The organism is Streptomyces sp. NPDC057877 (assembly GCF_042796855.1).
Classification (GTDB): Bacteria; Actinomycetota; Actinomycetes; order Streptomycetales; family Streptomycetaceae; genus Streptomyces.
On record NZ_JBHVMS010000004.1, the window covers coordinates 115,344 to 225,545 of the forward strand.

General features: G+C 71.5%; 112 protein-coding genes, 4 tRNA genes, 1 pseudogene and 1 riboswitch (2 of these 118 running past the window's edge). Of the genes and pseudogenes, 70 read left to right on the forward strand and 47 right to left on the reverse strand.

Features of this window, described 5'->3' with window-relative positions:
• The 10 genes and pseudogenes from ACFVQG_RS12000 to ACFVQG_RS12045 form a co-directional block, all read left to right on the forward strand.
• Positions 1-1,064: the 3' portion of a beta-N-acetylhexosaminidase gene (locus tag ACFVQG_RS12000; protein ID WP_383380062.1), read on the forward strand. It extends 577 nt beyond the left edge of the window; only the last 1,064 of its 1,641 coding nucleotides appear in the window; its start codon lies off the left edge, out of view; its stop codon occupies positions 1,062-1,064.
• A 271-nt stretch (positions 1,065-1,335) separates the two neighbouring features.
• A complete protein-coding gene (locus ACFVQG_RS12005) occupies positions 1,336-2,229 on the forward strand; it encodes an FAD binding domain-containing protein (protein WP_383380065.1) in 894 nt (297 codons plus the stop codon).
• Positions 2,226-3,779 carry a 2Fe-2S iron-sulfur cluster-binding protein gene (locus ACFVQG_RS12010; protein ID WP_383380068.1) on the forward strand — a complete coding sequence of 518 codons (1,554 nt, stop codon included), beginning with the start codon at positions 2,226-2,228 and terminating at the stop codon, positions 3,777-3,779. Before ACFVQG_RS12005 ends, ACFVQG_RS12010 begins: the two co-directional genes overlap by 4 nt.
• On the forward strand, positions 3,776-6,088 hold the full coding sequence (locus ACFVQG_RS12015; RefSeq protein ID WP_383380071.1) for a xanthine dehydrogenase family protein molybdopterin-binding subunit: 2,313 nt from the start codon (positions 3,776-3,778) through the stop codon (positions 6,086-6,088). The genes ACFVQG_RS12010 and ACFVQG_RS12015 overlap by 4 nt, the downstream gene beginning before the upstream one ends.
• Before the next feature lie 131 nt (positions 6,089-6,219).
• Complete coding sequence (locus ACFVQG_RS12020; protein WP_383380074.1) at positions 6,220-7,443, forward strand: SUKH-4 family immunity protein; 1,224 nt, start codon at positions 6,220-6,222, stop codon at positions 7,441-7,443.
• 92 nt (positions 7,444-7,535) lie between these two features.
• Positions 7,536-9,029, forward strand: a complete 1,494-nt coding sequence (locus ACFVQG_RS12025; protein ID WP_383380076.1) for an MFS transporter — start codon at positions 7,536-7,538, stop codon at positions 9,027-9,029.
• A 19-nt stretch (positions 9,030-9,048) separates the two neighbouring features.
• Positions 9,049-9,249: pseudogene (locus ACFVQG_RS12030) on the forward strand (Fic family protein); the annotation flags it as partial.
• Between the two features lie 125 nt (positions 9,250-9,374).
• Positions 9,375-11,168 carry a DEAD/DEAH box helicase gene (locus tag ACFVQG_RS12035; RefSeq protein WP_383380079.1) on the forward strand — a complete coding sequence of 598 codons (1,794 nt, stop codon included), beginning with the start codon at positions 9,375-9,377 and terminating at the stop codon, positions 11,166-11,168.
• Positions 11,169-11,531: 363 nt separating this feature from the next.
• Positions 11,532-12,173 carry an IclR family transcriptional regulator gene (locus tag ACFVQG_RS12040; RefSeq protein WP_383380082.1) on the forward strand — a complete coding sequence of 214 codons (642 nt, stop codon included), beginning with the start codon at positions 11,532-11,534 and terminating at the stop codon, positions 12,171-12,173.
• 197 nt (positions 12,174-12,370) lie between these two features.
• Positions 12,371-13,162 (forward strand): S16 family serine protease, encoded by a 792-nt coding sequence (locus ACFVQG_RS12045; protein ID WP_383380085.1) that lies wholly within the window; start codon positions 12,371-12,373, stop codon positions 13,160-13,162.
• A gap of 16 nt (positions 13,163-13,178) precedes the next feature.
• Here ACFVQG_RS12045 and ACFVQG_RS12050 read toward each other — a convergent pair whose 3' ends face one another.
• The 5 genes from ACFVQG_RS12050 to ACFVQG_RS12070 form a co-directional block, all read right to left on the reverse strand.
• The gene (locus ACFVQG_RS12050; protein WP_383381680.1) at positions 13,179-14,105 is read right to left on the reverse strand and encodes a glycine betaine ABC transporter substrate-binding protein; all 927 of its coding nucleotides are present in this window, start codon (positions 14,103-14,105) and stop codon (positions 13,179-13,181) included.
• 47 nt (positions 14,106-14,152) lie between these two features.
• Positions 14,153-14,959: an ABC transporter permease gene (locus ACFVQG_RS12055; protein ID WP_383380088.1), complete on the reverse strand. Its 807-nt coding sequence runs from the start codon at positions 14,957-14,959 to the stop codon at positions 14,153-14,155.
• Positions 14,956-16,224, reverse strand: a complete 1,269-nt coding sequence (locus ACFVQG_RS12060) for a betaine/proline/choline family ABC transporter ATP-binding protein (RefSeq protein WP_383380091.1) — start codon at positions 16,222-16,224, stop codon at positions 14,956-14,958. Before ACFVQG_RS12060 ends, ACFVQG_RS12055 begins: the two co-directional genes overlap by 4 nt.
• 98 nt (positions 16,225-16,322) lie before the next feature.
• Entirely contained in the window at positions 16,323-16,970 is a 648-nt protein-coding gene (locus ACFVQG_RS12065) for an ABC transporter permease (RefSeq protein ID WP_383380094.1), read from the reverse strand.
• Positions 16,971-16,990: 20 nt separating this feature from the next.
• On the reverse strand, positions 16,991-17,470 hold the full coding sequence (locus tag ACFVQG_RS12070) for an Lrp/AsnC family transcriptional regulator (protein ID WP_383380097.1): 480 nt from the start codon (positions 17,468-17,470) through the stop codon (positions 16,991-16,993).
• Positions 17,471-17,595: 125 nt separating this feature from the next.
• Here ACFVQG_RS12070 and hppD point away from each other — a divergent pair, with 125 nt between their 5' ends.
• Positions 17,596-18,741 (forward strand): 4-hydroxyphenylpyruvate dioxygenase, encoded by a 1,146-nt coding sequence (gene hppD / locus ACFVQG_RS12075; RefSeq protein ID WP_383380100.1) that lies wholly within the window; start codon positions 17,596-17,598, stop codon positions 18,739-18,741.
• Positions 18,742-18,774: 33 nt separating this feature from the next.
• On the opposite strand, the gene ACFVQG_RS12080 is transcribed toward hppD, so the two are convergent.
• The gene (locus tag ACFVQG_RS12080) at positions 18,775-20,163 is read right to left on the reverse strand and encodes a tetratricopeptide repeat protein (RefSeq protein ID WP_383380103.1); all 1,389 of its coding nucleotides are present in this window, start codon (positions 20,161-20,163) and stop codon (positions 18,775-18,777) included.
• Positions 20,164-20,260: 97 nt separating this feature from the next.
• Here ACFVQG_RS12080 and ACFVQG_RS12085 point away from each other — a divergent pair, with 97 nt between their 5' ends.
• Positions 20,261-21,628 carry an FAD-binding oxidoreductase gene (locus ACFVQG_RS12085; RefSeq protein WP_383380106.1) on the forward strand — a complete coding sequence of 456 codons (1,368 nt, stop codon included), beginning with the start codon at positions 20,261-20,263 and terminating at the stop codon, positions 21,626-21,628.
• A gap of 19 nt (positions 21,629-21,647) precedes the next feature.
• Here ACFVQG_RS12085 and ACFVQG_RS12090 read toward each other — a convergent pair whose 3' ends face one another.
• Positions 21,648-22,058 carry an SsgA family sporulation/cell division regulator gene (locus ACFVQG_RS12090; protein ID WP_383380109.1) on the reverse strand — a complete coding sequence of 137 codons (411 nt, stop codon included), beginning with the start codon at positions 22,056-22,058 and terminating at the stop codon, positions 21,648-21,650.
• 239 nt (positions 22,059-22,297) lie between these two features.
• Here ACFVQG_RS12090 and ACFVQG_RS12095 point away from each other — a divergent pair, with 239 nt between their 5' ends.
• Both ACFVQG_RS12095 and ACFVQG_RS12100 read left to right on the forward strand, forming a co-directional pair.
• Positions 22,298-23,650, forward strand: coding sequence for an RDD family protein (locus tag ACFVQG_RS12095; protein ID WP_383380111.1), 1,353 nt, complete (start codon positions 22,298-22,300; stop codon positions 23,648-23,650).
• An 89-nt stretch (positions 23,651-23,739) separates the two neighbouring features.
• Positions 23,740-24,558 (forward strand): RDD family protein, encoded by an 819-nt coding sequence (locus tag ACFVQG_RS12100; protein WP_383380114.1) that lies wholly within the window; start codon positions 23,740-23,742, stop codon positions 24,556-24,558.
• Between the two features lie 83 nt (positions 24,559-24,641).
• Here ACFVQG_RS12100 and ACFVQG_RS12105 read toward each other — a convergent pair whose 3' ends face one another.
• Positions 24,642-24,932 (reverse strand): hypothetical protein, encoded by a 291-nt coding sequence (locus tag ACFVQG_RS12105; protein ID WP_383380117.1) that lies wholly within the window; start codon positions 24,930-24,932, stop codon positions 24,642-24,644.
• Positions 24,933-25,393: 461 nt separating this feature from the next.
• On the opposite strand from ACFVQG_RS12105, the gene ACFVQG_RS12110 reads away from it, so the two are divergent.
• Together ACFVQG_RS12110 and ACFVQG_RS12115 are read left to right on the forward strand one after the other, a co-directional pair.
• Positions 25,394-27,736 carry an immune inhibitor A domain-containing protein gene (locus ACFVQG_RS12110; RefSeq protein WP_383380120.1) on the forward strand — a complete coding sequence of 781 codons (2,343 nt, stop codon included), beginning with the start codon at positions 25,394-25,396 and terminating at the stop codon, positions 27,734-27,736.
• Positions 27,737-27,857: 121 nt separating this feature from the next.
• On the forward strand, positions 27,858-28,217 hold the full coding sequence (locus ACFVQG_RS12115) for a hypothetical protein (RefSeq protein WP_383380123.1): 360 nt from the start codon (positions 27,858-27,860) through the stop codon (positions 28,215-28,217).
• A 3-nt stretch (positions 28,218-28,220) separates the two neighbouring features.
• On the opposite strand, the gene ACFVQG_RS12120 is transcribed toward ACFVQG_RS12115, so the two are convergent.
• Together ACFVQG_RS12120 and ACFVQG_RS12125 are read right to left on the reverse strand one after the other, a co-directional pair.
• A complete protein-coding gene (locus tag ACFVQG_RS12120) occupies positions 28,221-28,805 on the reverse strand; it encodes an isochorismatase family protein (RefSeq protein WP_383380127.1) in 585 nt (194 codons plus the stop codon).
• A gap of 189 nt (positions 28,806-28,994) precedes the next feature.
• Positions 28,995-30,338, reverse strand: a complete 1,344-nt coding sequence (locus ACFVQG_RS12125) for a nicotinate phosphoribosyltransferase (RefSeq protein ID WP_383380132.1) — start codon at positions 30,336-30,338, stop codon at positions 28,995-28,997.
• An 8-nt stretch (positions 30,339-30,346) separates the two neighbouring features.
• Here ACFVQG_RS12125 and clpS point away from each other — a divergent pair, with 8 nt between their 5' ends.
• The 7 genes from clpS (at position 30,347) to ACFVQG_RS12160 (ending at position 35,284) form a co-directional block, all read left to right on the forward strand.
• Positions 30,347-30,712 (forward strand): ATP-dependent Clp protease adapter ClpS, encoded by a 366-nt coding sequence (clpS, locus tag ACFVQG_RS12130; RefSeq protein WP_383380134.1) that lies wholly within the window; start codon positions 30,347-30,349, stop codon positions 30,710-30,712.
• Between the two features lie 31 nt (positions 30,713-30,743).
• Positions 30,744-31,349, forward strand: coding sequence for a DUF2017 domain-containing protein (locus ACFVQG_RS12135; RefSeq protein WP_383380137.1), 606 nt, complete (start codon positions 30,744-30,746; stop codon positions 31,347-31,349).
• A 375-nt stretch (positions 31,350-31,724) separates the two neighbouring features.
• A complete protein-coding gene (locus ACFVQG_RS12140; RefSeq protein ID WP_383380140.1) occupies positions 31,725-33,257 on the forward strand; it encodes an alanine/glycine:cation symporter family protein in 1,533 nt (510 codons plus the stop codon).
• An 86-nt stretch (positions 33,258-33,343) separates the two neighbouring features.
• Complete coding sequence (locus ACFVQG_RS12145; protein ID WP_383380143.1) at positions 33,344-33,766, forward strand: Mov34/MPN/PAD-1 family protein; 423 nt, start codon at positions 33,344-33,346, stop codon at positions 33,764-33,766.
• 89 nt (positions 33,767-33,855) lie between these two features.
• Positions 33,856-33,951 carry a putative leader peptide gene (locus ACFVQG_RS12150; RefSeq protein WP_383380146.1) on the forward strand — a complete coding sequence of 32 codons (96 nt, stop codon included), beginning with the start codon at positions 33,856-33,858 and terminating at the stop codon, positions 33,949-33,951.
• A gap of 97 nt (positions 33,952-34,048) precedes the next feature.
• Positions 34,049-34,327, forward strand: coding sequence for a MoaD/ThiS family protein (locus ACFVQG_RS12155; protein WP_381608099.1), 279 nt, complete (start codon positions 34,049-34,051; stop codon positions 34,325-34,327).
• A 6-nt stretch (positions 34,328-34,333) separates the two neighbouring features.
• Positions 34,334-35,284 (forward strand): PLP-dependent cysteine synthase family protein, encoded by a 951-nt coding sequence (locus ACFVQG_RS12160; RefSeq protein ID WP_383380149.1) that lies wholly within the window; start codon positions 34,334-34,336, stop codon positions 35,282-35,284.
• Between the two features lie 24 nt (positions 35,285-35,308).
• Here ACFVQG_RS12160 and ACFVQG_RS12165 read toward each other — a convergent pair whose 3' ends face one another.
• Complete coding sequence (locus ACFVQG_RS12165) at positions 35,309-35,803, reverse strand: type II toxin-antitoxin system PemK/MazF family toxin (protein ID WP_383380152.1); 495 nt, start codon at positions 35,801-35,803, stop codon at positions 35,309-35,311.
• Between the two features lie 204 nt (positions 35,804-36,007).
• On the opposite strand from ACFVQG_RS12165, the gene ACFVQG_RS12170 reads away from it, so the two are divergent.
• Positions 36,008-36,760 (forward strand): MBL fold metallo-hydrolase, encoded by a 753-nt coding sequence (locus tag ACFVQG_RS12170; RefSeq protein WP_383380155.1) that lies wholly within the window; start codon positions 36,008-36,010, stop codon positions 36,758-36,760.
• Between the two features lie 75 nt (positions 36,761-36,835).
• Here ACFVQG_RS12170 and ACFVQG_RS12175 read toward each other — a convergent pair whose 3' ends face one another.
• Positions 36,836-38,086 (reverse strand): PTS transporter subunit EIIC, encoded by a 1,251-nt coding sequence (locus tag ACFVQG_RS12175; RefSeq protein WP_383380157.1) that lies wholly within the window; start codon positions 38,084-38,086, stop codon positions 36,836-36,838.
• Positions 38,087-38,215: 129 nt separating this feature from the next.
• A complete protein-coding gene (locus ACFVQG_RS12180; protein WP_383380160.1) occupies positions 38,216-39,511 on the reverse strand; it encodes a PTS transporter subunit EIIC in 1,296 nt (431 codons plus the stop codon).
• A 170-nt stretch (positions 39,512-39,681) separates the two neighbouring features.
• On the opposite strand from ACFVQG_RS12180, the gene ACFVQG_RS12185 reads away from it, so the two are divergent.
• The 4 genes from ACFVQG_RS12185 to rdgB all read left to right on the forward strand — a co-directional run bounded on the left by ACFVQG_RS12185 (position 39,682) and on the right by rdgB (position 42,023).
• Positions 39,682-39,930 carry a glucose PTS transporter subunit EIIB gene (locus tag ACFVQG_RS12185; RefSeq protein WP_383381684.1) on the forward strand — a complete coding sequence of 83 codons (249 nt, stop codon included), beginning with the start codon at positions 39,682-39,684 and terminating at the stop codon, positions 39,928-39,930.
• Between the two features lie 75 nt (positions 39,931-40,005).
• Positions 40,006-40,743, forward strand: a complete 738-nt coding sequence (rph, locus tag ACFVQG_RS12190; RefSeq protein WP_383380163.1) for a ribonuclease PH — start codon at positions 40,006-40,008, stop codon at positions 40,741-40,743.
• A gap of 143 nt (positions 40,744-40,886) precedes the next feature.
• The gene (locus tag ACFVQG_RS12195; protein ID WP_383380166.1) at positions 40,887-41,288 is read left to right on the forward strand and encodes a hypothetical protein; all 402 of its coding nucleotides are present in this window, start codon (positions 40,887-40,889) and stop codon (positions 41,286-41,288) included.
• A gap of 132 nt (positions 41,289-41,420) precedes the next feature.
• The gene (gene rdgB / locus ACFVQG_RS12200; protein ID WP_383380169.1) at positions 41,421-42,023 is read left to right on the forward strand and encodes an RdgB/HAM1 family non-canonical purine NTP pyrophosphatase; all 603 of its coding nucleotides are present in this window, start codon (positions 41,421-41,423) and stop codon (positions 42,021-42,023) included.
• A 17-nt stretch (positions 42,024-42,040) separates the two neighbouring features.
• Here the strand turns inward: rdgB and ACFVQG_RS12205 are convergent.
• Positions 42,041-42,124: transfer RNA gene (locus ACFVQG_RS12205), tRNA-Leu, on the reverse strand.
• A 40-nt stretch (positions 42,125-42,164) separates the two neighbouring features.
• Positions 42,165-42,632 (reverse strand): thioredoxin-dependent thiol peroxidase, encoded by a 468-nt coding sequence (gene bcp, locus ACFVQG_RS12210; RefSeq protein ID WP_383380172.1) that lies wholly within the window; start codon positions 42,630-42,632, stop codon positions 42,165-42,167.
• Between the two features lie 102 nt (positions 42,633-42,734).
• Here bcp and ACFVQG_RS12215 point away from each other — a divergent pair, with 102 nt between their 5' ends.
• The 3 genes from ACFVQG_RS12215 to ACFVQG_RS12225 all read left to right on the forward strand — a co-directional run bounded on the left by ACFVQG_RS12215 (position 42,735) and on the right by ACFVQG_RS12225 (position 43,950).
• Positions 42,735-43,067: a DUF3618 domain-containing protein gene (locus ACFVQG_RS12215; RefSeq protein ID WP_383380174.1), complete on the forward strand. Its 333-nt coding sequence runs from the start codon at positions 42,735-42,737 to the stop codon at positions 43,065-43,067.
• A gap of 43 nt (positions 43,068-43,110) precedes the next feature.
• Positions 43,111-43,470, forward strand: coding sequence for a GroES family chaperonin (locus ACFVQG_RS12220; RefSeq protein WP_383380177.1), 360 nt, complete (start codon positions 43,111-43,113; stop codon positions 43,468-43,470).
• A gap of 47 nt (positions 43,471-43,517) precedes the next feature.
• Positions 43,518-43,592, forward strand: a riboswitch (guanidine-III (ykkC-III) riboswitch).
• Positions 43,593-43,629: 37 nt separating this feature from the next.
• Positions 43,630-43,950: a DMT family transporter gene (locus ACFVQG_RS12225; protein WP_381608074.1), complete on the forward strand. Its 321-nt coding sequence runs from the start codon at positions 43,630-43,632 to the stop codon at positions 43,948-43,950.
• Position 43,951: 1 nt separating this feature from the next.
• On the opposite strand, the gene ACFVQG_RS12230 is transcribed toward ACFVQG_RS12225, so the two are convergent.
• On the reverse strand, positions 43,952-46,225 hold the full coding sequence (locus tag ACFVQG_RS12230) for a transglycosylase domain-containing protein (protein WP_383380180.1): 2,274 nt from the start codon (positions 46,223-46,225) through the stop codon (positions 43,952-43,954).
• 208 nt (positions 46,226-46,433) lie between these two features.
• Here ACFVQG_RS12230 and ACFVQG_RS12235 point away from each other — a divergent pair, with 208 nt between their 5' ends.
• From ACFVQG_RS12235 to ACFVQG_RS12250, 4 genes are all read left to right on the forward strand, one after another.
• A complete protein-coding gene (locus ACFVQG_RS12235; RefSeq protein ID WP_383380182.1) occupies positions 46,434-47,234 on the forward strand; it encodes an ABC transporter permease in 801 nt (266 codons plus the stop codon).
• A 61-nt stretch (positions 47,235-47,295) separates the two neighbouring features.
• Positions 47,296-48,060 (forward strand): ABC transporter permease, encoded by a 765-nt coding sequence (locus tag ACFVQG_RS12240; RefSeq protein ID WP_383381687.1) that lies wholly within the window; start codon positions 47,296-47,298, stop codon positions 48,058-48,060.
• Positions 48,018-49,034, forward strand: a complete 1,017-nt coding sequence (locus ACFVQG_RS12245; protein WP_383381690.1) for an ATP-binding cassette domain-containing protein — start codon at positions 48,018-48,020, stop codon at positions 49,032-49,034. Before ACFVQG_RS12240 ends, ACFVQG_RS12245 begins: the two co-directional genes overlap by 43 nt.
• 32 nt (positions 49,035-49,066) lie before the next feature.
• Positions 49,067-49,831: a DUF1707 domain-containing protein gene (locus ACFVQG_RS12250; RefSeq protein ID WP_383380184.1), complete on the forward strand. Its 765-nt coding sequence runs from the start codon at positions 49,067-49,069 to the stop codon at positions 49,829-49,831.
• Positions 49,832-49,976: 145 nt separating this feature from the next.
• Here the strand turns inward: ACFVQG_RS12250 and ACFVQG_RS12255 are convergent, their stop codons facing one another.
• Entirely contained in the window at positions 49,977-51,341 is a 1,365-nt protein-coding gene (locus tag ACFVQG_RS12255) for an SGNH/GDSL hydrolase family protein (protein ID WP_383380186.1), read from the reverse strand.
• Positions 51,342-51,584: 243 nt separating this feature from the next.
• Here ACFVQG_RS12255 and ACFVQG_RS12260 point away from each other — a divergent pair, with 243 nt between their 5' ends.
• Complete coding sequence (locus ACFVQG_RS12260; RefSeq protein ID WP_383380189.1) at positions 51,585-52,976, forward strand: DUF445 domain-containing protein; 1,392 nt, start codon at positions 51,585-51,587, stop codon at positions 52,974-52,976.
• Between the two features lie 16 nt (positions 52,977-52,992).
• Here ACFVQG_RS12260 and ACFVQG_RS12265 read toward each other — a convergent pair whose 3' ends face one another.
• Positions 52,993-53,442 carry a hypothetical protein gene (locus tag ACFVQG_RS12265; RefSeq protein WP_383380192.1) on the reverse strand — a complete coding sequence of 150 codons (450 nt, stop codon included), beginning with the start codon at positions 53,440-53,442 and terminating at the stop codon, positions 52,993-52,995.
• A 152-nt stretch (positions 53,443-53,594) separates the two neighbouring features.
• Here ACFVQG_RS12265 and ACFVQG_RS12270 point away from each other — a divergent pair, with 152 nt between their 5' ends.
• The 3 genes from ACFVQG_RS12270 to ACFVQG_RS12280 all read left to right on the forward strand — a co-directional run bounded on the left by ACFVQG_RS12270 (position 53,595) and on the right by ACFVQG_RS12280 (position 55,621).
• Positions 53,595-54,551, forward strand: a complete 957-nt coding sequence (locus ACFVQG_RS12270) for a GlxA family transcriptional regulator (RefSeq protein ID WP_383380195.1) — start codon at positions 53,595-53,597, stop codon at positions 54,549-54,551.
• 102 nt (positions 54,552-54,653) lie between these two features.
• Positions 54,654-55,076 carry an Hsp20/alpha crystallin family protein gene (locus ACFVQG_RS12275; RefSeq protein WP_383380198.1) on the forward strand — a complete coding sequence of 141 codons (423 nt, stop codon included), beginning with the start codon at positions 54,654-54,656 and terminating at the stop codon, positions 55,074-55,076.
• A gap of 101 nt (positions 55,077-55,177) precedes the next feature.
• Positions 55,178-55,621, forward strand: a complete 444-nt coding sequence (locus tag ACFVQG_RS12280) for a DUF2267 domain-containing protein (RefSeq protein ID WP_383380201.1) — start codon at positions 55,178-55,180, stop codon at positions 55,619-55,621.
• A 17-nt stretch (positions 55,622-55,638) separates the two neighbouring features.
• On the opposite strand, the gene ACFVQG_RS12285 is transcribed toward ACFVQG_RS12280, so the two are convergent.
• The 3 genes from ACFVQG_RS12285 to ACFVQG_RS12295 form a co-directional block, all read right to left on the reverse strand.
• A complete protein-coding gene (locus ACFVQG_RS12285; RefSeq protein ID WP_383380204.1) occupies positions 55,639-56,163 on the reverse strand; it encodes a hypothetical protein in 525 nt (174 codons plus the stop codon).
• 63 nt (positions 56,164-56,226) lie between these two features.
• Positions 56,227-56,430, reverse strand: a complete 204-nt coding sequence (locus tag ACFVQG_RS12290) for a DUF397 domain-containing protein (RefSeq protein WP_383380206.1) — start codon at positions 56,428-56,430, stop codon at positions 56,227-56,229.
• Complete coding sequence (locus ACFVQG_RS12295; RefSeq protein WP_383380209.1) at positions 56,431-57,276, reverse strand: helix-turn-helix domain-containing protein; 846 nt, start codon at positions 57,274-57,276, stop codon at positions 56,431-56,433.
• Between the two features lie 219 nt (positions 57,277-57,495).
• Here ACFVQG_RS12295 and ACFVQG_RS12300 point away from each other — a divergent pair, with 219 nt between their 5' ends.
• Complete coding sequence (locus tag ACFVQG_RS12300; protein WP_383380212.1) at positions 57,496-58,134, forward strand: ATP-binding protein; 639 nt, start codon at positions 57,496-57,498, stop codon at positions 58,132-58,134.
• On the opposite strand, the gene ACFVQG_RS12305 is transcribed toward ACFVQG_RS12300, so the two are convergent.
• Positions 58,092-58,880, reverse strand: a complete 789-nt coding sequence (locus ACFVQG_RS12305) for an HNH endonuclease (RefSeq protein WP_383380215.1) — start codon at positions 58,878-58,880, stop codon at positions 58,092-58,094. The genes ACFVQG_RS12300 and ACFVQG_RS12305 overlap by 43 nt on opposite strands.
• Positions 58,881-59,040: 160 nt before the next feature.
• Between ACFVQG_RS12305 and ACFVQG_RS12310 the strand changes: the two genes are divergently transcribed.
• Entirely contained in the window at positions 59,041-60,096 is a 1,056-nt protein-coding gene (locus ACFVQG_RS12310; protein ID WP_383380218.1) for a DNA cytosine methyltransferase, read from the forward strand.
• A gap of 13 nt (positions 60,097-60,109) precedes the next feature.
• On the opposite strand, the gene ACFVQG_RS12315 is transcribed toward ACFVQG_RS12310, so the two are convergent.
• Together ACFVQG_RS12315 and ACFVQG_RS12320 are read right to left on the reverse strand one after the other, a co-directional pair.
• Positions 60,110-60,586, reverse strand: a complete 477-nt coding sequence (locus ACFVQG_RS12315; protein WP_383380220.1) for a very short patch repair endonuclease — start codon at positions 60,584-60,586, stop codon at positions 60,110-60,112.
• 21 nt (positions 60,587-60,607) lie between these two features.
• Positions 60,608-61,609 (reverse strand): NaeI family type II restriction endonuclease, encoded by a 1,002-nt coding sequence (locus ACFVQG_RS12320; RefSeq protein ID WP_383380222.1) that lies wholly within the window; start codon positions 61,607-61,609, stop codon positions 60,608-60,610.
• 135 nt (positions 61,610-61,744) lie between these two features.
• Here ACFVQG_RS12320 and ACFVQG_RS12325 point away from each other — a divergent pair, with 135 nt between their 5' ends.
• Complete coding sequence (locus ACFVQG_RS12325; protein ID WP_383380225.1) at positions 61,745-62,539, forward strand: hypothetical protein; 795 nt, start codon at positions 61,745-61,747, stop codon at positions 62,537-62,539.
• Here the strand turns inward: ACFVQG_RS12325 and ACFVQG_RS12330 are convergent.
• Positions 62,528-63,397 carry an HNH endonuclease gene (locus ACFVQG_RS12330; RefSeq protein ID WP_383380228.1) on the reverse strand — a complete coding sequence of 290 codons (870 nt, stop codon included), beginning with the start codon at positions 63,395-63,397 and terminating at the stop codon, positions 62,528-62,530. The two genes, ACFVQG_RS12325 and ACFVQG_RS12330, sit on opposite strands and share 12 nt — an antisense overlap.
• A 19-nt stretch (positions 63,398-63,416) precedes the next feature.
• On the reverse strand, positions 63,417-64,436 hold the full coding sequence (locus tag ACFVQG_RS12335) for an SEC-C metal-binding domain-containing protein (protein WP_383380231.1): 1,020 nt from the start codon (positions 64,434-64,436) through the stop codon (positions 63,417-63,419).
• A 134-nt stretch (positions 64,437-64,570) separates the two neighbouring features.
• Between ACFVQG_RS12335 and ACFVQG_RS12340 the strand changes: the two genes are divergently transcribed.
• The 4 genes from ACFVQG_RS12340 (at position 64,571) to ACFVQG_RS12355 (ending at position 67,461) form a co-directional block, all read left to right on the forward strand.
• On the forward strand, positions 64,571-65,329 hold the full coding sequence (locus ACFVQG_RS12340) for a class E sortase (RefSeq protein WP_383380233.1): 759 nt from the start codon (positions 64,571-64,573) through the stop codon (positions 65,327-65,329).
• Between the two features lie 63 nt (positions 65,330-65,392).
• Positions 65,393-65,680 (forward strand): DUF6412 domain-containing protein, encoded by a 288-nt coding sequence (locus ACFVQG_RS12345; protein WP_383380236.1) that lies wholly within the window; start codon positions 65,393-65,395, stop codon positions 65,678-65,680.
• Positions 65,681-65,779: 99 nt separating this feature from the next.
• The gene (locus ACFVQG_RS12350; protein ID WP_383380239.1) at positions 65,780-66,448 is read left to right on the forward strand and encodes a YidC/Oxa1 family membrane protein insertase; all 669 of its coding nucleotides are present in this window, start codon (positions 65,780-65,782) and stop codon (positions 66,446-66,448) included.
• 155 nt (positions 66,449-66,603) lie between these two features.
• Positions 66,604-67,461 carry a fumarylacetoacetate hydrolase family protein gene (locus ACFVQG_RS12355; protein WP_383380242.1) on the forward strand — a complete coding sequence of 286 codons (858 nt, stop codon included), beginning with the start codon at positions 66,604-66,606 and terminating at the stop codon, positions 67,459-67,461.
• 136 nt (positions 67,462-67,597) lie between these two features.
• Here the strand turns inward: ACFVQG_RS12355 and ACFVQG_RS12360 are convergent, their stop codons facing one another.
• The 3 genes from ACFVQG_RS12360 to ACFVQG_RS12370 form a co-directional block, all read right to left on the reverse strand.
• The gene (locus ACFVQG_RS12360; protein ID WP_383380245.1) at positions 67,598-68,473 is read right to left on the reverse strand and encodes an LLM class F420-dependent oxidoreductase; all 876 of its coding nucleotides are present in this window, start codon (positions 68,471-68,473) and stop codon (positions 67,598-67,600) included.
• A gap of 78 nt (positions 68,474-68,551) precedes the next feature.
• A complete protein-coding gene (locus ACFVQG_RS12365) occupies positions 68,552-69,064 on the reverse strand; it encodes a heme-degrading domain-containing protein (RefSeq protein WP_383380250.1) in 513 nt (170 codons plus the stop codon).
• Positions 69,061-70,146, reverse strand: a complete 1,086-nt coding sequence (locus tag ACFVQG_RS12370) for a Gfo/Idh/MocA family oxidoreductase (protein ID WP_383380253.1) — start codon at positions 70,144-70,146, stop codon at positions 69,061-69,063. The genes ACFVQG_RS12365 and ACFVQG_RS12370 overlap by 4 nt, the downstream gene beginning before the upstream one ends.
• Positions 70,147-70,194: 48 nt before the next feature.
• On the opposite strand from ACFVQG_RS12370, the gene ACFVQG_RS12375 reads away from it, so the two are divergent.
• From ACFVQG_RS12375 to ACFVQG_RS12430, 12 genes are all read left to right on the forward strand, one after another.
• Complete coding sequence (locus ACFVQG_RS12375) at positions 70,195-71,325, forward strand: ROK family protein (RefSeq protein ID WP_383380256.1); 1,131 nt, start codon at positions 70,195-70,197, stop codon at positions 71,323-71,325.
• A 91-nt stretch (positions 71,326-71,416) separates the two neighbouring features.
• On the forward strand, positions 71,417-72,160 hold the full coding sequence (locus ACFVQG_RS12380; RefSeq protein WP_383380259.1) for a hypothetical protein: 744 nt from the start codon (positions 71,417-71,419) through the stop codon (positions 72,158-72,160).
• Positions 72,161-72,191: 31 nt separating this feature from the next.
• On the forward strand, positions 72,192-72,947 hold the full coding sequence (locus ACFVQG_RS12385) for a GntR family transcriptional regulator (RefSeq protein ID WP_383380261.1): 756 nt from the start codon (positions 72,192-72,194) through the stop codon (positions 72,945-72,947).
• A 154-nt stretch (positions 72,948-73,101) separates the two neighbouring features.
• Positions 73,102-74,226 (forward strand): TIGR03364 family FAD-dependent oxidoreductase, encoded by a 1,125-nt coding sequence (locus ACFVQG_RS12390; protein WP_383380264.1) that lies wholly within the window; start codon positions 73,102-73,104, stop codon positions 74,224-74,226.
• A gap of 5 nt (positions 74,227-74,231) precedes the next feature.
• Positions 74,232-74,906: a phosphonatase-like hydrolase gene (locus tag ACFVQG_RS12395; RefSeq protein ID WP_383380267.1), complete on the forward strand. Its 675-nt coding sequence runs from the start codon at positions 74,232-74,234 to the stop codon at positions 74,904-74,906.
• On the forward strand, positions 74,903-75,955 hold the full coding sequence (locus ACFVQG_RS12400) for an ABC transporter ATP-binding protein (protein WP_383380269.1): 1,053 nt from the start codon (positions 74,903-74,905) through the stop codon (positions 75,953-75,955). The genes ACFVQG_RS12395 and ACFVQG_RS12400 overlap by 4 nt, the downstream gene beginning before the upstream one ends.
• A complete protein-coding gene (locus ACFVQG_RS12405) occupies positions 75,948-76,766 on the forward strand; it encodes a 2-aminoethylphosphonate ABC transporter permease subunit (RefSeq protein ID WP_383380272.1) in 819 nt (272 codons plus the stop codon). Before ACFVQG_RS12400 ends, ACFVQG_RS12405 begins: the two co-directional genes overlap by 8 nt.
• Positions 76,753-77,550 carry an ABC transporter permease gene (locus tag ACFVQG_RS12410; protein WP_383380275.1) on the forward strand — a complete coding sequence of 266 codons (798 nt, stop codon included), beginning with the start codon at positions 76,753-76,755 and terminating at the stop codon, positions 77,548-77,550. Before ACFVQG_RS12405 ends, ACFVQG_RS12410 begins: the two co-directional genes overlap by 14 nt.
• Positions 77,551-77,581: 31 nt before the next feature.
• Positions 77,582-78,643, forward strand: coding sequence for a 2-aminoethylphosphonate ABC transporter substrate-binding protein (locus ACFVQG_RS12415; RefSeq protein ID WP_383380277.1), 1,062 nt, complete (start codon positions 77,582-77,584; stop codon positions 78,641-78,643).
• A gap of 112 nt (positions 78,644-78,755) precedes the next feature.
• A complete protein-coding gene (locus ACFVQG_RS12420; protein ID WP_383380279.1) occupies positions 78,756-79,535 on the forward strand; it encodes an HAD-IIA family hydrolase in 780 nt (259 codons plus the stop codon).
• A gap of 114 nt (positions 79,536-79,649) precedes the next feature.
• Positions 79,650-80,216, forward strand: a complete 567-nt coding sequence (locus tag ACFVQG_RS12425) for a hypothetical protein (protein ID WP_383380282.1) — start codon at positions 79,650-79,652, stop codon at positions 80,214-80,216.
• A gap of 2 nt (positions 80,217-80,218) precedes the next feature.
• Positions 80,219-80,908 carry a class F sortase gene (locus ACFVQG_RS12430; protein ID WP_383380285.1) on the forward strand — a complete coding sequence of 230 codons (690 nt, stop codon included), beginning with the start codon at positions 80,219-80,221 and terminating at the stop codon, positions 80,906-80,908.
• 223 nt (positions 80,909-81,131) lie between these two features.
• On the opposite strand, the gene ACFVQG_RS12435 is transcribed toward ACFVQG_RS12430, so the two are convergent.
• Positions 81,132-81,881: an ANTAR domain-containing response regulator gene (locus ACFVQG_RS12435; RefSeq protein WP_383380289.1), complete on the reverse strand. Its 750-nt coding sequence runs from the start codon at positions 81,879-81,881 to the stop codon at positions 81,132-81,134.
• 135 nt (positions 81,882-82,016) lie between these two features.
• On the opposite strand from ACFVQG_RS12435, the gene ACFVQG_RS12440 reads away from it, so the two are divergent.
• Positions 82,017-83,045, forward strand: coding sequence for a glycoside hydrolase family 6 protein (locus ACFVQG_RS12440; RefSeq protein WP_383380291.1), 1,029 nt, complete (start codon positions 82,017-82,019; stop codon positions 83,043-83,045).
• 55 nt (positions 83,046-83,100) lie between these two features.
• Here ACFVQG_RS12440 and ACFVQG_RS12445 read toward each other — a convergent pair whose 3' ends face one another.
• The 3 genes from ACFVQG_RS12445 to ACFVQG_RS12455 form a co-directional block, all read right to left on the reverse strand.
• Entirely contained in the window at positions 83,101-85,038 is a 1,938-nt protein-coding gene (locus ACFVQG_RS12445; RefSeq protein WP_383380294.1) for a galactose oxidase-like domain-containing protein, read from the reverse strand.
• Positions 85,035-87,014, reverse strand: coding sequence for a glycosyltransferase family 2 protein (locus tag ACFVQG_RS12450; RefSeq protein WP_383380297.1), 1,980 nt, complete (start codon positions 87,012-87,014; stop codon positions 85,035-85,037). Before ACFVQG_RS12450 ends, ACFVQG_RS12445 begins: the two co-directional genes overlap by 4 nt.
• A gap of 356 nt (positions 87,015-87,370) precedes the next feature.
• Positions 87,371-87,444 (reverse strand) — tRNA-Lys (locus ACFVQG_RS12455).
• Positions 87,445-87,632: 188 nt separating this feature from the next.
• Between ACFVQG_RS12455 and ACFVQG_RS12460 the strand changes: the two genes are divergently transcribed.
• From ACFVQG_RS12460 to ACFVQG_RS12470, 3 genes are all read left to right on the forward strand, one after another.
• Positions 87,633-88,919 (forward strand): peptidoglycan-binding protein, encoded by a 1,287-nt coding sequence (locus ACFVQG_RS12460; protein ID WP_383380300.1) that lies wholly within the window; start codon positions 87,633-87,635, stop codon positions 88,917-88,919.
• A gap of 51 nt (positions 88,920-88,970) precedes the next feature.
• Positions 88,971-90,053 (forward strand): SPFH domain-containing protein, encoded by a 1,083-nt coding sequence (locus ACFVQG_RS12465; RefSeq protein WP_383380303.1) that lies wholly within the window; start codon positions 88,971-88,973, stop codon positions 90,051-90,053.
• A gap of 130 nt (positions 90,054-90,183) precedes the next feature.
• A complete protein-coding gene (locus ACFVQG_RS12470) occupies positions 90,184-90,789 on the forward strand; it encodes a lytic polysaccharide monooxygenase (protein WP_383380306.1) in 606 nt (201 codons plus the stop codon).
• Positions 90,790-90,847: 58 nt separating this feature from the next.
• Here the strand turns inward: ACFVQG_RS12470 and ACFVQG_RS12475 are convergent.
• The 6 genes from ACFVQG_RS12475 to ehuB form a co-directional block, all read right to left on the reverse strand.
• A tRNA-Lys gene (locus tag ACFVQG_RS12475) sits at positions 90,848-90,921 on the reverse strand.
• Between the two features lie 98 nt (positions 90,922-91,019).
• A complete protein-coding gene (locus ACFVQG_RS12480; protein ID WP_383380309.1) occupies positions 91,020-91,778 on the reverse strand; it encodes an IclR family transcriptional regulator in 759 nt (252 codons plus the stop codon).
• A 215-nt stretch (positions 91,779-91,993) separates the two neighbouring features.
• Positions 91,994-92,836, reverse strand: coding sequence for an ectoine/hydroxyectoine ABC transporter ATP-binding protein EhuA (ehuA, locus tag ACFVQG_RS12485; protein WP_383380311.1), 843 nt, complete (start codon positions 92,834-92,836; stop codon positions 91,994-91,996).
• On the reverse strand, positions 92,826-93,470 hold the full coding sequence (gene ehuD, locus ACFVQG_RS12490; RefSeq protein WP_383380314.1) for an ectoine/hydroxyectoine ABC transporter permease subunit EhuD: 645 nt from the start codon (positions 93,468-93,470) through the stop codon (positions 92,826-92,828). Before ehuD ends, ehuA begins: the two co-directional genes overlap by 11 nt.
• Positions 93,467-94,198 (reverse strand): ectoine/hydroxyectoine ABC transporter permease subunit EhuC, encoded by a 732-nt coding sequence (ehuC, locus tag ACFVQG_RS12495; protein WP_383380317.1) that lies wholly within the window; start codon positions 94,196-94,198, stop codon positions 93,467-93,469. The genes ehuD and ehuC overlap by 4 nt, the downstream gene beginning before the upstream one ends.
• A gap of 15 nt (positions 94,199-94,213) precedes the next feature.
• Complete coding sequence (gene ehuB, locus ACFVQG_RS12500; RefSeq protein WP_383380320.1) at positions 94,214-95,116, reverse strand: ectoine/hydroxyectoine ABC transporter substrate-binding protein EhuB; 903 nt, start codon at positions 95,114-95,116, stop codon at positions 94,214-94,216.
• A gap of 209 nt (positions 95,117-95,325) precedes the next feature.
• On the opposite strand from ehuB, the gene ACFVQG_RS12505 reads away from it, so the two are divergent.
• Positions 95,326-95,820, forward strand: a complete 495-nt coding sequence (locus ACFVQG_RS12505) for a DUF3830 family protein (RefSeq protein WP_383380323.1) — start codon at positions 95,326-95,328, stop codon at positions 95,818-95,820.
• A gap of 4 nt (positions 95,821-95,824) precedes the next feature.
• On the opposite strand, the gene ACFVQG_RS12510 is transcribed toward ACFVQG_RS12505, so the two are convergent.
• Positions 95,825-97,210 carry an amidase gene (locus tag ACFVQG_RS12510; RefSeq protein ID WP_383380325.1) on the reverse strand — a complete coding sequence of 462 codons (1,386 nt, stop codon included), beginning with the start codon at positions 97,208-97,210 and terminating at the stop codon, positions 95,825-95,827.
• A 17-nt stretch (positions 97,211-97,227) separates the two neighbouring features.
• The gene (locus ACFVQG_RS12515) at positions 97,228-98,175 is read right to left on the reverse strand and encodes a D-2-hydroxyacid dehydrogenase (RefSeq protein ID WP_383380328.1); all 948 of its coding nucleotides are present in this window, start codon (positions 98,173-98,175) and stop codon (positions 97,228-97,230) included.
• Positions 98,176-98,410: 235 nt separating this feature from the next.
• Here ACFVQG_RS12515 and ACFVQG_RS12520 point away from each other — a divergent pair, with 235 nt between their 5' ends.
• From ACFVQG_RS12520 to ACFVQG_RS12540, 5 genes are all read left to right on the forward strand, one after another.
• Positions 98,411-99,223 (forward strand): aspartate/glutamate racemase family protein, encoded by an 813-nt coding sequence (locus tag ACFVQG_RS12520; RefSeq protein ID WP_383380331.1) that lies wholly within the window; start codon positions 98,411-98,413, stop codon positions 99,221-99,223.
• Positions 99,224-99,261: 38 nt separating this feature from the next.
• Entirely contained in the window at positions 99,262-99,993 is a 732-nt protein-coding gene (locus ACFVQG_RS12525) for a decarboxylase (protein ID WP_383380333.1), read from the forward strand.
• Positions 99,994-100,102: 109 nt separating this feature from the next.
• A complete protein-coding gene (locus ACFVQG_RS12530; protein ID WP_383380336.1) occupies positions 100,103-100,468 on the forward strand; it encodes a hypothetical protein in 366 nt (121 codons plus the stop codon).
• Between the two features lie 218 nt (positions 100,469-100,686).
• Complete coding sequence (locus ACFVQG_RS12535; protein ID WP_383380338.1) at positions 100,687-101,226, forward strand: hypothetical protein; 540 nt, start codon at positions 100,687-100,689, stop codon at positions 101,224-101,226.
• Positions 101,217-101,290: transfer RNA gene (locus tag ACFVQG_RS12540), tRNA-Lys, on the forward strand. The genes ACFVQG_RS12535 and ACFVQG_RS12540 overlap by 10 nt, the downstream gene beginning before the upstream one ends.
• Before the next feature lie 69 nt (positions 101,291-101,359).
• On the opposite strand, the gene ACFVQG_RS12545 is transcribed toward ACFVQG_RS12540, so the two are convergent.
• Positions 101,360-102,793 (reverse strand): M6 family metalloprotease domain-containing protein, encoded by a 1,434-nt coding sequence (locus tag ACFVQG_RS12545; RefSeq protein WP_383380340.1) that lies wholly within the window; start codon positions 102,791-102,793, stop codon positions 101,360-101,362.
• A 374-nt stretch (positions 102,794-103,167) separates the two neighbouring features.
• Here ACFVQG_RS12545 and ACFVQG_RS12550 point away from each other — a divergent pair, with 374 nt between their 5' ends.
• Positions 103,168-105,021: a putative bifunctional diguanylate cyclase/phosphodiesterase gene (locus tag ACFVQG_RS12550; protein WP_383380342.1), complete on the forward strand. Its 1,854-nt coding sequence runs from the start codon at positions 103,168-103,170 to the stop codon at positions 105,019-105,021.
• Here the strand turns inward: ACFVQG_RS12550 and ACFVQG_RS12555 are convergent.
• The 3 genes from ACFVQG_RS12555 to ACFVQG_RS12565 all read right to left on the reverse strand — a co-directional run bounded on the left by ACFVQG_RS12555 (position 104,997) and on the right by ACFVQG_RS12565 (position 107,216).
• Positions 104,997-106,100, reverse strand: a complete 1,104-nt coding sequence (locus ACFVQG_RS12555) for an LLM class flavin-dependent oxidoreductase (protein WP_383380343.1) — start codon at positions 106,098-106,100, stop codon at positions 104,997-104,999. The genes ACFVQG_RS12550 and ACFVQG_RS12555 overlap by 25 nt on opposite strands.
• 61 nt (positions 106,101-106,161) lie before the next feature.
• Positions 106,162-106,356 carry a DUF397 domain-containing protein gene (locus ACFVQG_RS12560; protein ID WP_383380346.1) on the reverse strand — a complete coding sequence of 65 codons (195 nt, stop codon included), beginning with the start codon at positions 106,354-106,356 and terminating at the stop codon, positions 106,162-106,164.
• A gap of 8 nt (positions 106,357-106,364) precedes the next feature.
• On the reverse strand, positions 106,365-107,216 hold the full coding sequence (locus ACFVQG_RS12565; RefSeq protein WP_383380349.1) for a helix-turn-helix domain-containing protein: 852 nt from the start codon (positions 107,214-107,216) through the stop codon (positions 106,365-106,367).
• 164 nt (positions 107,217-107,380) lie between these two features.
• On the opposite strand from ACFVQG_RS12565, the gene ACFVQG_RS12570 reads away from it, so the two are divergent.
• Positions 107,381-107,815 (forward strand): ATP-binding protein, encoded by a 435-nt coding sequence (locus ACFVQG_RS12570; RefSeq protein WP_383380352.1) that lies wholly within the window; start codon positions 107,381-107,383, stop codon positions 107,813-107,815.
• A 33-nt stretch (positions 107,816-107,848) separates the two neighbouring features.
• Here the strand turns inward: ACFVQG_RS12570 and ACFVQG_RS12575 are convergent, their stop codons facing one another.
• Together ACFVQG_RS12575 and ACFVQG_RS12580 are read right to left on the reverse strand one after the other, a co-directional pair.
• On the reverse strand, positions 107,849-108,697 hold the full coding sequence (locus ACFVQG_RS12575; protein ID WP_383380355.1) for a hypothetical protein: 849 nt from the start codon (positions 108,695-108,697) through the stop codon (positions 107,849-107,851).
• A 432-nt stretch (positions 108,698-109,129) separates the two neighbouring features.
• A protein-coding gene (locus ACFVQG_RS12580) for an AAA domain-containing protein (protein WP_383380358.1) crosses the window boundary here: on the reverse strand, positions 109,130-110,202 show its 3' portion. It continues 265 nt past the right edge of the window; 1,073 of the gene's 1,338 nt are visible here — the last part of the coding sequence; its start codon lies beyond the right edge, outside the window — the gene reads right to left on this strand; its stop codon occupies positions 109,130-109,132.

Below are 110,202 nucleotides of genomic sequence, written 5' to 3' on the forward strand. Positions count from 1 at the left end.
ACCCGCGGCTGACCGAGGTCGGCTCCTGGCGGGCACGGACGAAATTCGGTCACCGGGCCTCACCGCTGTGGGACGAGAAGCCACACGGTGGCTACTACACCCAGGACGACATCCGGGAGATCGTGGCCTACGCCGCCGAGCGGCATATCACCGTCGTCCCCGAAATCGACGTACCCGGGCACTCGCAGGCCGCCATCGCCGCGTATCCGGAACTCGGCAACACCGACGTCATCGACACCACCACCCTCTCCGTCTGGGACAACTGGGGGATCTCTGCCAACGTACTGGCCCCCACGGACAACACCCTGCGCTTCTACGAGGACGTCCTCGAGGAAGTCCTCGGCCTGTTCCCCTCGGAGTTCGTCCATGTCGGCGGCGACGAATGCCCGAAGGACCAGTGGAAGGCGTCCCCGACGGCACAGGCGCGCATCGCGGAACTCGGGCTCGCGGGCGAGGACGGACTTCAGTCCTGGTTCATCGGCCACTTCGACAAGTGGCTCTCCGCGCGCGGGCGTCGGCTCATCGGCTGGGACGAGATTCTGGAAGGCGGACTCGCGCCGGGTGCGACGGTGTCCTCCTGGCGCGGGTACGCGGGCGGAATCGCCGCCGCGCGGGCCGGGCACGACGTGGTGATGTGCCCCGAACAGCAGGTGTACCTGGACCACCGGCAGGCGGCGGGGGACGACGAACCCGTGCCGATCGGCTTCGTGCGCACCCTGGAGGACGTCTACCGCTTCGAACCCGTTCCGCCCCAGCTCACCGGCGAGCGGGCGCGCCATGTGCTGGGCACCCAGGCCAACCTGTGGACGGAGGTGATGGAGGACCACGCGCGCGTGGACTACCAGGCGTTCCCCAGGCTCGCGGCCTTCGCCGAGGTCGCGTGGAGCGCCCTGCCCGCCCCGGCGGAGCGGGACTTCGCGGACTTCGAGCGGCGGATGGCCGCGCACTACCGGCGACTTGACGCGCTCGGCGTGGCGTACCGGCCGCCCGCCGGACCACGGCCGTGGCAGCGGCGGCCGGGGGTGCTCGGGCGCCCGATCGAGGGGGCGCCGCCGAACCGGTAGCGGCACGGCGGTCCGCCCGCGTGGCCACCTCACCGAAACGGGAAAGCCCGGCAGGGTCACCGAAGAGGGGCAATTCGCGTGGACCGCAAAACCCTCCCCAAAACGGGCCATCTCGCCGGTGAGATGGGCGAATGCCTCCTAGCGGACCCCCGTCTTCGGTACTCACGAAGATGTGCCAGAGTTGCCACGTCCGCCCTGTCAGCACGTACCGTACGGCGCAACAGGCGGGACCAGCTGGGACCAGTGGGGCAGCGGGAAGGGGCAGCCGGTTTTGACCACGCACGCACCGCAGGCGGCGCAGGCCGTCACGCTGCCCACGACGCTGGACGAGGCCGTGGCGGCGCTCACCGAGATGCCCGCCGCCGTGCCCGTGGCCGGCGGCACCGACCTCATGACCGCCGTGAACTCCGGCCGGCTGCGCCCCACCGCGCTGGTCGGCCTCGGCCGGATCAGTGAGATCCGCGGCTGGCAGTACCAGGACGGACACGCGCTGCTCGGCGCGGGCCTCACCCACGCGCGGATGGGCCGCCCCGACTTCGCCGCGCTCATCCCGGCGCTCGCCGCCGCCGCCCGCGCCGCGGGCCCGCCGCACATCCGCAACGCGGGCACCCTCGGCGGCAACATCGCCTCCGCCGCGCCCACCGGAGACGCGCTGCCGGTGCTGGCCGCCCTGGAGGCCACGCTGATCATCGCGGGACCGGGCGGCGCCCGCCGGGAGATCCCGGTGTCGCACCTGCTGGCCGGGGTGGACATGCTCCGCGCGGGCGAACTCATCGGCTTCGTGCGCGTGCCGCTGCTGCACGCCCCGCAGGTCTTCCTCAAGGCCACCGGACGCACCGGCCCCGGCCGCGCGGTCGGCTCCGTGGCGCTCGTGCTCGACCCGGCCCGGCGCGGGGTGCGGTGCGCGGTGGGTGCCATAGCGCCGATGCCGCTGCGGCCCCTGGACGCCGAACAGTGGGTCGCCCAGCTCATCGACTGGGACAACAACCGCGCGCTCGTCCCCGAGGCGCTCAGCGCCTTCGGCGAGTACGTCGCCGCGGCCTGCATCCCCGACCCGGCCCCGGCGGACGACGGCACCGTGCCGGAACTGCCGCCCGCCGTACTGCACCTGCGGCGCACCGTCGCCGCGCTGGCCCGACGAGCACTGGGGAGGGCGCTGTCGTGACCGACGACCAGCAGGGGAACGACCAGCATCCGGGGGGCGCCCCCCAGGGCGGCGGCCGTTGGGACCCGCTGCCCCAGGGCGAGTACGACGACGGGGCCACCGCCTTCGTGCAGCTCCCCGAGGGCGGCGTGGATGCCCTGCTCGCCGCGCACGAGGCCAACCGCTCCCACACCCCGCTCGCCGCGCCCGGCCACGGCTATGTGCCCCCGCCGATCACGGTGGCGCCCACCGACCCGGCCGCCGCCGACCCCGCGGCCACCGGTCACTGGGCGGTGCCGGGGACACCCGCGGGCGGCACGCGGTGGCCCGAGGCCGGGGGCGACGCTTCCCAGGGGGGCGCGCACGACCGGTTCACGTACCAACCCCCGGCGACCGGGCAGTGGAACTTCGAGGACGTCACGGCGGCCGAGTCCGCCCCCGCGCCGGGCCAGGACGTCACCGGGCAGTGGTCGATCCCCGTCGCCGGTGGCGACCTTCCGGACGAATCGGGCGAGTTCACCTCGTCCGCGCTGGTCGAGCAGTGGGGCGGCACCCCACCGGCGACCCTCCCCGGCGGCGCGCCCGCCCCCTGGGCGACGCCGGACGAGACCTACGGCGGCGGGCAGCCGACCGAGCCCGCCTTCGCCGACGAGGCCGTGGAGCGCGCTCCAGGGACCGAGGAGGCGCACAGGGCGACCGCGGGGCCCGGAGTGGCGGACGCGGGCGCCGAGGCGCGGGACGACGCCTCCGAGGCCGCGGCCGGACCCGCCCCCGACGAGCCGGAACGTGCACCGGAGGACGCCGACCCCGCCGCGGACAGCGGGGACGACCGGGACGGCGAGGGCCCCGGTGACGGCCCCGTCGACGTGTCCGACGCCGCCGGGCCCACCGCGGACGAGCCGACCGCGCTGCCCCACGAGGAGCACCCCCTCGCCTCGTACACGCTCCGCGTCAACGGCACCGAACGGCCCGTGGCCGACGCCTGGATCGGCGAGTCGCTGCTGTACGTGCTGCGGGAGCGGCTCGGCCTCGCGGGCGCCAAGGACGGCTGCTCGCAGGGCGAGTGCGGCGCCTGCAACGTCCAGGTCGACGGACGGCTGGTCGCCTCCTGCCTGGTGCCCGCGGCCACCGCGGCCGGGAGCGAGGTGCGCACCGTGGAGGGCCTGGCCGTCGACGGCCAGCCGTCGGACGTGCAGCGGGCGCTCGCCAAGTGCGGCGCGGTGCAGTGCGGTTTCTGCGTGCCCGGCATGGCGATGACCGTGCACGACCTGCTGGAGGGCAACCCGGCGCCGACCGAGCTGGAGACCCGCCAGGCGCTCTGCGGCAACCTGTGCCGCTGCTCCGGCTACCGGGGCGTCCTGGACGCCGTCAAGGAGGTCGTCGCCGAGCGCGAGGCGCACGCCGCCGCCGACGACGCCGCCGAGGGCCACGACGCCGAGGAGCCCCGCATCCCGCACCAGGCGGGCCCGGGCGCCGGGGGCGTCAACCCGTCCGCGTTCGACTCGCCGGGCATGCCCGGACCGCATGACCAGCAGCCGTACGGACACGGCCAGGACGGAGGCCAGGCGTGAGCAACGAAGCCGCCACCGCGACCACCGCCGCGCAGGCCGCCCCCGCAGCCCCGGAGCCCCTCCCGCACGGCCTCGGCGCCTCCCTGCCCGCCGCCGACGCGCGCGCCAAGACGGAGGGCACCTTCCCCTACGCGGCCGACCTGTGGGCCGAGGGCCTGCTGTGGGCCGCCGTGCTGCGCTCACCGCACCCGCACGCGCGCATCACGTCCATCGACACCACCCACGCGCGCGAGATGCCCGGCGTACGGGCCGTCGTCACCCACGAGGACGTGCCCGGGACCGCGCTGCACGGGCGCGGCCGGGCCGACCGGCCGGTGTTCGCCTCCGACGTCGTACGCCACCACGGCGAGCCCATCGCGGCCGTCGCCGCCGACCACCCGGACACCGCGCGGATGGCCGCCGCGGCCGTCATCGTCGAGTACGAGGTGCTCGACCCGGTGACCGACCCGGAGCAGGCCTTCGAGGCCGAACCGCTGCACCCCGACGGCAACCTGATCCGGCACATCCCGCTGCGCCACGGCGACCCGGACGCGGCCGGGGAGGTCGTCGTCGAGGGCCTGTACCGCATCGGCCGCCAGGACCCCGCCCCGATCGGCGCCGAGGCCGGTCTCGCCGTGCCCCGCCCGGACGGCGGCGTGGAGCTGTACCTGGCCTCCACCGACCCGCACGCCGACCGGGACACGGCCGCCGCCGCCTTCGGCCTGGAACCCGAGCGCGTCAAGATCGTCGTGACCGGTGTGCCGGGTGCCACCGCCGACCGCGAGGACCAGGGCTTCCAGCTCCCGCTGGGCCTGCTCGCCCTGAAGACCGGCTGCCCGGTGAAGCTCACCGCCACGCGCGAGGAGTCCTTCCTCGGCCACGTCCACCGCCACCCCACCCTGCTGCGCTACCGCCACCACGCGGACGCCGAGGGCAGGCTGGTGAAGGTGGAGGCGCAGATCCTGCTGGACGCGGGCGCCTACGCCGACACGTCGTCGGACGCGCTGGCCGCCGCGGTCGCCTTCGCCTGCGGCCCGTACGTCGTCCCGAACGCCTTCATCGAGGGCTGGGCCGTGCGCACCAACAACCCGCCGTCGGGCCATGTGCGCGGCGAGGGGGCGATGCAGGTCTGTGCCGCCTACGAGGCGCAGATGGACAAGCTGGCCAAGAAGCTCGGCGTCGACCCGGCGGAGCTGCGGCTGCGCAACGTCATGGCCACCGGTGACCTGCTGCCCACCGGCCAGACGGTGACCTGCCCGGCGCCCGTCGCCGAACTGCTGCAGTCCGTACGGGACTTCCCGCTCCCGCCGCTGCCCAAGGACACCCCCGAGGACGAGTGGCTGCTGCCCGGCGGCCCCGAGGGCGCGGGCGAACCGGGCGCGGTGCGCCGGGGCGTGGGCTACGGCGTCGGCATGGTGCACATGCTCGGCGCGGAGGGCGCCGACGAGGTGTCGACGGCGACCGTGAAGGTCCAGGACGGCGTGGCGACCGTGCTGTGCGCGGCCGTGGAGACCGGCCAGGGCTTCACCACGCTCGCCCGGCAGATCGTGCAGGAGACCCTCGGCATCGACGAGGTGCACGTGGCGCCCGTCGACACCGACCAGCCCCCGGCCGGGGCGGGCTGCCGGGGCCGCCACACCTGGGTGTCGGGCGGTGCGGTGGAGCGCGCGGCGAAGATGGTCCGCACCCAGCTCCTCCAGCCCCTCGCCCACAAGTTCGGCATGTCCACCGAGCTGCTCCAGATCACCGACGGCAAGATCACCTCGTACGACGGTGTCCTGTCGACGACCGTCGCCGAGGAACTGGCCGGGAAGGAGCTGTGGGCGACCGCGCAGTGCCGTCCGCACCCGACCGAGCCACTGGACGCCACCGGCCAGGGCGACGCCTTCGTGGGGATGTCGTTCTGCGCGATCCGCGCCGTGGTGGACGTCGACATCGAGATCGGCTCGGTGCGGGTGGTGGAGCTGGCGGTCGCCCAGGACGTGGGCCGGGTCCTCAACCCGGCGCAACTGGCGGCGCGGATCGAGGCGGGCGTGACCCAGGGCGTGGGCATCGCGCTCACCGAGAACCTGCGCACGCCGCGGGGCACGATCCGCCATCCCGACCTCACCGGGTACGCGCTGCCGACGGCGCTCGACGCCCCGGACATCCGGATCGTGAAGCTGGTCGAGGAGCGGGACGTGGTCGCCCCGTTCGGCGCCAAGGCGGTCAGCGCGGTGCCGGTGGTGGCGTCCCCGGCCGCGGTCGCCTCCGCGGTGCGGGCGGCGACCGGGCGCCCGGTGAACCGGCTGCCGATCCGTCCGCAGGCGGCGGTGGTTACGGGGCGGTAGCCGTCCCGCACCGGCCCGTTGCCGCAGGTTGGGGCCGTTGTCAGTGGTGCCGCGTAGGGTTCTGGGCAGTGGGACGAGGCGGTCGCGACGACCGCTGGCCGACCGCTGGACAGACCATGCGCGGGGGAGCGATGAGCACGACTGACGCCGTTGTCGCGACGATCACCTTCACCGAGACCGACCTGGACCCCTACGTCACCCACGTGCCGACGCGCCGCTGGCTGACGGGCCCCGGACTGCCGGGCGCCGCCGACCTCCTGACGTTCGAGGCGCTGCGCGGGGACGGCCTGCGCACGGTGGGGGACTCGACGGGGGACGTGGAGGGCAGGCTCGCGGCCGAGCTGCGGGACCAGTTGGTCATAGGGGGACTTCTCACGCCCGGCGGCATGGAGGGGGAGTCGATCCTGCTCGACGGCGCGACGGGCGAGGTCTCGACGACGTACTTCTTCCACGACCGCCCGGACCTGATGGAGTCGCGCCCGCTGGCGCCGTCCCTGCGCCTGCTGGTCCGGTTCGCCACGGCGACCGACGAACTGGCGGGACTGCGCGGCCAGTTCGCCTCCTACGCGAGCCGCCGCGGCGCACAGGCGGCCACGGAGGCGTCCCAGCAGTTGCTGGCGGTCTTCGAGGAGGGCATGCGCGAGGCCGGTGCGGGTGACGAGATGCCGCTGTTCTGGCGGATCGCGGCGGTGATCCGGCCCCTGGCCCTGGTCGCGGGCCGGAGCACCAGGTCGGGGCTGGCGGCCGATCTGCCCGCGCGGCTGCTGGAGGACGAGTTCGGCGCCGGGGCCGTGGTCCGCTTCGAGGACGTCGACTTCCCGGCCGCGCTGGTCCATGAGCCCACCCGCCGCTTCCTGCGCGAGGTGGGGCTGCCGGAGGACGGCGTCTGGTTCGGCGTGGACACCGACGTCCCGCTGCCCACGCTCGCGCAGTACTGCGCGGACGAGCGGGAGAGCGTCTTCCGCACGGCCGACCTCCCCACCCGCGACCGCCTCCCCGAGGGCGCCCACCGCCTGATACGCCTCGGCCATCTGCTGGAGGACACCAGCCTGGTCATCGACGGCACCACCGGCGCGGTGTTCGCCTGGAGCGAGGCCGAGACGGTGCTGCGCCCGCTGAACACCGACGTCTCCACCCTGGCGTTCACCCTCTGGCTGATCCACCGCGAGAAGTCCCTCGACGCCGAACACGACCTGACCGACGCCTACGAACAGCTCGCCGCCACCATGGCCCGCACCCTGGCCGCGGTCGACCCGCTCGCCGTGGACCCGACCCCGCGGACGCCGGACGACGACGGCTGGCGGTACTGGCCGGAGATGTTCGAGGACGAGGCGGGAGGGGGCCTGTGCGCCTAGGACACCGAGCGGGGGTCGTACGACCAAGGTCCCGGTCCGGCCCGGCCCTCTGACAGGGGTCAAGGCACCTCTTGGGCCTTACGCTGAGCGCCATGACCAAGCTGGAGCCGCGCGGCAACGGTGTCGCTGATGACCCTGAGGGCAGCCCGGGCCTCGTCGAAACGGGCGAAACGGGCGAAGAGGGTGAAAAGGGCGAGACGGGTGAGACGGGCGGGACGGTGCTCGGGCGCTCCTTCCGGGCGCTGAGTGTCGGGATCGTGTCGGTGGTGCTGCTGATCGCCTTCGAGGCGACGGCGGTCGGCACGGCGATGCCGGTGGCGGCGCGCGAGCTGGACGGGGTGTCGCTGTACGCGTTCGCGTTCTCGGCGTACTTCACCACCAGCCTCTTCGGCATGGTGCTGGCCGGTCAGTGGTCCGACCTGCGGGGCCCGCTCGCACCGCTGACGTCCGGGATCGCGGCCTTCGCGGCGGGGCTGCTGCTGTCCGGGACGGCGGGCGCGATGTGGCAGTTCATCGTCGGGCGGGCGGTGCAGGGCTTCGGCGGCGGGCTGGTGATTGTCGCGCTGTACGTCGTGGTGGGGCGGGCCTATCCGGAGCGGCTGCGGCCCGCGATCATGGCGGCGTTCGCGGCGGCGTGGGTGCTGCCGTCGGTGGTGGGCCCGCTCGCCGCGGGCACGGTGACCGAACACCTCGGCTGGCGTTGGGTGTTCACCGGCATCCCGGTGCTGGTCGTGCTCCCGCTGGCGCTCGCCCTGCCGCAGATACGGCGCCGGGCGGCGGGCCCGGTCGAGGGTGACATGCGCGGCTCCGACGACCGGCGGCGGCGGATCCGGCTGGCGCTCGGCATCTCGGCGGGCGCCGGGCTGCTCCAGTACGCGGCGCAGGATCTGCGGTGGGCCTCCCTGCTCCCCGGGGCCGTGGGGCTGGCGCTGCTCGTGCCCGCGGTGCTGGGGCTGCTGCCGCGCGGCACCTACCGGGCGGCGCGGGGGCTGCCGTCCGTGGTGCTGCTGCGCGGGGTCGCGGCCGGGTCGTTCATCGCGGCCGAGTCCTTCGTCCCGCTGATGCTGGTCACCCAGCGGGGGCTGACGCCGACGCTGGCGGGGCTGTCCCTCGCGGCGGGCGGCGGGACCTGGGCGCTGGGGTCCTGGTTCCAGTCCCGGCCGCGGCTCGAGCCGTACCGGGAGCGGCTGATGGTGTTCGGGATGGTGCTGGTCGCCGCCGCGATCGCCGCGGCGCCGAGCGTCCTCATCGACTCGGTCCCGGTCTGGACGGTCGCCGTCGCCTGGGGCTTCGGCTGCTTCGGCATGGGCCTGGTGATCTCCTCGACCAGCGTGCTGCTGCTGAGCCTGTCCGCCCCCGAGGAGGCGGGCAGCAACTCCGCCGCCCTCCAGATCTCCGACGGCCTGTCCAACGTCGTGCTGCTGGCGGCGGGCGGAGCGGCGTTCGCGGCCCTCGGCGGCGGCACGGTGGCCCACACCGCCACCGAGGCGGGCGGCTCGCACCCGGCGGCGTTCGCGGTGGTGTTCCTGCCGATGGCGGGGGTGGCGTTGGCGGGGGCGTGGGTGGCGGGGAGGGTGCGGAGGTGAGATGCGGTAGGTGTTCGGACAGTCCCTGGCGGTCAACCATCCGTTCGTCGACGGCAACGAGCGCACGGCCTGGCTGTCCTGTGCCGACTTCCTGGCCGTGAACGGCGTGCAGCTGAGGCCGGACACCGACGCGGCCGAGCGGCTGGTCATCGCGGTGGCCACCGGCGGCATGGACGAGGTGAAGGCGGCCTCCGAGGGTTTGCGGGACCTCGCCGGGTAGGCGGTGTGACCTCAGTCCCATCGTCCGGGGTCGTGGCGGCGTCCCGGCGTGGGTGATGCCGGGCCGCCGGTAGGGTGGCCCGGTTGTCATACGTAGCCGAGCCGTTCGACCCCACCACGGAGACCGTGACTACCACCGCCGCCTCGCACTCCCACCATCTGTCACCCGCGTTCCCGGGCCGTGCGCCCTGGGGTACCGCAAGCAAGCTGCGTGCCTGGCAGCAGGGGGCGATGGAGAAGTACCTCCAGGAGCAGCCGCGGGACTTCCTCGCGGTCGCCACGCCCGGCGCCGGGAAGACGACGTTCGCGCTGACGCTGGCGTCCTGGCTGCTGCACCACCACGTCGTGCAGCAGGTGACCGTGGTCGCGCCCACCGAGCACCTGAAGAAGCAGTGGGCGGAGGCGGCGGCGCGGATAGGGATCAAGCTGGACCCCGAGTACAGCGCCGGACCGCTCGGCAAGGAGTACCACGGCGTCGCCATCACCTACGCGGGCGTCGGCGTGCGCCCCATGCTGCACCGCAACCGCGTCGAGCAGCGCAAGACCCTCGTCATCCTCGACGAGATCCACCACGCCGGGGACAGCAAGTCCTGGGGCGAGGCCTGCCTGGAGGCGTTCGAGCCCGCGACCCGTCGGCTCGCGCTCACCGGTACGCCGTTCCGGTCCGACACCAACCCGATCCCCTTCGTGACGTACGAGGAGGGCAACGACGGCATCCGGCGCTCGGCCGCCGACTACACCTACGGGTACGGGTCCGCGCTCGCCGACCATGTCGTCCGCCCGGTGATCTTCATGTCCTACAGCGGCAACATGCGCTGGCGGACCAAGGCCGGTGACGAGATCGCCGCCCGGCTCGGCGAACCCATGACCAAGGACGCCGTCAGCCAGGCCTGGCGCACGGCCCTCGATCCGCGCGGTGAGTGGATGCCGTCCGTGCTGCGCGCCGCCGACCAGCGGCTGACCGAGGTGCGCAAGGCCATCCCCGACGCGGGCGCGCTCGTCATCGCCTCCGACCAGGACTCGGCCCGTTCCTACGCCAAGCTGATCAGAGAGATCACTGGGCACGCGGCGACCGTCGTGCTGTCCGACGACGCCGGTGCGTCCAAGCGGATCGACGAGTTCAGCGAGGGCGACGACCGGTGGATGGTCGCCGTCCGGATGGTGTCCGAGGGGGTGGACGTACCGCGGCTGGCGGTCGGGGTGTACGCCACGACCATCTCGACGCCGCTGTTCTTCGCGCAGGCCGTCGGGCGCTTCGTACGGTCCAGGCGGCGGGGCGAGACCGCGTCCGTGTTCCTGCCGACCGTGCCGGACCTGCTGTCCTTCGCCAGCGAGATGGAACGTGAGCGGGACCACGTCCTCGACAAGCCGAAGAAGGGCGGCGAGGAGGACCCGTACGCCGAGGAGGACAAGCTCCTCCAGGAGGCCGAGCGGCAGCAGGACGAGGACACCGGCGAGCAGGACATGCTGCCCTTCGAGGCGCTGGAGTCCGACGCCGTCTTCGACCGGGTGATGTACAACGGCGCCGAGTTCGGTATGCAGGCCCACCCGGGGAGCGACGAGGAGCAGGACTACCTCGGCATCCCGGGCCTCCTCGAACCCGACCAGGTGCAGATGCTGCTCCAGAAGCGGCAGGCGCGGCAGATCGCGCACAGCCGCAAGAAGCCCGACCAGGAGGCCGATCTGGTCGAACTGCCCGCAGAGCGGCGGCCGGTGGTCACCCACAAGGAACTGATGGAGCTGCGCCGCCAGCTGAACACCATGGTCGGCGCGTACGTCCACCAGAGCGGCAAGCCGCACGGTGTCATCCACACCGAACTGCGGCGGGTGTGCGGGGGCCCGCCGAGCGCGGAGGCCACGGCGGGGCAGTTGCGGCAGCGGATCGCCAAGGTGCAGGAGTGGGCCACGCGGATGCGGTGAGGCGTGTGCGCGGGCTGTCCGCCGTGCGTGTGCGGGGCTGTGCGCCGTGCGGGTGTGGGAGCTGTCCGCCGTGCCTGTGCGCCGTGCGTATCCGGGCAAAAGGAAGGCAAAGGGGTGCGGGTCGGGTCGGTATGTGCCCGGATTCTGGACGGAGCCTTCCGCTCAGCGAACCGGCTTCGCTAATGTCCCGCTACGCACACGCCCCGTGGCAGCGCCGCCGCGGAGCGCAGCCGTGAAGCGACTGGGCCCGGACCGGCCGGGCCGTCCGCCGATCGGCAGCCTCTGAAGCGCGTCGCTGACGGGACTCGGCGACGCATCTGCCGCGAGGGGGCTGCCGACCTCACCACTGAAGGAGTGGGCGTCGTGACCGCGGAGACCTCTCAGACGCTCGACCGGGGACTGCGGGTCCTCAAGCTGCTGGCCGACACGGATCATGGGCTGACCGTCACCGAGCTGTCCAACAAACTCGGGGTGAACAGGACCGTCGTCTACCGACTGCTCGCCACGCTGGAGCAGCACGCGCTGGTACGGCGTGATCTGGGCGGGCGGGCGCGGGTCGGGCTCGGGGTGCTGGGGCTGGGACGGCAGGTGCATCCGTTGGTGCGGGAGGCCGCGTTGCCCGCGTTGCGGGCGTTGGCGGAGGACATCGGGGCGACCGCGCATCTGACGTTGGTGGACGGGACGGACGCGCTCGCCGTGGCCGTGGTCGAGCCGACGTGGACCGACTATCACGTGGCCTATCGGGCCGGGTTCCGGCACGCGCTGGAGCGGGGGGCCGCGGGGAAGGCGATCCTCTCCGCCCGGCAGAAGCCGTTCGGTGATCCCGGCTACACGTTGACGCACGGGGAGCTTGAGGCGGGGGCGAGTGGGGCCGCGGCGCCGTTGATCGGGGTTACGGGCGTTGAGGGCAGCGTGGGCGTGGTGATGCTGGCGGACGCGGTGCCGGAGCGGGTGGGGCCGCGGGTGGTGGATGCGGCGCGGGAGGTGGCGGAGGCGTTGCGGTGACCGGCGTGTGTGCTGCCGGGGGTAGGCCGCGCGCCCGGCGCCGTGGGTGTTTCCCCCAGTTCTTCGAGCAGGGGGTGCCCCCAGCGCCCACCCTCCTCCCAGCGCTCCCCCTCCCCCCAGCGCCCACCCTCCCCTCGGCGCCCACGGCCCCGCCGCCCGCAGCCAAGCCCCCACCCCCAGCGCGTTAGATTGAACCCGTGCTTTCTCGTCTCTCTCGGCCCTGGGCCGTCGCCGTGTCCGCTGTGCCGGTTGTGGGGCTGTTGGTCGTGGCCCTTGCCGCGCCGTTGCCGTTTGCCGTGGCTCAGCCGGGGATGACGGCGAATGTGCTGGGGGAGAACGACGGGACGCCGGTGATCACCATCTCTGGGGCGGAGGTGCGAGAGACACGGGGGCAGTTGCGGATGACGACCATCGAGGCGACCAGCCCGGACACCCGGGTCGGCCTCGGGGACGTGCTCGACGGGTGGTGGCGTACCGATCAGGCGGTGATGCCGAAGGACTCGGTGTACCCGAGCGGTGACAGCGTCGAGGAGATCGAGCGGCACAACACCCGGCAGATGCGGCAGTCGCAGGACGCCGCCACCGAGGCCGCCCTGTCCTACCTCAAGCTCGGGGACGACGACGTCAAGGTCACGCTCAAGCTCGCCGACGTCGGTGGCCCCAGCGCCGGGCTGCTGTTCTCGCTCGGCATCATCGACAAGCTGGACGGCGACGGCGACGGCGGCGACCTCACCGGCGGGCGGGTGATCGCCGGGACCGGCACCATCGACACGGACGGCGAGGTCGGGGCCGTAGGCGGTGTGGCGCTCAAGACGCAGGCCGCCCGGCGGGACGGGGCGACCGTCTTCCTGGTGCCGAAGGCCGAGTGCACCGACGCCAAGTCCGATCTTCCCGAGGGGCTGCGCCTCGTTCCCGTGACCGATCTCGAGGGGACCGTCGAGTCGCTGCGCGCCCTGGCGAGCGGCAAGGGGTCCGTGCCCAGTTGCTGAGCGCCGCCCGGTCGCGTCAGTTCTCCTTCACGAAGCCCTCCTCCACCATCCAGTCCAGTGCCACCTGGTGCGGGTCCTCCCCGTCCACGTCCACCTTCGCGTTTAGCTCCTGCGCGACGTCGTTGTTCAGGCGCGCGGTGACCGGGTTCAGTACGTTCGCGATGGCGGGCCACTTCTTCAGCGTCTTGGTGTTGATCTCCGGGGCCGCGTTGTAGTTCGGGAAGAACTTCTTGTCGTCCTCCATCACCGCCAGGTCCATCGACCTGATGCGGCCGTCCGTCGTGAACACCTCCCCGTACACGCACGCGCCCTTCGCGGCCTGGGTGTAGATGATCCCGGTGTCCATCTGCGTGATGTTGGCGGCCTGGATGTCCATTCCGTACTTCCTGCTCATGCCCGGCAGCCCGTCCGCCCGGTTGCGGAACTCGCCCTCCACGCACAGCGTCACCGCGCCCGGGTCGGAGTCCGCCAGTTCCGCCACGTCGGAGAGGGTCTTGGTGCCGTACTTCCTGGCGTTGGACTGGTTCATCGCCAGGGCGTAGGTGTTGTTCAGCTCGGCCGGGGGGAGCCAGGTCAGGCCCTCCTTCAGGTCCGCCTCGCGTACGGCCTCCCACTGCTGCCGCGGGTCGGCGATCGGCTCGCTGTTGCCCAGGTAGGTGATCCAGGCCGTGCCCGTGTACTCGTAGTTGGCGTCCGCGTCGCCGCTCTTGACGGCCTCCCGCGTGCCGACGGACCCCTGGATGCCCGTGCGGTCCAGCACCTCCGCCCCGGCCGCCTGGAAGGCGATGCCCATGATCGCGCCGAGGATCAGCTGCTCGGTGAACTCCTTCGAGGTCACCGTCAGTTCGGCGCCCTCCAGCGGCCGACCCTGCCCGATCGAGCCCGGCGAGACGTCGTCAACCATGGGCGAGCCGCTGGTCAGCCCGCAGGCCGCGGACGCCATCGCCGACGCCGCCACCACCGACGCCAGCAGGGTCCTCGTACGCCACCTCACGTCCCCACCTCCAGCCCCCGTGGCCGCAGCAGCAACTCCGCCAGGGACGCCAGCCAGTCCACCAGCAGCGCCAGGGCGATCGTCAGGATCGAGCCCAGCATCAGCACCGGCATCCGCTGGCTGGTGATGCCGGTCGTGATCAGCGTGCCGAGGCCGCCGCCCCCGCCGAAGGTCGCCAGGGTCGCCGTACCGACGTTGAGGACCAGCGCCGTGCGCACGCCCGCCAGGATGAGGGGGACGGCGAGGGGGAGTTCGACCCTGGTCAGCACGCCGAGCGGGGACATGCCGATGCCGCGGGCCGCCTCCAGCAGGGTGGGGTCGTTGGCGCGCAGGCCCGCCATGGTGTTCGACAGCACCGGCAGGACGGCGTAGATGATGATGCCGATGAGCGCGGCCCTGCGGCCGATGCCCAGCCAGATCACCAGCAGCGCGAGCAGACCGATCGCCGGGGTCGCCTGGCCCATGTTGGCGAACGCCATCGCCACCGGGGTCGCCCTGCGGAACGCCTTGCGGGTCAGCAGGATGCCCAGCGGGATCGCGATGATCAGGACGAAGAAGGTGGAGATCACCGTCAGCTGGACGTGCTGCCACAGCGCCTTGGAGACCGCGCCGTCCGACAGCGCGTTCTCGGACAGCGCGTCGAGGTCGGCCCGCGCGAACCACAGCCAGGTCGCCAGCAGCACCGCGACCAGCAGGGCGGGCAGGAACACCAGCTTCTGCCAGGTGACCCGGCGCCCGGTCTCCTCAGGCGACGGGGTCTCCTCCTCGGCCTCCGCCTCGGTCAGCTCGTCGGAAGCCGTCACGCCTTCAGCGCCCCTTCCCCCTCGCCCTCCTGCTCGGCGTGCGTGCGCTCGGCGCGGGTCTCCTCCAGGTCGTGCTGGTGCTCCAGCGCGTCCAGGCGGTCGGCCTCCAGCAGCTCGTGCACGGAGTTCATCAGCGTCTCCATGTCGACGACGCCCTCGTACGCGCCCCGCCGCCCGGTCACCGCGACCCGCCCCGCGTTGTCGGTGAGCACCGCCTCCAGCGCGTCCCGCAGGGTGGCGTCCGCGGTCACCGTGTCGTGCACCAGCGTGCCCGCGCGGGCGAGCGAGCCCTTGGCCCGCATCAGGTCGCCGCGCCGCAGCCACTTGTAGGGGCGGCCCCGCTTGTCGAGCAGCAGGATCTCGTTGGAGCCGCTGGTCCGCAGCCGGTTGAAGATCTCCTGCAACGGGTCGTCCACGGTCACCGTCGGATAGTCGGTGATCCCCACGTCCCGTACGCGCGTCAGGTTCAGCCGCTTCAGGGCCGCACCGGCGCCCACGAAGCCGGAGACGAAGTCGTCGGCCGGGTTGGTGAGGATCGCCTCCGGGGTGTCGAACTGGGCGATGTGCGAGCGTTCCCGGAGCACCGCGATCCGGTCGCCCAGCTTGATCGCCTCGTCGAAGTCATGGGTGACGAACACGATCGTCTTGTGCAGCTCGTGCTGGAGCCGGATCAGCTCGTCCTGGAGGTGGTCCCGGGTGATCGGGTCCACGGCCCCGAACGGCTCGTCCATCAGCAGCACCGGCGGATCCGCCGCCAGCGCCCGCGCCACCCCGACCCGCTGCTGCTGCCCGCCGGACAACTGGCGCGGATAGCGGCCCCGGAACTCGGCGGGATCCAGGCCGACCAGGTCGAGCAGTTCCTCCACGCGCGCCCTGATGCGCTGCTTGGACCAGCCGATCATCTTCGGCACCAGGCCGATGTTCTGGGCGACGGTCATGTGCGGGAACAGCCCGGCCGACTGGATCGCGTAGCCCACCTTGCGGCGCAGCTTGACCGGGTCCATGTCGGTGACGTCCTCACCGTTGATCCGGATCCGGCCGCTGGACGGCTCGATCAACCGGTTGATCATCTTGAGCGTCGTGGACTTGCCGCACCCGGACGGCCCCACGAAGATGACCGTCTCGCCCGCCTTGATCTCCATGGTGACGTTGTCGACGGCGGGCTGTGGGCTCCCCGGGTACCGCTTGGTGAGGTTCTCCAGCTCGATCGTCGCGCCGGTCCCCTTCGCGGGCGTCCCGGACACGGTCGCGGGCGTCTCAGACACGGATCCCCCTCGGATCAGACACGGGTCCCTTCGGATCAGACACGGGTCCCTTCGGATCAGACACGGGTCCCTTCGGATCAGACACGGGTCCCTTCGGATCAGACACGGATCCCCCTGGGAATGGTCAGCCGCCCGATCAGGACGTACGCGGCGTCGAACAGCAGGGCGAGCACGATGATCCCGAGCGTCCCCGCGAGCACCTGGTTCAGCGCGTTCTCGCTGCCCAGGGAGGCGATCCCCCGGAAGATCACATTGCCGAGGCCGGGCCCGGAGGCGTACGCGGCGATGGCCGCGATGCCCATCAGCATCTGCGTCGAGACCCGGATCCCGGTCAGGATCGGCGGCCAGGCCAGCGGCAGCTCCACCCGCAGCAGCCGGGACACCCGCGACATGCCGATCCCGCGGGCCGCGTCCACCAGCGACGGGTCGACGCCGCGCAGCCCGACGATGGAGTTCCGCACGATCGGCAGCAGCCCGTACAGCGTCAGCGCGATCACCGTCGGCGGCACACCGAGGCCGACGACCGGGATCAGCAGACCGATCATGGCCAGCGACGGGATGGTCAGGATGGTCGAGGTCGCCGTCGTGGCGAGGGCCCCCGCCCACTCGGAGCGGTAGGTGACGACACCGATGAGCACACCGATCAGGGTCGCCACGACCATGCACTGGAAGACGGCACTGGCGTGTTGGTAGGCGTCCGTGAGCAGCTGCTGGTAGCGGCTGCCCAGGTACTCCCAGAAGTTCACGCGCGGGCACCCCCTGACGGTCAGGTCCTCTCCGGGTCCTCCGCCGCCTGCTCCACGAGCGGGATGATCCGCAGCGGAACGGGGTTCTCCATGACGATCGCGGTGGAGGCCCGGACGATGCCATCAAAGCCGACAACCCGGTCGATCACCCGCTGGAGATCGGCGTTGGAGCGGGCCACCAGACGGCACAGCATGTCCCCGGTGCCGGTCGTGGTGTGCAGCTCCAGCACCTCCGGCACGGTCGCCAAGTGCGCCCGTACGTCGGCCCCTTGGCCCTGCCGGATCTGGAGGGTGGCGAAGGCGGTGACCGGGTAGCCGAGTGCCGCCGGGTCGACCTGCGGGCCGAACCCGCGGATGACTCCGTTCGACTGAAGCCGGTCCAGGCGCGCCTGCGCGGTCCCGCGCGCCACGCCGAGCCGCCGGGACATCTCCAGCACCCCGATCCGCGGCTCCCGCGCGAGCAGCACGATGATCCGCCCGTCCAGCTCATCGATCGCCATCACGCACACCTCCGGGTGGTCATCCTGTACAGAAGGTCCGCCATTACGGTCCATTCACTGGGCGGATTGCCCAGTGAGGACGCAAACTATTGCGCACCTTGCCGGACGGGGGAGACGCTGCGGCTATGACGCAGACCACACACCACACTCCCGACACCGCCCGGCAGGCCGACCCCTTCCCGGTCAAGGGAATGGACGCGGTCGTCTTCGCCGTGGGCAACGCCAAGCAGGCGGCGCACTACTACTCCACCGCCTTCGGCATGCGGCTCGTCGCGTACTCCGGACCGGAGAACGGCAGCCGCGAGACCGCCAGCTATGTGCTGGAGAACGGCTCCGCCCGGTTCGTGTTCACCTCGGTGATCAAGCCCGCCACCCCCTGGGGCCACTTCCTCTCCCAGCACGTGGCCGAGCACGGTGACGGCGTCGTCGACCTCGCCATCGAGGTCCCGGACGCGCGGGCCGCGTACGCGTACGCCGTCGAGCACGGCGCCCGCTCGGTGACCGAGCCGTACGAGCTGAAGGACGAGCACGGCACGGTCGTCCTCGCCGCGATCGCCACCTACGGCGAGACCCGCCACACCCTCGTCGAGCGCTCCGGCTACGACGGCCCCTACCTGCCCGGCTACCGCGCCGCCGACCCGATCGTCGAGCCGCCCGCCCAGCGCACCTTCCAGGCCGTCGACCACTGCGTCGGCAACGTCGAACTCGGCCGGATGAACGAGTGGGTCGGCTTCTACAACAAGGTCATGGGCTTCACGAACATGAAGGAGTTCGTGGGCGACGACATCGCCACCGAGTACAGCGCGCTGATGTCGAAGGTGGTCGCGGACGGCACCCTGAAGGTGAAGTTCCCGATCAACGAGCCCGCGATCGCCAAGAAGAAGTCCCAGATCGACGAGTACCTGGAGTTCTACGGCGGCGCGGGCGTCCAGCACATCGCGCTCAACACCAACGACATCGTCGCCACGGTGCGCACGATGCGCGCGGCCGGGGTCCAGTTCCTCGACACCCCGGACTCCTACTACGACACCCTCGGCGAGTGGGTCGGCGACACCCGGGTGCCCGTGGAGACCCTGCGCGAGCTGAAGATCCTCGCCGACCGCGACGAGGACGGCTATCTGCTGCAGATCTTCACCAAGCCGGTCCAGGACCGCCCCACGGTGTTCTTCGAGATCATCGAACGCCATGGCTCGATGGGCTTCGGCAAGGGCAACTTCAAGGCCCTGTTCGAGGCGATCGAGCGCGAGCAGGCCAAGCGCGGCAACCTGTGATCCCCCCGGAGTGACCCGTGGCGCGGCCCCGGGTCACTCCGGCACGTCCTCGTCCTCAGGGACCTCGCCCAGCTCCTCCAGGGCCTCCCGCGCCTGCGGCACCAGCAGCGGCGAGAAGTACGGGTTGATCCGCAGCGCCTCCGACAGATGCCGCCGCGCGGGCCCGTCCTGCCCCAGCTCCTTCTCGATCATCCCCAGGTGGAAGGCGTACGGCGCGCTGCGCACCCCGCCCCCGCGCTCCGGGTCCATCGTCCGGCGCGCGAACCACAGTGCCTCCTCGTGCTCCCCGGCCCGGTGCAGCGCCCACCCCAGCGCGTCGGCCACCGCCATGCCGGGCTGGCGCTCCCACTCGCTCCGCAACCGGCGCACCGCCGCCTCCGGGTCCCCGTGGTCCGCCTCGAACCGCCCCAGCACCAGGCTCTCGTCCACCCCACCCGCCGCCGCGTCCCGCACCCGCTCCCGCAGCAGGTCGTACTGCACCCGCGCGGCATGCCCGAGGCCCAGCGACTCGTACAACTCGCCCAGCTCCAGGGCGTACTGCGGCAGCGGCTGCTTGGCGAGTGCGATCCGGTACGCGCTCAGCGCCTCGGACGTCCGCCCCAGCGCCGCCAGCACCCTGCCCTGCCCGGCCTGCGCGGCCCGCTGGTCGGGATCGGTGCGCACCGCCTCCTGGAAGTACCGCAGCGCCACCTCACGGTCCCCGCGCTCCCAGGCGAGCTGCCCGGCCCGCTCCAGCCACGCCGCGCGCTCGGCGGGCGCCCGCGCCCCGGCCACCGCGTCGGCCAGCGCCGCCGCCGCGTCCTCCCGGCGTCCCTGGTCCCGGTAGACCGCCGCGGCCCACGCCCGCACCCGCGGCCCGGACCCCAGCCGCAGCATCCGGTCCAGGGCCCGCCCCACCGCCTGGTGGTCACCGAGCCCGGCACAGGCGTCGATGAGCAGCGGATACGACGTCCAGCGCGCGCCGTCGGCCCGCAGCGCCGCCTGCGCCCAGGTGCGCGCCGCGGGGTAGTCACGGCGGGCGTTGGCCAGCGCCGCCATGCCGTCCAGCGCCTCCGCGTTGCCGCGCGGGCGGACCTTCAGCGACGTCCGCAGCGCCTGCTCCGCCTTCGGGTAGTGGGCGGCGGCAGACCCGGTCCGGCGCCCCTGCTCGACGTAGGCGGCCCCGAGGACCGCCCAGGACCGCGCGTCCTTCGGGTGGTCCCGCAGATGCGCCTGCCGCTCCCCGATCAGCGCCGCGAGGTCCGGCAGCGCGGCCGGGACCCCCGTGGTGACCGCGGTGCGCGCGTGCGCCGCCGCCGGGCCCGGCGCGGGCGGCGGGCCCGCGGGCCGCTCGGGCGGCAGCAGCATCAGCGTGCCCCCGAGGGCCAGACATCCCACGAGCGAGCCGGTCAGCACCCAGGTCCGCTGTGCTCTCTTGTCCATGCCGCTCACTGTGCGTCAGTACGACGACCCCATCCCGGCGGCGGCCGGGTGCCGCAGACGGGTTCACACCGATGGCCCCGAGTGACACTCTGTGATCATGAGCATCCTCGTCGACCGGTTGCTCGGCGGGCTGCCCGCCGAGGCCGTCCTGACCGACCCCGACGTCACCGCCTCCTACGCCCACGACATGGCCAGCTTCTGCCCGGCCGGGATCCCGGCCGTGGTCGTGCTGCCCCGCACCGTCGAACAGGTCCAGCACGTCATGCGCACCGCCACGGAACTGCGCGTCCCGGTCGTCCCGCAGGGTGCCCGCACCGGGCTGTCCGGCGCGGCCAACGCCTCCGACGGCTGTGTGGTGCTGTCCCTGACCAAGATGGACCGCATCCTGGAGATCAGCCCCGTCGACCGGATCGCCGTCGTCGAGCCGGGCGTCGTCAACGCCGCCCTCTCCCGTGCCGTCGGCGAACACGGCCTCTATTACCCGCCGGACCCCTCCAGCTGGGAGACGTGCACCATCGGCGGCAACATCGGCACCGCCTCCGGCGGGCTGTGCTGCGTCAAGTACGGCGTCACCGCCGAGTACGTCCTCGGACTCGACGTCGTCCTCGCCGACGGACGGCTGATGTCCACCGGCCGCCGCACCGCCAAGGGCGTCGCCGGGTACGACCTCACCCGGCTGTTCGTCGGCTCCGAGGGCTCCCTCGGCATCGTCGTCAAGGCCGTCCTCGGGCTGCGCCCCAAGCCGCCCCAGCAACTGGTGCTGGCCGCCGAGTTCGCCTCCGGCGCCGCCGCCTGCGACGCCGTGTGCCGGATCATGGCGGGCGGCCATGTGCCCTCCCTGCTGGAACTGATGGACCGTACGACCGTCAAGGCCGTCAACGACCTGGCGCACATGGGGCTGCCGGAGACCACCGAGGCGCTGCTGCTCGCCGCCTTCGACACCCCCGACCCCACCGCCGACCTCGCCGCGGTCGGCGCGCTGTGCGAGGCCGCGGGCGCCACCGAGGTGGTCCCGGCCGACGACGCGGCCGAGTCCGAACTGCTGCTGAAGGCACGGCGGCTGTCGCTGACGGCCCTGGAGGCCGTGCGGGGCACGACGATGATCGACGACGTGTGCGTGCCCCGCTCCCGGCTCGGCGACCTGATCGACGGGGTGGCCCGGATCGCCGAGAAGTACCAGCTCACCATCGGCGTCGTCGCCCACGCGGGGGACGGCAACACCCATCCGACCGTCTGCTTCGACGCCGCCGACCCCGAGGAGTCCCGGCGCGCCCGGGAGTCGTTCGACGAGATCATGGCCCTCGGCCTGGAACTCGGCGGCACCATCACCGGCGAACACGGCGTCGGCGTACTGAAGAAGGAGTGGCTGGCCCGCGAGATCGGGCCGGTGGGCATGGAGATGCAGCGGGCCGTCAAGCAGGTCTTCGACCCGCTCGGCGTTCTCAACCCCGGGAAGCTGTTCTGACCTCCTCCCGGTGCACGGCTCACTGGGCGAGCAGCTGGTCGAGCGCGGCGTCGATGCCCAGCTGCCCGCCCTCGGTCCCCGGGGGGACCACCCTGAGGGTTCGCTCCAGCCACGCCGAGACCTGCGCCGTCGGCGCCTCCAGCAGGGCGTCCCCGTCGGGTGAACTCAGCGCCATCAGCACCACACCGCGTCCCTCGGACTTGGTCGGCCACACCCGTACGTCCCCGCTGCCGCACGCCCGGAACACGCCTTCCACGAGCAGGTCCCGGGCGAACGTCCAGTGCACCGGGCAGGCGGAGTTGACGTGGAAGGTGATGTGGACGGCGTAGGGGTCGTCGGTGCGGTAGCCCAGCCGGGCCGGGACGGGGATGCTGCGCTCCGGGGACAGGATGAGCCTGAGTTCGAGTTCGCGTTCCACGACGGTGTGCATGTCCGGGGTTCCTCTCCGCGACGGGTCCGGATGCGCCTGGTGCGCACCCGTACGAGGGGAGAGGGGGCGGGGGCCCGGGCATTACGCGGGTTCGGCAGAATTTCTTCCACCCGCGTTCGCGCGGGGGCACAACCGTGCTCGAAAGGGGCGGGTCCGGCGGGACGGCCGGTATGTCCCGCGCCGGTCTGATAGATGTGGAGGCCCCCCTACCACCCCCGAGCAGATACGGGACGACGGACATGAGCGCCCCAACCCCGGCACCCGGCGACGACAGGCCCCGCGAAGGCTATTACCCGGACCCCTCCATCCCCGGATACGTCCGGTACTGGAACGGCGCCGCCTGGGTACCGGGCACCAGCCGCCCGGCCCCCGCCGACGGCGAACCGCTCGCCCCGCCGCCCGGCAGCCACCCCGCCCAGCCGTCCGTCGAGGAGACCGGCCCGCACTTCTTCGACGAGGACCCGGCGCCGTCGGACGCGCCCCCGGCCGCCTCCTGGGACGCCGCGCCGCAGCGCCCCGACCCCCGGGTGCCGCACGCCCCCGCCCAGCCGGACGGCGACTCCACCCGCACCGACGGCACGGCGACGATCCCGCCCGCGACGGCGGACGGCGACGCCGGACCGGGGCCGACGGACGGCACGTTCGTGTTCCGCCGCCCCGCGGCCGGAACCCGCGAACCGGACGCCGACGAGGGCACGATGACCTTCCGCCCCGTGCGGCCGGGACCGGACCGGCAGCCCGGAGCGGCACCGCCCGCGCAGGCGTCCCCCGGCTTCGGCGCCGGGAAGGCCGCGGCGGCCCGCGCGGCAGCGCAGCCCCCGGCGGCCCCCGCGGCCCCCGCGGCCCCCGCCGCCCCGGCCGGTCCGCAGCAGGCCCCCGCCACCCCCAGCGCCCCCGCCGCCCCGGCCGGTCCGCAGCAGGCCCCCGCCCCGAGCGTCCCCCAGCAGGCCTCCGCCCCCGCCCCGGTCACCTCCGGCGTCGGCGGCGGGCAGGCATCCTGGCCGCAGCAGGTGCACCGGCTGGCGGGCGTTCCGGCCGAGGAGCCGCCGGTGGCGCCCTGGAAGCCGCCGGTGGACGACCCGTTCCAGGCCGCGGCCCGGCGCCAGGCGTCGGCCCGCCCCGCGGCGGTGGGCCGACGGCTGGCCGCGCGGCTGATCGACACCCTCGTCATCGGCGGCCTCACGGCGGTCGCGGCCGTACCGCTCGGGACCCGGGCGGCCGACCACATCCAGGGCAAGATCGACCAGGCCAAGCTCTCCGGCGAGACCGTCACGGTCTGGCTCCTCGACGGCACGACCTCGGTGTACCTGGGCATCGTGCTCGGCGTCCTGCTGCTCGTGGGCGTCCTGTACGAGGCGCTGCCGACCGCCAAGTGGGGCCGCACCCTGGGCAAGAGGCTGCTCGGCATCGAGGTGCGGGACATCGAGGCGCACGAACCCCCGTCCTTCGGGGCGGCCCTGCGCCGCTGGCTCGTCTACAGCGTGCCCGGTCTGCTCGCCTTCGGCGTGATCGGCGTCGTATGGGGGCTGTTCGACCGGCCCTGGCGGCAGTGCTGGCACGACAAGGCCGCGCATACGTTCGTCGCGGGGTGAACGGGTACGCCGTTCGGCCCGGATGATTCGGTACTCCGGACGGCCGCGCGCCGGATGCGGAGCGGTGGGGTTCGCGATGCACTCGGGCCATGAGTACCGAACCGCCTCCCGGCTCCGGACAGCCACCGGACGACGACCCGTTCAGGAAGCAGCCCCCGCCGCCCGGCCCGGGGTCAGGTTCGCCCTACGACACACCCGGTGGCAGCGGGCAGCCACCCCCACCCGGCGGTGAGCCGCCACCGTACGGCGGCCAGCCCCCGCCCCCCGGCGGCGGTCAACCCCCGCCCCCCGGCGGCGGCCAGCCCCCGCCCCCCGGCGGCGGTCAACCCCCGCCCCCCGGCGGCGGCCAGCCCCCGCCCTACGGCGGCGGTCAGCCTCCCCCGTACGGTGGCGGCCAGCCCCCGCCCTACGGCGGCAGCCCTTATGGCGCGGGTCCGCCCCCCTCCGACCCGCTTGCCGGGATGCCGCCGCTCGCCGACAGCGCCCGGCGCACCCTCGCCCGGATCATCGACATGATCCTCGTCGGCATCGTCGTCTGGCTGATCACCTGGCCGCTGGGCATCGGCGAGTACAACGTGGACACGGACGAGTTCGAGACCGCCAGCACGGTCGGGCAGTCCGTCGTGGCCGCCGTCCTCTACATGGCGTACGACACCATCCTGACCGCCAGGACCGGGCAGACGCTGGGCAAGAAGTGGCTGGGCAAGCGGGTGGCCAACCTGGACAACGGCGCCACGCCCTCCATGCAGACCTCCCTGCTGCGGGCGGCCGTGCTGTGGATCCCGTTCGCGTTCTGCTGTGCCTGTCTGTGGACGGCGATCGCGGGCGGCTGGAGCTTCTTCGACCGGCCCTACAAGCAGGGTCTGCACGACAAGGCCGCGAAGACCGTGGTGGTCAGCGCGCGCTGAGACGACGAACGGCGGGTCCGTGCCCCGGGGTTGGGGCGCGGACCCGCCGTCGTAGGCGCTTGGTCGACCGGGTGGGCGCGGATTCAGGACGCCGTGGGTTGCCGCACGGGCTCGGACGTCGAGTCCGTCGAGGCCGACGAGGCCGTTGCGGCCACCAGTCGCTTCCGCTCCGGACGCGCGGCGGCGGGAACCGCCACCGTCCGCTTCGGCGTCGGAAGGGTCAGGGCGACCAGCAGCCCCAGGACGAGGGCCGCCACGGCGATGATCGCGATCACCACGGCCGAACTCGTCTGGGACAGCAGCAGCATGACGAGCGTCGACAGGATCACGGTGCACGAACCGTAGGCGAGCTGTGCGGCGGTCGGACGAGGCATGGCAATCGTGTCCTCGGGGGTGGGCCTCCCCCCGTGCCTCTCGCGGTGGGGGAGGTGCGGATGCAGTTTGGGGGGTGTGACAAGGATGTCGGCCTGGCATTCCGCCGACTTCCGGGCGGTCCGCCAGTCGACTCTAATCGGCTGCATGCCCGAGTGGAACGATGAGTAAGCGTGACCTGACCAACAGTGCCGAAGCACGGGGGGCGCACCGATTCATGGTGTGTTCACGGCGTCCAGCAAGTGGACGGACCCGAGCGCCGGTCGGGTGCGCGGTGGTGTCCGCTGAGCGAGGCGCGGGCTCCGCATAGTGCCATTGACCTGTTCAAGTCAAGGTCTGTCTTTTCTCGTCAACCTCTGGTCCGATGTCGTCACTTGACTACACGCGTCACACACGCGCGCGCGGATCTCCTTGACTCTCCAGGACCCCCAGCCGTGCCCGCGGACGCGGGGGAGGAACTCAAGTGACCAGTAGACCCTGGACGTTCAGAGCGACCGCGACCGCGGTCGCCTTCGCGGCGGCAACCGCCACCTTCTCGGCCGCCACCGTGGCGCACGCCGGCCCGGCCGCCGCTCCCGCCGCGGTCGACCGGCAGGACCCGGCGTCGGGCAAGGCCGTGAAGGACCATGACTTCGACGGGCCGCTCACCAAGACCCGGGAGGCCCAGCGCGAGGAGGCCCTCAAGCAGGTCATATCCGGCAAGGCCGAGGTCAAGGAGCGCGACGGCTCCAAGGTCGTCCGGCTCGACAGCAAGCGGGGCGACAGCAAGTACGTCGAGCTGGGCCGCGAGAAGACCGACAAGATCTTCACGATCCTCGTCGAGTTCGGCGACCAGACCGACCCCCGCTACGGCGGTACCCCGGGCCCGCTGCACAACCAGATAGCCGAGCCCGACCGCGCCGTGGACAACAGCACGGCCTGGCAGGCGGACTACAACCGCGAGCACTTCCAGGACCTGTACTTCGGCGACGGCGTCGGCTCGATGAAGACGTACTACGAGAAGCAGTCCTCGGGCCGCTACTCCATCGACGGCGAGGTCACCGACTGGGTCAAGGTGCCGTACAACGAGGCCCGTTACGGCTCCAACGCGTGCGACCCCGACAACTGCGCCTGGTACGCGGTACAGGACGGCGTCAACGCCTGGGTCGACGACCAGAAGGCGGCCGGGAAGACCACCGCCGAGATCAGCGCCGCGCTCGCCGAGTACGACCAGTGGGACCGCTACGACCACGACGGCGACGGCGACTTCAACGAGCGCGACGGCTACATCGACCACTTCCAGATCGTGCACGCCGGTGAGGACGAGTCCGCGGGTGGCGGCGCGCAGGGCGAGGACGCCATCTGGGCGCACCGCTGGTACGCGTTCGGCACCGACGCGGGTGCCACCGGCCCCGACGGCAACAAGCTCGGCGGCACCCAGATCGGCGACAGCGGCGTCTGGGTCGGCGACTACACCATCCAGCCGGAGAACGGCGGACTCGGCGTCTTCGCCCACGAGTACGGCCACGACCTCGGTCTGCCGGACCACTACGACACCGCGGGCGGCGAGAACTCCACCGGCTTCTGGACGCTGATGTCGTCCGGTTCCTGGCTCGGCACCGGTGAGGACACCATCGGTGACATGCCCGGTGACATGACCGCCTGGGACAAGCTCCAGCTGGGCTGGCTCGACTACGACGTGGCCAAGGCCGCGACCGCCTCGAAGCACAAGCTGGGTGTGGCCGAGTACAACACCAGGAACCCGCAGGCCCTCGTGGTGCAACTGCCGCAGAAGGCGGTCACCACCGAGATCGTCGCCCCGGCCGAGGGCGCCAACCAGTGGTGGAGCGGCAGCAGCAACGACCGCCGTGCCACGCTGGCCCGTTCCGTCGACCTCACCGGCAAGGCCTCGGCCGCGCTGACCCTCGACGGCTGGTGGGAGATCGAGAAGGACTACGACTACCTCTACACCGAGGTCTCCACGGACGGCGGCAGCAGTTGGACGCCGGTCGACGGCACCGTGGACGGCGCGCCGATCGGGCGTGACGGCAGCGACCAGCCCGCCCTGAGCGGTGTCTCCGGCGGCCACAAGCAGCTGTCGTACTCCCTGGACGCGTACGCCGGGAAGAAGATCGACGTCCGGTTCCGCTACGCCACCGACGGCGGCGTCTCCCTGAAGGGCTTCACCGCCGACCGGATCACGCTCACCGCGGACGGCGCGGCGCTGTTCAGCGACAACGCGGAGAGCGCGGACGCGGCCTGGACCGCCAACGGCTTCTCGCGCATCGGTGCTTCGTTCACCAAGGACTACGCGCAGTACTACATCGCCGAGAACCGCCAGTACGTGTCGTACGACAAGACGCTGAAGGTCGGCCCGTACAACTTCGGCTTCGCGGGCAGCCGTCCGGACTGGGTGGAGCACTTCCCGTACCAGAACGGTCTGTTGATCTGGAAGTGGGACACCTCGCAGCAGGACAACAACACCAGCCAGCACGAGGGTGCCGGGCTGCTGCTGCCGGTCGACTCGCACGCCAAGGCGCTGAAGTGGTCCGACGGCACGCTGATGCGCAACCGCATCCAGACCTACGACTCGCCGTTCAGCTGGTACCCGACGGACGGCATGACGCTGCACAAGGCGGGCGTGCCGACGAAGATCAGGCCGTCGCTGGGTGTGCCGGTCTTCAACGACCACACCAGCACCTACTACGACGAGTCCAACCCGCGCGCGGGCGTCAAGATCACTGACACCAACACCAAGATCAAGATCGTCGACCAGCCGCTGAGCGGCTCGACGATCACGCTCCAGGTGGGCCCCGCGGTGAAGTAGTCAGCATTTTCGCAGGTCAGGCGCGTATCGGCGGCATCCCCTTGGCGGGGTGCCGCCGATCGTGTTTAGGTGCGTCCTGTGACTGACTTATTGACACCGGCTCGCACGGGGGTGTGACTGCATGGCCGCAGGAGGTTTCTGCAAGCTGCCGAACGGCAGTGTGGTGGTGGCACTGAACCTGCCCAGCCCCACCGCCGACGGCCCCACCGCCGTCGGAGGCGTCCGCGTACTCGTCCACGCCCAGAACCGGGCGCGCGCCCTGACCAGGCTGCGCAACCTGGGCCTGCGCGCGGTCTACCTGCGGGGCAACGCCGCCCCACCGACGCCGGACGAGATCACCGCCGTACTCCACCACCCCGACGGCCTGATATGGCGCACGGCGCCGGACGTCAGCGGCCTGGGCCCGATGGAGCTGTGGCACCCGATCCGCGCCCTGCTGCGCCGCCCGGCGACACCGGCGCCGGGCGCCCAGCCGGGCTAGGGCCTAGACGACCGGCTTGCCGGACAGCTGCACGCCCGCGCCGCGCAGCTCCTCCAGGGCGCGCTCCGTGGTCTCCTCGGAGACGCCCGCGGTGAGGTCGAGGAGGACGTGGGTGCGGAAGCCCTCGCGGGCGGCGTCCAGGGCGGTGGCGCGGACGCAGTGGTCGGTGGCGATGCCGACCACGTCCACCTCGTCGATCCTGCGGGCCCGCAGCCAGTCGGCGAGCGGTACGCCGTTCTCGTCGACGCCCTCGAAGCCGCTGTAGGCGGCGGCGTAGGCACCCTTGTCGAACACGGCGTCGACCGCGCCGGACGCGACGGCCGGGGCGAAGTTGGGGTGGAAGCCCACCCCTTCCGTCCCGGCGACGCAGTGCGCGGGCCAGGAGCGGACGAAGTCGGGGTTGTCGGCGAAGTGGCCACCGGGCGCGATGTGGTGGTCACGGGTGGCCACCACATGGCGGTATCCGGCGGGGGCCTGGCCGATCAGCTCGGTGATCGCGGCGGCCACGTCGGCACCCCCGGCCACCGGGAGACTGCCCCCTTCGCAGAAGTCGTTCTGCACATCTACGACGATCAAGGCGCGGCGCATGGTCGGTGTCCTTCGGCTATGGGATCGGGGGGCGTACGGGGCGGTGGGGTGCGGGCCCGGGGCCGATGCGGTGAACCTCCGAGCGTAGAGACTTCGCGCCCCCCACGGGAGGGGGCACAGCAGGGCGCACTCGTCGTACGCCCCGGGTACCCCACCGACCCCACGGGCTGTCCGGACCCGGACCGTTTCTCATCCGGCGAGCCCGCGGACGTACTCCGTCGGGATGACGGGCTCGCCCCGGGAGAGCTGGGTCGCCGACAGGGGCAGGCCCGCGCGGGCGGTGATGTGGCGGGTGCGGGCGGTGTCCAGAGGCTCGCGGGCGACCACCTCGCCGCCCTTGACCAGCGGCACCAGCAGGGCGCGGTCGGCCAGCTCGGGCGGGATCGGGCCGGTGCCGATGACCTCGGCCTCCGCGACGCCCTCGGCGTCCGGGCGCCGGGCGGCCCACTTGCGTCCGCCGATGGAGGTCTTGCCCCCGGTGGCCTTCTTGGCGACCGGCAGCAGGGGTGCGGCCGGGTCGGTGGAGTCGGCGCGGGCGACCAGCTTGTAGACCATGGAGCAGGTGGGGTGCCCGGAGCCGGTCACCAGCTGGGTGCCGACGCCGTAGGAGTCCACCGGCGCCGCGGCCAGCGAGGCGATCGCGTACTCGTCGAGGTCGGAGGTGACGATGATCCGCGTACCGGTGGCGCCCAGCTCGTCCAGCTGCTGCCGCACCCGGTGCGCCACCAGGAGCAGGTCGCCCGAGTCGATGCGGACGGCGCCCAGGTCCGTCCCGGCGACCTCCACGGCCGTACGGACCGCCTCGGTGACGTCGTAGGTGTCGACCAGGAGCGTGGTGCCCCGGCCCATGGACTCCACCTGGGCGCGGAAGGCGTCCCGCTCCCGGTCGTGCAGCAGGGTGAAGGCGTGGGCGCTGGTGCCGACGGTCGGGATGCCGTACCGGAAGCCCGCGGCGAGGTCGGAGGTGGAGGAGAAGCCGCCCACGTAGGCGGCGCGGGCGGCGGCGACGGCGGCCAGCTCGTGGGTGCGGCGGGCGCCCATCTCGACCAGCGGCCGGTCCCCGGCGGCCGACGACATCCGCGAGGCCGCCGCGGCGATCGCCGAGTCGTGGTTGAGGATGGACAGGATCACCGTCTCCAGCAGCACGCACTCCCCGAAGGTGCCCTCGACCCGCAGGATCGGTGAGCCGGGGAAGTACACCTCGCCCTCGGGGTAGCCCCAGACGTCGCCGGAGAAGCGGTAGTCGGCCAGCCAGGCCAGCGTCTCCTCGTCGACGATCGCGCGCTCCCGCAGGAAGCCGAGGACGTCCGGGTCGAAGCGGAAGTTCTCCACCGCGTCCAGCACCCGCCCGGTGCCCGCCACCACGCCGTACCGGCGCCCGCTGGGCAGCCTGCGGGTGAAGACCTCGAAGACCGAGCGCCGCCCGGCCGTGCCCGCCTTCATGGCGGCCTGGAGCATCGTCAGCTCGTACTGGTCCGTGAAGAGGGCCGTCGAGGGGACGTCCACCGGCAGCCTCAGGTCCGCTGTGTTCATGGCAACCGATGCTACCCCCATTTCGTCAGTGTGACGATTTGTGGGGGGCGTGGCAGCATGGTCATGTGACGTCAGCCGCTCCCATCGAGATCGAACGCACCGAGTCGGCGGAGGAGGTCTCCGCCGTGCCCGAGCCGGACGTCCCCTGGGTCACGATCGTGCACAACGACCCGGTCAACCTCATGAGCTATGTGACGTATGTCTTCCAGACGTACTTCGGCTACTCCAAGGACAAGGCCACCAAGCTCATGCTGGACGTCCACCACAAGGGCCGGGCGGTCGTCTCCAGCGGCACCCGCGAGGAGATGGAACGCGACGTCCAGGCCATGCACGGCTACGGCCTGTGGGCCACGCTCCAGCACGACCGCAAGTAGCCAGCGCCCACCGCCACCTACGAAGAGACCCATGCCCGGACACTTCGAACCGCTTCCCGGCGGCGGCGCGGCCGTCGCGCTCGACGACGTCGAGATCTCCATCATCCGCTCGCTCGCCGTGCAGCTGCTGGAACTCATCGGCCCCGGCCCCGCCGAGAACGCCTCCGACGACCCGCTCGCGGAGCTGTTCGCCGACGGCCCGAGCGAGCCGCCCTCCGACCCGGTGCTGAGGAGACTGTTCCCGGACGCCTACGACGATCCGGAGGGCGCCCCGGCCTCGGCGGAGCGGACGGAGGAGCTGCGGGCGTACTCGTCGGAGTTCCGCCGCTACACCGAGAACGACCTGCGGGCCGGCAAGCGTGACAACGCCCTGGCGGTGATCCGCTCCCTGGACCGGCTGTCCGCCGCCGGTGAGGGCGGCGCGGTGCTGAAGCTGACCCCGGACGACTCCCGGCGGTGGCTCAGCGCGCTGAACGACCTCCGCCTCGCGATCGGCTCCCGGCTCGAGATCACCGACGAGGACGACACCGACCTGCTCTACCGGCTCCCGGACGAGGATCCGCGCAAGCCGATGGTGATGGCGTACCTCTGGCTCGGCGGACTGCAGGAGACCCTGGTGGGTACTCTCATGCCGTAGCCAAACCCTTACGTCCAGTTTGTACCAGGAAGTGTTCGCTCAGCGGACGCTCAAATCCGAATAACGATCCAGTCACCGCCCCTGGGGTTTTCCTCCCCAGGGGTCGTTTTGTGTGATCTGCACCACGTAAGGCTGCGTTAACGCTGTGGTAAGAATTCGCAACTCCATTTCGGCCCCACCCTTCGCCGTGATGGAGAGCCGGTCACCACGCCGGCGCGCACGACAGGAGTAGCACCGGCCCGGGTCCGCGGGCTCGCTCACCGAACTCCACAGTCGCCGAACGGACAACGGCGTTCGATTCAGAGACCCGCACCCGCACCGCTGCTGTGCGCGTGTACGCCGCCAGCACGTCCCCTGCGCCACCGAGGTAACTCGATGTCACTCGATTCCATCACCACGTCCATCGACGACGCCGTCAGCGGGTTCTTCGAGCCCGTCGCCGACAAGGTCGCCGAGGTCGTCTTCTACGCCGTCCCCGTGGGCGGCACCGACCTTCCGCTCATCGTCGCCTGGCTGGTGATCGCCGGCCTCATCTTCACCACCTGGTTCGGCCTCCTCCAGGTGCGCAAGTTCAAGCTCGCCTTCGACGTCGTCCGCGGCAAGTACGACGAGGAGGGCGCCGCCGGTGAGGTCAACCACTTCCAGGCGCTCACCGCGGCCGTCTCCGGCACCGTCGGCCTCGGCAACATCGCCGGTGTCGCCGTCGCCGTCTCCATCGGTGGCGCCGGTGCCACCTTCTGGATGATCCTCTGCGGTCTGCTCGGCATGGCCACCAAGTTCGTCGAGGTCACCCTCGGTGTGAAGTACCGCGAGGAGCACGAGGACGGCACCGTCTCCGGCGGCCCGATGCACTACCTCCCCAAGGGCCTCGCCGAGCGCTTCGGCAAGAACGGCGCCCAGCTCGGCAAGGTGCTCGCCGTGCTCGCCTCGATCATGATCCTGTTCTTCGGTCTGTTCGGCGGCAACCTGCTCCAGGCCAACCAGTCCTACGCGCAGCTCTCCTCGCAGTTCGGCGGCGAGGACGGCTTCCTGGCCTCGTCCGCCGGTGCCGTGCTGTTCGGCCTCGTGGTCGCCGCGCTGGTCGGCCTGGTGCTGCTCGGCGGCATCCGCTCCATCGCCTCCGTCACCAGCCGACTGGTCCCGGCCATGGCCGCCCTGTACATCGTGGCCTGCCTGGTCGTCATCCTGACCAACGTCACCGCCGTGCCGGACGCCTTCCAGACGATCCTCTCGGGCGCCTTCGAGGCCGACGGTGTCGCCGGTGGTGTGATCGGTGCCCTGATCGTCGGCTTCCAGCGCGCCGCGTTCTCCAACGAGGCGGGTCTCGGCTCCGCCCCGATCGCGCACTCCGCGGTGAAGACCAAGCACCCCGCCTCCGAGGGCCTGGTCGCCCTGCTCGAGCCGTTCATCGACACGGTCGTCATCTGCACCATGACCGCGCTGACGATCGTCATCGCCAACCCGGCCAGCTGGGCCGAGGCCCGCTCGGGCGAGAGCATCGGCGGTGTCACCATCACCTCCGACGCCTTCGAGACCGTGCTGCCCTGGTTCCCGAACCTGCTGACCGTCGCGGTGCTGCTGTTCGCCTTCTCCACGATCCTGACCTGGGGCTACTACGGCCTCAAGGCCTGGACGTACCTGTTCGGCAAGAGCAAGACCAGCGAGACCGTGTTCAAGGCCACCTGGAGCGTGTTCGTCATCGCGGGCTCGCTGCTCACCCTGGACTCGCTGATCAGCCTGGCCGACTCGGCGCTGTTCCTGCTGTCGGTGTTCAACATCATCGGCCTCTATCTGCTGGCCCCGGTGGTCAAGCGCGAGCTGAAGTCCTTCCTGGACTGGGCCCGCGACCGCAAGGCGGGCACGGCCGGTGAGGGCGAGGAGGACCTGGAGTCCGCCAAGGTGCTCTGAGCCTTCGAGCCAGGCTCCGTCCCGGCATCCGGGCCGCCCCGTACCACCCTTCGGTACGGGGCGGCCTTCTGCTTATCCTGACGAGCATGCTGACCATCACCCAGGCCCTGTACGACCAGATCGTCGCCCACGCGCGTGAGGACCACCCCGACGAGGCGTGCGGCGTGGTCGCGGGACCGGTGGGCGAGGGCCGCCCCGAGCGGTTCATCCCGATGCTGAACGCCGCCCGCTCGCCCACGTTCTACGAGTTCGACTCGCAGGACCTGCTCAAGCTCTACCGCGAGCTGGACGACCGCGACGAGGAGCCGGTGATCATCTACCACTCCCACACCGCGACCGAGGCCCACCCCTCCCGCACCGACATCTCCTACGCCAACGAGCCCGGCGCGCACTACGTCCTGGTCTCCACCGCCGACACCGACGGGCTCGGCGACTTCCAGTTCCGCTCGTTCCGGATCATCGAGGGCGAGGTCACGGAGGAGGAAGTGAAGATCGTGGACGCCTGCTGACGGGGCGGGTGCCCACGGTGTGGGCAGAAACCTTCCACGATGCGAGATCACATTCCAGGACCCGGACCGGGAATCGATACGATGAGCCCATGGTTCTCTTCGACGTGAGCGACAAGACGCCGGGCGCACTGCTCGTTGCGCGGCTGCACGTCGATCTGTGCAGGCTCGCCAGCGCCATCTGTTGAAACTGCGCTTCCGCCGTACGGCCGTGTGCCGCGGCGCGCGCTCACGTGTGCGTGCGCCCTCCCACCAGACCCCTTCCTTCGACAGGAGCCCTTTGACATGGCCATCGAGGTCCGCATCCCGACCATCCTCCGCCCGTACACCGACGGTCAGAAGGCGGTGGAGGGGTCCGGGGACACCCTCGCCGACCTGTTCACCGACCTGGAGTCCCGGCACGCGGGCATCCAGGACCGGCTGGTGGACGGCGGAGAGCTGCGCCGCTTCGTCAACGTCTACCTGAACGACGAGGACGTCCGCTTCCTCGACGGCATCAACACCAAGCTCACCGACGGCGACAACGTCACGATCCTGCCGGCCGTCGCCGGTGGTATGGCCTGATCGGCGATGCGCTACGACTCCCCGCTGGCCGCGGTCGGCAACACCCCCCTGGTGCGCCTGCCGCGGCTGTCGCCGTCCGCCGACGTCCGGATCTGGGCCAAGCTGGAGGACCGCAACCCGACCGGCTCGGTCAAGGACCGCCCGGCCCTGCACATGATCGAGCAGGCGGAGAAGGACGGCCGCCTGACCCCGGGCTGCACGATCCTGGAGCCGACGAGCGGCAACACCGGCATCTCGCTGGCCATGGCGGCCAAGCTCAAGGGCTACCGCATCGTGTGCGTGATGCCGGAGAACACCTCGCAGGAACGCCGTGACCTGCTCGCCATGTGGGGCGCCGAGATCATCTCGTCCCCGGCCGCGGGCGGCTCCAACACCGCCGTACGGGTCGCCAAGGAACTGTCCGCCGAGCACCCCGACTGGGTGATGCTCTACCAGTACGGCAACCCGGACAACGCGGGCGCCCACTACGCCACCACCGGCCCCGAGATCCTCGCCGACCTCCCCTCCATCACCCACTTCGTCGCGGGCCTCGGCACCACCGGCACCCTGATGGGCGTCGGCCGCTACCTGCGCGAGCAGAAGCCGGACGTGAAGATCGTCGCCGCCGAACCGCGCTACGACGACCTGGTGTACGGCCTGCGCAACCTCGACGAGGGCTTCGTACCGGAGCTGTACGACGCCTCCGTCCTCACCACCCGCTTCTCGGTCGGCTCCGCCGACGCGGTCACCCGCACCCGGGAACTCCTCCAGCAGGAGGGCATCTTCGCGGGCGTCTCCACCGGCGCGGCGCTGCACGCGGCGATCGGCGTCGGCAAGAAGGCGGTCAAGGCGGGCGAGAGCGCCGACATCGCGTTCGTCGTGGCCGACGGCGGCTGGAAGTACCTCTCGACCGGCGTCTACATGGCGGCCACCACGGAGGAGGCCATCGAGACCCTCCACGGCCAGCTCTGGGCGTGAGCTTCGTGCGTTCCCGGCGTTCCCCTAGGTGAGGTGACGGACCTGGTCCCACAGGACCGGGTCCACGACCCCCGCCCGGCGCCGGAAGTCCCCCACCGGCACCTTGCGCAGCTCGTCGGTCTCCAGGAAGCTCGGCCGCCCGCGGGCGTCCCCGACGGCGCCCGGCGGCAGCGGGATCACCCCGGCCCGCTCGTCGCGGTACCGGCTGGTGATCTTGGCGACGGTGGCGTGCCGCCCGCGCACACTCAGCACCAGACAGGGCCGGTCCTTGGCCCGCCCGTCTCCCACCACCGCCCTACCCGACGCGCTGCGCGCGGCCCCTTCTGACTCCGGCCCGTCCTCGTAGGGCACGTTCGCCCACCAGATCTCCGCGGGCCGCGGCAGCGTCGCGGGCCCCTCGCGCGCGGGCCGGTGCCGCTCCCGCCGCGGCGCGTGCCCCCGCCCCCACCCGTCGACGAGCGTGGCCACCAGCGCGAGCAGCACCACCGCCGCGAGCGCCAGCCACCAGGACGTGTCCATACGCAGACGGTACCGGCGTACGACGCTCCCCGCGCGCCCCTTGCTCCGTCTCACGCGCCTCACGTCCAGCCGAACCGGTGACAGCACAGGTGAGTTCGCCCACAACAGCCCTTGGCGGAGGAGCGACCGGATGTTTTGCGCCTTACGCTCGACGGACCGCACGACCCCCGTTTCTCTCCATCCGCCAGCGGAGGTTTCTGCTTCATGAAGCTCACCGTCGTCGGCTGCTCGGGGTCGTTCCCGTCCGCGGAATCGGCCTGCTCGAGCTACCTCGTCGAGGCCGACGGCTTCCGGCTGCTTCTCGACATGGGCAACGGCGCCCTGGGCGAGTTGCAGCGCCACTGCGGTCTCTACGACCTCGACGCGATCTTCCTGAGCCATCTGCACGCCGACCACTGCATCGACATGTGCGCCTATTTCGTGGCGCGTTACTACCGGCACGACGGCGGGCGCTGCGACCCGATCCCGGTCTACGGCCCCGAGGGCACGGAACACCGGCTGACCACCGCGTACGCCGACACCCCCACCGCCTCGTCGATGAGCGAGGTCTTCGACTTCCACACGGTCAAGCCGTCCACCTTCGACATCGGCCCGTTCACCGTGCACACCGAGCGCGTCGCGCACCCCGTCGAGGCGTACGGCATCCGGATCGAGCACGCGGGGAGGTCCCTGACGTACTCCGGCGACACGGGCGTCACCCCGGCCCTGGACGCGCTGGCCCGGGACACCGACCTGTTCCTGTGCGAGGCCGCCTTCACACACGGCAAGGAGGACATCCCCGACCTCCATCTCAACGGCCGTGAGGCGGGCGAGACCGCCGCCCGCGCGGGCGCCCGCCGTCTGGTCCTCACCCACATCCCGCCGTGGACCGACCCCCAGCTCAACCTGGCCGACGCCCGCGCGGTGTACGACGGGCCGGTGGAGCTGGCGGCGCCCAGGACGTCGTACGAGATCTGAGGCCGTCGCCGGACGGCGAAGGCCCCCCGAGCCTCATCGCTCGGGGGGCCTTCGCTCGTGCCGCGCGGCCGGGGCTCACGCCTTGGTGAGGTCCTCGACCTCCTCCTCGGGCTCACGGCCCGGGGTGGGGAGGTTGAACTTGGTGATGGCGAAGCGGAAGACCGCGTAGTAGATCACCGCGAAGACCAGGCCGATCGGGATGATCAGCCATGGCTTCGTCGCGAGGTTCCAGTTGAGGCCGTAGTCGATGGCACCCGCGGAGAAGGTGAAGCCCGCGTGGACGCCGAGCGCCCAGGTGATCGCCATGGACAGGGCGGTGAGCACCGCGTGGATCACGTACAGCAGCGGGGCGATGAACATGAACGAGAACTCGATCGGCTCGGTCACACCGGTCACGAAGGAGGTCAGCGCCAGCGAGATCATCATGCCCATCACGGCCTTGCGGCGCTCCGGGCGGGCGGCGTGGGCGATGGCGATGGCGGCGGCGGGGAGGCCGAACATCATGATCGGGAAGAAGCCCGACATGAACTGACCGGCGTCCGGGTCACCCGCGAAGAAGCGGTTCAGGTCACCGTGCACGACCTCGCCCGCGGCGTTGGTGAAGTCACCGATCTGGAACCAGGAGACGGTGTTCACGAACTGGTGCATGCCGATGGGGATCAGCGCGCGGTTGACCAGACCGAAGAGACCGGCGCCCGCGGCGCCCAGGCCGGTGATCCACTCGCCGACGTCCGCGATGCCCTCACCGATCGGCTCCCAGACCAGGCCGAAGAAGACGCCCATGGCGGTGCCCACGAAGGCCATGATGATCGGCACCAGTCGGCGGCCGTTGAAGAAGCCGAGCCAGTCCACCAGCTTCTTGCGGTGGTACCGCTGCCACAGCACCGCCGACAGCAGACCCATCAGGATGCCGCCGAGGACGCCGGGGTTGTTGTAGGTCGCGGCTATGTCCGCGCCCTCCTGGACCTTGGCCTCGGTGACCGGGAACGCCTTCAGTACGTTGCTGTAGACCAGGAAACCGACCACGGCGGCCAGCGCGGTGGAGCCGTCGGCCTTCTTGGCGAAGCCGATGGCGACGCCGATGCAGAACAGCAGGGGCAGGTTGGCGAAGACGGCGTCACCGGCGGTGGCGAACACGTCGGCGACCTTGCCCCAGCCCAGGCCGTCCGCGCCGAAGACGTCGGGCTGGCCGAGGCGCAGCAGGATGCCCGCCGCCGGGAGCACGGCGATCGGGAGCTGGAGGCTGCGGCCGACCTTCTGCAGACCCTGGAACAGACCGGATCCCCGCTTCTTTGCGGGGGCCGCCGAATCGGTGGCGGTGCTCATACTTCCTCCATCGGGTGGTGGTCTACACCACTCAGTGGTGTAGACCTGTTCTAGCACGATGAAGGTGAGATAAGGAACCCACGGTTCCCGTGGATGTATGTGACGTCCCAGACCCTCGTGTACGGGCTGTCAGACCTTGGTGACGTCCTCGACTTCGTCCTCCGGCTCCCTGCCCGGAGTCTTCAGATCGAAGCGCGTGATCGCGAAGCGGAAGACCGCGTAGTAGACGACCGCGAAGACCAGACCGATCGGGATGATGGCCCACGGTCTCGTCGCCAGGTTCCAGTTGATGATGTAGTCGATCAGCCCGGCGGAGAAGCTGAACCCGTCGTGCACCCCGAGCCCCCAGGTCACCGCCATCGACACCCCGGTCAGCAGCGCGTGCACCGCGTACAGCAGGGGTGCGATGAACAGGAACGAGTACTCGATCGGCTCGGTGATGCCGGTGACGAACGACGTCAGCGCCACCGACAGCATCAGACCGCCCACCTCCTTGCGGCGGTGCGGCTTGGCGCAGTGCGTGATGGCGAGCGCCGCGGCGGGCAGCGCGAACATCATGATCGGGAAGAAGCCCGAGGTGAACTGCCCCGCGTCCGGGTCCCCGGCGAGGAACATGTTGATGTCGCCGTGTACCTCGGTGCCGTCCGGCTTGGTGTAGGTGCCGAACTGGAACCAGATGGGCACGTTCAGGAACTGGTGCAGCCCGATGACCAGCAGCGCGCGGTTGGCGATGCCGAAGATGCCCGCGCCCCAGGCGCCCAGGTCGCTCATCCAGTCGCTGAAGCTCTCCAGCGCGTCACCGATGGGCGGCCAGACCCACAGGCACAGCGCGGCGAAGGCGATCGCCACGAACGCCATGATGATGGGGACGAGTCGGCGGCCGTTGAAGAAGCCCAGCCAGTCCACCAGCTTCGTCCGGTGGAAGCGGGCCCAGAAGTAGGCGGAGAGCAGACCCATCACGATGCCGCCGAAGACGCCGGGGTTCTGGTAGGTGAAGGCCGTCACCGTCCCGTCGACGGTTCCCTGGCAGCCGATGTTGGGGACCGCCTCCGTGCCGTTTGGACAGTCCTCCGGGAACTGTCGCAGCACGTTGTAGTAGACGAGGAACCCCGCCACCGCCGCCAGCGCGGTCGACCCGTCGGCCTTCTTCGCCATGCCGATCGCGACCCCGACGCAGAACAGCATCGGCAGCCCCAGCGAACTGTCCAGCAGAGCGCCGCCCGCGCCGTTCATCACCTTGGCGACATCGGTCCAGCCGAGCCCGTCGTCGCCGAACACGTCCGGCTGGCCAAGCCGGTTGAGGATGCCCGCGGCGGGCAGGACGGCGATGGGAAGCTGGAGGCTGCGGCCCATCTTCTGGAGCCCCTGGAAGAGCCTGTTCCAGCGGGCGCGGGCGGGGCTGGGGGCGGCGGCGTCGGCGCTCATGGGCGAGGCGGTCCTTCCGGGCGGTTTGGCGACCGTCTGTCGGGTGGTGTAGACCAGTCGTGGGGGCGAGGGTGTCGCCGTGTCGTCATCCTGCGGTCCCCACGGCCCGAACGCTCGCGAAGCTGGGCCAACTGTGGGTTACTGCGGTTACTGCGACCAACGCGGTTCGGATCAGGGAGAAGCACATGGCCAGCAAGGCTGAGAAGATCGTTGCCGGGCTCGGCGGCATCGACAACATCGAAGAGGTCGAGGGCTGCATCACGCGGCTGCGGGTCGAGGTGGGCGACGCCTCGCTGGTCGACGACACCGCCCTGAAGGCCGCCGGTGCCCATGGCGTCGTGAAGATGGGCACCGCCATCCAGGTCGTCATCGGCACCGACGCCGACCCGGTCGCGGCGGACATCGAAGACATGATGTGACCGATCCGGTCACTCCGGTGAGGGGCCCTTCCCACGGTGGGAGGGGCCCCTTCCGTATGCGGCTAGGCTCACCCCATGTCTCGAATCGACGGCCGCACCCCCGATCAGCTCCGCCCGGTCACCATCGAACGCGGCTGGAGCAAGCACGCCGAGGGCTCCGTCCTCGTCTCCTTCGGCGACACCAAGGTGCTGTGCACCGCCTCCGTCACCGAGGGCGTCCCGCGCTGGCGCAAGGGCAGCGGCGAGGGCTGGGTCACCGCCGAGTACGCCATGCTGCCCCGCTCCACCAACACCCGCGGCGACCGTGAGTCCGTACGCGGCAAGATCGGCGGCCGTACCCACGAGATCAGCCGTCTCGTCGGCCGCTCGCTGCGTGCCGTCGTCGACTACAAGGCGCTGGGCGAGAACACCATCGTCCTGGACTGCGACGTCCTCCAGGCCGACGGCGGCACCCGCACCGCCGCCATCACCGGCGCGTACGTCGCCCTGGCCGACGCGGTCTCCTGGGCCCGGGGCAAGAAGATCATCAAGCCCGGCCGCCAGCCCCTCACCGGCACGGTCAGCGCGATCTCGGTCGGCATCGTCGGCGGCGTGCCGCTCCTCGACCTCTGCTACGAGGAGGACGTCAGGGCCGAGACGGACATGAACGTCGTCTGCACGGGAGACGGCCGCTTCGTCGAGGTCCAGGGCACCGCCGAGGCCGAGCCCTTCGCCCGCGAGGAACTCAACGCCCTGCTCGACCTGGCGGTGGCCGGTTGCACCGACCTGGCGGCGGCGCAGCGGGCGGCACTTGGTACCGTCACGGAAAAGTAAAGGGCGTACCAAAGCGGGGGGTCGGCGCGGGCAACCGCGCCGCGTGCCGTCGCGTCCGTACAGATACGGGCGCACGGCTCATCCCTGTGCGCCCGGCCAGGAGTTCAGGGCCCGTCGGGCCCGTACGAGGGAGGGACCGATCCATGGCCGTGAGCCGTCGTCGGCGCAGCCGCACCGTCATCGCCGCCACCGTGGCAGCCGTCGCGCTGACGGTGGGCGTGACCACCGGGTGCGACGCCGTCAGCAAGGCGCTCGACTGTGTCGAGACGGCCGACGCCGTCGCCGACGCGGTCACCGACCTCCAGCGGGCGGTGGACGCGGCGGCCGAGGACCCGACCCAGACCCAGGAGGCCGTCGAGGCGGTCGGCGACAGCCTCGACCGGATCGACAGCGAGACCGGCGACGCTGATCTCGACAAGGCGACGGCGAATCTGCGCGAGGCGCTGGTGGAGGTCACCACCGCGGTGGAGAACGGCGATGCCACGCCGGACATCAGCGGTGTCACGGACGCGGCCGGGGAACTGACCAAGGTCTGCACGCCGTAGCGCTGCGCTGGCCTGGGCCGGGGGCGTCTGCCGGGTTGCGGTGGTGGACAGGTGCGGGTGCGTCTGGCCGGTCGCGCAGTTTCCCGCGCCCCTTCCGGGGGCGCGCTTCGGCGCCCCGGGATACTGGTCCCCATGACCCGTCTCATCCTCGCCACCCGTAACGCCGGAAAGATCACCGAGCTGAGGGCCATCCTCGCCGACGCGGGGCTGCCGCATGAACTCGTCGGCGCGGAGGCCTATCCCGAGATCCCCGACGTCAAGGAGACCGGTGTCACCTTCGCCGAGAACGCGCTGCTCAAGGCGCACGCCCTGGCGCGGGCCACCGGACTGCCCGCCGTCGCCGACGACTCGGGGCTCTGCGTCGACGTGCTGAACGGCGCGCCCGGCATCTTCTCCGCCCGCTGGGCGGGCCGCCACGGCGACGACCGGGCCAACCTGGAGCTGCTCCTGGCCCAGCTCTCCGACATCGACGAGGAGCACCGGGGCGCCCACTTCGCCTGCGCCGCGGCGCTCGCGCTGCCGGACGGCGCGGAGCGGGTGGTCGAGGGGCGACTGCGGGGCGTGCTGCGGCACCAGCCCGCGGGGACCGGCGGCTTCGGCTACGACCCGATCCTGCAGCCGGAGGGGGAGAGCCGGACCTGCGCGGAGCTGACCCCGGAGGAGAAGAACGCGATCAGCCACCGGGGCAAGGCGTTCCGCGCACTGGTGCCGGTGGTGCGGGAGCTGCTCGGCTAGCGGCTGCCGCAGAGCGGTGCGGCCGGAGGGACTCGAACCCTCACGGGAGTTACCCCACTGGGACCTAAACCCAGCGTGACTGCCAATTCCACCACGGCCGCTCGACGTTGCCCGGCCAATGCTACTGGTCGGGCAGCGCGCTCAGATCCCCAGATCCTTGATGATCTTGGCGACATGGCCGGTCGCCTTGACGTTGTACAGCGCCCGCTCGACCTTGCCCTCCTCGTCGACGACCACCGTGGAGCGGATCACACCGACGACCGTCTTGCCGTAGAGCTTCTTCTCGCCGTACGCGCCGTACGCCTCCAGGACCTTCTTGTCCGGGTCGGCGACGAGGGTGACCTTCAGTGACTCCTTGTCGCGGAACTTGGCCAGCTTCTCGGGCTTGTCGGGGGAGACGCCGATGACGTCGTATCCCGCGCCCGCCAGCACGTCGAGGTTGTCCGTGAAGTCGCAGGCCTGCTTGGTGCAGCCGGGGGTCAGGGCGGCCGGGTAGAAGTAGACGATGACCTTGCGGCCCTTGTGGTCGGCCAGGGACACCTCGGTGCCGTCGGCGTCGGGGAGGGTGAAGGCGGGGGCCACGTCCCCCGGCTGGAGTCGCTCGCTCATCGTGCCAGCCTAACCGGGGGTGCTGACAGTGCGGTCGCGCCCGGAACTGACAGACTGTCCGCAGCACAACAGCAGACATCAGCTGACTTCGGAGGCGGCACGGTGGCGGACACGTCGGACACCAGGACTCCGGCCCAGATCGAGGCGGACATCAAGCGCCGCCGTGCGGTACTGGCCGAGACGCTCGACGAGATCGGGGTGCGGGTGCACCCGAAGACCATCGTCGGGGACGCGAAGGCCAAGGTCGCCGCGGACGTCGACCGCACCCTGGGACGGGCCTACGTCCAGGTCAACCGGGTGGTGAGCGAGGTGCGCGCACAGTTCGTGGACGACGAGGGCGCGCCCCGCATGGAGCGGGTGCTGCCCGTCGCGCTGGTCGCCGTGGGCGTCGTGGGCCTGCTGGCCCTCAGCGGCTCCCGGCGCCGTAAGCGCTGACCCGACCGGTACGAACACGTCCCAGGCAGGTAGGTTCAGAGGCGTGAGCGCCAAGAGAAACGACCACAGCACCCCCCAGCACGACAAGCTGCCCATCCGGATGCTGCACGACCGTGTGCTCGTGCGGCAGGACACCAGCGAGGGCGAGCGGCGTTCCGGCGGCGGCATCCTGATCCCCGCCACGGCCGCCGTCGGCCGTCGGCTGGCCTGGGCGGAGGTCGTCGCGGTGGGGCAGAACGTCCGCACCGTGGAACCCGGCGACCGGGTGCTGTACGACCCCGAGGACCGCGCCGAGGTCGAGGTGCGGGGTGTGCCGTACGTGCTGATGCGCGAGCGCGACCTGCACGCGGTGGCGGCCGACCGCTTCGAGGGGTCGGAGGACTCGACGGGGCTGTACCTGTAGCACCACGGCAGTACGAGGGGCCGGTGACCGTCGTCACCGGCCCCTTAGCGTGCTCCGTTGCTACCGTGGAGGGGACGCCCGACGAGACGCGCCGTACCGGGCCAAGGCAAAGACGACGCACCTTCCGTCTCGCTGTCGTCCCGCCCGGAGGTACCCGTCATGGCCTGGGTTCTGCTCGTCGTCGCCGGTCTGCTGGAGGTGGGCTGGTCGATCGGGATGAAGTACACCGAGGGCTTCACCCGTCTCGTCCCCAGCCTGTTCACCGGCGCCGGGATCGTCGCCAGCATGGTGCTGCTGTCGTACGCCGCCAAGTCCCTGCCGATCGGTACCGCCTACGGCGTGTGGGTGGGGATCGGGGCGGCCGGTTCGGCGGTGCTCGGCATGGTGGTGCTGGGGGAGCCCGCGACCGCCGCCCGGATCTTCTTCGTCTGCCTGCTGCTGGTGGCCGTGGTCGGGCTCAAGGCGACCTCCGGCCACTGACTCACCCCGTGACGGGGCCGCCCGTCAGCCCGCCGCCCTCCGTGAGGCCGCCGGTGGTGGTGCCGGGGGGCGTCGGCGGGGCGTCCGTCGTCGTGTCGTCGCCCGGCGTCGTGCCGCCGTCGGTGGCCGTCTCGCCGCCCGTCGTCGTGTCGTCGGGCGGCGGGGTGGTGCTGTGGCGGGTCGGCGGGGCGCTGCTCGGGCTCGGCCTGTCCTGGTCGGCCGGGGCGCCGGAGGACGGGGGCGGGGAGGACGGCGGGCTGGTGGGGACGTCCCGCAGGTCCCACTCCTCGGAGGCCGTCTGGAGCTGCAGGCTGAAGTCGTGCGCGGGCGTGTCCTTCAGGGCGTCCCTGGTGAACTGGGCCCAGATCTCGGCGGGCGCGCCACCGCCGTTCATCCGGGGCAGGCCCATGGCCTTGTAGAGCGGCATGTGCTCGGCGGTGACCGGGTCCTGGCCCATGACGGCGACCACGGTGGCCAGATCGGGCGTGTACCCGGCGAACCAGGCCGCCCGGTCCTCCTCGGCGGTGCCCGTCTTGCCCGCGGCGGGGCGGCCCGCGGCCCCCGCGGCGGAGGCGGTGCCGTTCTCGATGGTGCTGCGGAGCACCGACGTGGTGGTGTCGGCGGCCTCCCGGCTGATGACCTGCCGGGGGTGGCGCGCGGGCAGTTCGATCTCGGTGCCGTCCTGAGTGATCTTCTTGATCAGGGTGTACGCGCCGTGCTCACCGTGGTTGGCGAGCGTCGCGTACGCCTGGGCCATGTCCAGGACGCTCGCCGTGGCCGTGCCGAGCGCGACGGACGGCCCGCCGTGCAGTTCGGGGGTGCTCGCGGGCAGCCCGAGGTCGATCGCGGTCTGCTTCACCTCTTCGGGTCCGACGTCGACGACCATCTGCGCGTACACCGAGTTGACGGACCGGTCGGTGGCCTCGCGGACGGTGATCTCGCCGTAGTCGTGGTGGTCCTCGTTCTCGGGTGCGTAGGAGCCGCCGCTCCAGCCCTGGACGGGGCGCTCGCTGGTGCCGTCGTAGAGCGTGTTCGGGGTGATGATGCGGCCGTCCTGGGTGCTGGCGGCGTTCTGGACGGCCGAGGCGAACACGAACGGCTTGAAGGTGGAGCCGACCTGGAAGTCCCTGCGGGTGGCGCCGTTGGTGTACTGCTTGACGTAGTCGATGCCGCCGTACAGCGCCACGACCCCGCCGGTCTTCGGGTCGATCGCGGCGCCGCCCGCGCGGACGTAGCCGTCGACCTTGCGGGCCTTGGGATCGAGCCGGGACATCAGCCGCTCGTCGACGGCCTTCACGAAGGCGTCCTGCCGGGGCTTCTCCAGGGTGGTGGTGATGCGGTAGCCGCCGCGCTCCAGCTCCTCCGGGCTGACGATGTCGTGCTCGGCGAGGTACTGCTTGACCGCCTCGACGACATAGCCGCGCTGCCCGGACAGCCCGGTGGAGACGGTGGCCTCCTTCGGCATCGGGAACTCCGTGCCCGCCCGCTCGGTGGCGCTCAGCCAGCCCTCGGTGACCATGCCGTCCAGGACGTAGTTCCAGCGCTCCTCGGCGGCGGCCCGGTTCTCCGGGTGGGCCACGACGTCGTACTCGCTGGGGGCGTTGAGGAGGGCGGCGAGGTAGGCGGCGCGGGCCGGGTCGAGGTCGGTGGCGTCCATGCCGTAGTAGGCGTGGGCGGCGGACTGGATGCCGTAGGCGTTGCGGCCGAAGTAGCTGGTGTTGAGATAGCCCTCCAGGATCTGGTCCTTGGTGACGGTGCGGTCCAGCTTGATCGCGATGAAGAACTCCTTCGCCTTGCGGGTCAGGGTCTGCTCCTGCGCGAGGTAGTAGTTCTTCACGTACTGCTGGGTGATCGTGGAGCCGGACTGCCTGCCCTTGCCGGTGGCGGTGTTCCAGGCCGCGCGGACCATCGCCTTGGGGTCGACGGCGGACTCGGTGTAGAAGTCGCGGTCCTCGGCGGCCAGTACGGCGTGCTGGGCGTCCTTGGAGACCCGCGCGAGGCTCACGCTCTCGCGGTTGACCTCGCCGTCGCGGGCGAGCTGGGAGCCGTCGGCGTAGAGGTAGACGTTGCTCTGCTTGACGGCGAGGGCGTTCGCGGGCGGGATCTGGACCAGGGAGTAGCCGAGGACGAAGGCGCCGGCCAGCAGCATGACGCCGAGGACGAAGGCGCCGAGCACCATGCGCCAGGTGGGGATGAGGCGGCGCCAGCCGGTGCGCCGGGGCCGCGGGGGCCGCGCCTTCGCAAGGGTGTTCGGCTGTTGCGGCTCGTCGTTCATGTTGTGCGTGGGCTCCTGTGCTGCTGATCCGCTGCGTACGGTCCGTACGCCCTCGTACGCGTTCCGCGTCCGGTGGTGAAGACTCTCGCACCAAGCGTTCCGTTCCCGGCGAGCGGCACGCATACGTCGGGAAATCGCGTGGCGGGGTGGGGGAGGCGGGCACTAAGCTCCTGCGCTTCGGTGTCTGTTTCCGAGGGGGGTCGGTGTCGTGGGCGCGGGGCGGTTGTACCTTGCCGTCACGGTGAGCGGGTTCCGGCGGTACGCGACCTACCGGGTCGCCACGGCCGCGGGGGTGTTCACCAACACCGTCTTCGGTCTCATCCTCGCGTACACCTATCTCGCCCTGTGGGAGGAACGGCCGCGGCTCGGCGGCTACGACCAGGCGGAGGCCGTCACCTATGTGTGGCTGGGGCAGGCGCTGTTCGCGACGCTGGCCGTCCAGGGCGGCGGCTTCGAGAACGAGTTCGCCGAACGCGTCCGTACGGGTGAGGTCGCGATCGACCTGTACCGGCCCGCCGACCTCCAACTGTGGTGGCTGGCCAACGACTTGGGTCGCGCGGTGTTCCAGCTGCTGGGCCGGGGCGTGCTCCCCTTCGTCTTCGGGGCGCTGGTCTTCCCGGTGGCGCTGCCCGGCGATCCGCTGGTCTGGCTGTCCTGCCTGGTCGCGGTGTTCCTCGGGATGGTCGTCAGCTTCGCGATCCGCTACCTGGTGGCGTTGAGCACCTTCTGGCTCCTCGACGGCACCGGCGTCCTCCAGATGATGATGATCACCGGGCTGTTCTGCTCGGGCATGGTGCTGCCCCTGAACGCCTTCCCCGGCGAACTCGGCGAGGTGGTACGCGTCCTGCCGTGGGCCGCGCTGCTCCAGACGCCCGCGGACGTCCTGCTGGGGCACGCCGCCCCGCTGCGGATGTTCGCCTTCCAGGCGGGGTGGGCGGTGGCGCTGCTGGCGCTGGGGCGGCTGGTGCAGTCGGCGGCTACGCGGCGGGTGGTGGTGCAGGGTGGCTGAGCCTGGCGTGGAGACCGGCCGTCTGGTGACGGGACTGCGTGCCTACGGGCTGATCGCCGGGATGTGGATCCGCTCCACCATGGCCTACCGGGCGTCCTTCGCGATGACGCTGGTCGGGAACCTGCTGATCACCGGGCTCGACTTCGTCGCCATCCTGCTGATGTTCTCGCGGGTCGACTCCCTCGGCGGCTACACCCTGCCCGAGGTCGCCCTCCTCTACGGCCTGTCCGCCACCTCCTTCGGCCTGGCCGACCTGGCCTTCGGCTCGGTGGGCCGGATCGGCGTCCGGGTGCGCGACGGCACCCTCGACACGCTGCTGGTGCGGCCCGCCCCGGTGCTCGCGCAGGTCGCCGCGGACCGGTTCGCGCTGCGCCGCGCGGGGCGGGTGACACAGGGCGCCCTGGTGCTGGGCTACGCGCTCTCGGCCGTGGACGTCGACTGGACCTGGGCGAAGGTGCTGCTGATGCCGGTCATGGTGGTCAGCGGCGCCGGGATCTTCTGCGCGCTGCTGGTGGCGGGCGCGGCGTTCCAGTTCGTGGCGCAGGACGCGGCGGAGGTGCAGAGCGCGTTCACCTACGGCGGTACGACGATGCTCCAGTACCCGCCGACCGTGTTCGGCAAGGACATGCTGCGCTCGGTGACGTTCGTCCTGCCGCTGGCCTTCGTCAACTGGCTGCCCGCGGCGTATGTGCTCGGTCGGTCGTATCCGCTGGGGCTGCCGCAGTGGGTGGGTTTCCTGCCGCCGGTGGTGGCGGTGGGGTGCTGTGCGCTGGCGGGGTGGGTGTGGCGGGCGGGGCTGAGGTCGTACCGGAGTACGGGGAGCTGAGGGCTGTGGACGGGCGCTTCATCGAGCTGGACCAGGTCGAGAAGGTCTTCGAGGTGCGCAGGAAGACCGGGTTCCTGCGGCGGGAGCGGCGGGAGGTGCGCGCGGTCGACTCGCTGTCGTTCACCGTGGCGCGCGGCGAGATGGTCGGCTACATCGGGCCGAACGGCGCCGGGAAGTCGACGACGATCAAGATGCTCACCGGCATCCTGACGCCGAGCGGCGGCCGGTTGCGGGTCGCGGGCATCGACCCCTCCCGCGAGCGCACCCGGCTCGCGCACCGGATCGGGGTGGTGTTCGGGCAGCGTACGACGCTGTGGTGGGACCTGCCGCTGGTCGACTCCTACCGGCTGATGCACCGTATGTACCGCATCCCGGACGCCCGTTACCGCGAGAACCTGGACCGCCTGGTCGAACTGCTGGACCTGTCGGCCCTGCTGGACGTGCCCGTGCGGCAGCTGTCCCTCGGGCAGCGGATGCGGGGCGACATCGCGGCGGCGCTGCTGCACGACCCCGAGGTGCTGTACCTGGACGAGCCGACGATCGGCCTGGACGTCGTCTCGAAGGCGAAGGTGCGGGGGTTCCTGCGCGACGTCAACGCCGAGCGCGGCACGACGGTGCTGCTGACCACCCATGACCTCCAGGACATCGAGCAGCTGTGCTCGCGCGTGATGGTCATCGACCACGGGCGCCTGATGTACGACGGCCCGCTGACCGGGCTGCACGAGGCGGGCGAGAGCGAACGCACCCTGGTCGTCGACCTGGAGCGCGAGCTGCCGCCGATCGCCGCCCCCGCGCCCGCGCGGGTGGTACGGGTCGAGGGACCGCGGCAGTGGCTGGCCTTCCCGGCGTCGGAGTCGGCGGCGGCGCTGGTGGCGCGGATCGCGGCGGAGTACCCGTTGGTCGATCTGTCGGTGCGGGAGCCGGACATCGAGGCGGTGATCGCGCGGATGTACGAAGAGAGGGCGACCGCGTAGTGCGGGCGGGGTCCAGTCCGTAGGCTGAGCGTATGACCGACGATGCCCCGGAGCTGCGTGCCTCCGACGCCGATCGCGAACGAGTCGCCGAGGTCCTGCGGGACGCGGTGGCGGAGGGCCGCCTCGACATGGCGGAATTCGAGGAGCGGCTCGACGCGACGTACCAGGCGCGTACCTACGGGGAGCTGGCGCCGATCACCAAGGACCTGCCGGTGGGCGGGGGCGACGGGGCCGCTCCGGCGGTGAACATGTCGAAGGCCCCGGCGACGCCCGGGAGTTGGTCGGGGCGGATCGTCGGGGGCGAGGGGTCGTCGCGGTGGGGCGTCGCGATCATGTCCGGCTTCCAGCGCAAGGGGCGCTGGACCGTGCCGCGGCGGTTCAACTCCTTCGCCTTCTGGGGCGGGGGCGAGATCGATCTGCGCGAGGCGGACTTCGCGGACCGTGAGGTCGTGATCAACTGCATCGCGATCATGGGCGGGGTGAACGTGGTCGTGCCGCCCGGTGTCGACGTCGAGGTCCGCGGGATCGGCATCATGGGCGGCTTCGACCAACGCGAGGACGGCGTGCCGGGCGAACCCGGCGGCCCCCGCGTCGTCGTCACCGGCTTCGCCTTCTGGGGCGGCGTCGGCGTCGAGCGCAAGGCCACCCGCGCGGAACGCCGCCGCCTGAAGGAGGAGCGCCGGGCGGCCCGCAAGGAGATCGGCGACGCGCATCACCGGATGCTGGAGGGGCACCGCGATTTCGCGCGAGGGCTGCACGAGGACCGGCGGGAGCGGCGGGAACGCCGGGAGGACTGAGGGCGTGGGCACCGGCTGGTGTCCTGCGCCTGAGATCCGTCGGTAGGTCCGTCTCGTCCCGGCGGTCGGATTCCCGCCGCCGCACAGGCGCGTGGACCGCCTGCGGCTCAGCCGGAACTGCCCGGGGACTTCCCGGCGTAGGACACTACAGCGACGCCGGTGCCGACCCCACCAGGTCCTCCAGGTCCACCGCCCGCGCCATCCGCGCGTACCCCGCGTCACTGGGATGCAGATGGTCCCCGGAGTCGTACTCGCCGAGGAACCGCCGGGGGTCGTAAGGGTCCCGGACCGCCTTGTCGAAGTCGGCGTAGGCGTCGAAGACCCGCCCGGCCCGGATCTCCTCGTTGACCCGTTGCCGTACCGCCTCCCGGGCGTCGGTGTACCCCCGGTGCCCGCCGAAGGGCATCAGCGTCGCCCCCACGGCCTTCACCCCCTGGGCGTGCGCCTGCCGCACCAGTTCGCGCAGACCGTCGAGGATCTCCGCGGAGTCCTCGTCGGGATCGGCGGGCAGCGGATCGCGCAGGATGTCGTTGACCCCGAGGTCGATCACCACGACCCGCACCCCGGTCCGCCCCAGCACGTCCCGCTGGAAGCGGTCCAGGCCGCTCGGATTGTCCGCGGGCCGCCCCAGCCCGCCCGAGAGCAGCCGGTTCCCGCTGATGCCCTGGTTCACGACGCCGTACCGGGGCACGTCGTCCCCGACGGCAGCCCGCAACCGGTCCGCGAGGACGTCCGGCCACCGCCGGTTCTCCCCGATCGTGGACGACATCCCGTCGGTGAGGGAGTCACCGAACGCGACGACCGTGCCGTCCGACTCCCGGCTCAGCACGTCGAGCGCGGTCAGATACCGCCACGCCTCCACCTCCCGCGTGTACGGCACACCGGTCAGGTCGTCGGCATGGGGCCCCTCCGCGGCATACGACATCTGCTGCGCACGCGGATGCCAGGTGACCGGCCCCGCGCCGGTGGGGGAGTACGTGGTGACCAGCAGATCGGCGTCATGCGGAACCCGCAGCCGCACGGCGTCGCTGGTCACCTGCCGCCCCGGCGGTACGACCACGTCCGCGGCGCCCCCGAAGGTCAGCCGCCGCATCGACCCCGGTACGGCGGCGGCCGTGCCGTCGGCCGAGAGGGCGAGGGTGGCGTGGGTGACGGTCAGCGGCTGTCGGCCGTAGAGATTGGACAGCGTGATACGGGCACCCGTGCCCCCGACGCTGGTGTGCACGACGTTGCGCAGCGAGAACCCCGCCAGGCCGGTCATCTCGGTGCCGGGCTCGGCGGCGGCCGGGGAGGCCGACCACGAGCCGACCCAGGCGCCGGTCGACGCGGGTGCCGCGGAGTTGTGCGGCGGGCGGCCCCCGGCGAGCGTGTGCCGGTCGGTGCCGTCGTCGGAGGAGACCCCGACGTATATGGCTGCCGACAGGGCCACGATCAGCGCGACGATCGCGGCGAGCAAGGCGTGGTGCTTTGTGGGGGACACCCCCACACCCCCAGCGTGACGCCTGGTCATGCGGTGCGGGTCTCCTCGGGCGAGACGGAACCCGGGCGGACGGCCCGGGATCCGAAGGGATCGCTCCATGATGAGGCATGGAGCGGAGGGAAGATGAACAAGGCCCCCCATTGGGCCACCGGCGTTCCACAGTGAACTTCCCCGACAGGACAGACGCCGGGAACTCTCGTTTCGTTCCGGGAGTAGGACAGGAAGGGACAATGTCGGCCAGGGCCGGTGTGGTGAGGGTGAACGGTGGAGCGGATGGATCGGCGGACGGACCGTGTGACGGCAGAGGCCGCCAAGACGGGTGAGACAGCCGGGGCGGACACGGCGGACACGGCGGCCGGGGCGGCACGGGAGGCGAGCGTGCCGGTCTCCGCCGTCCGCGCCATGACCACCTTCAGCGCCGCCGACGAGGAGAAGCGGCGCGGCGTGCGCCGGATGAAGGTCACCGCGACCGGCCTGCTCCTCTTCGTGGCGCTGGTGTACGCCCTCGCCGAGTGGGCCTCCCACGCGGGCGCGGGCCCCTGGGCCGGGTATGTCGCCGCGGCGGCGGAGGCGGGCATGGTCGGCGCGCTCGCCGACTGGTTCGCGGTGACCGCCCTGTTCCGGCACCCCCTGGGCATCCCCATCCCGCACACCGCGATCATCCCCAACAAGAAGGACCAGCTCGGCATCTCGCTGGGCGAGTTCGTCGGGGAGAACTTCCTCTCCGAGGACGTCGTACGGCAGCGGCTGCGCGCCGTCGGCATCGGCAGCAGACTCGGCGCCTGGCTCGCCGAGCCGGAGCACGCGGACCGGGTGACGGCGGAGCTGGCCACCGCGCTGCGCGGCGCGCTGACCGTGCTGCGCGACACGGACGTGCAGGCGGTGGTCGGCGAGGCCATCACCCGGCGGGCCGATGCCCGCGAGATCGCACCCGGCCTCGGCAAGATGCTGGAGAGGGTCGTCGTGGACGGCGGCCACAGAAGGGTCGTCGACCTGGTCGTCAGCCGCGCCCACGACTGGCTGATCCTGCACAGCGAGGACGTCATGGTCGCGGTGGAGGGCGGCGCGCCCGGCTGGACGCCGAGGTTCGTGGACAAGCGGATCGGCGAGCGGGTCTACAAGGAACTGCTGCGCTTCGTCACCGAGATGCGCGACATGCCCTCGCACCCGGCGCGCGGCGCCCTGGACCGGTTCCTCACCGACTTCGCCTCCGACCTCCAGTCCGACACCGACACGCGCGCGCGGGTGGAGCGGCTCAAGAGCGACGTGCTCGCGCGGGGCGAGGTCCAGGACCTGATCGCGTCGGCCTGGACCGCCGTACGCGCCATGATCGTGTCGGCGGCCGAGGACGAGCGCAGCGAACTACGGCTGCGGGTGCGGGCCTCGCTGCTGTCGCTGGGCGCGCGGATGGCCACCGAGGCGTCGGTGCAGGGGAAGGTGGACCGCTGGGTCGAGGGCGCGGCCGTGCACGTGGTGACGACGTACCGCAAGGAGATCACCTCCCTGATCACCGACACCGTGGCGGGCTGGGACGCCGTGCACACCACGAAGAAGATCGAGGCGCACATCGGCCGCGACCTCCAGTTCATCCGGATCAACGGCACGGTGGTCGGTTCGCTGGCGGGCCTGCTGATCTACACGGTGGCGAAGGCGCTGGGCGCGTAGGCCCTGGGGCGCGGGCTCAGGCCCCGGTGGTCGACCCCGGCCGGACGATCATCAGCACCGTCACCGTGGCCCATAGCAGGTTGAACATCCCGGTGAACATCGCGAGCCGCGCGGTCACCGCCCGCGTCCCGCTGCCCTCGACGAGCGTCTCCTGCCGGGGCAGCACCAGGACGACGAGGACGATCGCGGCGAGCGTCGTCAGCGCGACCGACACGATCAGCCAGGCGTCGCCCATGACCCCCATCGCGGTCGCCGTGGCGAACCCGAACACGGGGACGGCGATACCGACGGCGGCGTAGACCCGGCAGATCCGGTGCAGCAGCCGTACCGTCCCGGCCGCCTGACTGTCGTCGGGCGCGGCCAGGGCCCGGCGGGCGGCGGGCGGGAACATGCTGGCGGCGACGGTCACGGGCCCGACGGCGACGATCGCGGCGATGACGTGGAGGGAGAGGAGGAACTTGGTCACGGGCCGACGCTAGGCGGGCGCCGGATCGTGCAGAAGTGGCACTACTGCCACTCCTCAACGGATTCCCGCCACACCGAAGAACAAGCACGATGGGCGCGTCCTGCCTGCTGAACCCGGTTGGCAATAACTGCCCACCTGCCTACGCTCTCGCCATGCACACCGTGGCCGTACTGGCGCTGGACCAGGTCATCCCCTTCGATCTCTCCGCCCCGATCGACACCTTCGGCTGGGCCCGGCTGCCGGACGGCCGGGAGGCGTACCGGGTGAGGGTGTGCTCGGTGCGCGAGGTGGTGAGCGCGGGCCTGTTCACGCTCCGGGCGCCGTACGGGCTGGAGGCGCTGGCCGAGGCGGACACGATCATCCTGCCCGGCGTCGAGGAGCCACCGGACCCGCTGCCGCCGGGCGTCGCCGAGGCGCTGCGCGCGGCGGCGGCGAACGGCACCCGGATCGCGTCGGTGTGCGTGGGCGCGTTCCTCTTCGCGGCCACCGGCCTGCTGGACGGCCTGCGCGCCACGACCCACTGGTTCGCGGCGCCCGACCTGGCCGCGCGCTATCCGAAGGTCACCGTCGACCCGAACGTCCTCTACGTCGACAACGGTCAGTTCCTCACCTCGGCGGGCGCCGCCGCCGCGATGGACATGTGCCTGCACATGGTCCGCAAGGACTACGGCTCCGCGGTCGCCGCCCACACCGCCCGTATGTCGGTCATGCCGCTGGAACGCGAGGGCGGCCAGGCCCAGTTCATCGTCCAGGACCCGCCCCGCGTTCCGGCCCCCGCGGGCGCCACTCTGGAACCCCTGCTCCGCTGGCTGGAGGAGCACTGCGACCGCGATCTCACCCTGGACGAGATCGCGGCGCGGGCGGGCATGAGCACCCGCACCCTGAACCGCCGCTTCCGCGAACAGACCGGCACGACACCGCTGCAGTGGCTGCACCGCGCCCGGGTACGCCGCGCCCAGCACCTGCTGGAGACGACGGCGTACTCGGTCGAACGCATCGCGACGCAGGCGGGCTTCGGCTCCCCGACGGCGTTCAGGGACCGTTTCCGCCGGGTGGTGGGGACGAGCCCGCAGGGCTACCGGCGGGCGTTCAGGACTCACCAAACCTGAGTCCGAGCTTGTCAACTCCATGCCTGCGGAGTTATATAACTACACGTAGGGCATCGCACCGGCACACCACGCCTGAGGAGAGGAGAGAAAGGAGTGACCGTGATGCTCATGCGAACCGACCCCTTCCGTGAGTTCGACCGCCTCGCCCAGCAGGTCCTGGGTTCCGCCGCCCGCCCCACGGCGATGGCGATGGACGCCTACCGGTCCGGGGACGACTTCGTCGTCCACTTCGACCTGCCCGGCATCGATCCCGAGACGATCGAGCTGGACGTCGAGCGCAACGTCCTCAACGTCCGCGCCGAGCGCCGCAACCCCGCCCCCGAGGGCGCCGAGATGATTGCCGCGGAGCGTCCTACGGGCACCTTCACCCGCCAGCTCCTCCTCGGCGACACCCTCGACACGGAGCGCGTCGACGCCTCCTACGACGTGGGCGTGCTCACCCTGCGCATCCCCGTGGCGGAGGCGGCCAAGCCCCGCCGCATCCAGATCACCGGCGGTGGCAGCCGCAGGCAACTGAGCGGCTGAGGCCGCACGCCAGCCGCGTCCCGTGGGCCGGGCACCCTGCCCCCTGGGACGCGGCCCACCCTTGCCCACCTTCCCGACCACGGAACCGGAGGAGGAACCCGATGACCACGATGACGATGCCGACCCCGCGTACCCCCGCGGCCTCCCCCGACTGGACGGCACTGATCGACGCCGTACGGGACGCGGGCCAGTATCCGACCAGAGCGGAAGCGGAACGCGTCACCCGGATCGTCCTCGCCGCCCTGGGCGGCCATGTCACCGGCGAGGAACGCGTGGCCCTGGCCCACTCCCTGCCCCGGGAGGCGGCCCGCCTCATCGCCGACCAGATCCCGGCGACCCGTCCCCTCACGGCCGCGGAGTTCGTCGACCACGTCGCCGCCCGCGTCGAGGGCGCGACCCCGGCGACCGCCCGCTGGGACGTCAGCTCGGTCCTGAGCGCCGTAGCGACCCTGGTCGACGACACCCTCATCACCGACGTCCTGGCCCAACTCCCCCCGGGCTACGCCCTCCTCTTCGGCAGGGCGGACCTGACCCCGGCGCCGTAGCCACGGCCGACAGGGGGTCAGGAGGGGAGCCGCCCCCCTTCCTGACCCCCTGCCTTCCCCAGAGCCTCCCGCCGATACCTCGCCGCCACCCCACACCCCACACCGACGATCGCCAGCCCGAACACCGCGGGATTCACATACGACGGCACCTCGCCACTGTCGTAACGCCCCCCGTCACTGGTCTCACACTCGAACCCCAACGGCAGCCAGCTCACGTCGTAGTCGATGATGTCGATCCCCTGCACCGACTGCTCCAGCGTGTCCTCACGCCGACACGGCCGAATCGGCGACGAGTCGGTCCCCCCGTCCTCCGCGTCGAGCACGGCCCCACCCACATGCAGCGCCCCCCAGAGATACACGAGCACGCTCCCCAACACCGCGAAGGCGGCCACCCCACCAAGCAGCCCGCCCTGCCTCCGCCCATGCACCCGCCGCACGACCCACGACTCCCCCGACCAGCCCGCGGGCGCCTCACGCCGCCCGACGACCACGCCGACCACGACGACGGCCATCATGAGAACCCCCAACACCACCAGCACCATGACGGCCTCCCCACCCGACTCTCTCCTGAGCTGGCGAGTGTGCCAGACCGGTCGTGCACATGCTCAGCCGCGTGATCGGACGACGGTCAGGAAGCGGTGCCATGCCTGGGGGGCTACGGTCAGGTGAGGGCCGGTGGGGTGTTTGGAGTCGCGTATCAGCACGCCAGGAGGCACGAAGGCGGCTTCGAGGCACTCGGTTGCGTTTCCGCCGCTGTACGACGACTTGAACCAGGCGGGCCCGGAAGCGGGCGTGCGGACGACGGGCATTCACAGCTCCTTGCGGGCGCGGTGGATCATGGAGGAAGAGGCTTCCATGTCCAACGCTTGTGCGCGGAGGTACTCGAACGCAAGCCTGTAGCGATCCAGTTCCTCGTCCTTCTCCAGGAAGAGGGAGCCCGTGTGGAAGTCGACATACACCACGTCGAGGGCCGGCTCGGTACCGCCGATGATGACGAAACTGCCCAGAGCGGCGGCATGGGCTCCTTTGGAGAACGGCAGCACCTGAAGCGTTGTGTGAGGCGATTCGTTCGCTTCAAGAAGCCGGTCGAGCTGTTCCCTCATGGTCTGCGGTGACCCGACGACGCGGCGGATCACGGACTCGTCGAGGATCGCCCAGAGGCTCAGCGGCTTCGAGCGCGTAAGGATCTCCTGCCGCTTCATACGGATGTCGACCAGCCGTTTGATCTCCGCCTGTTCCAAGGGCACTTCGTTGGCCTTCTGCACAGCCGTGCTGTAGGCGCGCGTCTGGAGGAGTCCGGGTACGTAGACGCAGGAGAAGTGACTCTCGCGTACCGCCTCGTCCTCAAGGGTGAGCAGCAGGTTCATGCTCTCCGGGATCGAGTCGGCGAAGGAACTCCACCAGCCCTGCTGCCTGGCGTCTTTGGCGAGGCCGACAACGGCCTTGCGTTCGGCCTCGGTGGCCTCGTACTCGCGGCACAGCGCGTCAACGACGATCCACTTCACAGGCCCCGACTGGGTCTCGTACCGGCTGACCGTCGCCTTTGACACGCCGACGAGCCGCCCGGCTTCTTCCAGCGTCAGCCCCTTGCGAGCCCGCAGCTTCCGCATCATCGCGCCCAGTTGGCGGCGGCGGGTGGTGGTCCGCTCGGACATTCGGCTCCTTCGCCCTACGCCGGGCCGCGAGCCCGGAGAACCTCATCAGGCTAGGCAGCGGGCAGCCGCCCCACCATCAGATTCACCCGATGGATTCTCGTGAGAAGTTACATGGTGAGACTTCTCTATGCCATGCTCGCTGGCAGACCGCTACGCAGTGCAGCCGTACCGCTACGGCCTGGCGCAGCATGTGCGTGGCTTGGGAGGGAGGAGTGGCCCATGCCTGGCTACGAGATCAGCGAACCCCGACTCCGCTGTGTCCTGCCGTTCGAGGCGGCGCCAGCCGAGGTCCGCCTGCTCCGGAGAGCGGCTTCCGAGCAGCTCACCCGCTGGGGCCTGCTCGCGGCCACCGACGAAATCGAGCTGCTTGTCACGGAGTTGGCGACGAACGTCGTCAAGCACGTCGGCGAGGGCGTGGCGGCGACGCTGGTGCTTGAGCGCAGGGGCGAACGACTCCGGGTCGAGGTCCACGACAGGAGCCGCACGATGCCCTCACCGAGGACGGCCGCTTGCGAGGGCGAGTGCGGCCGCGGGTTGCATCTGCTGGCGTCGCTGGCGAGGGACTGGGGAGCTGTGCTCACTGCCGCGGGAAAGGAGGTGTGGTGCGAGATCCCCGTGAAAACGGGGCAACCGTGCCAGCGCGTCGAGCGGGCTGCCACCACTCTGGAGAGCTATCGCGGTGTGGCCGGTGCCGACGCTGCGGAGAGGGCGTTGCCAGCCGCGGTGCTCGAGGAGTCAGCGGTCGAGCTGATCGCGGACCTGTTGCACTGGACGGCCGCCCGCGGGCGTGATCCGGAGGGCGTGCTTGGGCGGGCTCAGGCGCGCTTTGAAGCTGAGACTGGGGCGGAGGCGGCCTGATGGGCGGTGCGTTGCGTCGGCCGCCGCATCTGCTCCCGGAGGGTGGCAGGGGTGCGCCAGGATTCTCCCAAGCGGCTCCGATGGCACATGCGGTGGCAGTTGGCACACAGGCACACGAGGTCCTCGAGCCTGGTCTCCCGGGTCCCGGAGGCGTGCAGCGGTGTGACGTGGTGGACCTCGATGTAGCCATCACCGAGTTCGCCGTAGGTGTGGGCGAAGTCGAAGTCGCAGACCTCACAGCGAAGAGGCAGCCCCTGGCGCCGCACCTGCTCGATCTTCTTGGCACGGAGCTTGGGATCCCGCTCCCGGACCAGGGCCCGACGGACGAGAAGACGCCCCTCGATCGCTGTGGCGCCCGTCTCGTCGACCTCGTCGTGCTGCGGGGGAACGAGGTGCAGTTCACCGGACCCGATGGCCTCTTCGATGGCCTGGGCTGCCTGGAGCATTTCGGCCTCGCGCTGGGTGAAAGCCTCGATCATGAGCAGTGTCGGTTTGCCGCACCTGGTGGCCTTTCCCGGGTACAGCCTGTGGTTCGTCATGAAGTCGGTGGTCTTGCGGCTCACGCTGTCGGGGGAGCGGAAGCCCGGAATTGCCAGTGCGTCAGCACCATGGATCGGCAGCGACCGGATCAGCTCAGAGAGTTCGTGCACAGCCTGGTCGCCCGTCCGCAGTTCGCGCCAGCCGTTCCTCACGACGAGCGCTCCGGCCAGTACGAGTTCGTCTTCCGTCCACGCAGGGATCCGCATGGGCCATATCGTATGAGTGTTCGGCGAGGTGGAGGGGGCGTGCGGTGAACCGAGGGGCGTACTGCACACTGGGTGAGGTCTGGTTGTCAGTGGGGTCTGTCACCCTCAGTGATGGTGGATTGCATAAAGCGTCTGCCGCTGCACGGCTGTAAGGAGGGGCATGACCCGCACGAACGAGCGCAAGTACACCTCGGTGGAGATCTGCGCGGGCGCCGGGGGGCAGGCGGTGGGCCTGCACAACGCGGGCTTCAAGCACGTCGCGCTGATCGAGATCGACAAGGACGCCTGCCAGACCCTCCGGGCCAACACCCGCGAGAACCCGGAGTGGAGTGGCTGCAAGGTCATCGAGGCCGACCTCCGGGAGTTCGATCCGCAGACACTGGGTCTGGAGTCCGGTCGCCTTGATCTCCTCGCGGGGGGAGTGCCCTGCCCGCCCTTCTCGGCAGCGGGCAAGCAACTCGGGCGGGACGACGAACGGGACCTCTTCCCGACGATGCTTGATCTCGTTGATCAGCTCGACCCGAATGCCGTGATGATCGAGAACGTGCGGGGACTGCTGGACCCCAAGTTCGCCGAGTACCGGCAGTACATCATCAAGCAACTGGAGTCCATGGGCTACGAGGAGTGCTACTGGGACCTCCTCGAAGCCAGGGACTACGGCGTCCCGCAACTGCGTCCCCGGGCCGTCCTTGTCGCCATGAAGCCCGAGTACGCCCGGCACTTCGTGCACTCGAAGCCCCAGCCGACGGAGTACGTCACAGTGGGTGCGGCGCTGCACGACTCGATGCGGAAGCGCTACGACGCCGTGGCCGACGATCCGCGGACTGAGCGGGCCTTCAAGCGGTGGTACGAAAAGGCTCTCGAGGGTGTGGCGCCGACGGTCGTCGGCGGCTCCAAGAAGCACGGCGGTGCCGACCTGGGGCCCACCCGGGCCAAGCGCGCCTGGGCGGAGCTGGGAGTCTGCGCCATGGGCGTCGCCAACGCGCCCGAGGAGATGAAGGACAAGGAGCGCGATCTGTTCGCCCCTGCCGGGCCCAAGCTGACCGTCACGCAGGCGGCCCTGATCCAGGGCTTCCCGGAGGACTGGAAGTTCTCGGGCCGTAAGACGGCCGCGTACCGCCAGGTCGGGAACGCCTTCCCACCGCCGGTGGCCCAGGCGGTGGGGGAGCAGATCTACGCCGCCCTTGAGGCCGCGGAGAAGCCCTCGGACGGCTGAGGCGGCGGCCGGCCTACTGCCGGGCCGCGCGCAGCCGGCTGACCGTGGCGGCGATCTTCACCGCACACTCCTCGGCTGGATCGTGCTCCCAGAACCTCAGCACGGTCCAGCCAGCGGCACGCAACTGCTCGTCCGTGTCCCGGTCGCGTGCCATGTTCCGTGCGACCTTGTCGGACCAGTAACCAGGGTTCGTCTTCGGGGACACGTAGTGCTCTGGGCAGCCATGCCAGTAACAGCCGTCGATGAACACGGCGAGCTTCGCCGGCCGGAAGACGATGTCGGCCGTACGCCGAAGTCCCGGCAGCGGCTTCGCGGCCACGCGGTAGCGCAGGCCCCGAGCGTGCAGCAGACTCCGGATCAGGCGCTCGGGCTTGGTGTCGCGGCTGCGGATCGCCTGCATGTTGCGGCGCCGGGCGGCGGACGAAGCCCATGATCCCTCCGGGGGCAGCCAGGCTTCCTCGTCGCCCGGCCCGGGGTTCTGCTGGTGCATGCTCACTGCTCTCGGGTCCGCTCAGTCCTGGGGGCTTGGCTTCTTCTTGGTCTCGGGCAGCAGCGGGGCCATCTCCTCGGGGTCGTCAGGCAGTGCCCGGACCCAGTGCCGACCGTCGAGCAGCACGCTTGGCTCGGAGTGGTGGTGTGGTTTCGCTTCGACCACCCGGATGCTCACGTTCTCGCCTTCCTGCGGCACGGGAAGACCGAGCTGCGCGGCAACGGCCTGGTGGTGGGGGTAGTCGCCACAGATCAGGATGCCGTGCTCGCGCAGGTGCTGGCGGGCTCCGCCGTTGTACCGGACGCGCTTCATGTAGTCCTTCTGCTGGGCAAGCGTACGCACGACGGTTCTGTTTATGCGGCGCCCTTGGACTCTCCGGAACAGCTCGTTGACCCTTGCCTGCCCTCTGCCGCGGTTGGAGCCGGAGCCCGCGGCGAGGACGGTTGCCAGCGTCTCCGCGTCGAGGTTCAGCAGCAGGTTCTCCTCCAGGGGCGCTTGGTCCCAGAGCCAGGCGACGAGATCATGATGCTTCTTGGTCAGCTGGAACTTGCCGTCGCGGTTGCCCTTCTTCGTGACCGTGCCACTGGTGGTGAGCTTGGCGCGGTCAGCGCGCAGCAGTCCCGCACTCCACTTCCCCTTATGGTCGTCCGCCCAGACGACCAGGCAGATCTCGTCGAGGGCCTCGGGCGGGATCATCCAGCCGTACAGCTTCTGGGAGAACTTGCAGTCGACCTCGATGCCCTCGATCAGGTAGTCGAGGTCGGCGCCGCTGGAGAAACCGAACTCCCGCAGCAGGTTGATCTCGACCAGCGTCCCGGCATGCGTCTTCTCAGTTTTGTGCAGGTCGTTCCAGTCGAACCGGCCTGTGTGTTCTCCGTCCAGGAGCTGGTCGATGGTGTCGCGCAGGACCCGGGCGAAGCGCTCCCCTTCCGGATCGAGCGAGAGAAGGTGCTGGCGCACGAGCATCAGCTCCGGGTCGTCGCAGACGCCGGGTGCGGGGCTCAGGCTGTCGGGGAACGTCACGCGTGAACTCCAGGGCTACGGGACAGGCTGTGGGCCCATTAGTATCCCCTCTCGCGGACGAGCGCTTGGGAGGGGAGTCCCGCTCAACTAGCTTGTGCGGCGGGCTTGTTGGAAGGCGTTTGGCGGGGAGGCGCTGTGGCGGAGACCACGTCGGAGGACGTACTCGGACTGTTCTGCACGACGGAGTCCACTCGGAGGCGCTTCGACGACTGGTGCGTGGACCCCCGGCGGTCGGAAGTGGTGCCCATGGTGATGGCCCACAGAACCCGGGTCCTCTATGACCTCACAGAGGCTGACATCAGCCATGTGTGCCAGAACACTGAGCATGCTTTGGGGGAAGTGAGACGCCAAGTCGGTGAGAGCGTTCCCGAGATCGTGGACTGGCACCCGAATTTCGCCTTCACTCACACGTTCCATATCTGTGTGGAACGCCTCGGGTGTGTGCCCACGTACCAGCGCTTCCGGGAATTCTCATTCCATGATCCGGACGGGCGGAATATGCTGGGCGATCCGGCGATGAAGCTCGTCCGTGATCTCGTGACCAGAGAGAAATATACCGAAGACCGTGTGCGGGCGGCCATACGATGGCGGGTCGGCAACGCCTACTACGGTTTTCTCCGCGAGGTCTACGCGTTCGCTCATTTACGGCTGCGGGGCGTAGACCTCCGGTTTCATCCGCTGGCTGACGCCCTCTTCCGTGTCGATGCGTGGACTGGGCGCCGTGCGCTGAGCCTTCGAGTGGGCAACAAGAAGTTCCGGCAGGGAATGAACGCCGGACGGAAGACCCCTGCCGAGCAGTTACTCGCGGATATCTTGCCGCCCTTGCGCTTCGACACGATTGAGCTTGCCGCGGCCACCAGATTCGGGGTGGTCCATGTGCCGTCCGCCGGGCAGCTCGATGAAGCGGCCGCCCGGCTGCTAGCCGGCTGAGGCGTCAGGGTCGCCGTCGTCTTCCGCCTGCTGGATCCTGCGGTCGATTTCGGCGCGGATCGATCCCTCGGGCCAGGGCTCCCAGCGTTTCAGGCGGTAGGAGGACCGCCACCTCCCCGACACGGGGTCCTTGGACTTCTTCGGTTCGTACTCCCAGCCCAGCTTCCGAAGTTCTCGCAGGCGTCTCTGCCAGTCGTCCTGGTACTGCTTCATCGAAGCCACGACGCTGATCAGATCAGCCGGAACCCAGTTCCCGTGGAAGGCTTTCAGGAGTTCCCCGATCCGGCCGTGTGGCTCTGGGTGGTCAGCCGCCGCCCTGATCTCTTCCGCGTACTGGTCGTAGGAACTGTAGAAGGCCTTTTTGCCGGAATTGCAGTCTTCGCACAGCGGTTGCAGGTTCTCCAGGTCGTCGCCTCCGCCCCAGTCCCTGGGGACCTTGTGGTCCACGACGAGGACTACAAGGTGATCCAGCGGTGTCCGCCCGCACTGAGCGCAGCGTTGCGGAGCGAGAACCTGGGCCCTCAGTCGTTTGCCGATGGCGCGGCGCAGCCCGTTCTGCCGATCGCGGTTCCACCCGGTGAGGCGGTATCGGTGACTGCGCCCCTCGCGAAATGCCTCGACTACGAAATGATCACGCAGATCGCGCACACGACGGTCTGTCTGGGCGGGGGAAGATCCTTTCTCATCTGCCACATGGGCACGGATCTCCACCATGGTCGGCGGGTTCTCCCGGGACTCGTAGAGGAAGCTGTACAGACTGAGGTGAGCTGCGGAAAGACCAAGACTGACGAGGTCCGCGCTCCCAGGTTCCGGCAGCGTCTCCTGATGGTTCCGCGCACCCTGACTTGTGTCGTCCATTGCCCGTGACTCCGTGCCGCTACGCGTCGACGCGTCCGTGGCAGTCCCCGTACGCCCGATCAGACCCACACCAACACCCCGCCCCCCGCTGCGGCGGCCACTCCACCGCCCGCCCCCGTGCCGCCAGTGTCGTCGCGTACTGGGGCAGCAGGGTCGCGTCGTCAGGGGAGGAGCCCTCGGACGCGGCGAAGGCCTCGTAGGAGGGGACCGTGCCGGTGACGGTGCCGAGGTTGGGGGTGCCGGAGGTGGCGAGTTCGCGGAGGGAGGACTCTATGGTCGCGAGGTGCTCCTCGTGGGACGGGTACTCCGTCAGCAGGGACGGGTACGCCGAGACCAGTTCCGCCAGTTCGTCCGCGGGCCAGTGCAGTATCGCGACCGGGAACGGGCGGGAGAGGGCCTCGCGGTAGGCGCCCAGTTCGGCGCGGAGGCGGGAGATCTCCGCTTCCAGCTCGGCCGGGTTGTCCGAGCCCAGGGACCAGACGCGTTTGGGGTCGTGGAGTTCGTCCAGGGAGACCGGCATCGAGTGGAGCGTGTCGGCCAGGGTGTCCCAGTCGTCGTGGGGCAGGCCCAGCATGCGGCGCACCCGGTGGCGGCCGAAGAGGAGGGGGTGGGTGGAGTACGGGGGCTCCGGCACGTCCGTCAGCAGCAGCACCGCCCCCTCGGTGAACGTCGACTCCGCGGCCTCCAGCTCGTCGTGCGCTTCCAGGGACTCCGCCGCGATGACCCAGGGGGCCGGGTCCCTGGGGGCCGTGGTGCGGATGCCGTCGATGATGGCCCTGGCCTCGGCCTCGTGGCCGTACTCCCAGAGGTTCGAGGCCTTCAGGGCACGGACCAGTTGGGGGTTCTCCAGGCCGTCGGAGGAGGACAGCAGGCGGTCGTAGAGGGTGGCGGCGGCGGGGCGGGCGCCGGCGAGTTCCAGGTGGGCCGCGGCCCGCAGCAGCAGGGCCTCGGCGTCCTCGGGATACAGCGCGGCGGTTCGCTCCAGGCGGGCCGCTTCGGCGTGGTGGTCGACGTTCTCGGCGGGCGTGTCGGGGCGCATGGGGGACACCGTACTGCCGATCAGTGACATAGGTGAGATATGTGCAGGCCAGCGGCTGTTGCCCGGCGGGGTCTGGCGGTCTGCGGCTCCCGCGCCTATCTTGCGGGCGGGTCCGGCCCCTGGAGGCGTTTCGTATGCGCGTTTCCGTCGTACGGCACGGTGATCGGCGTCGGCGTGCGCGGTGGCGGCGGGTGGTGTGGGGCGGCGGGGAGGCGCTCGTCACCGTAGGCGTCGTGCTGATGCTGCTGGTCGTGCATCAGCTGTGGTGGACCAACCGGGAGGCCCGGGAGGGGGCCGAGAGGGAAGTGCGGGCCCTGGAGCGGAGTTGGGGTGGCTCCGGCAGCGGAGAGGGGGAGGCGCGGGGGGCTGAGGGCGGGCGGGGTCCTTCCCCTGATGCCGAGAGGCCGCGGACGCCGTCAGCCGTCCGGGCGGCGCCCGTTCCCTCCCGTGCCTACGCCATCCTCACCATCCCCCGGCTCCGGCTCCGCGTCCCCGTCGCCGAGGGGATCGGCAAGGCCGACGTCCTGAACAAGGGATACGTCGGCCACTACCCCGGCACCGCACACCCCGGGCAGCCCGGCAACTTCGCCCTCGCCGGGCACCGCAACACCCACGGTGAACCCTTCCGGCACCTCGACCGGCTCCGGCGGAGCGATGCGATCACCGTGGAGACCGAGGACGCCGTCTACACGTACCGCGTGGGACGGACACTGCCGCAGACCTCCGCGCACGACGTCGGCGTCATCCGGGCCGTGCCGCGCAGCCTCGTCCGGCCGGGGCAGGGATACCGCGAGCCCGGGTACTACATCACCCTCACCACCTGCACCCCCGTGTACACGTCCAGATACCGGCTGGTGGTCTGGGGCACCCTTGCCTCGATGCGCCCCCGTTGAGGTTTAATCGGACCATCGGCCATCGGCCATCGGTGTGGGGCGCTTGGGGAGGGGTGGGGAGCTGTGTACCGGCGATCTGTCGCCCTTCTTCCTCTCCTTCTCCTCCTTGTCTTCCAGCTCGCCCTCCTCGACAGCGGCACCCTCACCGCCACCGTCGCCACCGCCGCCGCCCTCGCCGCCTGTGCGCTGATCGCCGCGCGGTGTGTGCCGGTCGTGGCGCCGACGCGGGTGCGTACGGCGATGCGTGAGCGTGAGCGTCGTACCGCCTTCCTGCCGCAACGTGATCCCGACGCCAGGGGGCGCACCCGTCCCCGAGCGCCCGGCTCCGCCCTCCCGGCGACCTTCGCGTAGGGCGCGAGCCGAACCGAAGCCTGAGCCCCGCGCGGGTCGTCATGCCGCCGCCGCACCTTCCGCGTCGGCCCGACCACCCACCCCACGGAGGGCTCACCCATGTCCGTTTTCGCCGACCTCGTCGAGCAGCTCGCCGAGTTGCTCCAACCCGTCTTCCACGCCTCCGCCGCCGCTGCCGCGATCGTGCTGTTCACCGCGCTGGTACGGCTGCTCGTGCATCCGCTGTCCCGGGCCGCCGCGCGGGGACAGAAGGCCCGGGTCGCCCTTCAGCCGAAGGTCGCCGAGCTGCGCGAGAGGTACGCGAGGAACCCCGAGCGGCTGCAGCGGGCCGTACTGGAGCTGCATGCGCGGGAGAAGGTCTCGCCGCTCGCCGGGTGTCTGCCCGGACTGCTCCAACTCCCCGCGTTCTTCCTGCTCTACCACCTCTTCTCCAGCCCCACGATCGGCGGCGAGACCAACACCCTCCTCACCCACCAACTGTTCGACGCGCCCCTCGGCGGGCGGTGGCTGGACGCGCTGAGCGGTGGGGGCGGGCTCGTCTACCTGGGGTTGTTCGTCGTCGTCATCGCTGTCGCCGTCGTCAATTTCCGGCGTACGGCGGTGATGACGGCCGCCGCAGACGGGGTGCCCGGAGCCGTCGGCAAGGTCATGCCGTACATGTCCTTCTTCACGCTCGTCACCGTGGCCGTCGTGCCGTTGGCGGCGGCGCTGTACGTGGTGACGAGTACCGCGTGGAGCACGGTCGAGCGGGTGCTCCTCTACCGCTGACCCGCCCCGGGGCGGTCCAGTACGTGAACGGGGTATTGCGGACTGGACCGCCTCCTTGGAGGATCGACCAGTCCTCCGATGGCTGCGGCGCCATGGGCCGCACTCCGGGCCGCCAGGCGTCGGCGGGACACCCGCGATCCAGGGAGGCCATGACCATGAAGCTGCTGCGAGTCGGTAGGGCGGGGCAGGAGCGGCCCGCGCTGCTCGACGCCGGGGGGATCCTGCGGGACCTGTCGGGGGTCGTGCCGGACGTCGACGGGGCGCTGCTCGCCGATGAGGACGCGCTCGCGCGGGTGCGGGCCGCGGCCGAGGGCGGGGAACTGCCCGTGCTGGACGCGGCGGGGCTGCGGATCGGGCCGCCGGTGGCGCGGATCGGGAAGGTCGTGTGCATCGGGCTGAACTACCACGACCACGCGCGGGAGACGGGCGCCCAGCCGCCCGCCGAGCCCGTCGTCTTCTTCAAGGCCGCGGACACCGTCGTCGGGCCGAACGACACGGTGCTCGTGCCGCGCGGGTCGACGCGCACCGACTGGGAGGTGGAGCTGGCGGTCGTCATCGGGCGTACGGCGCGGTACCTGGGGTCGGCGGAGGAAGGGCTCGCGCATGTCGCCGGGTACGCCGTCGCGCACGACGTGTCCGAGCGGGAGTTCCAGATGGACCGGGGCGGGACCTGGGACAAGGGCAAGAACTGCGAGACGTTCAATCCGCTCGGGCCCTGGCTGGTGACCGCCGACGAGGTGCCGGACCCGCAGGCGCTGGCGTTGCGGCTGTGGGTGAATGGCGAGCTGAAGCAGGACGGTACGACCGCGGAGCAGATCTTCCCGGTGGGGGAGGTCGTGCGGTACGTCAGTCAGTTCATGGTGCTGTACCCGGGGGACGTGATCAACACCGGGACGCCCGCGGGGGTTGCCTTCGGGCAGCCGGAGCCCAAGCCGTATCTCCGGGCCGGGGATGTGGTCGAGCTGGAGATCGACGGGCTTGGGCGCCAGCGGCAGGAGTTGAAGAACGCGTAAGCAGCGGTAGCGACAGGGCTCGGGGCTACGGGTCGTGCGGCGGCTGCGGGTCGTCTGGGGCTGGTCGCGCAGTTCCCCGCGCCCTTAGGTTGGCTGCGGCTGGTCGTGGTTTCCCGTGCCCCTGGGGTGGTTGGCGTCAGGCCAGGATCTCCGCCAGCCGGGTCCAGCCCTCCCTCGGCAGGCCGTCCCTCGGGCCGTCGTCCACCAGTTGGAGGGCCACGTGGTCGGCGCCCGCCTCGAGGAAGGCGTCGACGCGCCCGCGGACACGGGACTCGTCTCCCCAGGCGAACACGGCGTCGATCAGGCGGTCACTGCCGCCGTCCGCGAGGTCGGACTCGGTGAAGCCCAGGCGGAGGAAGTTGTTGGTGTAGTTGGGGAGGGTGAGGTACAAGGCGAGGGCCTCCCGGGCCAGGGCGCGGGCCCGGGCCGGGTCCGTCTCCAGGACCACCTTCAGCTCGGGGGCGAGGAGCGGGCCGTCGCCGAGGATCTCGCGGGCCTGGGCGGTGTGCTGCGGCGTCACCAGGTACGGGATCGCGCCCGCCGCGCGGTCGGCGGACAGCTGGAGCGTCTTCGGGCCCAGCGCGGCGAGGAGGCGGCGCCCGGCGGGCACCCCGGCCGCGTCGAGGGCGTCGAGGTAGGCGACCAGGGACGAGTACGGGCGCCGGTACTGGTCGGCGAGCTTGGCGTGGCTCACCCCGAGGCCCAGCAGGAAGCGGCCGGGGTGGGCCTGCTCCAGCTCGGCGAACCCGGCCGCGCTCTCGGCCGCCTCGTACTGCCAGATGCTCTGGATGCTGGTGCCGACGGCGATCAGCGAGGTCGCTTCGAGCAGCGGGGCGGCGTGGCTCGGCGCGGGGCTGCTGCCCAGCCACAGGGCGCCGTAGCCGAGGTCCTCCAACTGGGCCGCCGTATCGGCCAGTTCGCCACGCCGCTCCGGGTCCTCCGAGCGCAGCCCCGGGCTCCAGATGCCGTAGCGGCCGAGCTGGTCCTTCGAAATGGCGGATACGGCGTTCATGCGGTCCCTCCGGTCGGCGTGACGGCTGTTCAGCGGTGCCAACCAGAGGGACGCGCACGATCATTCCCGGGGGCCGGGTCAGATCTCGTCCTTCAGGAACTCCTCCAGCGCCTCCACCACGAGCCGGTGGTCCTGGAGCTGCGGCAGCCCGGACACCGTCACCGAGCCGATCACACCGACGTCCGCGACGGTGACCGGGAAGGAGCCGCCGTGCGCCGCGTAGGTGTCGGGGTCGAGGCGCGAGGACTCCTCGAAGGTCGTGCCCTTGGCCCGGAACCGGGCGCCCACCAGGTACGACGCGGAGCCGTAGCGCTCCACCACGCGGCGCTTGCGGTCGATCCAGGCGTCGTTGTCGGGCGTGGAGCCGGGCAGCGCGGCGCGGAACAGCTGCTGGCCCGCGCGGTGGATGTCGATGGCGACCGGCGCCTGCCGCTCCCGGGCCAGCCGCACCAGCAGCAGCCCGAGCGCCCAGGCGTCGTCATGGGTGAACCGGCGGAACACCAGACGGCGTTCCTGCGCCTCCAACTCCTCGACGGACGGGGTCAGTTCCGGGGTGACCTTCGGGGTCACCGGGTGCTTGTGGGTCGTCACAGTGTCACCGTCACCTTCTCCAGGGCCGAACGGCGGGCGGCTTCCAGTACGTCGAGGGCGGCGGCGGCCTCCAGCGCGGTCACCGGGTTGGCGGCGCCCTCGCGCAGCGCCCGTGCCACGGCCGCGTAGTAGGCGGGGTAGTCGCCGGTCAGGGTCGGGACGGGACGGCCGCCGCCGGTCAGCGGGGACTCGCCGGAGCCGGTACGGCCCCACATCCCCTCCGGCTCCACACCGAAGCCGGCGTCCGTGCCGGGGCGCCCGCCGTCGCGCAGGGCCGCCTCCTGCGGGTCGAGGCCGTACTTCACATAGCCCGCCCGCGAGCCCAGCACCCGGAAGCGCGGGCCGAGCTGGGCGGTGGTGGCGGAGACGTGGAGGTGGGAGCGGACGCCGCCGGCGTGGGTCAGCGCGATGAAGGTGTCGTCGTCCGTCGCGGCGCCGGGGCGGCGCACGTCGGCCTCGGCGTACACCTCGGTGGCGGGGCCGAAGAGGACCAGCGCCTGGTCGACGACATGGCTGCCGAGGTCGTAGAGCAGACCTCCGATCTCTGCCGGGTCGCCGGACTCCCGCCAGCCGCCCTTGGGCTGGGGCCGCCAGCGCTCGAAGCGGGACTCGAAGCGCCATACGTCGCCCAGTTCGCCGTCCTCGAGAAGCTTCCGCAGGGTCAGGAAGTCGTTGTCCCAGCGGCGGTTCTGGAAGACGGAGAGCAGCAGACCGCGCTCGTCGGCCAGCGCCGCCAGCTCGCGCGCCTCGGCCGCCGTGCCCGCGACCGGCTTGTCGACGACGACCGGGAGACCGGCCTTGAGGGCGGCGGTGGCGAGCGGGACGTGCGTCCTGTTCGGCGAGGCCACGACGATCAGGTCCAGCTCGTCCGCGCGGTCGAACAGCTCGTCGGCGGTGGCGGCGAGGCGGACGTCCGGGAACTCGGCGCGGGCCTGCTGCTGCCGCTCGGGGTTCGAGGTGACCACCGTGTCCAGGGCGAGGCCGTCGGTGGCGGCGATCAGCGGGGCGTGGAAGACGGAGCCCGCGAGGCCGTAGCCGATCAGGCCCACGCGCAGGGGGGTGCCGGGAGGAGTGCCAGTCATGGCACCCACTTTCGCAACGCTGTTGCCAAAGTGCAAGCGGTGGGGAGAATGGGTCGGGTGAACAGAACGAGGAACGGTAGGGCCCCGGCCCGGGGCGGAGCGACCGGCGCCGACCCGCTCGCCCCGCGCAGCCGCAACGCCGCAGTCGTCCTCGACCTGCTGCGGACCGCCGGTGACGAGGGCATCAGCCGCCTGGAACTCGCCGAGCGGACCGGGCTGACCCCCCAGGCCGTCAGCAAGATCACGGCCCGGCTGCGGGCCGACGGGCTGGCGGCGGAGGCCGGGCGCCGCGCCTCGACGGGCGGCAAGCCGCGCACGGTCCTGCGCCTGGTGCCCGACGCCGGGCACGCCGTCGGCGTACAGCTGGACCGGGACGAGCTGCGGGCGGTGCTGGTGGACCTCACCGGGACCGTGCTGGACGAGCGGCGGACGCCGCTGGACCTGGGGGCGGGCGCGGAGGCCGTGGTCGCGGCGGTGGTGCGGGAGGCCGAAGGACTGCGGGCGCCGGGCCCGCTGCTCGGTCTCGGCGTGGCCCTCCCCGGTCCCCTCGACCACACGCGCGGGGTCCTGCACCGCGTCACCGGCTTCCCGGAGTGGGACGGCTTTCCGCTACGGGACACCCTCACCCGGCGGCTCGACGGCGTCCCGGTCGTCGTCGACAAGGACACCAACGCCGCCGCCCTGCGCCTGACGGTGGCCGACCCCGGAGACGGCGCCGGGTCGTTCGCGTACCTCCACTTCGGGGCCGGGCTCGGCGGCGGACTGGTGATCGGGGGCGCCGTGCACCGGGGGGCGCGGACCGGCGCGGGCGAGTTCGGCCACCAGGTCGTCCAGCTCGACGGCCCGCCCTGCGGCTGCGGCAACCGCGGCTGTGTGGAGGCGCTGTGCCTGGCGGCCGTGGCGCGCGGGGACCTCGACGAGGCGGCCCGGGTCCTCGGCACCGGCACCGGCAACCTCGTCGCCCTCCTCGACATCGACCTGATCCTCCTCGGCGGCCGGGTCGTCACCGCCGCCCCCGACCGCTTCGTGCGCGGAGTCGCCGCCGTCCTCACCGAGCGCGCGCACCGCACGGGCGAGCCCCCGGTGCCGGTGCGAGTCGCCCCCGGCGGTGGCCGCGAGGTCGCCGAGGGCGCGGCCCAACTGCTGCTCGCGCCGCTGTTCGGGCGCGGGGAGGGCTGAGGGACCCCTGTCCGCTGAACGAGCGGATTGCCGCCGCCCACCGGAGCGGCATCGTCCCCCCGCCCCTCCCGCCCGGCATGGTGATGTGCTCATGCGACCGCGCACGCACACCGCCGCCACCGCCCTCCTCATCCCCCTCACCCTCTGCCTCCCCGCCCCCGCCCAAGCGGCGGCTCCCCACTGCGCCCCCGCAGACGGCCGGGACTTCCCGATCACCACCCGGATCCGCGGCGGCCCCGAGGCCTACCAGGCCGGTGGCGGACACGGCACCTGGTCGATCGACCTCACCAACACCACCGCCCGCCCCTGCACCGGCATCCACCCCGTCGTCGTCCTCGTCGACGAACGGCGGCAGTTGCGGGCCGAGCAGCCCCGGCTGGAGTTCTACGACGGCACCCGGCCGCGCCCGCGCCCGGTGCGGTTCGAGGAGACCGACCAGGACGAACTGGTCGGGGCGTTCGACGACGGCTTCCCGGGGTTCACGGTGCAGCCCGGCCGTACCGTCACCGTCAAGGTGCGCCTGGGCCTCACCTCCGACGCCGTACCGAACGAGGTCACCGCCAACGCGTCCGTCGTGCACCGGCGCGCCGACGACGGCGACTGGGTCGGCCAGTCGAACGACTACCGCTTCTCCGTCCTGACCGGCCGGGCACCGTCCGCCACGCCCCCGCCCACCGGCACGGAGAGCAGCCCCGCCCCCACCAGGGAGGGCCGCCTGCCCACCGCCGAGGAACTCGCCCGCACCGGCCGCCCCCTCGCCGCGCTCGCCGCCCTGACCGCCGCCCTGCTCCTCACCGGCGCGGCCCTGCTCACTCTTGGCCGAAGGCGCCGCTGAACCCGCCACCCGCGTCTGCGACGATCCCTGAGTGGACTACCCGAACGACCAGGCCCCCGGCGCCCCCGTGCGCCGTGGCATCCCGGAGCACGGCCGGATCCCCAAGTACTACGCGGTCAAGGCCCGGCTGGACCGGCTGATCGAGGAGCTGGGGGAGGGCGGGGCCCTGCCCACCGAGCGCGATCTGTCCGAGCGCTACGACGTCGCCCGCGAGACCCTGCGCCAGGCGATCCGCGAACTCGTGCTGGAGGGCAAGCTGCGGCGGCACGGCCGTGGCACCGTCGTCGCGGGCCCGAAGCTGGAACAGCCGCTGTCCCTCGCCAGCTACACCGAGGGCGTACGGCGCCAGGGCCGCACCCCCGGCCGCGACCTCGTCACCCTCGACCGCTTCCCCTGCCCGGAGGCGCTCGCCGCCGAGACCGGGCTGACGCGCGGTGAGCCGGTCTGGCACCTGGAGCGGGTGCTGCGCGCCGACGACGAGCGGGTGGGCCTGGAGAGCACCTACGTGGCCGTGGCCCGCGTGCCCCGCCTGGACACCGACTTCGAGCCCGACTCCTCCTTCTACGCCTACCTCCGCGCCCAGGGCATCGCCTTCGGCGACGCGGACGAGCGCATCGAGACCGTGCTCGCCACCCCGCGCGAGGCGCTGCTCATCGGCACCCCGCCCGCCCTGCCGATGCTGCTGATCCACCGGGTGTCCCGGGACGCCGACGGCCGCCCGCTGGAGCGGGTGCGAACGCTGTACCGGGGCGACCGGTTCTCCTTCACGACCCGTCTCAGCGGCTGAAAACCGCCCTTCTCGCCGACCTTCTGTGGAACGACTTTCACGGCGAGCTTCATAACGTAAACATAACGGGTCTAGCCCAAACGTGATGACCAGTTCACGCTCCCGTTGTCGGACCGACCCTCGTGGTTCCCCGGTCCCGACGACCGTTGCCGCCGTGAGAGTGATAGTCGTCGGAGGCGGCGTGGTCGGCACCATGCATGCCTGGCAAGCAGTGGAACGCGGCCACGAGGTCGTACAGATCGAGCGCGAGGCGGAGGCTCGCGGCGCCTCGCTGCGCAATTTCGGCCAGATCTGGGTGAGCGGTCGCGCGGGCGGCGCGGAACTCGCCACCGCCCTGCGGGCCCGGGAACTGTGGGAGGGGATCGGCGCCCGGGTGCCCGCCCTCGGCTTCCGGCCGAACGGCTCCCTGACCCCCGTACGCGGGGATCTCGAACTCGCCGTCGCCGAGGCCGCCGTGGCCCGCGCGGACGCCGCCGACCGCGGCTACCGGCTGCTCACCGCGGCCGAGGCCCGCGCCCTCAACCCCGCCCTGCGCGGCGACTTCACCGCCGCCCTGCACTGCGCACGGGACGCGGCCGTCGAACCCCGCACCGCCCAGCTCGCCCTGCGCGCCGAGCTGCTGCGGCACCCGGCGTACACCTTCCTGCCCGGCCGCGAGGTCCGCGACGTCATCGGCGAGAACGCCGTCCGCGACGACCACGGGGACGTCCACACGGGGGACACGGTCGTCCTGTGCACCGGCGCCTGGCTCGGCGGGCTCGTCCGCGAACTGGCCGGACCCGGGCTGCCGGTGCGCCGCGTGCGCCTCCAGATGATGCAGACCGACCCGCTCGGCGAGCCCCTCACCACCTCCGTCGCCGACGCCGACAGCTTCCGCTACTACCCGGCGTACGCCTCGCCCGCCCTGGACGAGCTGAACGCCCGGCAGCCGCAGCCGCCGACGGCCGCCGAGCACCGTATGCAACTGCTGATGGTCCAGCGCGCCGACGGCGGACTGACCATCGGCGACACCCACGAGTACGAGCACCCCTTCGCCTTCGACACCGTCGAGGACCCCTACGACCACCTCACCGAGGTCGTCGAGTCCCTCCTGGGCCGTCCGCTGCCGAAGGTCCGGCGCCGCTGGGCCGGGGTGTACGCGCAGTGCACCGACCCGGCACGGGTCGTGCACCGGCAGCGGGTGCGGGACGGGGTGTGGCTGGTCACCGGGCCCGGCGGGCGCGGCATGACCTGCTCACCCGCGATAGCCGAGACCACCGCGAACGAACTGGGCTGGTGACACCGATGACCACAGCGGCCGAGAACATCCGACTCGTCGTCCTCGACATGGCCGGGACGACCGTCGCCGACGGCGGCCTCGTCGAAGAGGCCTTCACGGTCGCGGCCGAGCGCCTCGGCGCCGACCCCGCCGCCATGCTGGACCACGTCCGCGCCACCATGGGCGAGTCCAAGATCGCCGTCTTCCGGCACCTGTTCGGCGACGAGGCCAGGGCCCAGCGGGCCAACCGGGCCTTCGAGGACGCGTACGCCGAACTCGTCGACGGCGGCCGGGTCGCCGCCCTGCCCGGCGCCCGCGCAACCATCGAGCACCTCACCGCCCAGGGCCGTACGGTCGTCCTGAGCACGGGGTTCGCCCGCCCCACCCAGGACGCGGTCCTCGGCGCGCTCGGCTGGCGGGACCTCGTGCCCCTGACGCTGTGCCCCGCCGACGCCGGGGGCCGGGGACGGCCGTACCCGGACATGGTCCTCACCGCCTTCCTCCGCACGGCGGTCGCGGACAGCGTCCGGCAGATCGCCGTCGTGGGCGACACCTCCTCCGACATGCGCAGCGGCGTCCGCGCCGGAGCCGGGGTCGTCGCCGGGGTGCTGACCGGCGCCCATGACGCGGACGCGCTGCGGGCGGCCGGGGCCACCCGGGTGCTGGACTCCGTGGCCGACCTGCCAGGGGCGCTGGCATGAGCGGCGGCATCCGCTTCGACTCCGTCAGCGTCGCCTACGACGGCCAGGTGGTCCTGGACTCCCTCGACCTCACCGTCCGGCCCGGCGAGGTCATGGCCCTGCTCGGGCCGTCCGGGTCCGGCAAGACCACCGCGCTGCGGGCGGTCGCCGGGTTCGTGCGGCCGGTCGGCGGGCGGGTGTTCCTCGGCGACCGGGACGTCACCGACCTGCCGCCGCACCGGCGCGGCATCGGGATGGTCGTCCAGCAGTACGCCCTCTTCCCGCACCTGCGGGTCGAGGACAACGTGGCCTTCGGACTGAAGGCCCGGCGCACCGCCAAGGCCGAGATCCGCACCCGCGTCGCCGAGGCCCTCGAACTCACCGGCATGTCCGCCTACGCCCGCCGCTACCCCCGCGAACTCTCCGGCGGCCAGCAGCAGCGCGTCGCCATCGCCCGCGCCCTCGCCATCCGCCCCGGCGTCCTCCTCCTCGACGAACCGCTCTCCGCCCTCGACGCCCAACTGCGCTCCGGCATGCTCACCGAACTGGCCCGGCTGCACCGCGAGCTGCCCGACGTGTCGATCCTCCACGTCACCCACGACCAGGTCGAGGCCCTCACCCTGGCCGACCGGATCGCCGTCATGGACAAGGCCCGGCTGGTGGCCTGCGGTACGCCACGGGAGCTGTACCGGGCGCCCGCCGACGAGTTCACCGCGTCCTTCGTCGGCAACGCCAACCTGCTGCCGGTGACCGTCGCGGACGGCGGGGTCGTCCTCGCCGGGACCGGGCTGGAGGTCGACACCCGCGACGCGGCGAAGGGCGCGCGGGCGACCCTGTGCGTACGCCCGCACCTGGTGGGCCTGGGCGACGGCCCCAACCCGCTCACCGGCACCGTCACCGAGGTGCAGTGGCGCGGCGCCACCCACCGGCTGTACGTCGACGTGGCCGGGCACCGGGTCATCGCCGACCTGCGCGAACTGCGCACCCCGCCCGCGCACGGCGACCCCGTGACCCTGCACTTCGCACCCGCGGACGCGGTACTGCTGGCGGCCGGAGTCGGCGATGACTAGGCGCTCCCTGTGGGCCCTGCCCCCGCTCGCCCTCCTCGCCCTCTTCTTCCTCTACCCCCTCGCCCTCGTCGTCCAGCAGTCCCTGCGGCCCGGCACCGGCGGCACCTCCCTGCAGCCGTACGCCGACGTGTTCGCGTCGGAGGCGTTCCGGGAGGCGCTGTGGACGACGGTGTGGCTGGCGGTGGCGGCGACCGCCGGGTGCCTCATCCTCGGGTTCGCGCTGGCCCTGGTCATCGCCTTCGTCCCGTTCCCCGGCGCCCGTGCCGTCGCCCGGTTCGTGGACGTCTTCCTCTCCTTCCCGTCCTTCCTGATCACGCTGGCCCTGCTGTTCGTCTACGGCTCGGTCGGCATGGCCAACGGGCTGTGGACGGACGTCACGGGGGCCGCCGAGGGACCGTTCCGGTTCCTCACCACGCCCTGGGGCGTCCTCCTCGCGGAGATCACGTACTTCACGCCGTTCGTGATGCGCCCGCTGCTCGCGGCGTTCGCGCAGCTCGACACCGCGCAGATCGAGGTGGCGAGTTCGCTGGGCGCGCGGGCGCCGCGGATCGTGCGGCAGGTCGTGCTGCCGGAGGCGCTGCCCGCGCTCGCGGCGGGCGGCAGCCTGGTGCTGGTGCTCTGCCTGAACGAGTTCGGCATCGTGCTGTTCACCGGCGCGAAAGGGGTCACGACCCTGCCGACCCTGATCTACGGCAAGGCGATCCTGGAGTCCGACTACGCGGGCGCGTGCGTGGTCGCCGTCGTCAACGTCGCGCTCTCCGTCAGCCTCTACGGCCTCTACCGGGTGGTGAGCCGACGTGCTCGTGCATAGCCGCGCCGCGCGGTGGGCCGTATGGGCCCTGTTCCTCGTCCTGTTCCTGCCCCTGTTCGCGCTGCCGCTGCTGGTGGTCGTGGGCGCCTCCTTCGCCACCCACTGGTCCAGCGTGCTGCCGTCCGGCTTCACCACCGCCCACTACTCGGCCGCCACCCGCGGCGAGGCCCTCCAGGCCCTCACCACCAGCCTGGTCACCGCCCTCACCGCGAGCCTGCTCGCGCTGGCCGTCGGCACCTGGGCGGCGCTCGCGGCGGCGGCCCTGGAACCGCGCCACCGCCGGGTCGTGGACGCGCTGTTCGTGCTGCCGGTCGCCGTGCCCTCGGTCGTGGTGGGACTGGCGGTCCTGGTCGCCTTCTCCGAGCCGCCGCTGCTGCTCAACGGCACCCGGTGGATCGTGATCGTCGCGCACACCGTGCTGGTCACGGCGTTCGCCCACCAGTCGGTGTCGGCCGGGCTGACCCGCCTGGACCCGGCGTACGAACAGGCCGCCGCGTCGCTGGGCGCCCGGCCCTCGTACGTGCTGTGGCGGGTGAGGCTGCCGCTGCTGCTGCCCTCCCTGACCGCCGCCGCGGGCCTGTGCCTCGCCCTGTCCATGGGGGAGCTGAGCGCGACGATGATGCTCTACCCGCCCGACTGGACCCCGCTGCCGGTCCTGGTCTACGCGGCCACCGACCGCGGCGCCCTCTTCGCGGGTTCCGCCCTCGCGGTGGTCCTCATGACGGCGACCCTGCTCGTCCTGCTCGTCGTCACGCGCATCCGAACCCGCGCCTCGTACCGCTGACCCCCGTCCTTCCCTCACCCAAGGAACCGTCATGCCCGCGACCCGCCGCCGCACCCTCCTCACCGTCTCCGCCGCCCTCCTCGCCGCCCCGCTGCTGCCCGCCTGCGGCACCGGAACCGCCGCCTCCGACCCGGATGTCGTCACCGTCTACAGTGCCGACGGCCTCAGGGGCGAGCACGGTGACGGCTGGTACGACCAGGTCTTCGCGGACTTCGAGAAGGAGACCGGCATCAAGGTCGAGTACGTCGAGGGCGGCTCCGGCGAGATGGTGCAGCGCGCCGTCCGCGAGAGCGGCAACCCGCAGGCCGACGTCCTCGTCACGCTGCCGCCGTTCATCCAGCAGGCCGACGGCAAGGGCCTGCTCCAGGAGTACGCCCCCAAGGGCGCCGCCCAGGTGGCCGCCGCCGACAGGTCCCCGGACGGCACCTGGACCTCCGTCGTGAACAACTACTTCGGCTTCGTGTACAACGAGAAGGAGCTGAAGCAGGCCCCCACCACCTGGGAGGAACTGCTCGACGGCAGGTACAAGGACAAGCTCCAGTACTCCACCCCCGGCGTCGCGGGCGACGGCACCGCCGTCCTCATCAAGGCCATGCACGACTTCGGCGGCCTGCGGCCCGCCCTGGACTACCTCGCCGACCTCCAGTCCAACAACGTCGGCCCGTCCGCCTCCACCGGCAAGCTCGCGCCCAAGGTGGACAAGGGCGAACTCCTCGTCGCCAACGGCGACGTCCAGATGAACTTCGCCCAGTCCAAGACCATGCCCAACCTCGGCATCTGGTTCCCGGCCCGCGAGGGCGGCAGGCCCACCACCTTCGCCCTGCCCTACGCGGCGGGCCTGGTCACCGGCGCCCCGCACACCGAGAACGGCAAGAGGCTCCTCGACTTCCTGCTGGACGAGCGGGCGCAGACCCAGGTCAGCGAGATCGGCGGCGGCTTCCCCGCCCGCCAGGACATCGAGCCCACCGACCCCAACGCGCGCGAGCTGTCCGCGCTCATGGAAGGCGTCGAGGTCTTCGCACCCGACTGGGCGGACATCGACCAGAACCTGTCCTCGTACGTCGACGCCTGGAAGGAGGCCACCGGAAGCTGAGCGTTCCCACAAGATCGGACGTTGCTTAGGCTGGGCCCCACAGCACCGCGTACAACGGCGTACGTGCGTACATACGTACACGCGTACAGGCGTACGGCAGGAGACACCGCACATGGCAGAACGCAGGCCCATAGACTCATGGCTCACCGACATGGACGGTGTGCTGATCCACGAGGGCGTGCCGATCCCCGGCGCCGACGCCTTCCTCAGGAAGCTGCGGGAGTCGGAGAAGCCCTTCCTGGTCCTCACCAACAACTCCATGTACACCCCGCGCGACCTGCACGCCCGGCTGCGCCGCATGGGCCTGGACGTGCCGATCGAGAACATCTGGACCTCGGCGCTGGCCACCGCCAAGTTCCTGGACGACCAGCGGCCCGGCGGCTCCGCGTACGTCATCGGCGAGGCGGGCCTGACGACGGCCCTGCACGACATCGGCTACATCCTCACCGACCACGAGCCGGACTACGTCGTCCTCGGCGAGACCCGCACCTACTCCTTCGAGGCCATGACCAAGGCGGTCCGGCTGATCAACGGCGGTGCCCGCTTCATCTGCACCAACCCCGACGAGACCGGCCCCTCCACCGAGGGCCCGCTCCCGGCGACCGGCGCGGTGGCCGCGCTGATCACCAAGGCGACCGGACGCAAGCCGTACTTCGCGGGCAAGCCCAACCCGCTGATGATGCGCACCGGCCTGAACGCCATCGGCGCCCACTCCGAGACCAGCGCGATGATCGGCGACCGGATGGACACCGACGTGCTGGCCGGGATAGAGGCCGGGATGCAGACGTTCCTGGTGCTCACCGGGCTGACCCGGCCGGAGCAGGTGGAGGACTTCCCCTACCGCCCGTCGAAGATCGTCGACTCGATCGCGGACCTGGTGGAGCGCATCTGAGGACGGTCTAAACCGTTCAACCGCCAGAACTCACCCGTACGGAGCAATCCCGCCCCCGCTGAGGATGCGGGGGCGGCCCGTGCGGGGGAGTCTCCAGGTATCTGGAGGTTCACGATGAGTTCACTGCGACTCACTCTCTGTACCGGCGTCCTCGCGGCGGTCACCACACTCACCCCCGCGGCGTACGCGGCGGAGGGCGAGGTCTCGGTCCGCCCCTCGGCCCCGGCGCCCGGTAGCGACATCGCGCTGCGCGTGACCGGCTGCACCGGCAGAACCGCGGTCGCGGCCTCGGCGGCGTTCGTCGCCGACGCCCGGCTCACCGGCACGGACGGCACCCTGACCGGCGAGACCCGGATCCGCACCGCGCTCGACGTCGGCGTCTACGACGTCAAGGTCACCTGCGACGGCGACGAACGCGAGGCCGCCCTCACCGTCGGATCGGGCAAGGGCGCCGCCGCAGCCGCGCCGACCGGCCACGCCTCGTCGGGCCACCCCCCGACCGGCCACGCCTCACCCGTCGCCCCCGTCCGCGCGGGCGGCGGCGGCACCGCCGACCTCGCCACCGTCGAACGCTCCGCCGGTCCCGGCACCGCCCACACGATCACCGGGCTGGTCCTGGCGGGCGTCGCCGCCGTGGCCGTAGCGCTGCGGAGCGCCCGCCGGAGCCGCGGGACGGACTGACCATGTCCCGCTACCAGGACTCCCCGGAAGCCCCGGCTGTCCCGGTCCGCCGCCCCAGCCGGGTGCTGACCGGCGTGATCTGGGCCGCGCTGCTGCTCGGCCTGTGGCTGTGGGGCCGTGAGGTCACCGACGTACGGCACGGCATATCCGCGCCGACCACCGGCGACATGGCGGCGGCCGGGCGCCCCCCGACCACACCGCTGCCGCCCGCCGCCGAACCCCTGAAGGCGGCGCTGCCCCAGCGCCTCGACATCCCCCACCTGAACGTGCGGGCCCCGGTCGTGGCCCGTGGCCTGGACCCGCGGGGCGCGATCGACCCACCGCCCTACGACCAGCCCGACGCCGTCGGCTGGTACGCGGCGGGCGTGCGGCCGGGCGCGGCCGGTACCGCGCTGATGGTGGGACACGTCGACACCGAGACCCGTCCGGCCGTCTTCTACAAGCTGAGCGCCCTGGAACCGGGCGAGCGGATCCGGGTCATCCGCGACGACGGCAAGGTGGCCGAGTTCACCATCGAGGACGTCCAGGTCCTCACCCGCGACCGCTTCGACGCCCAACAGGCCTACGGCCCACGGGAGTCCGGCCGCGCGGAACTCCGGCTCGTCACCTGCGGCGGCACCTTCGACCGGGCCAGCCGCAGCTACACGGCGAACGTGGTCGTGTCGGCGTACCTGACGGGCACCGGCCTGTGACCGGCCCCGGGCGCAAACCGGCCCGGTCGACGACCCGCTCCCCCGTAGGCCGCCGACCGGGCTGGTCCTCGACCGCGCGCGCACGGGTTGCGGGAGTAACCCGGCGACCGGCGCGGGAGGCGTGGATGCCACGGTGGGCGAGACACGGCCGGGGGCTGGGGCCGTCCGTGACGACTGTAGAACAGGTGACCAGTCCCGGCCTAGGGATCAGTCGGCCACGGGATCAGCCGGGTCCTGCGGGCCCCTCGGCCTCCCGCCGCAGCCCGGCGTCGTCGGCGGTCCGCTCCACCACCGACCGCGCCACCTGATCGAGGGGCAGCCGGTGCCGCCGCGCGTACTGCCGTAACGCCGTGAACGCGTCGTCGGGTCCGGTGTTCCAGCGCTCCGCGAGCATGCCCTTGGCCTGCTCGATGCGGACCCTGCTGGACAGCGCCCGCTCCAACTGCCCGGCGCGGGCACGGCACTCCCGGTACAGCTCGCCGTGGTGCAGCCCCAGCGCGGCACCGTCGGCGAGCGCCTGCGCCAGCCGCAGCTCGGCGTCCCCCTCCGGTGGCGCCGCCAGGAACACGTTCAGCGCGCCCAGCCGCCGCTCCCGCCCCCGCAGCGGCACCGCGAGGGCCGCCCCGACGCCGTACCGCAGCGCCGCCCGCGTGAACCCCGGCCACCGCGACGCCGCCCGCGCCGACCCGAGCGCCACCGGCGCCACCGCCCGCCCGGAGCGGTAGGCGTCCAGCCCGGGCCCGTCGTCGCGCTGGGCGGCCAGCAGCTCCAGCGCCAGCCCTCCGCTCGCGGCCAGCGAGACCACCCGCTCCCCGTCGACCAGCAGCACCCCGGCGGCCCGCGCACCCAGCGCCTCCGCACACCGGTCCGCCACCCCGCGCAGCTGCCGCCCGGGGTCGAACCCCTCGGTCAGCGTGTCGACGGACTCCAACAGCGCGGCGGCGAGCCGGAGTTCCCGGGTGGTGTCGTCCATGAACGCGCCCTCCCTCGGACCCTGCCCCGTGGGCCTTCCCGCCGCCCAGTCTGTCGTGCGTTCCCGCCCCGACACGGCCCCTGGCGACGTATGTCAGGATTGAGGCTTGGAACAGTGCACCCAAGGGGGAGTTGGATGTACGGCACGAGGGGGGCGGCCGGAGCGCGGGCGGCCATGGCGGTGCTGGGGGCGGCGCTGCTGGTCGCGGGTTGCTCCTCCGGCGACGGGGACGGCGACGGCGGTGGCGGTGACGCGGGCGCGGGGATCACCCAGCAGCCCAAGGACGCCAACCCGTTCTGGGTCAACCCGGACGGGAACGCGGCCCAGCAGGTCGTCGACTACGAGAAGTCGGGCAAGGACGCCCAGGCCGAGGAGATCCGCAAGATCGCCCAGCAGCCGACCGGCGAGTGGATCAGCCCCGACCAGCCCGAGCAGGAGGCCCGCGGCTTCACCGAGGCCGCCGCCAAGGCCGACCGTACGGCCCTGCTCGTCCTCTACAACATCCCGCACCGCGACTGCGGCCAGTACTCCGGCGGCGGCGCCGCCGACGGCGACACCTACCGTGGCTGGATCGACGCGGTCGCCCAGGGCATCGGCGACCGCCCGGCCACCGTCATCCTGGAACCCGACGCCGTACTGCACCTGGTGGACGGCTGCACCCCGGGCGAGTTCCACGAGGAGCGCTACGACCTCCTCAAGTACGCCATCGGCAAGCTGACGTCCCTGAAGACCACCCAGGTCTACCTGGACGCGGGCAACGCGGGCTGGGGCAACCCCGACCAGATCTTCGAGCCCCTGAAGTGGGCGGGCGTCGACCAGGCCGACGGCTTCTCGGTGAACGTCTCCAACTTCTACTCCACCGAGGACTCCATCGCCTACGGCAAGAACCTCTCCGCCAAGATCGGCAACAAGCCCTTCGTCATCGACACCAGCCGCAACGGCAACGGCCCCTACACGGAGGGCGACCCCGCCGAGAACTGGTGCAACCCCCCGGGCCGGGCTCTGGGCGAAACCCCGACCACCAAGACGGCCGACCCCTTGGTGGACGCCTACCTCTGGGTCAAGCGCCCGGGAGAGTCGGACGGCGAGTGCAAGGGCGGCCCGAAGGCGGGGCAGTGGTGGCCGGAGTACGCGATGAAGCTGGCGGAGGAGTCAACGCCCTGAGGGGCGCGGGGAACTGCGCGACCAGCCACCCCGCACCCGCACTCGCCCACGGTGCCTAAGGCACCCGAACCCACCGCGCCTCACTCGGCGTCCCTTGGTCATCGACAGCGAACATCATGTACCACCCACCCTGCACCAGATTCCGGTTCTCCGGCACGGTCACGGTGACCTCGTCCCCGGACGTCTCGAAGTCCAGCGCGATCGACCGCTGATCCACGTCCGTCACGTGCGTGGCCGCACTCGGCCGGATCAACCGCACCTTCTCGATCGCCGAAGCGTGCTTCGAGGTGAACGTCCCCGACTCGCCCCGCTCCATGCTCTCCGGCCCCCCGGAAAGGGACGGCCGTTCCCCGTGGTAGAGATACGGCGGCGTATAGATCTCGATCCGCTGCTCGAACTTCCCCGGCTTGGTGTTCGCCTTGTCGCTGAACAGCGAGTCGGAACCGAAGAACATCACCCGCCCGTCGGGCAGCAGAATCGACCCGGAGTGATAGTTGCGCCCCACCAACGGATCCGCGACCCGATCGAACGCGTTCGTCCCGGCGTCGTAGATCCGCGCCTGAAGGATGTTGGAGTCACCGCGCCCGCGATAGTCCTCCGAACCACCGGAAACGAGCACGGTGTCATCCGGCAGCACGGAAGCCTGCGGATACCGCGTGCCCTTCTCCAGCGACGGCCCGTCCACGAAGCGGGGCTCGTCGTCCTTGAGGTCGACGATCCGCGTCTTCTCACTCGACAGCTTGGACTCGCCGACCCCACCACCGCCGATCACCATGTACTTCTCGTCCTGCGCCGGAGGCAACAGCACCGTGCCGGACGTTTCCATCATGTTGGCGTCGCTCAGCCCGGGAATCTTGCGGAACTTGTTGGTCTCCACATCCCAGACCCCGGGGTCGCGCCCCACGTCGTCCGGGCCGTACCCCGCGTTGGAACCCGAGTAGAAGACCTTGCCGTTCTGCATCAGGAACAGCGCCGGATAGGTCGGGAACTGCCGGACCTTGTCGGTGTAGGTCCACTTCTTGGTCTTCGGGTCGTAGATCTCGTTCTTGCCCGGCACCAACTGCCCGATGTCGTCCAGCCCGGAGACGCTGAGGATCTCGCCGTCGCCCAGGGTCGTCAGGGTCGGGTACCAGCGGGCCTCGTTCATCGGGTCGACCTTGATGTACTTCTCGGCGACCGGGTCGAACTCATAGGCGTCCCGGATGCCCTGGAAGTCCTTCTTGTCGAGCGCGAGCTTCTCGGCCATGCCGTAGGTGTTGCGCGCGTCGGCCCCGGACAGGCCCTGGACGCGGTAGTTGTCCTGGGCGCCGGTCTCGTACCTGGCGCCGCTCTGCTGTGCCTCGACGTAGATACGGCCGAGGCCGGGGTCGTTGCGCACGAAGGCGCCCGTCTCCGGGTCGAACACCTTCTTCGCGCGGGGCACGAGCACCGGGTCCTTGGAGACGAACGTCTTGCCGTTCTCCTTGCCGGTGAACTTGGTGCCCGCGGGCAGGGTGATCGGCTTGTCCGGGTTCTCGTTGTGGACGACCATCAGGCCACCGGCCTTGGTGACGTCGCCCTTGAGTTTCTCGTACCGCTTGGTGCCGCCCGCGATCAGCAGATTGCCGTTGGCGAGCTGGGTGTGGCCGGTGCAGAACAGGTCGTTGGGCGTGGGGACCTTCTTGATGGTGTTCTTCACCGGGTCCCAGACCCGGGTGTCGAACTTCTTCGCGTCGAAGTTGTCCTGGTTGTTGCCGCTGCCCGCGACGAGGAGCACCTTCCCGGTGCGCAGCAGCGCCGCGTGGATGGTGTTCTGCCGGTACTCCTCCGGGAACTCGACGATCTCCCAGTGGCCGTTGTCGGCTTTGTACTCGGGTCGGTTGATCTGGTACTGGTGGTATTTCTCGGTTCCGAAGCGATACAGCCACGGCCCGTTCATCCCGGCCAGCGCGACTACCACCGCCGTGCCTATCGCGAGTCGACGGGCACGGCGGCGGCCGGCACGGTCTTTCATTCCTTACGTCCCCCAAGTCCACCAAGGGCGATCTGCATGGTCTGGTCGCTTCCCCCGTCGCTCCCGGCGCCGTTGGTCTCCGCCCAACGGGGCCGCTGCTGCTGCGGGGCGTGCGGCTCCGGTGCCGCCGGAGCCGGGGCCGGGACGGGGGCCGCGGCATGTGCGGCGTGCGCCCCGGTCCGCCTGGTCAGCTTCCGCAGCGCGTGCCGCCAGGCGAAGATCGGCGCCGCGGTGATCAGCAGGGCGAAGCACGCCCAGATGATCATCGCGGGGTGCGAGTTGCCGAAGACGAACCCGGCGGCGATGGAGGCACCGAAGATCAGGATGAAGTACCAGTGGTACCGGAAGGTTCCGAACCAGGTGTCCGGGCTGGCCGAGTCACCCTTGGGGGTGACGACGAACTTGCTCTTGCGGCGCAGCATCGAGTCGAACAGCGCCTTGGCGTACAGCGGCGCCGACAGCGCGGACATCACCATGCCCGCCACACCGCCGGAGCCCTCCGGCTCGTGCGGCGAGACGTTGTGGCGGCGGTTCCAGACGTAGAGGCCGATCTGCAGGGCGGAGGCGTTGCCGTAGAGCATCAGCCACACGGCGGGGTCGATGCTCACACCCGAGGCGCCCAGGCCCAGGAACAGCACACAGCTCAGCGCCGCGAGGATCCAGTTCAGGGCCGACATCGGGTAGAAGATGATCATCATCGTGTAGTTGAACAGCTTGCTCGGCGGCAGCGAGTACCAGCCCTTCCAGTACTGCTTGAGGATCGTCTCGTACGTCCCTCGCGACCAGCGCATCTGCTGGGTGAAGAAGTCCGTCCAGGCGTTGGGGCCCTCGCCGACGGCGAGCACGTCGGGGGTGTAGACCGAGCGCCACTTGCGGCCCGTCGCCGGGTTCTTGGCGCGGTGCATCTCGAAGCCGGTCGCCATGTCCTCGGTGATCGAGTCGTACAGGCCGCCGATCTGCTTGAGCGCCCTGATGCGTACGGCGTTGGAGGTGCCCACGAACATCGGGGAGCCGTACTTGTTGCCCGCGCGCTGGATCAGCGCGTGGAAGAGGAACTGCTGCGACTCGGCGGCCTTGGTGACGAAGTTGTCGTAGTTGCCGTAGACCTGCGGGCCGATGACGAACCCGACGTCGGGGTCACGGAAGAAGCCGAGCATCCGCTCCAGGTAGTTGGGCAGCGGTACGTGGTCGGTGTCGACGGAGGCGAAGAAGTCGTAGTCGTCGCCGTGCGCGTCGAGCCAGGCGTTGTAGTTGCCGTGCTTGGTCTTGGCGCGGTGCGGGCCCTTGGCCTGGTTCCAGCGGGCGACGCCCTTGCGGGAGAAGTGGTGCACACCGAGGCGGGCGCAGACCACCTTGACCGCCGGGTCGTCGCCCTCGTCGAGCAGCCATACGTGCATCAGGCCCCGGTGGCGGATCCTCACGGCCGCCTCCAGGGTCTTCGTCACCATCTCCAGCGGCTCCTTGCCGGGCACGAAGGAGGTGAGGAAGGCGACGCGGGTGCCGGTCTCGGGCACCACCGGGATGGGGTCGCGGGCGACCAGGGTGGCGTGCGCGTTCGACAGCACGTTCATGCAGCGGAAGAACTCGATCAGACCGATCGAGACCAGCATCACGACGTCCAGCGCGGGGAGGAAGTCGTACTCCACGTAGTCGCGTTCGGTCCAGTGCGAGGGCTGGAGCAGCCAGGCGAGCAGGACCAGCGAGAGCAGCGGGGCGGCGGCCAGCATCAGCGCCACCCGTATCCGGTGCGGCTCCTGGGAGATCAGGGAGCGGTACTGCACCTTGTACGGCTTGTTCGGGTCGGGCTGGGTGAGGGGACCCGCCAGACGGCTGTAGTGCTCGTAGTCGTATCTCGGCAGCGTCTTCTTGATCCGGCGGAACGTGCCCGTGGTGCTCATGCGGTGCGAGGGCACCCTGAGCTGGGTGGTCTGTGACGGGTCCTGGTTCCGCCCGGCGCCCGTCGGCGTCGACGTCATGAGTCATCCCCCCACACGCGGGTCAGCGCGTGTCTGTCGGTTCCTGCGTCCGCTCTGGTCCCCCTCGACCTTCACGGACGTATCAGTGGTGGCCCGCAGTCACCACACGGCCTTCACAGCCTATAGACATGGAACTGCGGCGTTCCGGTTCCTTCCGGTTGCATGATGCCCCCTCGGTATCGCCGCATGAACGGGGCCCCTCTCCCCGCCACCCGGCAACCGGCCGTGCCCCCCAGTTGGCTCGTATCAGCAGCCGTCCGAAAGCCCAGGGTTCTACGGTGTTCAGCATGATCGCAAGAGGGGGAGTGGAGGGTACGCGAAAGGCCCCTCGCTGGTGCGAGGGGCCTTGCTGTCGGTGCGCCGCCAGGGACTCGAACCCCGGACCCGCTGATTAAGAGTCAGCTGCTCTAACCAACTGAGCTAGCGGCGCGTGCTGACGTCGTTAACTCTACATGACCTCCGGGAGTGCCCCTGACCACGGGGCCGGGGCCGGGCGGGGGACCGGGGGAGGGCGCGTACATCATTCGGACCGTCAACATGCGCGCCTCCCACACGGTTGGGAAACTGATCAACGTGCACGAGCGTGGACATTTCCCCCCGGGATGTGAGGGAGATCGCATGGAGCCACCCGTCTTCCGGGACGCCGACCCCACCGGCACCTGCGACTGCCCCGGCTGCGACCGGCTCCGGCGCATACTTCCGGCCACCCCGGCGAGCGGCCACCCCGCCCGGCTGCGGGCCGTCGCCCTGGCCGCCGCGGCCACCGCCGCCCTCGGGGCGAGCCAGGCCCCGGCCGCCGTCGCCGCCTCCCACGCCCCCCACCGGCCCGGCGTTCCCGCGGGTGATGGGCCCGACACGCCTCAGGGCGGCAAGGTCCCGCTGCACGGCCCGACCGGCCGTCCCGCGATCGGGGCCGAGGCGCCGACGGTCACCCGGGCGGAGATCATCGACCGGGCGCGCGCCTGGGTCGCCGCTAAGGTGCCCTACAGCCTGACCTCCTACTGGTCGGACGGCTACCGGCAGGACTGCTCGGGCTTCGTCTCGATGGCCTGGAAGCTGCCCGGCAACGAATGGACCGGCACCCTCGGCCAGTTCGCGGTGCGCATCGGCAAGGCGGACCTCGGGCCCGGCGACATCCTGCTCTTCCACAACCCGGCCGACCCGCACGGGGGCTCCCATGTGGTGATCTTCGGCGGCTGGACGGACCACACCCGTACGTCCTACGTCGCCTACGAGCAGACCCGCCCCCACACCCGCCGCCAGGTCACGCCGTACGCCTACTGGAGTGACTCCGGCCGGTACGTGCCCTACCGGTACAAGGGGGTGACGGGGGCCGCCGCCGGTCCGCAGACCGGCGGCGGGAGACCCGCTGCGGTGGCGGGGACGCCGTACCCGGGAGCGGCGCACTTCGGGCCCGGCGCGCACAACACGTACGTCACCCTGCTGGGCCGCATGCTCATCGCGCGCGGCGCCGCCCGTTACTACGCCTCCGGACCCGGGCCGCGCTGGACGGAGGCCGACCGCAGGGCGACCCGGGCGTTCCAGCGGGCCCAGGGCTGGACGGGCCGGGACGCGGACGGGCTGCCCGGGGCGGGCACCTGGGCGTTGCTGACGGCCGGGAAGGGCCGGGACGTCGGCGCCTTCGGGGCGGGCGCGCCCGCGGTGGCCCCCGCCTACCCGGGCCGGGGCGCGTTCCGGCCCGGAGCCAGCAGCCAGCATGTCGTGCTGCTCGGGAAGCAACTGGTCAGAAAGGGGTTCGGCAAGCACTACACGACCGGGCCGGGGCCGCGCTGGGGCGAGGCGGACCGCCGTAACGTCGAGGCCTTCCAGCGCGCCCAGGGCTGGCGGGGCGGCGCGGCGGACGGCTATCCGGGGCCGGAGACCTGGCGGCGACTGTTCCTGTGACCGACTGAAGCACCCTTTGTGACGCGTCTGGCGCGGAGGCTGGAGGCATGCATGAGCACGTCCACTTCACCGACCTCGGAGTCCGGGGGGCCCGCGCGGCCCGCCCGCCTGATCCAGAACGAGGCGACCACCGAGATCCCCGTCCACCTGCTGTTCCGCGATGAACCCGACCCGGTGTCCGTGCCGCTGAGGCCCGCCGTCGTCACCCGTCGGCAACCCGCCCGGGGTAGACCGCGCCCCGTCGTCGCCGAGGTCGACCCGGAGCTGGCGGAGCGGCCCGCGCGGGTGCTGCCCGGCGCGGTGGGGGTGCTGGCCGGGGGCCTGGGGGCGGCCGGGTGCCTGGCCACGTCCTGGTGGGCGGGGCTGCTGCCGTACGAGTTGCTGGCGGCGCTCGGGCTGCCGCGGAACACGGGTGCCGGGCTCGGTCCGGCGCAGTGGGCGGGGTACGCCGGGGCCGGGGCGCTCGGCCTGTTCGGGTGCGGTGGGCTGGCCCGGGGGCGGACCGGGCGGGCCTGGGTGCTCGGGCTGTTCGGCCGGTACCGGGGTACCGTGCGGCGGACCGGCCTGATGTGGGTCAACCCGCTGGTGCTGCGGCGCCGGGTGGACGTCCGGCTGCGGCACTGGCGCAGCGAGCCGATGCCCGCGGCCGACGGGAGCGGGGTGGCCGTACGGGCGGTGGTGCTGGTGGTGTGGCGGGTGAAGGACACCGCGCGGGCGACGCTGGGGGTCGAGGACCACGAGTCGTATCTGCGGGAGTGCGTGGAGGCGGCCCTTGCCAGGGTGCCGGTGGAGCTGCCGGGCGGTACGGCGGGGGCGGTGGCGTCGGCCGGGGAGGCGCTGACCCGGCTGGTGGCGGCCGACGCGGCGGTGGTGGGCCTGGAGGTGTTCTCGGTGCGGCCGGTGCGGGTGGAGTACGCGCCCGAGGTGGCCGCCGCGATGCACCGGCGCCGGATCGCCGCGCTGGACGCCCGGCACCGGGCGAGCGTGCTGACCTCGGTGGTGGACTCGGTGGAGGACACGGTGACCCGGCTGACCGTGCGGGGTCTGGTGGAGCTGGACGACTACGAACGCAAGGCGCTCGTCAAGGATCTGACGGTGGCGTTCTGCGCGGGGCGGGGCGAGCCGGGGGCGTGAGGGGGCGGCCCGGCGGACCGGGAACGCGTCCCGCGATTGGTATGGACATGTTCAAGCGTCAGCCATAATCTGAGACTTGGTCTAGACCTGCAAGCTCACTGATCTTCCCCCACGTCCCAGGAGCGGCAGTATGCACAGAAAGACCAAGTTGTCCGCCGCGATGGTGGGTCTCGCCACCACCGGCGCACTGGTGCTCTCCTCCGGTGGAGCCAGCGGTCATGGCTACACCGACCTCCCCATCAGCAGGCAGAAGCTGTGCCAGAACGGTTCGGTGACCAACTGCGGCGCCATCCAGTGGGAGCCGCAGAGCGTCGAGGGCCCCAAGGGGTTCCCGGCCTCCGGACCGGCCGACGGGCGGATCTGCTCCGCCAACAACACGCCGTTCGCCGCGCTCGACAGCCCGCGCACGCCCTCGGGCGGCGCCTGGCCGACGACACGGGTGAGCGGCGGGCAGAGCTACACGTTCCGCTGGCAGTTCACGGCCATGCACGCCACGACCGACTTCAAGTACTACGTCACCAAGCCGGGCTGGAACCAGAACCACAACCTGGCCCGGTCCGACCTCAACCTCACGCCGTTCCTGACGGTCCCCTACGGCGGTCAGCGCCCGCCGTCGACGCTCTCGCACAGCGGCACCCTGCCGTCCGGGCTGAGCGGACACCACGTGATCCTCGCGGTGTGGACCGTCCATGACACCGGCAACGCGTTCTACGCCTGCTCGGACGTCACCTTCTGACCGGGCTCCTGGCTGCACGACGAGGGGCCCTCGCCGTTGGCGAGGGCCCCTCATATCGTGCGCCGCCAGGGACTCGAACCCCGGACCCGCTGATTAAGAGTCAGCTGCTCTAACCAACTGAGCTAGCGGCGCATGACTCCCGCCGACCGCTTGACCTGCGTCTCGCGGCGGCGACGGAGAAAATATTACCCGCTTCTCAGGGGTGCTCCGGACCAGCTCCCAGGGCAGGCCTAGATCGCGAGGGAGAGCAGTACGGGCGCCGCGTTCCGGTTGAGGGTGTCGGCCGCCCGGCGCAGCCGGTGCGCGTGCTCCACCGGCAGGGACAGGGCGAGGCAGCCCGCCGTGGACCCGGCGGTGAGCGGGACGGCCGCGCAGACCGTGCCGATCGCGTACTCCTGGAGGTCCAGGACGGGCACCGTGGGCGGCTGGGCCTCCAGGCGGGAGAGCAGCAGCTTGTCGCTGGTGATCGTGCGCGAGGTGAGGCGGGCCATCCGGTGCCGGTGGAGATGGTCCCGGCGGCCGGTGTGGTCGAGCTGGCCCAGCAGGCTCTTGCCGATCGCGGTGGCGTGGGCGCAGGAGCGGAAGTCGACCCACTCGTTGACCTTGGGGGTCGCGGGGCTGTCCGCGTACTGGGTGACGCTGACCTCGCCGTCGACATAACGGCTGAGGTAGACGGCCGCGCCCACCGAGTCGCGCAGCCGGTCCAGGGTGCCCTGGAGCTGCTCGCGCAGCGCCTGCTCACGGCCCTCGGCGGCGCCGAGGCGGGCCAGCGCGGTGCCGGTGACGTAGGTGCCGTCGGTGATCTGTGTGACGTAGCCCTCGCGGCGCAGCATCCGCAGGAGCGTGGTCAGGCGCTCCGTGCCGAGGCCGGTGTGGCGGGCGATCTCGGTGTCGGTGACTCCGGTGGAGTGCCGTGCCACCGTCTCCAGGACACGCAGGGCGTCCTGGGTGGAGTGGTACGGCGCGGTCGGCTCGTGCTTAAGCGCCACGGTGTTCCCCCTGCGCGCTCGCTGTGCGGGCCTCGGTCCGGTCGGCGGGTCGGTTGGTGAGGTGGGCGATCGGTGGGCGATCCGGGCGGCCGGATCCTTTCCACGATAACCGCCAAGGAGCCCACGGTGAGCGGTTGTTCATCAGATTGCGGGCCGCCCCGCCGGGCGCCGATCCCCCTGGCATATGACACGAAGGACCGGCACCCGCGGCGGCCTTACAGCACCGCGCTGAGGAACGCGCGGGTGCGCTCGTGCTCCGGTTCGCCGAAGATTTTCTCCGGTGGGCCGGACTCGATGACCTTGCCGGAGTCGAACATCATCACCCGGTCGGAGATGTCCCGGGCGAAGTTCATCTCGTGGGTGACGCAGAGCATGGTGATGTCGGTGGTGTGCGCGATGTCCCGCAGCACGTCCAGGACCCCGGCCACCAGCTCCGGGTCCAGCGCCGAGGTCACCTCGTCCAGGAGCAGGATGTCCGGCCGCATGGCCAGCGCCCGGGCGATCGCCACCCGCTGCTGCTGGCCGCCCGAGAGCTGCGTCGGATGCGCGGTGGTCTTCTCCTCCAGGCCCACCAGCTGGAGCAGGTCCCGGGCGCGCTCCTCGGCCTCCGCGCGCTCCATGCCGAGCACGTTGACGGGGGCCTCGGTGATGTTCTGGAGCACGTTCATGTTCGGGAACAGGTTGAACTGCTGGAACACCATCCCGATCCGCTTGCGGATCTCGCGCTGGTGCTTCTCGTTGGCGGGCTTCAGCGCGCCGCCGGGACCGGGCATATGGGTCAGCGGCTGGTCGTCGACGTAGATCGTGCCGCCGCTGACCCGTTCCAGGGTCATCAGCAGCCGCAGGATCGTGGTCTTGCCGGAGCCGCTGGGCCCGATCAGGGTCACGTGCTGGCCGCGCTCGACGGTGAAGTCCAGGTGGTCCAGGACCACCTGGGCGCCGTAGCGCTTGACCACCTGGTCGAAGCGCACCAGATGGCCGGACCCGGCGGCCGTGGCCGTGGCCGTCGCCGCGTGGTCCTCGGGGCTCGTCTTCTGCAGGGGGTCGTCAGTGGCCAAGGCGCTTCTCCAGCTTTCTCATCAGCAGCGACGTCGGATAGCTCGCCGCCAGGAAGATCAGGCCCGCGAGGGTGAAGGCCTCGGCGTACACGAAGTTGGTCGCGCCGTACTCGCGGGCCTCGGCGACCATCTCCTGGACCGTGATCACGGCCAGGAAGGGTGTCTCCTTGAACATGGAGATCGCGTAGTTGCCGAGCGCGGGCAGGACGTTGCGCACCGCCTGCGGCAGGATCACCGCCTGCCAGGTGCGGCGCCGCGACATCGACAGCGCCCGGCACGCCTCCCACTGCCCCTTCGGCACGGCGTCGATGCCCGCCCGGTACACCTCCGACAGATAGGAGGCGTAGTGGATGCCGAGCACCACGATGCCGATGGTCAGCGGCTCGACGGTGTTGAAGACGGCGTACGCGCCCACCAGCTGCACCAGCAGCGGCGTGGACCGCACGAACTCGGTCACCACCCGCACCGGCACCGTGACCAGCCGGGACGGCACCCGCCCCGCCATCGCGACGAGCAGCCCCAGCACGGCGGCCACGGCGGTGCCGAGGACGGTGGCGAGCAGCGTGGTCTGGAAGCCTTCCCAGAGCAACGGCCAGGAGTCGCCGACGGCGCCCCAGTCCCAGTCGTAGTTCACAGCGAGCCTCCCGCCGTCGCCCGGGACGGTTCCGCCGTCTTGGTCAGGCTCTGGACCGGCGTGCCCTGGCCGAGGCGGGCCTTGGCGTGCCGCTCCAGCAGGTTCATCAGCAGCGTCAGCGCGTAGGCGAGGACGAAGTAGATCACCAACAGCGTCACATACGCCCAGGTCGTCTCACCGGTGCGGTCCCGCATCTGCTGCACCACCGCCGTCAGGTCGGCCGCGGAGATCAGCCACAGCAGCGGCGTGCACTTCAGCAACTGGATCAGCAGGTTGGTGAACGGCGGGATCATCTGCACCCACGCCTGCGGCAGGATCACCCGCCGCGTCCGCTGCCACGGCGTCATGTTCAGCGCGACGGCGGCCTCCCACTGCGCCTTGGGTACGGCGTTGAGCGCGCCGCGCACCACCTCGGAGCCGTAGGCCCCGTAGTTCATGCCGAACGCCACCACCCCGCAGAACAGCGGCGTCAGCTCGTAGCCGAACATCAGCGGAAGGGCGTAGTACAGCCAGAACAACTGGACGTACAGCGAGGTGCCGCGGAAGAACTCCACGATCACCCGGGAGGCGCCGCGCACCAGCACGGGCCTGCTGTTCGCCATGAAGCCGAAGACGAAGGCCAGGACGAGGGCGACGGCCGCGCCGAGCAGCGTCGCGGCCACCGTCACCCACAGTCCCGACCACACGTCGGGCATGTGGTCGAAGAAATACGTGTAGAAGTCACCCATGCGTGGACGGTCCCGTCACGCCTTGCACAGTTCGGCGGTCTTCAGGTCGGCAGGCGGGATGGTGTCCTTGCCGAACCCGTACTCACCGACCAACTGCACGAACCGGTCCGGGTCCGAGGTGATCTTCTTCAGCTCCCGGTTGAAGGCGTCCCGGAGGTCCTCGCTGCCCTTGCGGAACACCGCGCCGCCCGGGCTGTACTGCGTCACCCCGTCGATCTCCGGCAGGAAGGAGTCGGTGACCTCCAGGCCGGAGTTGTTCTTGGCGAGCCAGTTCAGGGAGATGCCGGTGAGCAGGAAGGCGTCGATCCGGCCGCCCTTGACGGCGTCCGCGCCGTCCTGCGGCTTCTGGAGCGTCTTGATGTCGCCCTCGGCTATCCCGGCGGCGGTGGCGTAGCTTTTCTCGACGGCTCCCGACATCACGCCGATGCTCGCCCCGGCCGCCTTCGCCGACGCCAGATCGGTGAGCTTCTTGGGGTTCCCCGCCTTCACCATCAGCGCGGTCGGCGAGATGAACTCGGGCTCGGAGAACAGCGCCTTCTCGCAGCGCTCCGGGATGATCGCCATCCCGGCGCTGATCACGTCGTACTTGCCCGCCTGGAGGCCCGGGATCAGCCCGTCCCACTCGGAGAAGGTCGGCCGCAGCTCCTCCACGCCGAGCGCCTTGAATATCTCCCGGTGCAGCGTGGGCGCCTCGCCCTTCAGCTCGCCGTTCTCCTCGTACCCGTACGGCGCCTCGTTGGCGTAGGCGACCTTCACATAGCCCTGCTCCTTGAGCTGGTCCAGCCTCGAACCCTCACCGTCGCCCGCGGTGTCGGTCTTGCTGCACGAGGTGATCAGGGCCGGGACGGCGAGTGCGCCGCCGACGGCCGCGGTTCTGGTGAGGAAACCCCTGCGGGACAGGTTCGGGAACTGGGTCATGGACGTGCAACCTCCAGAGTCTTGCTGACGTGCGGCGGCCAGTGGGGGCGCCTGCCCGATGGCTGTGGGGTATGCCCCGCGGCCGGGCGATGTGATGCAACGGTGACCTGGGCGAGACCTTTTCGTGTCGCGCGACGGAGGGGGTGGGACGGCTGTGCCCGGGGAGCGGGGAAGGGTAGGAGCGCCCACGGCCGGGGAGGGTTCAGGGCATGGCCGAACGCTTCCTGGAAATCTCCCTCGCCAAGCGCGACGTCCGCTGCACCGCCCGGCTCCTCGACGACCGCGCCCCGATCACCTGCGCCGCCGTCTGGGACGCCCTCCCGCTGAGCGGCGACGTCTACCACGCCAAGTACGCCCGCAACGAGATCTACGCCCTCTTCCCCCCGTTCGCCCCCGCGGAGCCCCCGCTGGAGAACCCGACGGTGACCCCCATCCCCGGCGACCTGTGCTACTTCACCTTCGCGGGCGCCGAACTGGGCACCCGCGCCTACGGCTACGACCGCCAGGTCACCCCGGGCGCCACGCTCGTCGACCTCGCCCTCTTCTACGAGCGGAACAACCTGCTGCTCAACGGGGACGTGGGGTGGGTGCCGGGGATCGTCTGGGGGCAGGTCGTGGACGGGCTGGACGCGATGGCGGAGGCGTGCAACGACCTGTGGCGCTCGGGCGCGGCCGGGGAGACGCTCAGCTTCCGCCGGGCCTGACCGTTCACGCCACCCCTGCCTCGTACAGCGCGTGCGCCGCGCGCAGCACCAGGTCGTCACGATGGCGGGCGGCCACCAGTTGCAGGCCGATGGGGAGCCCGTCCCCGTCCGTGCCCACCGGGACGCTCGCGGCGGGCTGTTGGGTCATGTTGAAGGGATAGGTGAAGGGCGTCCACGCGGTCCACCGGTGCTGGCCGGACCCCTTCGGCACCTCCGCGCCCGCCTCGAACGCCGTGATGGGCAGCGTCGGCGTGACGAGGAGGTCGTACGACTCGTGGAAGCGGCCCATCCGGCGGCCGAGGGCCATCCGGACGTCCACCGCGGCGAGATAGTCCAGCGCGGAGTACCGGGCCCCCCGCTCGCAGATCTCCCGCAGCCCCGGATCGAGCAGTTCCCGCTGCCGCGCCCCCAGACGCTGCGTCACCCGGGCCGCCCCGCTGAACCACAGCGTGTGGAAGGCGTCCACCGGGTCGGCCAGATCGGGGTCCGTCTCGGTGACATGCGCGCCCAGTTCCGCCAGCCGCGCCACCGCCCCCCGCACGGCCGCCGCCACCGCGGGCGCCACCGCCACCTGCCCGCCCAGCGACGGCGAGTACGCCACCCGCAGCCCGCGCACCCCACCGCCGAGCGCGCTCTCGTACGACCCCGGCGCCGGACCCAGCGCCGACCAGTCCCGCGCGTCCGGCACCCCGATCACATCCAGCAGCAGCGCCGCGTCCGCCGCGTCCCGCGTCATCGGCCCCACGTGCGCCAACGTGCCGAACGCGCTCGCCGGATACAGCGGCACCCTCCCGTACGTCGGCTTCAGCGCGAAGATCCCGCAGAAGGCCGCCGGGATGCGCACGCTCCCGCCGCCGTCCGTGCCCAGCGCCAGCGGCCCCGCCCCCAGCGCCACGGCCGCCGCCGCGCCCCCGCTGGAACCGCCCGCGGTACGGGACGGGTCGTGCGGGTTGCGCGTCACCCCGCTCAGCGGCGAATCGGTGACGCCCTTCCAGCCGTACTCCGGCGTCGTCGTCTTGCCCAGGAAGACGGCACCGTGCTCCCGCAGCCGCGCCACGGACGGGGCGTCCTCCTCCCAGGGACCGTCGGCGGAGACGGCGCGCGACCCCCGCAAGGTCGGGTGCCCCCGCATCAGCAGGATGTCCTTCACCGTGACCGGCACCCCGTCGAGCCGCCCGCACGGCTCACCGTCCCGCCACCGCCGCTCCGACTCCCGGGCCCGCGCGAGCGCGTCCTCACCGGTGATCCGCACGAAGGCGTTCACCTCCGACTGCGCCCGCCCGGCCCGCTCCAGCACCGCCCGGGCCACCTCCACGGGGCTGAACTCGCCCTTGCGGTACCCGTCCAGGAGCCGTACGGCGGTCATCTCGGTGAGGTCGCGGTCCGTCATCCACCCTCCAGGCGTGCTCAGTGTCCGGGTACGTATCCCCGCTGCTTGTCGACGACGTTCGGCAGCGACTTGCCCGCCGCCCAGCGCTCGTACATCTCGACGAACTGCGCCCCGAGTTCATCGCGCCAGCCGACCGTGTCCCCGCTCATGTGCGGGGAGACGAGCAGCCCCGGGACCTCCCACAGCGGGCTGTCGGGGGTCAGCGGCTCCTCCTCGAAGACATCCAGCGCCGCGCCCGCGATCCACCGCTTGGCCAGTGCCTCCGCGAGCGCGTCCTCGACCACCAGCCCGCCGCGGCCGATGTTGACGAACCGCGCGGACGGCTGCATCACCCCGAACCGCCGGGCGTCGAACATCCCGCGGGTGTCCTCGGTCAGCGGCGCCGCCGCGACCACCCAGTCCGCGCGGGCGAGCAGCCGGTCCAGGTCCCGCGGGCCGTGCACACCGGCGCGCGGCGTACGGCCGACCAGCGCCGTCGTCACCCCGAGCGCCTTGAGCAGCGCCACGATCGCCCGCCCGATCGGCCCCGAGCCGACCACCACCGCCCGCGTCCCGGCGACCCGCTGCCCCTCCCGGTGGCGCCAGGTCCGCTCGCGCTGCAGTTCCCAGGTGCGCGGCAGGTCCTTGGCCATGGCGAGGACGAGCGCGGCGACGTACTCGGCGATGGGCTGGTCGAAGATGCCGCGCGCGTTGGTCACCACGGTGTCGGAGGCGGCCAGCTCCGGGCACATCACATGGTCCACACCCGCGCTCGCCGTGTGCACCCAGCGCGGCCGGGGCCCGTCGCCGGGCCAGGCCTTGCGGACGGCGTGCGAGGCGAAGTCCCACACCAGCAGCACATCGGCGGACGGCAGCCGCTCGGCGAGCGTGGCCTCGTCCGCGTGCTCGACCCGGACCCGGCCGGTGAGCCGCCCGAGGCGGGGGAGCGGTTCGGCGTCCAGGACGAGAAGGGTGGGCGTGGTCATCGGCGGGGGTGCCTCCGGGCCGAAGGGCGAGGGGATGAGAGGGGGCGAAAGCGGTGAAGGGGTGTCAGCCGGAAAAATCCGGCACGAACCCTTGTATCGGAGATTAACCAGGTGTTGACCTGGTGGTGACGCGGGCGGATTGACCACGCTCGCACCGGAACCTACCTTCGTCAACACGGCCGTTGCGCACGGTCCGTCGTCATCTCATCCCGCAGCGTAAGGCCGGTGCGTTGCTATGGACATCACCTTTCTCGGCGGACCTGGCCCCCAGCGGGGGATCGGTGTCGTAGCCCCTTTTGACTTCGCGCTCGACCGCGAACTGTGGCGCTGGGTTCCGGACGACGTCTCCCTCCATGTGACCCGCACCCCGTACGTGCCGGTCGAGGTGAGCCTCGACCTGGCGCGGCTGGTCAGCGAGCACGAGACGCTGGGCGAGGCGGTCCGCACCCTGATCACCGTCGCCCCCGAGGTGGTCGCCTACGCCTGCACCTCCGGCAGCTTCGTCGGCGGCCTCGCGGGCGAGCGCGCGATGTGCGAGGCGATGACCCGCGCGGGCACCGTCCCCGCGGTGACCACCTCGGGCGCGCTGCTGGAGGCGCTGCGCGAGCTGGGCGTGCGCCGGATCGCGCTGGTGACGCCGTACACCGTCTCCGTGACCCGATCCCTGGAGGCGTACGTCGCACAGGCCGGGGTCACGGTCGCGGGCTGTGCCTTCATGGGTCTGACCCGGCACATCTGGAAGGTCCGGTACCGCGAGGTCGCCGACATGGCGCGCCGCGCGGTGAGCCGCCCCGGCACCGCGGAGGCACTGTTCATCTCCTGCACCAACCTGCCCACCTACGACGTCATCCCGCAACTGGAGGCCGAGCTGCGGATCCCCGTGATCTCGGCCAACCAAGTGACGATGTGGGCGGCGTTGCGGCGATTGGGTACCCGTGCCGTGGGGCCGTACCAGACGCTGACGGACCCGGCGGCGCGCGGTGGGCCGGTACTGCCGGACGTACCGGAGGTGTCGTCAGCGCCGGAAGTCCCGGAAGCGCCGGAATGAGCGGGAAAAGCAGGACGACGACTGCAGGAAGGGTGGACATGACAGCGCTGGGATTCCTCTACCCGGGCCACTCCGCCGAGGACGACTATCCACGCATCGAACAGCTCCTGGGCAGCGACATCCGGGTGGACCTGGTGCACACCGACATCGGCGAGGACGCGCACCGCGTCGACGCCCTGCGCGAGATGGGCTCGCCCGAGCGGCTCGCGTCCGGCGTCGAGGAACTCCGGCTGACCGGCGCCGAGGCGGTGGTCTGGGCCTGCACCAGCGGCAGCTTCGTGCACGGCTGGGAGGGCGCCCACGAACAGGTCCGCGCCCTCGCCCGCACCGCGGGCATGGCGGCCTCGTCCACGTCCTTCGCCTTCGTGCACGCGGTACGGGAGCTGGGGCTGCGCCGGGTCGCGATCGGGGCGACGTACCCGGAGGACGTGGCGCGGTTGTTCGCCGACTTCCTGCGGGCGGGCGGCCTGGAGGTCGTCGCCGTGCACAGCTCGGGCATCATCACCGCGGCCGAGGTCGGCACCTGGGGCGAGGCGGAGGTGTCCGCGCTGGCCCGCGCGGCCGACCACCCGGACGCGCAGGCGGTCCTGATGCCCGACACCGCGCTGCACACCGCCGCCCATCTGCCCGCGCTGGAGAAGGACCTGGGCAAGCCCGTCCTCACGGCCAACCAGGTCACCGTCTGGGAGGCCCTGCGCCTGGCCGACCGCCGCGTGAACGCGCCGTCCCTCGGTGCGCTGTTCACGCGGGAGCCGCTGGTCCAGGCCTGACTCCGGTACGGACTTCTCCCACGGTCCGGCCCTCTTGCGCGGGCGCGGGACAATGGACGGTGGCCCGCCCACAGACGGCGCCACCGGAACCGTACGAGGAGGAGTAGACATGGCGGAGCCCACGCCGCGTCGGAACGAACCGCGGCTACGCCCCGCGCCCCTGCTCTTCGAGCCCGCGCAGGCGGCCTCCGACCCGGAGCACTTCTTCGACCTGGAGTCGATCGACGACCCGCGGGCGCTGCTGGCGCGCGCGACGGAGCTGACACAGGCCTTCCGGGCGGCGGCCGACCGGGCCATGGAGTTCCAGGCCGTCGCGGCGGCCCAGCTCGCCGACCCCCGCCGCTTCGACCGGCTGACCGCCGCGGACATCGCCGAGCGGGCCGAGTGGACCGAGGACTACGCGCAGAAGATGGTCGAGTTCGGCCGGGACCTGATGCGGGGCGGCGGGGAGGGCCAGAATCCGGACGTGGTGTGAGGCGGGGGGACGCTACTCGGAGCGCGGCGTGGGCCGGAAGGAGGTAACCCGGACGCGGTCCGGCCGGAGCGCGACGTGACCCGCGCGATCTGGCCCGCGCCGACAGTACGCCGCCCCGTCCAACCGGGAGGGGCAAGGTACCCGTCCACCCCCGCCGCTGTCCCGACTTCCCGCGACTCCTCGGAGTCGTGTGCGCACAGCCGGTAGATGTATGCGCCATGAGCAGCAGCACTCGGATCACTCCGGACGGCGCCGCCTGGCTCGCCTCCGCAGGAACGTATCGCCGCAGCTCGGCCGTGCTGCCCTGCGGCTCCGTCTTCGACGTGGTGAGCGCGCCCGCCCTGTTCGGGCGCCAGATGCTGGACCGGCTCTGGGAGGACGGCGCGGGCTCGGGACCCGTCGCGGTCTTCCGGGGCCGGACGCTGCTGTTCGCCGCGCCCGGCACGGCCCAGCGGCTGCCCGCACTGCTGGCCTGGGAGGAGTGGGGCACCCGGGGCGGGGCCGGTCGCCGTACGGCGGCCATCCCGCCGCTGCTGTGCCACGGCACGGGCGACGCGGTGACCGTCCCGGAACCGGTGACCCCGACGGGCGGCGGCGCGCGCTGGCTGGTCGCCCCCGACAGCCGCGAGCCATGGCTGCCCGGCCCGGAGATCCTGCTCTGGGCGGCCGTACGGGCGGCCCGCGCGACCGTGCGGATATCGATTTCGCACCCCGCCGACCAGGGTGCTAAGGTCTACGACGTCAGCAGGCGCCGCTAGCTCAGTTGGTTAGAGCAGCTGACTCTTAATCAGCGGGTCCGGGGTTCGAGTCCCTGGCGGCGCACGACAGTGAAGGCCCTTCGCACCAGCGAGGGGCCTTTTGCTATGCCCGCCTTCGCCATGCCCCGCCCCCTCACCGGGGCGTGATCTTCACGGTCCAGGCCCCCGCCACCGTCCGCCCCTCCACCTCCACCCGCACGTCCTCCCCCGGCACCGTGAAGCTCTCGCCGAGCGCGACGGGGGCGTCCGCGAGGGGCGGGTAGACGGAGTTCTCCCAGCAGGCCTCGGTGTGCGGATGGGCGTCGATCACCTGGACGGGACCGTCGCCCGACTCGGCGCCGCTGTGCACCCGGTAGACGAGGACGCCGTCCCGGCAGGCCGACCGGTCGTTGCCCAGCCGGGCGCGGGCCTCGAAGGCGAGGGCGCGGTCGGGCCCGGTGCGCACCACCGCGAGCTTGGTGCCACGGCCCAGCCCGAAGGCGGGCGCGCCCGCGGCACCGGTGACCGGCAGTCCGGGCCCCACGCTGAGCGGCTCCAGGGTCAACCGGGAAACCCCGGCCCCGCCCCCGTCGGCGACCCTGACGGCCCCCGTTCCGGTCCCCGTCCCCGCCCCCGGTCCTGGTACGCACACCACCTGCCAGGGCTCCAGCCACCCCAGCTTCCACTTGTGCCAGGCGAACAGATCGGGCGCCAGCCCGAACTGGCTTCCCATCAGGTCCCAGTCCCCGACATACGTGTCCCAGTCACCGGTGCCGTCCACGGGCCGGTGGTAGAGGTCGGGGAGGTCGAAGACGTGCCCGGTCTCATGGGCGAGCACCAGGCGGTCCGGCGGATGGTTCTCGAACACCGTGACGACCCGGCGGATCGCGGTGCCGTCCGCGCGCAGCGGTACGTCCAGGTTGACGACCTTCGTGGCGTCGGAGTCGACACCGGGCGCGTCCGGGTCGGCGACGAAGTACACGATGTCGTAGCGGGAGAAGTCCACCCGCCCGTCGGCGGCGGCCAGGGCGTCGCGCAGGTAGGCGGCGCGGTGCTCGGGGCTCCAGTCACGCTGTATGGCGTACGCGGTGGCGGGGCGTGGCATCCGGATCCACTGCCGCAGCGGATGCGCGCGCAGCGTGAAGCGGCCGTACGACGCCCGGCTGAAGAAGCGGCTGGTGGCGGGGAAGTGGTCGGCGGCCAACTCTCGCGGTGTCACCAGCGGCCGGGAGTCCGGGAAGGAGAGGAAGACCATCACCGCGTCCGCGCGGCGGCTGGGGCGCGGATAGGCGGCGTTCCAGGTGACGAGGCCCTCGGAGTGGTGGGCGTCGGTGCGGGGCAGGGCGCAGGGGGCGGCCTCCAGCGGCTCGGCCACCGAGGGGTCGGTGACGACGGAGGTGGCGGCGAGCGCGGAGAGGGTGGTGAAGACGGCGGCGGTACTGCGCAGCCGGGGTCTGAGGGCCGCCCGGCCGAGGCGCTTGAGCGCGGTGCGGGTGCGTACGGTGAGCCGCTGGAGGCCAGTTCGCCCGGTGGGCCCTGTGCGTCCCCCGCGAGGGAACTGCGGCTGCGGCGGCACAGGCACCTGCACAGGGACCTCCGGATGCGGTGAGAGGGGACTCCGCATCCACCCTGTGGGACTTTATGGTCGTATGCCCTGTTTGCCTGCATCGGACGGGTGAGGGTGGCCTTGTCCGAGCCGACACCCCCGAACTGCTTACGCAACGTCACAATCGGTTCTGGGAGGGTGGAAGCCCCCCAGGCGCGGGCAGAAACGATCTGTCAGAAGTACGGTGTCGTCCGCGACACTGGACGGACACTGGACAGTGGCTGCACGGCCAGGGTCCCAACCTCTATGATCGGCACACTTTCCTGACAGTTTCCTGCCGGAATTCCTGTCGGATTTCCTGCCGGAGAGAGGTCGACCAGAGACCGAGCAGACCGAGTGCACTGCGGGAGCGAGCGGTGAGCGGAACCTCCGAAGGGCCGACGCCCGTGGCAGACCTCATCGGGCCGGACGTGACAGAAAGTAACCACGAGGCGCCTCCTCGTGCCGACGCCGGAGACGGACCGGCGCCGCCCTTCCGGTCGGCGTTCACGGCCGCGCCGCTGGCGATGGCGGTCGTCGACCGCGAGGGCGTGGTGGTCAGCGCCAACGACACCCTCGGCGAGCTGCTCGGCACCGGCCCGGACCGGCTGGCCGGACGGGTCGCCGCCGACCTGGTCGACCTGGCCGCCGACACCCGCACCTGGCACGCGTACCGCGAGGTGCTGCGCGGCCGTCAGGCCAGACTGCGCTGCTCCCGCCGGATCAAGCACCCGGACGGCCACTCGGTGTGGGTGCAGGTGACGGTCTCCCCGCTGCCGCGGGGCGAGGAGGGCGTCCTGCTCTCCGTCGCCGACATCAGCGCCCGCCGCGAACTCCAGGCGAGACTGCGCCACTTGCAGATGCACGACCCGGTCACCAGGCTGCCCAACCGCACCCTGTTCTTCGAACGCCTGTCGGCGGCGGTGGAGGCGGGCGCCTACGAGCACGGCGGCACCGGCCGCATCGGCCTGTGCTACCTCGACCTCGACGGCTTCAAGGCGGTCAACGACACCCTCGGCCACCGCGTCGGCGACCGCCTGCTGGCCGCCGTGGCCGAACGCCTCACCCGCTGCGCCGACGAGGCCGGTTACGCCCGCGCCAGCGCGCCGCTGGTGGCACGGCTCGGCGGCGACGAGTTCGCGCTGCTGGTGGAGGACTCGACGGGCACGGAACAGCTCGCGGACCTGGCCGAGTCGGTGCTCACGGCCCTCCAGCAGCCCTTCGACCTGGCGGGCCAGCGACTGTCCGTCTCGGCGTCGATCGGCGTGGTGGAACGCCGGGCCGCGGGCACCACGGCGACGGGCCTGATGCAGGCCGCGGACACGACCCTGTACTGGGCGAAGGCGGACGGCAAGGCCCGCTGGACCCTGTTCGACCCCGAACGCAACGCCCACCGCATGACGAGGCAGGCCCTCGCCTCGACCCTGCGCCCGGCGATCGACCGCGGCGAGTTCGTGCTGGAGTACCAGCCCCTGGTCGGCATGGCCGACGGCCGTCTGAGCGGCGTGGAGGCGCTGGTCCGCTGGGACCACCCGCAGTTCGGCATACTGACGCCGAATCGGTTCATCGGACTGGCCGAGGAAGACGGCGCGATCGTCCCGCTCGGCCGCTGGGTCCTGGCCACCGCCTGCCACCAGGCCCGCCGCTGGCAACTGGAGAACCCCGACGAGCCGCCCGTCTTCGTCAGCGTCAACGTGGCGGTCCGTCAGGTCTGGGACTCGGACCTGGTGGCGGACGTGGCGGACATCCTCGCCGAGACCGGCCTGGCCCCGGAACTCCTCCAGCTGGAGCTGACGGAATCCGCGGTCATGGGCTCGGCGGGCCGCCCCCTGCAGGCCCTGCAGGCCCTCAGCGACATGGGCGTACGCATCGCCATCGACGACTTCGGCACGGGCTACTCGAACCTGGCGTACCTGAGCCGCCTGCCGGTGAAGGTCCTGAAACTGGACGGTTCCTTCGTCAGGGGCTTCCAGTACGAGGGTGACGAACCGGACAGCGGTGGCAGCGGCGCGGACGAGGTCATCGTCGAGGCGATGATCCAGCTGGCCCACCGACTGGGCCTGACGGTGACCGCGGAGTGCGTGGAGACGTCCTCCCAGGCGACCCGGCTGCGCCGGATCGGCTGCGACACCGGACAGGGCTGGCTGTACTCCCGCCCGGTGCCGCCGGACCGCATCTCCGAGCTGCTGTCGCGCTCGCCGGTGGGTCAGCCCGCGGTGGGCAGCCCGTAGGCGTCGGCGATGAGTTCGTAGGAGCGCACGCGTACGTCACCGCTGTGCGCGTTGGCGGTGATCATCAGCTCGTCGGCGCCGGTGCGCTTCTGCAGCCCGTCGAGCCCGTCGCGGACCTCGTCAGCCGTCCCGTGGACGACGTTGGCGTTCCAGGAGCCGACGAACTCCCGCTCCATGGGGCTGAAGTCGTACGCCTCCGCCTCCTCCGGCGTCGGCACCAGCCCCGGCCGCCCGGTGCGCAGCCGCACCATGCTCAGCGCGGCGGCGAGCACCTGCCGCCGGGCTTCCTTCTCGTCGTCGGCCGCGAGCGCGGAGACCCCGATGAGGGCGTACGGCTCGTCGAGCACGGCGGACGGCCGGAACGTCTCCCGGTACAGGTCGAGCGCCGGGATCGTGTTCTGCGCGGAGAAGTGGTGCGCGAAGGCGAACGGCAGCCCGAGCAGCCCCGCGAGCCGCGCGCTGAACCCGGACGACCCGAGCAGCCACACGGGCGGCCGGTGCGGTGACTGCACACCGCCGGGGGAGGTGGCCTGGACGGGGCCGGGTACGGCGTGAATACGCCGGTAGGGATGCCCGTCGGGGAAGTCGTCGTCGAGGAACCGCGTCAGCTCGGCGAGCTGCTCCGGGAAGTCGTCGGCTCCCTCGTTCAGCCGGTCGGTGCGGCGCAGCGCGGCGGCGGTGGCCCCGTCGGTACCGGGTGCCCGCCCGAGCCCGAGGTCGATCCGCCCCGGCGCCATGGCCTCCAGCGTCCCGAACTGCTCCGCGATGACCAGCGGCGCGTGGTTCGGCAGCATGACGCCGCCCGAACCGAGCCGGATCCGGTCGGTGTGGGCGGCGAGGTGCGCGAGGATCACGGCGGGCGAGGACGAGGCGACGCCGGGCATGGAGTGGTGCTCGGCGACCCAGTACCGGTGGAACCCCCGGTTCTCCGCGAGGCGCGCCAGCGCGACGCTGGTACGCAGCGCGTCGGAGGCGGTACGCCCGGCCCCGACGGTGACCAGGTCCAGGACGGAGAGGGGAACGGGGGCGGTGCCCTGCGCTGTGCCCCGGATCTCTGCTGCTGGGTCGTCTGTGGTCACGGTGGGGTGCCTCCTGGTCGCGGTGACGGTCGCGGGGGTGCCAACAGGAGGTGGGGGTGGGTTATTCCTGGTGGGGGGTTCGCAGGGAACGGATGAAGGCGGTGAAGGATGAGGTACTGAGGGTGAGGTGGCGGTGGCTCGGGTGCTTGGAGTCGCGGAGGGCTATGTGGGGGCCGCGGTGGGCGATCTCCACGCAGGCGTTGCCCTCGCCCCCGCCGGAGTAGGACGACTTCTGCCAGGTGTCAAGGTTCGTCATCGAGGACCTCACAGCTCCTTCGCCAGCATGTGGATGAAGTCACGGGAACGCTCTGGATCGAGTGACACCTTTTCCAACCTACGGAAGAGTGTTCGAAACCGGCAGAGCTGGGCCTCGGCATCGATGAACACGGTTCCATGGGGCCCGTCGCGCACGACGGTGTCCAGCTTGGGGAGAGGGCCGCCCGCGTACACCATGGCGCCGCCCGCCCCGGCGAAGCGGTCCATGTCGAAGGGGATGACGCGTACGGTGACATGGTCGGCGGCCGAGATCTCCAGAACGCGGATCAACTGAGCCCTGGTCTGGGCGCGGTCACCGACCCTGATGCGCAGCGCGGCTTCGTGGATCACCGTGTCGTACGGGATCGGATCCGCGCGCTCGATGATGACTCTGCGGCTCATGCGATGCGCCACCCGAAGTTCCACATCACTCGCCGGGAACTCGGGGTTCATGTACGAGAAGAGGGCGCGGGCGTAGTCGCTGGTCTGGAGAAGTCCGGGAACGTGCAGGAAGTCCACGTCCCAACGGAAGTGGGCATGGTGCTCCAACTCCGCAAGGTCCAAGTAGGGGTTGGGCAACGAGCCCCGGTACTCCTCCCACCAGCCCCGCGTCCGGTTGGGGATCATCGCCACGAGAGAGGCGATCAACTGCTCGTCCGTGCAGGCGTAGTGTGCGGCGAGCCGCCGCAGGCGCTCCTCGCTCACTCCTGCGATGCCCGACTCGATCTGGCTCATCTGGACCGAGTTCACCCCGAGCAGGCTCGCCGCCTCGGTCGCCTTGAGCCCTGCGGCCTCACGCAGTTTCCGCAGCTCAAGCCCCAAACGCATGTGACGTGCGGTGGGCTGCAGGCGACGCCCCATTGACTTCCCCTCGTCCTCAACTGCCGCGTAGGCGCAACTCGTTCGGGGGCAAGATTACGGCAACGACTTGCAGGGACCTAAATTTAGGTCCTACTGTCAGTGACGCGGCGCACACTCTGCGAAACTCCGCTCCACTCCACCACCCCCCTCCACGAGGAGTCCGCATGCCCGAAAACGAACCGTGGGAGTACTCCCTCTCCATCCCGAACGACCCCCGCGCGGTCACCGTCTGCCGCCGTACCCTCCGGCTGGTCCTCACCCTGCACGGCCTGGTCCGCCTGGTCGACATCGCGGAACTGCTGGCGACGGAGCTGGTGACCAACGCCGTGCGGCACACCAAGGGTCCCGCCGCGCTGCGGGTGCGCTGGTCGGGGAGCGGCGTGCTGCGGCTCGGCGCGTGGGACGCGGACCCGTCTCCGCCGGAGCCGCCGCGGCCGTTCCAGCAGGCGGCCGAGCGGGAGGAGGGCCGGGGTCTCGCCCTGGTCCGGGCCTGCGCCGACGTGTGGGGCTGGCAGCCGCTCGCCAGGGACGGCAACCGGGGCAAGTACGTGTGGTGCGAGCTGGGCGACGCGGCACGGGCGGCGCGCCGCACGGCGTGACGAAGGGCCGTGGGGCGCGCCGCGGGCGGACGGTCAGCTCTGCCGCTGACCATCCTTCAGCACCTGGTCGGTGACGTCGGTCACCTTCCCGGCGGGCGGTGCCGTCACGTCGACCTCCGTGCCGAAGTCGGTGAACTCCAGCACCGTGTCGACCTTCATCCGCTGCGGTGAGGCACTGTCCGGCTGGGCGGAGGCCGGAGCCTGGAGGGTCATGGCGAGCTGCTGGCGGCGGATGCGGCCGTCGTCGTCGAGCCAGACCCGCATCGGCAGCGTCGGGCCGACCTGTTCGCGCAGCTCGCTGCCGCCGGGCAGCTCGGCGACGTCGACCGCGACCTTGTACGTGGTGGTGTTGACGCCGTCGATCCGCTCGGTGCCGACCTTGGAGACGTCCTTGTCGGTGATCGCCTTGGCGTAGGCGGCGGACCGGGCCGGGTCACCGATCTCCTGCGGGTTGGCGCCCTGCTGCTCGGCCACCTTGTCCAGGTCGATCTTGACCCACGGCTTGTCGGACGCCTTCTGGCCGGGCTCCCGCTGGTAGAGGGTCCGGTCGACCACCCGCTGCTCGACGCTCTGGCCCGGGGCGCTGACGGTCATGGTGCTGTCGCCGTCCGCCAGGTCGAGGGCGCCGCGGCCGTTGGTCGTGACCGTCTCGCCGCCCGCGTTGACGGTCGCCCGGATCGTCAGCTTCGCGGTCTCGGCCTCGGCCGTCTTCTCGTAGGCGGTGCGGACGGCGGCCGTGCCCCGCTCCTGGGTGCCCTCGCCGCCGCCGCTCGCGCTCGCCGAGGCGGCGGGCTGCCCGGACTCCGGCTCGCTGTCGTCCCCGCAGCCCGCCAGTACGACGCTGCTCGTCACGAGTGCCGTGGCGATCGCGGTCGTCCTCATCCTCCCGTTCGGCTTCCTGTTCGACATGAACTCCCTCTCTCTCCTGGCGTGGAGGACCGTCGTCGAAGGGTCTTCGACATCCGGCGTGAGTGCCCTGGGCGGTGGTGTGCACGCCGGGGGAGGGGCGTAATGGCCGCATACCGGGGGTTACGCGTGCGATTCAGGCCGAATCCGAGCGTTCCGGTGCGGGGAGGAAGGGAACCCCGCACCGCCCGCCCGCCACGGCTCGATGTGCGCCTCGGTCCCGACTGCGGTACGGTGATCACACGCCGGTCGACGGGGCGCAAGCCCCCAAGGGCGGCGGTGCGTTGGTGGTCCAAGGAAAGACGCCCCACTTCCTGTGGGGAGATGCAGGTGCAAGGCCTGCCCGGCGCTCGACCAGGAACCCCGGTCCGCTACTGCGGACCGGGGTTCTTCCGTTCCCCCCCGGGCTCAGGGGCGCCAGGTCACCCGATGCTCCCTCAGATGCGCCAGCACCGCGTGGTTCGCCTCCCAGCCGTCCGGGAACTTCACGAGCGTGCCGAGCTGGACCGGTTCCGTCGACGGGTAGTCGTCGAGGAGGTCGGAGACGCCCGCGCGGCAGACCACAACGCAGGCGTGGCGGTGCCGGGAGGCGAGGACGCACAGGCGGCCCGTCTCCAGGTGGAAGGCGGTGGCGTCGGGGCGGCCGGAGAGGGGGTGGAGGACGACCGTGACGTCGAACTCCCTGCCCTGGAGGCGGTTGGCCGTGTCGACGGTGACGTCCGTGACGCCGAGGGCGGCGAGGGCCGCGCGGACGGCCGCCGCCTGGTCGCGGTGGGCCGTGCCCACGGCGATGCGGTCGGCGGTCAGGGGCGTCGGGGCGGGACCGCGTTCCGAGGTCGTGGCGCCCGCCCGGTCCAGCAGGCGTCGTACCACCGTCGCCACCGCGTGCACCGCCTCCGGATCGGTGCGCGGGGTGTGGCGCGCGGGCAGCTCCAGCAGTCCCCAGCCCGAGGCGGCGGCCTCGTCGAGCACCTGGTCGGTGGCGGAGCCGTCGGAGGGGGCGGTGAAGGCCAGGGCGCGGTCGCCGTGGTCGGTGCCGCTGCGGAAGGGCGTGTACGGGTAGAAGGCGTCCGAGACCAGACGCGCCGCCGACGCCGGGAGGCGCCAGGAGACCGGGAGGCGGTGCTGGCGCAGTCCCGGGTTGTGGGCCAGGAGGGTGGTCACCGCCGACGCCGAGGGGTCGTACGTCAGGCCCGCCCACTGCTCGCTGCCCACGATGGAGAACGGGTCCAGCTGGCCGGGGTCGCCCACGAACAGGGCCTGTTCGAACAGCCCGGCCACTGCCAGCAGGGCATCGGAGCGCATCTGGTACGCCTCGTCGACGATCGCGTGCCGCCACGGCTCGTCGGCCTTCACGTGCGCCCACTTGGCGGCCGTGGAGATCACCACCGGGAGGCCGCCGAGGTCGGCCGCCTTCGACGACTTGCGGACGTTCGGGAGGTCGTCGAGCGCCTTGTCGTAGGGATCGGCGTCGCTGCTGT

Coding starts and splice junctions, on each gene's coding strand:
- ACFVQG_RS12020 (WP_383380074.1), top strand. CDS start 6,220: ATGAGCACGACTGACGCCGTTGTCGCGACGATCACCTTCACCGAGACC.
- ACFVQG_RS12025 (WP_383380076.1), top strand. CDS start 7,536: ATGACCAAGCTGGAGCCGCGCGGCAACGGTGTCGCTGATGACCCTGAG.
- ACFVQG_RS12050 (WP_383381680.1), bottom strand. CDS start 14,105: ATGGCGTCCGCGGCCTGCGGGCTGACCAGCGGCTCGCCCATGGTTGAC.
- ACFVQG_RS12070 (WP_383380097.1), bottom strand. CDS start 17,470: ATGGCGATCGATGAGCTGGACGGGCGGATCATCGTGCTGCTCGCGCGG.
- hppD (WP_383380100.1), top strand. CDS start 17,596: ATGACGCAGACCACACACCACACTCCCGACACCGCCCGGCAGGCCGAC.
- ACFVQG_RS12080 (WP_383380103.1), bottom strand. CDS start 20,163: ATGGACAAGAGAGCACAGCGGACCTGGGTGCTGACCGGCTCGCTCGTG.
- ACFVQG_RS12085 (WP_383380106.1), top strand. CDS start 20,261: ATGAGCATCCTCGTCGACCGGTTGCTCGGCGGGCTGCCCGCCGAGGCC.
- ACFVQG_RS12090 (WP_383380109.1), bottom strand. CDS start 22,058: ATGCACACCGTCGTGGAACGCGAACTCGAACTCAGGCTCATCCTGTCC.
- ACFVQG_RS12095 (WP_383380111.1), top strand. CDS start 22,298: ATGAGCGCCCCAACCCCGGCACCCGGCGACGACAGGCCCCGCGAAGGC.
- ACFVQG_RS12100 (WP_383380114.1), top strand. CDS start 23,740: ATGAGTACCGAACCGCCTCCCGGCTCCGGACAGCCACCGGACGACGAC.
- ACFVQG_RS12105 (WP_383380117.1), bottom strand. CDS start 24,932: ATGCCTCGTCCGACCGCCGCACAGCTCGCCTACGGTTCGTGCACCGTG.
- ACFVQG_RS12115 (WP_383380123.1), top strand. CDS start 27,858: ATGGCCGCAGGAGGTTTCTGCAAGCTGCCGAACGGCAGTGTGGTGGTG.
- ACFVQG_RS12120 (WP_383380127.1), bottom strand. CDS start 28,805: ATGCGCCGCGCCTTGATCGTCGTAGATGTGCAGAACGACTTCTGCGAA.
- ACFVQG_RS12125 (WP_383380132.1), bottom strand. CDS start 30,338: ATGAACACAGCGGACCTGAGGCTGCCGGTGGACGTCCCCTCGACGGCC.
- clpS (WP_383380134.1), top strand. CDS start 30,347: ATGCTACCCCCATTTCGTCAGTGTGACGATTTGTGGGGGGCGTGGCAG.
- ACFVQG_RS12135 (WP_383380137.1), top strand. CDS start 30,744: ATGCCCGGACACTTCGAACCGCTTCCCGGCGGCGGCGCGGCCGTCGCG.
- ACFVQG_RS12140 (WP_383380140.1), top strand. CDS start 31,725: ATGTCACTCGATTCCATCACCACGTCCATCGACGACGCCGTCAGCGGG.
- ACFVQG_RS12145 (WP_383380143.1), top strand. CDS start 33,344: ATGCTGACCATCACCCAGGCCCTGTACGACCAGATCGTCGCCCACGCG.
- ACFVQG_RS12150 (WP_383380146.1), top strand. CDS start 33,856: ATGGTTCTCTTCGACGTGAGCGACAAGACGCCGGGCGCACTGCTCGTT.
- ACFVQG_RS12155 (WP_381608099.1), top strand. CDS start 34,049: ATGGCCATCGAGGTCCGCATCCCGACCATCCTCCGCCCGTACACCGAC.
- ACFVQG_RS12160 (WP_383380149.1), top strand. CDS start 34,334: ATGCGCTACGACTCCCCGCTGGCCGCGGTCGGCAACACCCCCCTGGTG.
- ACFVQG_RS12165 (WP_383380152.1), bottom strand. CDS start 35,803: ATGGACACGTCCTGGTGGCTGGCGCTCGCGGCGGTGGTGCTGCTCGCG.
- ACFVQG_RS12170 (WP_383380155.1), top strand. CDS start 36,008: ATGAAGCTCACCGTCGTCGGCTGCTCGGGGTCGTTCCCGTCCGCGGAA.
- ACFVQG_RS12175 (WP_383380157.1), bottom strand. CDS start 38,086: ATGAGCACCGCCACCGATTCGGCGGCCCCCGCAAAGAAGCGGGGATCC.
- ACFVQG_RS12180 (WP_383380160.1), bottom strand. CDS start 39,511: ATGAGCGCCGACGCCGCCGCCCCCAGCCCCGCCCGCGCCCGCTGGAAC.
- rph (WP_383380163.1), top strand. CDS start 40,006: ATGTCTCGAATCGACGGCCGCACCCCCGATCAGCTCCGCCCGGTCACC.
- ACFVQG_RS12195 (WP_383380166.1), top strand. CDS start 40,887: ATGGCCGTGAGCCGTCGTCGGCGCAGCCGCACCGTCATCGCCGCCACC.
- rdgB (WP_383380169.1), top strand. CDS start 41,421: ATGACCCGTCTCATCCTCGCCACCCGTAACGCCGGAAAGATCACCGAG.
- bcp (WP_383380172.1), bottom strand. CDS start 42,632: ATGAGCGAGCGACTCCAGCCGGGGGACGTGGCCCCCGCCTTCACCCTC.
- ACFVQG_RS12225 (WP_381608074.1), top strand. CDS start 43,630: ATGGCCTGGGTTCTGCTCGTCGTCGCCGGTCTGCTGGAGGTGGGCTGG.
- ACFVQG_RS12230 (WP_383380180.1), bottom strand. CDS start 46,225: ATGAACGACGAGCCGCAACAGCCGAACACCCTTGCGAAGGCGCGGCCC.
- ACFVQG_RS12240 (WP_383381687.1), top strand. CDS start 47,296: ATGTGGATCCGCTCCACCATGGCCTACCGGGCGTCCTTCGCGATGACG.
- ACFVQG_RS12250 (WP_383380184.1), top strand. CDS start 49,067: ATGACCGACGATGCCCCGGAGCTGCGTGCCTCCGACGCCGATCGCGAA.
- ACFVQG_RS12255 (WP_383380186.1), bottom strand. CDS start 51,341: ATGACCAGGCGTCACGCTGGGGGTGTGGGGGTGTCCCCCACAAAGCAC.
- ACFVQG_RS12260 (WP_383380189.1), top strand. CDS start 51,585: ATGGATCGGCGGACGGACCGTGTGACGGCAGAGGCCGCCAAGACGGGT.
- ACFVQG_RS12270 (WP_383380195.1), top strand. CDS start 53,595: ATGCACACCGTGGCCGTACTGGCGCTGGACCAGGTCATCCCCTTCGAT.
- ACFVQG_RS12275 (WP_383380198.1), top strand. CDS start 54,654: ATGCTCATGCGAACCGACCCCTTCCGTGAGTTCGACCGCCTCGCCCAG.
- ACFVQG_RS12280 (WP_383380201.1), top strand. CDS start 55,178: ATGACCACGATGACGATGCCGACCCCGCGTACCCCCGCGGCCTCCCCC.
- ACFVQG_RS12285 (WP_383380204.1), bottom strand. CDS start 56,163: ATGGTGCTGGTGGTGTTGGGGGTTCTCATGATGGCCGTCGTCGTGGTC.
- ACFVQG_RS12290 (WP_383380206.1), bottom strand. CDS start 56,430: ATGCCCGTCGTCCGCACGCCCGCTTCCGGGCCCGCCTGGTTCAAGTCG.
- ACFVQG_RS12295 (WP_383380209.1), bottom strand. CDS start 57,276: ATGTCCGAGCGGACCACCACCCGCCGCCGCCAACTGGGCGCGATGATG.
- ACFVQG_RS12300 (WP_383380212.1), top strand. CDS start 57,496: ATGCCTGGCTACGAGATCAGCGAACCCCGACTCCGCTGTGTCCTGCCG.
- ACFVQG_RS12305 (WP_383380215.1), bottom strand. CDS start 58,880: ATGCGGATCCCTGCGTGGACGGAAGACGAACTCGTACTGGCCGGAGCG.
- ACFVQG_RS12310 (WP_383380218.1), top strand. CDS start 59,041: ATGACCCGCACGAACGAGCGCAAGTACACCTCGGTGGAGATCTGCGCG.
- ACFVQG_RS12315 (WP_383380220.1), bottom strand. CDS start 60,586: ATGCACCAGCAGAACCCCGGGCCGGGCGACGAGGAAGCCTGGCTGCCC.
- ACFVQG_RS12330 (WP_383380228.1), bottom strand. CDS start 63,397: ATGGACGACACAAGTCAGGGTGCGCGGAACCATCAGGAGACGCTGCCG.
- ACFVQG_RS12335 (WP_383380231.1), bottom strand. CDS start 64,436: ATGCGCCCCGACACGCCCGCCGAGAACGTCGACCACCACGCCGAAGCG.
- ACFVQG_RS12340 (WP_383380233.1), top strand. CDS start 64,571: ATGCGCGTTTCCGTCGTACGGCACGGTGATCGGCGTCGGCGTGCGCGG.
- ACFVQG_RS12350 (WP_383380239.1), top strand. CDS start 65,780: ATGTCCGTTTTCGCCGACCTCGTCGAGCAGCTCGCCGAGTTGCTCCAA.
- ACFVQG_RS12355 (WP_383380242.1), top strand. CDS start 66,604: ATGAAGCTGCTGCGAGTCGGTAGGGCGGGGCAGGAGCGGCCCGCGCTG.
- ACFVQG_RS12360 (WP_383380245.1), bottom strand. CDS start 68,473: ATGAACGCCGTATCCGCCATTTCGAAGGACCAGCTCGGCCGCTACGGC.
- ACFVQG_RS12370 (WP_383380253.1), bottom strand. CDS start 70,146: ATGACTGGCACTCCTCCCGGCACCCCCCTGCGCGTGGGCCTGATCGGC.
- ACFVQG_RS12375 (WP_383380256.1), top strand. CDS start 70,195: ATGGGTCGGGTGAACAGAACGAGGAACGGTAGGGCCCCGGCCCGGGGC.
- ACFVQG_RS12380 (WP_383380259.1), top strand. CDS start 71,417: ATGCGACCGCGCACGCACACCGCCGCCACCGCCCTCCTCATCCCCCTC.
- ACFVQG_RS12395 (WP_383380267.1), top strand. CDS start 74,232: ATGACCACAGCGGCCGAGAACATCCGACTCGTCGTCCTCGACATGGCC.
- ACFVQG_RS12400 (WP_383380269.1), top strand. CDS start 74,903: ATGAGCGGCGGCATCCGCTTCGACTCCGTCAGCGTCGCCTACGACGGC.
- ACFVQG_RS12405 (WP_383380272.1), top strand. CDS start 75,948: ATGACTAGGCGCTCCCTGTGGGCCCTGCCCCCGCTCGCCCTCCTCGCC.
- ACFVQG_RS12415 (WP_383380277.1), top strand. CDS start 77,582: ATGCCCGCGACCCGCCGCCGCACCCTCCTCACCGTCTCCGCCGCCCTC.
- ACFVQG_RS12420 (WP_383380279.1), top strand. CDS start 78,756: ATGGCAGAACGCAGGCCCATAGACTCATGGCTCACCGACATGGACGGT.
- ACFVQG_RS12425 (WP_383380282.1), top strand. CDS start 79,650: ATGAGTTCACTGCGACTCACTCTCTGTACCGGCGTCCTCGCGGCGGTC.
- ACFVQG_RS12430 (WP_383380285.1), top strand. CDS start 80,219: ATGTCCCGCTACCAGGACTCCCCGGAAGCCCCGGCTGTCCCGGTCCGC.
- ACFVQG_RS12435 (WP_383380289.1), bottom strand. CDS start 81,881: ATGGACGACACCACCCGGGAACTCCGGCTCGCCGCCGCGCTGTTGGAG.
- ACFVQG_RS12440 (WP_383380291.1), top strand. CDS start 82,017: ATGTACGGCACGAGGGGGGCGGCCGGAGCGCGGGCGGCCATGGCGGTG.
- ACFVQG_RS12445 (WP_383380294.1), bottom strand. CDS start 85,038: ATGAAAGACCGTGCCGGCCGCCGCCGTGCCCGTCGACTCGCGATAGGC.
- ACFVQG_RS12450 (WP_383380297.1), bottom strand. CDS start 87,014: ATGACGTCGACGCCGACGGGCGCCGGGCGGAACCAGGACCCGTCACAG.
- ACFVQG_RS12460 (WP_383380300.1), top strand. CDS start 87,633: ATGGAGCCACCCGTCTTCCGGGACGCCGACCCCACCGGCACCTGCGAC.
- ACFVQG_RS12465 (WP_383380303.1), top strand. CDS start 88,971: ATGAGCACGTCCACTTCACCGACCTCGGAGTCCGGGGGGCCCGCGCGG.
- ACFVQG_RS12470 (WP_383380306.1), top strand. CDS start 90,184: ATGCACAGAAAGACCAAGTTGTCCGCCGCGATGGTGGGTCTCGCCACC.
- ehuC (WP_383380317.1), bottom strand. CDS start 94,198: ATGGGTGACTTCTACACGTATTTCTTCGACCACATGCCCGACGTGTGG.
- ehuB (WP_383380320.1), bottom strand. CDS start 95,116: ATGACCCAGTTCCCGAACCTGTCCCGCAGGGGTTTCCTCACCAGAACC.
- ACFVQG_RS12505 (WP_383380323.1), top strand. CDS start 95,326: ATGGCCGAACGCTTCCTGGAAATCTCCCTCGCCAAGCGCGACGTCCGC.
- ACFVQG_RS12510 (WP_383380325.1), bottom strand. CDS start 97,210: ATGACGGACCGCGACCTCACCGAGATGACCGCCGTACGGCTCCTGGAC.
- ACFVQG_RS12515 (WP_383380328.1), bottom strand. CDS start 98,175: ATGACCACGCCCACCCTTCTCGTCCTGGACGCCGAACCGCTCCCCCGC.
- ACFVQG_RS12520 (WP_383380331.1), top strand. CDS start 98,411: ATGGACATCACCTTTCTCGGCGGACCTGGCCCCCAGCGGGGGATCGGT.
- ACFVQG_RS12525 (WP_383380333.1), top strand. CDS start 99,262: ATGACAGCGCTGGGATTCCTCTACCCGGGCCACTCCGCCGAGGACGAC.
- ACFVQG_RS12530 (WP_383380336.1), top strand. CDS start 100,103: ATGGCGGAGCCCACGCCGCGTCGGAACGAACCGCGGCTACGCCCCGCG.
- ACFVQG_RS12535 (WP_383380338.1), top strand. CDS start 100,687: ATGAGCAGCAGCACTCGGATCACTCCGGACGGCGCCGCCTGGCTCGCC.
- ACFVQG_RS12560 (WP_383380346.1), bottom strand. CDS start 106,356: ATGACGAACCTTGACACCTGGCAGAAGTCGTCCTACTCCGGCGGGGGC.
- ACFVQG_RS12565 (WP_383380349.1), bottom strand. CDS start 107,216: ATGGGGCGTCGCCTGCAGCCCACCGCACGTCACATGCGTTTGGGGCTT.
- ACFVQG_RS12570 (WP_383380352.1), top strand. CDS start 107,381: ATGCCCGAAAACGAACCGTGGGAGTACTCCCTCTCCATCCCGAACGAC.
- ACFVQG_RS12575 (WP_383380355.1), bottom strand. CDS start 108,697: ATGAGGACGACCGCGATCGCCACGGCACTCGTGACGAGCAGCGTCGTA.